97 protein-coding genes, 10 tRNA genes and 1 pseudogene (2 of these 108 running past the window's edge) are annotated in these 110,820 nt (G+C 59.7%); 62 read left to right on the forward strand and 46 right to left on the reverse strand.

What is annotated here, in order from left to right; genetic code table 11:
• From acnB to I6L47_RS16000, 4 genes are all read left to right on the forward strand, one after another.
• Positions 1-855: the end of a bifunctional aconitate hydratase 2/2-methylisocitrate dehydratase gene (acnB, locus tag I6L47_RS15985; RefSeq protein ID WP_216947851.1), read on the forward strand. The gene continues 1,743 nt to the left of window position 1, outside the view; only the last 855 of its 2,598 coding nucleotides appear in the window; its start codon lies off the left edge, out of view; its stop codon occupies positions 853-855.
• Between the two features lie 280 nt (positions 856-1,135).
• Positions 1,136-2,722, forward strand: coding sequence for an EAL domain-containing protein (locus I6L47_RS15990; RefSeq protein ID WP_021231269.1), 1,587 nt, complete (start codon positions 1,136-1,138; stop codon positions 2,720-2,722).
• A gap of 162 nt (positions 2,723-2,884) precedes the next feature.
• The gene (locus I6L47_RS15995) at positions 2,885-4,279 is read left to right on the forward strand and encodes a D-arabinono-1,4-lactone oxidase (RefSeq protein WP_216947853.1); all 1,395 of its coding nucleotides are present in this window, start codon (positions 2,885-2,887) and stop codon (positions 4,277-4,279) included.
• A 9-nt stretch (positions 4,280-4,288) separates the two neighbouring features.
• Positions 4,289-5,416, forward strand: coding sequence for a GTP-binding protein (locus I6L47_RS16000; RefSeq protein ID WP_005355076.1), 1,128 nt, complete (start codon positions 4,289-4,291; stop codon positions 5,414-5,416).
• Here the strand turns inward: I6L47_RS16000 and I6L47_RS16005 are convergent.
• Positions 5,401-8,508: an efflux RND transporter permease subunit gene (locus I6L47_RS16005; protein ID WP_216947854.1), complete on the reverse strand. Its 3,108-nt coding sequence runs from the start codon at positions 8,506-8,508 to the stop codon at positions 5,401-5,403. The two genes, I6L47_RS16000 and I6L47_RS16005, sit on opposite strands and share 16 nt — an antisense overlap.
• Complete coding sequence (locus I6L47_RS16010; protein ID WP_216947855.1) at positions 8,505-9,605, reverse strand: efflux RND transporter periplasmic adaptor subunit; 1,101 nt, start codon at positions 9,603-9,605, stop codon at positions 8,505-8,507. Before I6L47_RS16010 ends, I6L47_RS16005 begins: the two co-directional genes overlap by 4 nt.
• Positions 9,606-9,695: 90 nt before the next feature.
• On the opposite strand from I6L47_RS16010, the gene I6L47_RS16015 reads away from it, so the two are divergent.
• Both I6L47_RS16015 and mdtD read left to right on the forward strand, forming a co-directional pair.
• On the forward strand, positions 9,696-10,304 hold the full coding sequence (locus tag I6L47_RS16015; protein WP_216947857.1) for a TetR/AcrR family transcriptional regulator: 609 nt from the start codon (positions 9,696-9,698) through the stop codon (positions 10,302-10,304).
• Between the two features lie 11 nt (positions 10,305-10,315).
• Positions 10,316-11,719: a multidrug transporter subunit MdtD gene (gene mdtD, locus I6L47_RS16020; RefSeq protein WP_167573360.1), complete on the forward strand. Its 1,404-nt coding sequence runs from the start codon at positions 10,316-10,318 to the stop codon at positions 11,717-11,719.
• Here the strand turns inward: mdtD and I6L47_RS16025 are convergent.
• The 3 genes from I6L47_RS16025 to folB form a co-directional block, all read right to left on the reverse strand.
• Entirely contained in the window at positions 11,691-12,179 is a 489-nt protein-coding gene (locus I6L47_RS16025; protein WP_216947859.1) for a YbaK/EbsC family protein, read from the reverse strand. The two genes, mdtD and I6L47_RS16025, sit on opposite strands and share 29 nt — an antisense overlap.
• Positions 12,180-12,305: 126 nt before the next feature.
• On the reverse strand, positions 12,306-12,815 hold the full coding sequence (gene folK, locus I6L47_RS16030; protein ID WP_005336107.1) for a 2-amino-4-hydroxy-6-hydroxymethyldihydropteridine diphosphokinase: 510 nt from the start codon (positions 12,813-12,815) through the stop codon (positions 12,306-12,308).
• A complete protein-coding gene (folB, locus tag I6L47_RS16035) occupies positions 12,815-13,186 on the reverse strand; it encodes a dihydroneopterin aldolase (protein ID WP_005355064.1) in 372 nt (123 codons plus the stop codon). The genes folK and folB overlap by 1 nt, the downstream gene beginning before the upstream one ends.
• Positions 13,187-13,343: 157 nt before the next feature.
• Here folB and plsY point away from each other — a divergent pair, with 157 nt between their 5' ends.
• The 7 genes from plsY to I6L47_RS16070 all read left to right on the forward strand — a co-directional run bounded on the left by plsY (position 13,344) and on the right by I6L47_RS16070 (position 16,607).
• On the forward strand, positions 13,344-14,006 hold the full coding sequence (gene plsY / locus I6L47_RS16040) for a glycerol-3-phosphate 1-O-acyltransferase PlsY (RefSeq protein ID WP_216947860.1): 663 nt from the start codon (positions 13,344-13,346) through the stop codon (positions 14,004-14,006).
• Positions 14,007-14,053: 47 nt separating this feature from the next.
• Positions 14,054-14,129 (forward strand) — tRNA-Phe (locus I6L47_RS16045).
• Positions 14,130-14,181: 52 nt separating this feature from the next.
• Positions 14,182-14,257: transfer RNA gene (locus tag I6L47_RS16050), tRNA-Thr, on the forward strand.
• Positions 14,258-14,260: 3 nt separating this feature from the next.
• A tRNA-Phe gene (locus tag I6L47_RS16055) sits at positions 14,261-14,336 on the forward strand.
• Between the two features lie 8 nt (positions 14,337-14,344).
• A tRNA-Asn gene (locus tag I6L47_RS16060) sits at positions 14,345-14,420 on the forward strand.
• A gap of 105 nt (positions 14,421-14,525) precedes the next feature.
• Entirely contained in the window at positions 14,526-15,698 is a 1,173-nt protein-coding gene (locus I6L47_RS16065) for a nucleoside recognition domain-containing protein (protein ID WP_216947862.1), read from the forward strand.
• A gap of 453 nt (positions 15,699-16,151) precedes the next feature.
• Complete coding sequence (locus I6L47_RS16070; protein WP_216947864.1) at positions 16,152-16,607, forward strand: hypothetical protein; 456 nt, start codon at positions 16,152-16,154, stop codon at positions 16,605-16,607.
• A gap of 74 nt (positions 16,608-16,681) precedes the next feature.
• Here I6L47_RS16070 and argH read toward each other — a convergent pair whose 3' ends face one another.
• The 5 genes from argH to argC all read right to left on the reverse strand — a co-directional run bounded on the left by argH (position 16,682) and on the right by argC (position 22,317).
• On the reverse strand, positions 16,682-18,067 hold the full coding sequence (gene argH / locus I6L47_RS16075) for an argininosuccinate lyase (RefSeq protein ID WP_216947866.1): 1,386 nt from the start codon (positions 18,065-18,067) through the stop codon (positions 16,682-16,684).
• 210 nt (positions 18,068-18,277) lie between these two features.
• Positions 18,278-19,513, reverse strand: a complete 1,236-nt coding sequence (locus tag I6L47_RS16080) for an argininosuccinate synthase (protein WP_033115910.1) — start codon at positions 19,511-19,513, stop codon at positions 18,278-18,280.
• 57 nt (positions 19,514-19,570) lie between these two features.
• A complete protein-coding gene (locus tag I6L47_RS16085) occupies positions 19,571-20,482 on the reverse strand; it encodes an ornithine carbamoyltransferase (RefSeq protein ID WP_033135648.1) in 912 nt (303 codons plus the stop codon).
• 25 nt (positions 20,483-20,507) lie between these two features.
• Positions 20,508-21,287, reverse strand: coding sequence for an acetylglutamate kinase (argB, locus tag I6L47_RS16090; protein WP_040099221.1), 780 nt, complete (start codon positions 21,285-21,287; stop codon positions 20,508-20,510).
• 22 nt (positions 21,288-21,309) lie between these two features.
• Entirely contained in the window at positions 21,310-22,317 is a 1,008-nt protein-coding gene (gene argC, locus I6L47_RS16095) for an N-acetyl-gamma-glutamyl-phosphate reductase (protein WP_110304444.1), read from the reverse strand.
• A gap of 271 nt (positions 22,318-22,588) precedes the next feature.
• Here argC and argE point away from each other — a divergent pair, with 271 nt between their 5' ends.
• Complete coding sequence (gene argE, locus I6L47_RS16100; protein ID WP_139494798.1) at positions 22,589-23,734, forward strand: acetylornithine deacetylase; 1,146 nt, start codon at positions 22,589-22,591, stop codon at positions 23,732-23,734.
• A gap of 231 nt (positions 23,735-23,965) precedes the next feature.
• A complete protein-coding gene (ppc, locus tag I6L47_RS16105) occupies positions 23,966-26,599 on the forward strand; it encodes a phosphoenolpyruvate carboxylase (RefSeq protein WP_216947869.1) in 2,634 nt (877 codons plus the stop codon).
• Between the two features lie 105 nt (positions 26,600-26,704).
• Here ppc and I6L47_RS16110 read toward each other — a convergent pair whose 3' ends face one another.
• On the reverse strand, positions 26,705-27,340 hold the full coding sequence (locus tag I6L47_RS16110; protein WP_216947871.1) for a Vat family streptogramin A O-acetyltransferase: 636 nt from the start codon (positions 27,338-27,340) through the stop codon (positions 26,705-26,707).
• Between the two features lie 23 nt (positions 27,341-27,363).
• Entirely contained in the window at positions 27,364-27,681 is a 318-nt protein-coding gene (locus I6L47_RS16115; protein ID WP_005355042.1) for a hypothetical protein, read from the reverse strand.
• Positions 27,682-28,029: 348 nt separating this feature from the next.
• On the opposite strand from I6L47_RS16115, the gene I6L47_RS16120 reads away from it, so the two are divergent.
• Both I6L47_RS16120 and I6L47_RS16125 read left to right on the forward strand, forming a co-directional pair.
• A complete protein-coding gene (locus tag I6L47_RS16120; protein WP_216947875.1) occupies positions 28,030-28,920 on the forward strand; it encodes a sensor domain-containing diguanylate cyclase in 891 nt (296 codons plus the stop codon).
• 471 nt (positions 28,921-29,391) lie between these two features.
• Complete coding sequence (locus I6L47_RS16125) at positions 29,392-30,666, forward strand: amino acid permease (RefSeq protein ID WP_216947876.1); 1,275 nt, start codon at positions 29,392-29,394, stop codon at positions 30,664-30,666.
• A gap of 66 nt (positions 30,667-30,732) precedes the next feature.
• On the opposite strand, the gene I6L47_RS16130 is transcribed toward I6L47_RS16125, so the two are convergent.
• The gene (locus I6L47_RS16130) at positions 30,733-31,371 is read right to left on the reverse strand and encodes an exopolysaccharide biosynthesis protein (RefSeq protein ID WP_058056332.1); all 639 of its coding nucleotides are present in this window, start codon (positions 31,369-31,371) and stop codon (positions 30,733-30,735) included.
• A 250-nt stretch (positions 31,372-31,621) separates the two neighbouring features.
• Between I6L47_RS16130 and I6L47_RS16135 the strand changes: the two genes are divergently transcribed.
• Positions 31,622-32,242 (forward strand): outer membrane beta-barrel protein, encoded by a 621-nt coding sequence (locus I6L47_RS16135; RefSeq protein ID WP_216949372.1) that lies wholly within the window; start codon positions 31,622-31,624, stop codon positions 32,240-32,242.
• A 90-nt stretch (positions 32,243-32,332) separates the two neighbouring features.
• Here I6L47_RS16135 and I6L47_RS16140 read toward each other — a convergent pair whose 3' ends face one another.
• On the reverse strand, positions 32,333-33,256 hold the full coding sequence (locus tag I6L47_RS16140) for a GGDEF domain-containing protein (RefSeq protein ID WP_216947877.1): 924 nt from the start codon (positions 33,254-33,256) through the stop codon (positions 32,333-32,335).
• Between the two features lie 505 nt (positions 33,257-33,761).
• Between I6L47_RS16140 and amt the strand changes: the two genes are divergently transcribed.
• Entirely contained in the window at positions 33,762-35,189 is a 1,428-nt protein-coding gene (gene amt, locus I6L47_RS16145) for an ammonium transporter (RefSeq protein WP_206900614.1), read from the forward strand.
• Positions 35,190-35,271: 82 nt separating this feature from the next.
• Here the strand turns inward: amt and I6L47_RS16150 are convergent, their stop codons facing one another.
• The 9 genes from I6L47_RS16150 to I6L47_RS16190 form a co-directional block, all read right to left on the reverse strand.
• Positions 35,272-35,739 carry a glycine zipper 2TM domain-containing protein gene (locus I6L47_RS16150; protein ID WP_005340126.1) on the reverse strand — a complete coding sequence of 156 codons (468 nt, stop codon included), beginning with the start codon at positions 35,737-35,739 and terminating at the stop codon, positions 35,272-35,274.
• Between the two features lie 97 nt (positions 35,740-35,836).
• Positions 35,837-36,334, reverse strand: coding sequence for a GNAT family N-acetyltransferase (locus I6L47_RS16155; RefSeq protein ID WP_005340127.1), 498 nt, complete (start codon positions 36,332-36,334; stop codon positions 35,837-35,839).
• Positions 36,335-36,455: 121 nt separating this feature from the next.
• Positions 36,456-36,860 carry a nitrous oxide-stimulated promoter family protein gene (locus I6L47_RS16160; RefSeq protein ID WP_005356534.1) on the reverse strand — a complete coding sequence of 135 codons (405 nt, stop codon included), beginning with the start codon at positions 36,858-36,860 and terminating at the stop codon, positions 36,456-36,458.
• Positions 36,861-36,947: 87 nt separating this feature from the next.
• A complete protein-coding gene (locus tag I6L47_RS16165) occupies positions 36,948-38,750 on the reverse strand; it encodes an aminopeptidase P family protein (RefSeq protein WP_216947878.1) in 1,803 nt (600 codons plus the stop codon).
• A 33-nt stretch (positions 38,751-38,783) separates the two neighbouring features.
• On the reverse strand, positions 38,784-39,449 hold the full coding sequence (locus I6L47_RS16170; RefSeq protein ID WP_005340138.1) for a GntR family transcriptional regulator: 666 nt from the start codon (positions 39,447-39,449) through the stop codon (positions 38,784-38,786).
• Positions 39,450-39,642: 193 nt separating this feature from the next.
• Positions 39,643-41,268 carry a phosphoenolpyruvate carboxykinase (ATP) gene (gene pckA / locus I6L47_RS16175; protein ID WP_005340139.1) on the reverse strand — a complete coding sequence of 542 codons (1,626 nt, stop codon included), beginning with the start codon at positions 41,266-41,268 and terminating at the stop codon, positions 39,643-39,645.
• Between the two features lie 149 nt (positions 41,269-41,417).
• Positions 41,418-42,302 carry an Hsp33 family molecular chaperone HslO gene (gene hslO / locus I6L47_RS16180; protein ID WP_216949373.1) on the reverse strand — a complete coding sequence of 295 codons (885 nt, stop codon included), beginning with the start codon at positions 42,300-42,302 and terminating at the stop codon, positions 41,418-41,420.
• 77 nt (positions 42,303-42,379) lie between these two features.
• Positions 42,380-42,778, reverse strand: a complete 399-nt coding sequence (hslR, locus tag I6L47_RS16185; RefSeq protein ID WP_005340141.1) for a ribosome-associated heat shock protein Hsp15 — start codon at positions 42,776-42,778, stop codon at positions 42,380-42,382.
• Between the two features lie 256 nt (positions 42,779-43,034).
• On the reverse strand, positions 43,035-43,415 hold the full coding sequence (locus I6L47_RS16190; RefSeq protein WP_005340143.1) for a hypothetical protein: 381 nt from the start codon (positions 43,413-43,415) through the stop codon (positions 43,035-43,037).
• Positions 43,416-43,600: 185 nt separating this feature from the next.
• Between I6L47_RS16190 and I6L47_RS16195 the strand changes: the two genes are divergently transcribed.
• The 5 genes from I6L47_RS16195 to dhaR all read left to right on the forward strand — a co-directional run bounded on the left by I6L47_RS16195 (position 43,601) and on the right by dhaR (position 50,556).
• Entirely contained in the window at positions 43,601-44,989 is a 1,389-nt protein-coding gene (locus tag I6L47_RS16195) for a phosphatase PAP2 family protein (RefSeq protein WP_216947879.1), read from the forward strand.
• A complete protein-coding gene (ydiK, locus tag I6L47_RS16200) occupies positions 44,986-46,071 on the forward strand; it encodes an AI-2E family transporter YdiK (RefSeq protein WP_005356525.1) in 1,086 nt (361 codons plus the stop codon). The genes I6L47_RS16195 and ydiK overlap by 4 nt, the downstream gene beginning before the upstream one ends.
• Positions 46,072-46,538: 467 nt before the next feature.
• Entirely contained in the window at positions 46,539-47,129 is a 591-nt protein-coding gene (locus I6L47_RS16210) for a hypothetical protein (protein WP_216947881.1), read from the forward strand.
• A complete protein-coding gene (locus I6L47_RS16215) occupies positions 47,126-48,175 on the forward strand; it encodes a DUF262 domain-containing protein (RefSeq protein ID WP_216947882.1) in 1,050 nt (349 codons plus the stop codon). The genes I6L47_RS16210 and I6L47_RS16215 overlap by 4 nt, the downstream gene beginning before the upstream one ends.
• A 479-nt stretch (positions 48,176-48,654) precedes the next feature.
• Positions 48,655-50,556, forward strand: a complete 1,902-nt coding sequence (gene dhaR, locus I6L47_RS16220; RefSeq protein ID WP_216947883.1) for a dihydroxyacetone kinase operon transcriptional regulator DhaR — start codon at positions 48,655-48,657, stop codon at positions 50,554-50,556.
• Positions 50,557-50,650: 94 nt separating this feature from the next.
• Here the strand turns inward: dhaR and I6L47_RS16225 are convergent, their stop codons facing one another.
• From I6L47_RS16225 to I6L47_RS16260, 8 genes are all read right to left on the reverse strand, one after another.
• The gene (locus I6L47_RS16225; protein WP_076362809.1) at positions 50,651-51,733 is read right to left on the reverse strand and encodes a glycerol dehydrogenase; all 1,083 of its coding nucleotides are present in this window, start codon (positions 51,731-51,733) and stop codon (positions 50,651-50,653) included.
• A 135-nt stretch (positions 51,734-51,868) separates the two neighbouring features.
• Positions 51,869-52,585, reverse strand: a complete 717-nt coding sequence (gene dhaM, locus I6L47_RS16230) for a dihydroxyacetone kinase phosphoryl donor subunit DhaM (protein WP_201913426.1) — start codon at positions 52,583-52,585, stop codon at positions 51,869-51,871.
• A 1-nt stretch (position 52,586) separates the two neighbouring features.
• Positions 52,587-53,216: a dihydroxyacetone kinase subunit DhaL gene (dhaL, locus tag I6L47_RS16235; protein WP_144715297.1), complete on the reverse strand. Its 630-nt coding sequence runs from the start codon at positions 53,214-53,216 to the stop codon at positions 52,587-52,589.
• Positions 53,217-53,225: 9 nt separating this feature from the next.
• Positions 53,226-54,296 carry a dihydroxyacetone kinase subunit DhaK gene (gene dhaK, locus I6L47_RS16240; RefSeq protein ID WP_064341830.1) on the reverse strand — a complete coding sequence of 357 codons (1,071 nt, stop codon included), beginning with the start codon at positions 54,294-54,296 and terminating at the stop codon, positions 53,226-53,228.
• Between the two features lie 238 nt (positions 54,297-54,534).
• The gene (locus I6L47_RS16245; RefSeq protein WP_005340164.1) at positions 54,535-55,893 is read right to left on the reverse strand and encodes an NCS2 family permease; all 1,359 of its coding nucleotides are present in this window, start codon (positions 55,891-55,893) and stop codon (positions 54,535-54,537) included.
• 306 nt (positions 55,894-56,199) lie between these two features.
• Positions 56,200-56,412, reverse strand: a complete 213-nt coding sequence (cspA, locus tag I6L47_RS16250; protein WP_005316548.1) for an RNA chaperone/antiterminator CspA — start codon at positions 56,410-56,412, stop codon at positions 56,200-56,202.
• A 593-nt stretch (positions 56,413-57,005) separates the two neighbouring features.
• Positions 57,006-57,290: a DUF3811 domain-containing protein gene (gene yjbD / locus I6L47_RS16255; protein WP_005340165.1), complete on the reverse strand. Its 285-nt coding sequence runs from the start codon at positions 57,288-57,290 to the stop codon at positions 57,006-57,008.
• Between the two features lie 146 nt (positions 57,291-57,436).
• Entirely contained in the window at positions 57,437-58,339 is a 903-nt protein-coding gene (locus tag I6L47_RS16260) for a cation diffusion facilitator family transporter (protein ID WP_108613315.1), read from the reverse strand.
• Between the two features lie 460 nt (positions 58,340-58,799).
• Here I6L47_RS16260 and I6L47_RS22620 point away from each other — a divergent pair, with 460 nt between their 5' ends.
• On the forward strand, positions 58,800-58,925 hold the full coding sequence (locus I6L47_RS22620) for a hypothetical protein (protein ID WP_019445191.1): 126 nt from the start codon (positions 58,800-58,802) through the stop codon (positions 58,923-58,925).
• Between the two features lie 72 nt (positions 58,926-58,997).
• Here I6L47_RS22620 and I6L47_RS16265 read toward each other — a convergent pair whose 3' ends face one another.
• Entirely contained in the window at positions 58,998-59,741 is a 744-nt protein-coding gene (locus I6L47_RS16265; protein ID WP_254204870.1) for an ABC transporter substrate-binding protein, read from the reverse strand.
• 149 nt (positions 59,742-59,890) lie between these two features.
• Positions 59,891-60,478: a single-stranded DNA-binding protein gene (locus I6L47_RS16270; RefSeq protein WP_005340181.1), complete on the reverse strand. Its 588-nt coding sequence runs from the start codon at positions 60,476-60,478 to the stop codon at positions 59,891-59,893.
• 426 nt (positions 60,479-60,904) lie between these two features.
• On the opposite strand from I6L47_RS16270, the gene I6L47_RS16275 reads away from it, so the two are divergent.
• The 9 genes and pseudogenes from I6L47_RS16275 to I6L47_RS16315 all read left to right on the forward strand — a co-directional run bounded on the left by I6L47_RS16275 (position 60,905) and on the right by I6L47_RS16315 (position 70,725).
• Entirely contained in the window at positions 60,905-61,552 is a 648-nt protein-coding gene (locus I6L47_RS16275; RefSeq protein ID WP_019445193.1) for a LuxR C-terminal-related transcriptional regulator, read from the forward strand.
• On the forward strand, positions 61,552-61,995 hold the full coding sequence (locus tag I6L47_RS16280; RefSeq protein WP_216947885.1) for a curli production assembly/transport protein CsgE: 444 nt from the start codon (positions 61,552-61,554) through the stop codon (positions 61,993-61,995). Before I6L47_RS16275 ends, I6L47_RS16280 begins: the two co-directional genes overlap by 1 nt.
• A gap of 11 nt (positions 61,996-62,006) precedes the next feature.
• Positions 62,007-62,408 carry a curli assembly protein CsgF gene (locus tag I6L47_RS16285; RefSeq protein WP_019445195.1) on the forward strand — a complete coding sequence of 134 codons (402 nt, stop codon included), beginning with the start codon at positions 62,007-62,009 and terminating at the stop codon, positions 62,406-62,408.
• Positions 62,409-62,415: 7 nt separating this feature from the next.
• Positions 62,416-63,255 carry a CsgG/HfaB family protein gene (locus tag I6L47_RS16290; RefSeq protein ID WP_005355003.1) on the forward strand — a complete coding sequence of 280 codons (840 nt, stop codon included), beginning with the start codon at positions 62,416-62,418 and terminating at the stop codon, positions 63,253-63,255.
• Between the two features lie 187 nt (positions 63,256-63,442).
• Positions 63,443-63,964: a curlin gene (locus tag I6L47_RS16295; RefSeq protein WP_111901629.1), complete on the forward strand. Its 522-nt coding sequence runs from the start codon at positions 63,443-63,445 to the stop codon at positions 63,962-63,964.
• Positions 63,965-63,998: 34 nt separating this feature from the next.
• The gene (locus I6L47_RS16300; RefSeq protein WP_216947886.1) at positions 63,999-65,588 is read left to right on the forward strand and encodes a curlin; all 1,590 of its coding nucleotides are present in this window, start codon (positions 63,999-64,001) and stop codon (positions 65,586-65,588) included.
• Positions 65,589-65,722: 134 nt separating this feature from the next.
• Positions 65,723-66,013 (forward strand): curli-like amyloid fiber formation chaperone CsgH, encoded by a 291-nt coding sequence (gene csgH / locus I6L47_RS16305; RefSeq protein ID WP_236367702.1) that lies wholly within the window; start codon positions 65,723-65,725, stop codon positions 66,011-66,013.
• Positions 66,014-66,102: 89 nt separating this feature from the next.
• Positions 66,103-68,931: an excinuclease ABC subunit UvrA gene (gene uvrA, locus I6L47_RS16310; RefSeq protein WP_064341415.1), complete on the forward strand. Its 2,829-nt coding sequence runs from the start codon at positions 66,103-66,105 to the stop codon at positions 68,929-68,931.
• Between the two features lie 121 nt (positions 68,932-69,052).
• A pseudogene (locus I6L47_RS16315) lies at positions 69,053-70,725 on the forward strand (diguanylate cyclase).
• On the opposite strand, the gene I6L47_RS22625 reads toward I6L47_RS16315, so the two are convergent.
• The gene (locus I6L47_RS22625; RefSeq protein WP_019445201.1) at positions 70,722-70,853 is read right to left on the reverse strand and encodes a hypothetical protein; all 132 of its coding nucleotides are present in this window, start codon (positions 70,851-70,853) and stop codon (positions 70,722-70,724) included. The pseudogene I6L47_RS16315 and the gene I6L47_RS22625 sit on opposite strands and share 4 nt — an antisense overlap.
• 330 nt (positions 70,854-71,183) lie before the next feature.
• Between I6L47_RS22625 and I6L47_RS16320 the strand changes: the two genes are divergently transcribed.
• The 3 genes from I6L47_RS16320 (at position 71,184) to I6L47_RS16330 (ending at position 75,462) form a co-directional block, all read left to right on the forward strand.
• Positions 71,184-71,780: an OmpW family outer membrane protein gene (locus I6L47_RS16320; protein ID WP_005340187.1), complete on the forward strand. Its 597-nt coding sequence runs from the start codon at positions 71,184-71,186 to the stop codon at positions 71,778-71,780.
• Between the two features lie 224 nt (positions 71,781-72,004).
• Positions 72,005-73,984, forward strand: a complete 1,980-nt coding sequence (locus tag I6L47_RS16325; protein WP_160882471.1) for a methyl-accepting chemotaxis protein — start codon at positions 72,005-72,007, stop codon at positions 73,982-73,984.
• 8 nt (positions 73,985-73,992) lie between these two features.
• Complete coding sequence (locus tag I6L47_RS16330) at positions 73,993-75,462, forward strand: ABC transporter substrate-binding protein (RefSeq protein ID WP_216947888.1); 1,470 nt, start codon at positions 73,993-73,995, stop codon at positions 75,460-75,462.
• A gap of 72 nt (positions 75,463-75,534) precedes the next feature.
• Here the strand turns inward: I6L47_RS16330 and I6L47_RS16335 are convergent, their stop codons facing one another.
• The gene (locus I6L47_RS16335) at positions 75,535-76,335 is read right to left on the reverse strand and encodes a GNAT family N-acetyltransferase (protein ID WP_216947889.1); all 801 of its coding nucleotides are present in this window, start codon (positions 76,333-76,335) and stop codon (positions 75,535-75,537) included.
• A 329-nt stretch (positions 76,336-76,664) separates the two neighbouring features.
• On the opposite strand from I6L47_RS16335, the gene metF reads away from it, so the two are divergent.
• Complete coding sequence (metF, locus tag I6L47_RS16340; RefSeq protein WP_216947890.1) at positions 76,665-77,555, forward strand: methylenetetrahydrofolate reductase; 891 nt, start codon at positions 76,665-76,667, stop codon at positions 77,553-77,555.
• A gap of 367 nt (positions 77,556-77,922) precedes the next feature.
• On the opposite strand, the gene I6L47_RS16345 is transcribed toward metF, so the two are convergent.
• Positions 77,923-78,954: an IS630 family transposase gene (locus I6L47_RS16345; protein ID WP_216947891.1), complete on the reverse strand. Its 1,032-nt coding sequence runs from the start codon at positions 78,952-78,954 to the stop codon at positions 77,923-77,925.
• Between the two features lie 284 nt (positions 78,955-79,238).
• On the opposite strand from I6L47_RS16345, the gene ybaK reads away from it, so the two are divergent.
• The 3 genes from ybaK (at position 79,239) to I6L47_RS16360 (ending at position 81,607) form a co-directional block, all read left to right on the forward strand.
• On the forward strand, positions 79,239-79,703 hold the full coding sequence (gene ybaK, locus I6L47_RS16350) for a Cys-tRNA(Pro) deacylase (protein WP_113740402.1): 465 nt from the start codon (positions 79,239-79,241) through the stop codon (positions 79,701-79,703).
• A 116-nt stretch (positions 79,704-79,819) separates the two neighbouring features.
• A complete protein-coding gene (locus I6L47_RS16355) occupies positions 79,820-80,611 on the forward strand; it encodes an ABC transporter substrate-binding protein (protein ID WP_216947892.1) in 792 nt (263 codons plus the stop codon).
• Positions 80,612-80,722: 111 nt separating this feature from the next.
• Positions 80,723-81,607, forward strand: coding sequence for a transporter substrate-binding domain-containing protein (locus I6L47_RS16360; RefSeq protein ID WP_216947893.1), 885 nt, complete (start codon positions 80,723-80,725; stop codon positions 81,605-81,607).
• Here I6L47_RS16360 and I6L47_RS16365 read toward each other — a convergent pair.
• The gene (locus I6L47_RS16365) at positions 81,601-82,485 is read right to left on the reverse strand and encodes a LysR family transcriptional regulator (protein WP_216947894.1); all 885 of its coding nucleotides are present in this window, start codon (positions 82,483-82,485) and stop codon (positions 81,601-81,603) included. The two genes, I6L47_RS16360 and I6L47_RS16365, sit on opposite strands and share 7 nt — an antisense overlap.
• Before the next feature lie 134 nt (positions 82,486-82,619).
• Between I6L47_RS16365 and I6L47_RS16370 the strand changes: the two genes are divergently transcribed.
• From I6L47_RS16370 to I6L47_RS16385, 4 genes are all read left to right on the forward strand, one after another.
• Complete coding sequence (locus tag I6L47_RS16370) at positions 82,620-83,021, forward strand: CidA/LrgA family protein (RefSeq protein WP_040069042.1); 402 nt, start codon at positions 82,620-82,622, stop codon at positions 83,019-83,021.
• Positions 83,014-83,703 (forward strand): LrgB family protein, encoded by a 690-nt coding sequence (locus tag I6L47_RS16375; RefSeq protein WP_041210813.1) that lies wholly within the window; start codon positions 83,014-83,016, stop codon positions 83,701-83,703. Before I6L47_RS16370 ends, I6L47_RS16375 begins: the two co-directional genes overlap by 8 nt.
• A gap of 74 nt (positions 83,704-83,777) precedes the next feature.
• Positions 83,778-84,677: a hypothetical protein gene (locus I6L47_RS16380; protein WP_216947895.1), complete on the forward strand. Its 900-nt coding sequence runs from the start codon at positions 83,778-83,780 to the stop codon at positions 84,675-84,677.
• A 277-nt stretch (positions 84,678-84,954) separates the two neighbouring features.
• Positions 84,955-85,818, forward strand: a complete 864-nt coding sequence (locus I6L47_RS16385) for a patatin family protein (RefSeq protein ID WP_216947896.1) — start codon at positions 84,955-84,957, stop codon at positions 85,816-85,818.
• A 90-nt stretch (positions 85,819-85,908) separates the two neighbouring features.
• On the opposite strand, the gene mutS is transcribed toward I6L47_RS16385, so the two are convergent.
• Entirely contained in the window at positions 85,909-88,428 is a 2,520-nt protein-coding gene (gene mutS / locus I6L47_RS16390) for a DNA mismatch repair protein MutS (protein ID WP_216949374.1), read from the reverse strand.
• Between the two features lie 322 nt (positions 88,429-88,750).
• Here mutS and pncC point away from each other — a divergent pair, with 322 nt between their 5' ends.
• The 12 genes from pncC to I6L47_RS16450 all read left to right on the forward strand — a co-directional run bounded on the left by pncC (position 88,751) and on the right by I6L47_RS16450 (position 96,284).
• Entirely contained in the window at positions 88,751-89,242 is a 492-nt protein-coding gene (gene pncC / locus I6L47_RS16395; RefSeq protein WP_216947897.1) for a nicotinamide-nucleotide amidase, read from the forward strand.
• Positions 89,243-89,322: 80 nt separating this feature from the next.
• Positions 89,323-90,387 carry a recombinase RecA gene (recA, locus tag I6L47_RS16400; RefSeq protein ID WP_040068994.1) on the forward strand — a complete coding sequence of 355 codons (1,065 nt, stop codon included), beginning with the start codon at positions 89,323-89,325 and terminating at the stop codon, positions 90,385-90,387.
• Between the two features lie 44 nt (positions 90,388-90,431).
• A complete protein-coding gene (locus I6L47_RS16405; protein ID WP_216949375.1) occupies positions 90,432-90,941 on the forward strand; it encodes a regulatory protein RecX in 510 nt (169 codons plus the stop codon).
• A 295-nt stretch (positions 90,942-91,236) separates the two neighbouring features.
• On the forward strand, positions 91,237-93,861 hold the full coding sequence (alaS, locus tag I6L47_RS16410) for an alanine--tRNA ligase (RefSeq protein ID WP_040068996.1): 2,625 nt from the start codon (positions 91,237-91,239) through the stop codon (positions 93,859-93,861).
• Positions 93,862-93,877: 16 nt separating this feature from the next.
• The gene (locus I6L47_RS16415) at positions 93,878-95,116 is read left to right on the forward strand and encodes an aspartate kinase (RefSeq protein WP_005336054.1); all 1,239 of its coding nucleotides are present in this window, start codon (positions 93,878-93,880) and stop codon (positions 95,114-95,116) included.
• 103 nt (positions 95,117-95,219) lie between these two features.
• Positions 95,220-95,408 carry a carbon storage regulator CsrA gene (gene csrA / locus I6L47_RS16420; protein WP_158110307.1) on the forward strand — a complete coding sequence of 63 codons (189 nt, stop codon included), beginning with the start codon at positions 95,220-95,222 and terminating at the stop codon, positions 95,406-95,408.
• Positions 95,409-95,621: 213 nt separating this feature from the next.
• Positions 95,622-95,714, forward strand: a tRNA-Ser gene (locus tag I6L47_RS16425).
• Positions 95,715-95,717: 3 nt separating this feature from the next.
• A tRNA-Arg gene (locus I6L47_RS16430) sits at positions 95,718-95,794 on the forward strand.
• 100 nt (positions 95,795-95,894) lie between these two features.
• Positions 95,895-95,971: transfer RNA gene (locus tag I6L47_RS16435), tRNA-Arg, on the forward strand.
• Between the two features lie 25 nt (positions 95,972-95,996).
• A tRNA-Arg gene (locus I6L47_RS16440) sits at positions 95,997-96,073 on the forward strand.
• Positions 96,074-96,102: 29 nt separating this feature from the next.
• Positions 96,103-96,179: transfer RNA gene (locus I6L47_RS16445), tRNA-Arg, on the forward strand.
• A 28-nt stretch (positions 96,180-96,207) separates the two neighbouring features.
• A tRNA-Arg gene (locus I6L47_RS16450) sits at positions 96,208-96,284 on the forward strand.
• A gap of 333 nt (positions 96,285-96,617) precedes the next feature.
• Here I6L47_RS16450 and pbpG read toward each other — a convergent pair.
• The 6 genes from pbpG to I6L47_RS16480 all read right to left on the reverse strand — a co-directional run bounded on the left by pbpG (position 96,618) and on the right by I6L47_RS16480 (position 102,221).
• Complete coding sequence (gene pbpG, locus I6L47_RS16455) at positions 96,618-97,445, reverse strand: D-alanyl-D-alanine endopeptidase (RefSeq protein ID WP_158110306.1); 828 nt, start codon at positions 97,443-97,445, stop codon at positions 96,618-96,620.
• Between the two features lie 159 nt (positions 97,446-97,604).
• Entirely contained in the window at positions 97,605-98,270 is a 666-nt protein-coding gene (locus I6L47_RS16460; protein WP_005336051.1) for a DedA family protein, read from the reverse strand.
• A gap of 18 nt (positions 98,271-98,288) precedes the next feature.
• Positions 98,289-99,581 carry a hemolysin family protein gene (locus I6L47_RS16465; protein ID WP_216947898.1) on the reverse strand — a complete coding sequence of 431 codons (1,293 nt, stop codon included), beginning with the start codon at positions 99,579-99,581 and terminating at the stop codon, positions 98,289-98,291.
• Positions 99,582-99,824: 243 nt separating this feature from the next.
• A complete protein-coding gene (gene ansB / locus I6L47_RS16470; RefSeq protein ID WP_005348754.1) occupies positions 99,825-100,883 on the reverse strand; it encodes an L-asparaginase 2 in 1,059 nt (352 codons plus the stop codon).
• A 130-nt stretch (positions 100,884-101,013) separates the two neighbouring features.
• A complete protein-coding gene (locus I6L47_RS16475; protein ID WP_005336048.1) occupies positions 101,014-101,208 on the reverse strand; it encodes a heavy-metal-associated domain-containing protein in 195 nt (64 codons plus the stop codon).
• Positions 101,209-101,270: 62 nt separating this feature from the next.
• Positions 101,271-102,221, reverse strand: a complete 951-nt coding sequence (locus I6L47_RS16480; RefSeq protein ID WP_216947899.1) for an AEC family transporter — start codon at positions 102,219-102,221, stop codon at positions 101,271-101,273.
• Positions 102,222-102,352: 131 nt separating this feature from the next.
• Here I6L47_RS16480 and treR point away from each other — a divergent pair, with 131 nt between their 5' ends.
• The 5 genes from treR to I6L47_RS16505 all read left to right on the forward strand — a co-directional run bounded on the left by treR (position 102,353) and on the right by I6L47_RS16505 (position 107,587).
• Positions 102,353-103,300 carry a trehalose operon repressor TreR gene (gene treR, locus I6L47_RS16485; protein ID WP_216947900.1) on the forward strand — a complete coding sequence of 316 codons (948 nt, stop codon included), beginning with the start codon at positions 102,353-102,355 and terminating at the stop codon, positions 103,298-103,300.
• A 192-nt stretch (positions 103,301-103,492) separates the two neighbouring features.
• The gene (gene treB, locus I6L47_RS16490; protein ID WP_120416410.1) at positions 103,493-104,923 is read left to right on the forward strand and encodes a PTS trehalose transporter subunit IIBC; all 1,431 of its coding nucleotides are present in this window, start codon (positions 103,493-103,495) and stop codon (positions 104,921-104,923) included.
• A 66-nt stretch (positions 104,924-104,989) separates the two neighbouring features.
• Positions 104,990-106,651 carry an alpha,alpha-phosphotrehalase gene (gene treC / locus I6L47_RS16495; protein WP_216947901.1) on the forward strand — a complete coding sequence of 554 codons (1,662 nt, stop codon included), beginning with the start codon at positions 104,990-104,992 and terminating at the stop codon, positions 106,649-106,651.
• Between the two features lie 3 nt (positions 106,652-106,654).
• Positions 106,655-107,278, forward strand: a complete 624-nt coding sequence (locus I6L47_RS16500; protein ID WP_254204759.1) for a sugar O-acetyltransferase — start codon at positions 106,655-106,657, stop codon at positions 107,276-107,278.
• A gap of 120 nt (positions 107,279-107,398) precedes the next feature.
• The gene (locus tag I6L47_RS16505; RefSeq protein ID WP_159162846.1) at positions 107,399-107,587 is read left to right on the forward strand and encodes a hypothetical protein; all 189 of its coding nucleotides are present in this window, start codon (positions 107,399-107,401) and stop codon (positions 107,585-107,587) included.
• Between the two features lie 63 nt (positions 107,588-107,650).
• Here I6L47_RS16505 and rluA read toward each other — a convergent pair whose 3' ends face one another.
• Together rluA and rapA are read right to left on the reverse strand one after the other, a co-directional pair.
• Complete coding sequence (gene rluA, locus I6L47_RS16510) at positions 107,651-108,307, reverse strand: bifunctional tRNA pseudouridine(32) synthase/23S rRNA pseudouridine(746) synthase RluA (RefSeq protein WP_042081022.1); 657 nt, start codon at positions 108,305-108,307, stop codon at positions 107,651-107,653.
• 115 nt (positions 108,308-108,422) lie between these two features.
• Positions 108,423-110,820, reverse strand: partial view of an RNA polymerase-associated protein RapA gene (rapA, locus tag I6L47_RS16515; protein WP_216947902.1) — the 3' portion only. The gene runs 470 nt beyond the window's last position; the window shows 2,398 of its 2,868 coding nt (coding positions 471-2,868); its start codon lies off the right edge, out of view; its stop codon occupies positions 108,423-108,425.

The following is a 110,820-nucleotide window of genomic DNA, read 5'->3' on the forward strand; positions in this document are numbered from 1 at the left end:
GAAGGCCTGCCGACCCTGAAGGTAGAGCAGGCGTTCGAACTGGCGGACGCCAGCGCCGAGCGTTCCGCTGCCGGTTGCACCATCAAGCTGGATAAAGAGCCGATCATCGAGTATCTGAAGTCCAACATCGTGATGCTGAAATGGATGCTCTCCGAAGGTTACGGTGACCCGCGCACCATCACCCGTCGTATCAAGGGGATGGAAGAGTGGCTGGCCAACCCGACCCTGATGGAAGCGGACAAGGATGCCGAGTACGCCGAAATCATCGAGATCGATCTGGCCACCATCAAGGAGCCAATCCTCTGTGCGCCGAACGATCCGGACGATGCCCGTCTGCTGAGCGACGTGGCTGGCGACAAGATCGACGAAGTGTTCATCGGTTCCTGCATGACCAACATCGGTCACTTCCGTGCCGCCGGCAAACTGCTCGAGAAGTATCAGGGCGAGCTGCCGACCCGCATGTGGATCGCGCCGCCCACCAAGATGGACAAGGATCAGCTGACCGAAGAGGGCTACTACGGCATCTTTGGTCGCGTCGGTGCCCGCATCGAGATCCCGGGCTGCTCCCTGTGCATGGGCAACCAGGCGCGAGTAGCGGAAGGGGCCTCGGTGGTCTCCACCTCCACACGTAACTTCCCGAACCGTCTGGGTAAAGGTGCCAACGTCTATCTGGCCTCTGCGGAGCTAGCCGCCGTTGCCGCCATCCTCGGCAAGATCCCGACCGTGGCGGAGTACCTGCAATACGCCAAGGCGCTCGATGCCACTGCGGCAGATACTTACCGCTACCTCAACTTCAACGAGATCGCCTCCTACACCAAGAAGGCTGATGCGGTGATCCTGCAGCAAGCCGTTTAACGGAGTTCTTGCGCGATTTGCGCGATAAGAAGCTAATAATGCCGCGTATTTACGCGGCATTATTTATTTGTGTGTTATTCAGCGTCTTTTTTGAAGATTGTTTGCACGATCCTTGCTAGAGAGATCCAACCACCTGTTTGGTGGTTCGTTTTATAAACGCTTTGGGTTATGTTGTTCGGTTATGTGCGGTAATGATGAGGCATCGTTATCGAGGGAAAGTGGATATCTGTTCACTGGGTGCTTGCGTTGGCAGGCCTGACGAATTGCGGCGTGGTTCTTTATGTTTCTGTTCAGGATCGATCTCTCCCGAACCGGGTTACGCTTCGGCGGTGCCTTGCTGGTCTTTACCCTGCCGCTGCTGGTGGGAGCTTGGCTCATCCACAGCAATTATGTGCAGGAGCTGAAAGCGGAATCCAGCGCCTCGGCCCACAAGGCCAGAACCCTGATGGAGTCGATGCTGGATCATGCGGAGCAGGCCAATCGCTCCGTGCTGCCTCTGGTGAAGGCTCCCTGTCGTGACAACCTGCTGGTGCTGCGCAAGAAGGTCGCCATTGAGCCCTTCCTGCGTTCGGTCAATCTGGTGCGAAACGGCATCATCAATTGCACCTCGCTGTTTGGTGAGGCCAATGATGCCGATGATGGTTCCATCTACACCGGCCGCAAGCTGCTGCTGATGAGTGGCAACCGGGTGCGGCAAAATCACCCGCTGCTGGTGGTGCGCACCGAGCAGGGCAAGGATGCCGCCTTGAGTGCCATCGACAGTACCCAGCTCAGTTTCATGCTCTCCATGAGCGGAAAATCCAGTGCGCTCTATCTGCAGGTGGGGTCGGCCTGGCTCAATGAGTCTGGCCGCTATCTGAGCGAGGCGCCCACCCTCCATCGCGGGATCAGCCAGGCCCTCACCTCATCCCATTATCCTTTCACCATCCATGCCGGTTATGCCATGCCGGTCTACTGGAAGTCGCTGTGGGCCGCGCGGCATGTGGCGCTGTCGTGGCTGGCGGTTTCCTCGCTTTTGCTGGCTTGGCTGGTGTGGTGGGTACTGGGGCGTCCCGGCTCGCCAACAGATGAATTGCGACGGGCCCTGCGAGCCAGGGAGTTTGTTCCCTACTTGCAGCCGCTGATTGCCAGCCACGACGGCAAGATGATGGGCGCCGAGGTGCTGATGCGCTGGGAGCATGTCAATGAAGGGGTGATCCGGCCCGATCTCTTTATCCCGCAAGCGGAGGAGTCGGGACTGATCGTTCCCATGACCACCCATATCATGAAGCAGGTGGCGACACGGTTGAACCGCTCTCAGGAGCAGTTGCCCGATGGGTTTCATATCAGCTTCAACATCAGCGCCGCCCATTGCCACGATTTTGCCCTGCTGGCCGAGTGTCGCGCCTTCCTCGGGCATTTCCTCCCCGGCAAGGTGGTACTGGTGTTGGAGTTGACCGAGCGGGAGCTGCTGATGTCAGATCCCCAGACCCTCTCCCTGTTCCGCCAGCTGGACGAGATGGGGGTAAAACTCGCCATCGACGACTTTGGTACCGGCCACTCCAGCCTGGCTTACCTGCAGCAGTTTCATGTGGATTACCTCAAGATCGACAAATCCTTTATCGCCCGCATCGGTACCGAGTCGCTCTCGGAACATATCGTGGACAACGTGATCGATCTGGCGACCCGGCTCGGTCTGGCGCTGGTGGCGGAAGGGGTGGAGAGCGAGCGTCAGGCTGACTACCTCAGGGCCAAAGGGGTCGACTATCTGCAGGGATACCTGTTTGCCCGCCCCATGCCGCTGCGCCAGTTCTGTGAGGAGCTGCTGCCGGAAGAGGCACAGACCCGCCAGCCAGATGGGGTGCGAGGCATCCCGAATGCGACCTGATTTATCGGTGACTGACGGGCGGACAAGCTCCCGTCTGGCAGGGTAGGGGAGTGCTCTCTCCCTATCCCCCCTCGAGTGCAGGGGCTTGTTTTTCATGCCTTGCGGCTCGCTTTTCGGTAGAATCAGCGCTCATTTTGACGTCAGTAAAAGATGAGGCGCGGTATGACGGTTCAGTTCCAGGCATTTCACAGCATCAAGGCGATCGGTAATCGGGAGGTGCTGTTCAACTGGTCGAGAACCAATCCCCTCGGGGCGCTGGATCAGGTATGGCGCCCGAAAAGCCGCGACGAGCTGCAAATGCTGCTGCGGGAACACCCCGAGCGCAAGCTGCGCCTTATCGGCTCCGGCCTCTCCTTCGAACCCATCCACAGCGTCTATGCCGAGGGCAGTCAGGCGCTGCTGGTGGACTTGCACCACCTGCGCGGCCAGCTGGCGAAAACGGCCGATACCGTGACCTATCAGGCGGGGACGCCGCTCGATACCGTTTATGCCGAGCTGATCGCCATGGAGCGGATGCTGCCCGCATCCCCGGGCGTTATCGGCATCCAGACCCTGGGCGGCGCCCTCAGCACCGGCACCCACGGCCAGGGGCTGCACCAGTCAGCCCTCTGCGATGCGGTGGAGGCGATGACGGTGATGCTGGCCAGTGGCGACATCATCCGGGTGGATCGCACCGACCCGCGCTTCGGCGCCTTCGTGATGGGGATGGGGATGCTCGGCATCCTGCTCGACGTCACCCTGCGCACCGTGCCAAATCGCATTATGCGCTGCACCAAGTTCACCACCGATTACCCCTTCCTCTTGGAGCACAACGAGCGGCTCAACCGCGAGCACGGCTTTGTGAAGAGCTGGTGGTTTGCCTGGACCGGCGAGAGCCACATCTGGCTGGTGGATCCCGCCTCCGATGAGGAGGTTGCCCGCTACCGCGCAGGTGGCAGCGAGCCGCTGCTGCTGGATGGCGATATCGACGCCCGCATGAATGCCACCATTGATGCCACTTTGCAGAAGATGGCGAAAGACACCAAGGATGAGGCGCTGGCGGGGGAGCACTTCGAGACGGTGCGCCGCTTCAAGGATGCCTCCGATCTGGTGGGCAACGTCTACCAGATCCTCTGCAAGGGGATCCCGGCACCCCAGATCAACTGCGAGGTGGCGGTGCCGCTGCATCGGATGAACGAGGCGCTGGAGACCCTGCAAGCGTGGCAGCAGGCCAATCCGGGTGTGTTGCACTACCCCTTTATCCTGCGCTGTACCGGCCCTTCCGAGGCCTGGTTAAGTGCCGCTTATGGCCAGTCGGTCTGCTGGATCGGTTTTCTGGTCTATCTGGCAGCGGACGGCACCTTCGTCAACGGCTCCATGGAGCAGATGCGCGAGCTGCAGCAACTGCTGGTGCCGCTCGGTGGCATTCCCCACTTCGGCAAGCATCTGGCGATGGATCTCTACGACTTCCCGACCCTGCTGCCGCGCTGGAACGACTTCGTGGCGTTGAAAGCCGAGCTCGACCCCCACGGCCGCTTTGAAAACCGCTGGCTCAGCGACCTGTTTGCCAACCGGTAAGGATCTGACATGACCGATATGCAAGATACCCGTATCCCTGTGACCCTGCTGACCGGCTTTCTCGGCAGCGGCAAGACAACTCTGCTCAACCATTGGGTCAAGCAGCCGGAGCTCGGTGAGTGCGCCGTGCTGATCAACGAGTTCGGCTCGGTGGGGCTGGATCACCATCTGGTGCAACAGGTGGATGAGCAGGTGATGCTGCTCGACTCCGGCTGCATCTGCTGCTCGGTACAGGGTTCTTTGGTGGAGGCGTTGCAGGGGCTCTTTATGAAGGCCATCCAGCGCAAGATCAAACCGTTCAAGCGGCTGATTATCGAGACCACCGGTCTGGCAGATCCGGCCCCCGTGCTATTTACCCTGCGCGAAGAGGGCTTTATCGCCCAGCGCTACCGCTTCGATGGCACTGTCACCGTGGTGGATGCCGGCCATATCGAGCAGCAGCTGGCGGCTCAATATGAAGCGGTGAAACAGGTGGCGCTGGCGGATCTGCTGGTGGTGAGCAAGGGGGATCTGGTGGACGGCGAACAGCTGGCGCGGGTCGAAGCCCAGCTGGCGGCACTCAATCCTGCGGCCCCCATCCAGCAGGTGACCAATGGCGAACTGTCGCCAGCTGTGCTGGAGAAGCTCGGCGCTTACAACGAAGCGGCCGGGCGCGATGTGCGCCAGCTGCTGGCCTGGCTGCGCACCGAATCCCCCAAGCAGGGGCTGGCGTCACCCATGCAGCCGAAGATGCAACCGTTCGCCGCCAAGGTGGGCACAGCTGCGCCCACCCACTTCGAGCACGGCAACATCGAGAGTTTCTCCCTGCGTATCGGCGAGCCGCTCAAGCCCTCCCGCCTGCTGGCCGCCATCGATGCGGTGCAGGCCCAATATGGCGATGCCCTGCTGCGCCTCAAGGGGATCTTGCAGTTGGAAGGGGAGAGCCAGCCGGTGGTGATCCACGGCGTCCACGGCCAGCTCTATCCGCTGCAGGCGCTGGGCGACTGGCCGGAGGGCAAGGCCCAGTCCCGACTGGTGTTTATCGTGAAAAGTCAGGACAAGGCCGGTATCGAGCAGCTCTTTATGGCGACCCTCAAGGCCCCCGAGCCCACTCTGGAAGAGCGGCTCAAAGCCATGCTGGGTCAGCCCGACAACTGATCTTGCGCGTTGCAGCTCTCCTGTACCGGGTCAGGACGGCGGCGGTTGAACAACACAAACGCCACCGGCACAAAGTAGAACGAGAGCAGGGTTGCCAGCGCTGTGCCACCGGCGATGGCGATGGCAAAGGGTGGCCAGAAGCCGCCGCCCCCCAGCAATAGCGGGATGAAGCCGCCCACCGTGGTGATGGTGGTCGAGACGATGTGGCGGCTGCAACCGGCCACCAGGTCACGGATCTGCGGCAGATTGCCCTGTTGTGCCAGCGGGTCTGCCTTCAGCTCAGCCAGAATGACGATGGCGGCGTTGATGGCCAGCCCCATCAGTCCCAGCAGGGCGATGATCACCGTAAACCCGAAGGGGTACCCCAGCAGCCAGACCCACAGCAGCCCGAGCCCAGCCGACTGGATCGCCACCAGGGTGACGATGCCTGCCAGCCGGAACGAGTTGAAGCTGAGCACCAGCACGGCCACCAGCAGCACGGCGACCAGGCTGACATGGGCCATCAGATTGCCCACCGATTCATCCCGCTTGGCGGCTTCCCCGCCAAACTCCAGTCGATAGCCCGGCGGCAATGCCAGCGCCTTGGCGGCCAGTCTCTCTTTGACCTGCTCCAGCACGGTTTGCGGCAGTACGCCGACCGCCAGATAGGCCTCCAGCACATTGACTCGCTCACCATCCCGACGGCTGATCTCCCCCCAGCTTGGCAGCAGCTCGGGAGTGGCCAGCGCCCGCAAGGTGAGATTGGCTGCCCCTTGCTGGCCGGTGCCGGTGAGCGACAGCGGCACATTGAGCAGCGCATCCGGATCCTGACGCAAGGGCTCGGCCAGTCGCACCCGAACCGGGATTGACTCGGTGCCTTCCAGCACAGTGCCGCCCAACCTGCCATCCAGTGCGCCCGCCAGCCGGGAGGCAACATCGGTCAGGCTCATGCCTGCCAGTCGGGCGGCCTCCTCATCGACCTGCAACCAGAGTTTGGGGGCCCCGGCCTGCAAGGTGGCGCGGGTTTGCACCACTGCCGGGGTATTGGCGAGCAGACTGCGCAGCTCCTCTCCCAGACGGTGTAGTTGTTCAAGGTCGGGGCCAAACAGCCGCAGCTCGACCGGGGCATTGAAAGGCGGCCCCTGTTCCAGCTTGCGCACCAGGATCTGCGCTTCGGGAAATGTTGCATCGAGCCGCTGCTGCAGTTGTGGAATGAGCCGTTCGGCGGCATCGGCATCCTGCAGGGTGATCATCCCCTGGGCGTAATCGGCCCGCCCCTGTTTTCTGGGCACCAGGTTGTAGTAGAAACTGGGGGCGTTGTCGCCCACCACCCAATCCTGACGAACCAGCTCGGGGAGGCTGGCCAGCTCGGCGGAGATCCCCAGTGCCAGCTCGCGGGTGCGCGCCAGGCTCGCCTGTGGGGAGAGGCTGGCCTCAATGTGGATCATGTCCCGGTCGGCAGGGGGAAAGAACTGTTCGGTGAGGCGGCCCGCCACCCAGAAACCGAGCAGGGGCAGCAGACTGACCAGCAGCAGGGTACGCCAGGGGTGAGCCAGCGCCATGGCGATGCTTTGCTGAAAACGGGCGCTCACCCGGGGCATGTGCAAGCCATCCTGATACCAGCGCCCCCCCTGGTCACTGCCAATCCAGCGGGCTGCGAGGCCAGCCACCAGGGTGTGGGCGATGAGGTAGGAGCCCAGCAGCGAGCAGATCACCGCCCAAGCGATGCCGCCGACAAACTCGCCCGCCGGGCCCGGCATCAGAATGATCGGCATAAAGGCGAGCATGGTGGTGAGGGTGGAGCCCAGCAGTGGCAGCCAGAGGTGGCCGATGGCTTCCAGTGCGGCGGCACTCATGGCCATGCCGTGGCGGCGCTGATACTGCACCCGATCCGCCATGACGATGGCGTTGTCCACCATGATCCCGAGTGCCACCACCAGACCGGTGACCGACATCTGGTGAATGGGCAGATTGATCAGGTTCATGCAGGCGAATGAGAACGCCACGGTAAGCGGCAGCGACAGGGCCACGATAATGGCGGCCTTGACACCCAAGGTCACCAGCAGCACGGCCACTATGATGAGAAAACCCTGCACAATGTTGATAAGCAGGGTGTCGAGCCGCTGATCGGTATAACGCTGCTGATCGAAGCTGGTGACGAGGCCGATATTATCCGGCAAGTCCTGTTGCAGCTGAGTCAGCATGGAGTCGACCCGTGCCGACCAGAGGTCGATACGGTGATCCTGTGCCATGCGCAGACCGACCACCACGGCCCGCTCACCATTGGCAAAGGCCAGCTGGCTCTCCGGCTGGTGCAGGGTACGCCGTACCTCGGCCAGATCGCCAAGGCGCAGGGTCTGGCCCTGCTCGCCAGTCCGCAGCGGGATCTGGCGGATCCGCTCCAGGGTATCGAGGGCACCGCGGATCTCCACCTGAAAGCGATTGTGGCTGCCCTGCAACTCCCCAGCGGCCACTTTGGCATCGGCACCGCTCAGCGCCTGGGCAAGCTGTTCGCCACTCATACCGCTGGCACTGAGGGCGAGGGGATCGAACCGTACCTCGATCTCCTCCTGCGGTGCCCCGACCCGCTCGACGTATTCGGTGCCCGGCAGCTGGCGAGCCCGGCGTTCCAGCTCGGCGCTGTAGCGGGCGAGACGATCCAGCTGCGGCTGGCCCGGCCCGCGCCAGACCACATTGACCAGCCGGGTGAAGGGGTAGCCCTTCTCGTCATCCAGCTTGGGGGCACTGGCGCCGGCTGGCAGCCCGGCGGCCAGATCTGCCAGCCGATCACGGACTCTGGACCAGACGGGTTCGACATCGCTGACCTCATCCTTGAGCTCCAGATTGATGATGGAGAGACCGGGGCGAGAGCTCGACTCGATCAGCTTGATCTCGCTCTGGGCCCGCAGCCGGTTCTCGATGGGCTCGCTCACCAGCGCCTCCACCCGCTCGGCGCTGGCCCCGGGGAAGTGGGTAACCACGCTGGCAAAACGGCTGGTGAGCTGGGGATCTTCGGTTCTGGGCAGGGTCTGCAATGCCGCAAGGGCGGCCGTCAGCAGCAGCGCGACCGTCAATAGCAACAGGCGGCCATTTTCGATAAACGGGCGGATCATGACTGTGGCTCCGGATGCGCCGCCTGATGATCCACGCTGGTGGTCAGGGTGACCTGCTGGCCCGGCACCAGTTTATGCAGGCCATCGGTCACCAGCTGTTCTTGTCCATTCAGGGCACCACTGATCCAGGCCCGCTCGCCATCTTGCTGCAGCAGAGTGACGTCCCGACTGACCACCCGGGGTGGCGTTTCGTCGTTGAGCAGATAGAGGGTCCAGCTGCCGCGCAATCCCTGGGTCAGCGCGGTGAGCGGCACTTCGTAGGCGCGGGTAGGCTCGCGGGTCTGATGCAACAGGGTGATCAGTTGCCCCTCTGCCAGTTGTTCGCCGCCCCGGGTCAGCTGGAAGCGGGCGGTGCGGGTGTGGGTCTGCCCGTCCACTTGTACCCCCAGATTAAGCAGGCGCCCCTCCAGTGATTGCGCACCGCTTTGCAGGGGGTAGTGTTGGCCGACGCTCAGGGACTCGGCCTGTTTCACCGGCACGCCGATATCGGCCTCCCACTGGCCGCTGCGGGTCAGAGAGAAGAGAGGCTGGCCTGCGGCCACCACGGCCCCCAATGCCTGCTCGCGGCTGACCACAATCCCGTTGAAGGGGGCGCGCAGCTGTGATTTCTCCTGTTTGACCCGGTTGGCTTCGAGGGCGGCGGCCAGCTGGTTGGCGCTTGCCTCCAGCATGCGGACTTTGCTTTGCTGTTCATCCAGCGCCTGTCGGGAGCTGAACTGCTGCTGGCGCAGGGCGGTGAGTCGTTCGAGCGTCTGCCGGGCAAGGGTCAGCTCGGCCTCGTTCTGGGCAGCCCGGGCGGCCAGCTCTTTGGCTTCCACTGCCAGCAGCCGGGTATCCAGTGTGGCGAGCAGTTCGCCAGCCGCGACCGGCTCTCCGCGTCCCTTGTGCAGGGTAGCGACCCGCCCTGCCAGCTCGAAGCCTATCTGGCTGTGCTCGGGGGCGATCACCCGGCCATTGAAGCGGTGCAGCACCGGGTAGTGATCGCTGGCTTGCAGCGGCTGGGCGATCACCCGGGTCAGGGCGGGTGTTTCTTCTGACTCTGTGACCGGGCTGCAGCCACTCAGTAACAGCGCCAGCAGGATTAAGCAAAGTGTCATGACATCATCCTCTGGTTGACATAACATCAAATCACACCGGTGAGTCTAGTTTTTCGAAACTAGACTGTCCAGTTTGATTGTGGAGGAAAAATGAACATTTCACCCCGTAGTCAGCAGAAGCGGGCTGCGATCCTCGATGCTGCCGGGCGGCTCTTCTGTCAGCACGGTCTGCATCTGGTCAGCATGGACATGGTGGCCAGTGAAGCGGGCGTCTCCAAGCAGACGGTCTACAGCCATTTTGCCAACAAGGAGTCGCTGTTTGCCGAAGCGGTGGGCAGCAAGTGCGTCAGCAGTGAGCTGATGCCGGAGGTATTGTTGCGTGGCAACAATGTGCGGGAGAGCCTGATTGCCTTTGGTCGCAGCTTTCGCAAGTTGATCCTGAGCGATGATGCCATCAATATCTTTCGCACCTGCATCAGCTGCAACGATGCCCAGCTGGCCACCCTTTTTTTCGAGGCGGGCCCGCTCTACGTGACCGAGATGCTGTCCAACTGGCTGGAGCAGCAGAAGCAGCAAGGCCTGCTTTGCCATCAAGACAGCGAACAGGCCGCCTTGCAGCTGTTGCTGATGTGGCAGGGCAAGGAGCGCATGCTCCGTGAGCTGGGTCTGTCGTTGACCCAGAGCGCTGCCGAGCAGGATGCCTGGACCCTGAGTTGTGTCGATCTCTTCCTGACCGCCGCCGCTCCCCCGCAAAAATAATGGAGGTGGCAATGAGCCACACAGTGACAGATGCTCAGCGCAAGTGGCTGCCCCTGCTGGCGGCGGTCGGTTTCTTTATGCAGGCGCTGGATGGCACCATTCTCAACACCGCCCTGCCCAGCATGGCCGAGACGTTGGGGGAGAGCCCGCTGCAGATGCAGTCGGTGATCATCGCCTACATGTTGACGGTGGCGTTGCTGATCCCGGCCTCCGGCTGGTTGGCTGACAGATTCGGCACCCGCCGCATCTATCTGGCTGCCATCTCGCTCTTTACCCTCGGCTCGCTCGCCTGCGCCGCCTCCAATTCGCTCTCCATGCTGGTGGCCGCCCGGGTGTTGCAGGGGATTGGCGGTGCGCTGCTGATGCCGGTGGGACGGTTGGCGGTGCTGCGGGTCTATGACAAGCACGAGCTGCTGCGGGTGATGTCGTTTGTCACCATTCCGGGGCTGCTCGGCCCGTTGATGGGGCCGGCACTCGGTGGCTGGCTGGTGGAAGTGGCGAGCTGGCACTGGGTATTTCTCATCAACCTGCCGGTGGGGTTGCTCGGCTTTATCGCCAGCTGGCACTTTATGCCGGAGCTGCGGCAGCAGACCGCCCGGTTCGACTGGCAGGGCTTTGTGATGTTCAGCGTCGGTATGGTGCTGGTGTCGGTCGGCTTGCAGGGTCTGGGGGAGCACAGCATCTCCACCGGTTGGGCGCTGTTTGCACTGATCTTCGGCTTGGCGGCGATGGCGAGCTACTGGCTCTATGCCGCCAATGCACAGCAGCCGCTCTTTAGCCTGAACCTGTTCAAGACCACCACCTTTGCCATCGGCATCTGGGGCAACCTGTTTGCCCGCCTCGGCAGCGGCGCCATGCCCTTCCTCACCCCGCTGTTTCTGCAGCTGGGGCTCGGTTTCTCCCCGAGCAAGGCGGGGATGACCATGATCCCCACCGTGATTGGCGCCATGCTGACCAAGACGCTGGTGAACAAGCTTATTCCGAAGGTGGGCTATCGCCGCATCCTGATCGGCAACACCCTGTTGCTGGGGGCGATGATCGCCAGCTTCTATTTCATCGACAACCAGCTCCCCTACGGGGTCTTGCTGGGCTGGCTGGCGATCTTCGGCGCCATCAACTCGCTGCAGTTCTCCGCCATGAACACTCTCACGCTGCAAGATCTCAGCCCGACCCTGGCCAGCAGTGGCAATGGTCTGCTCTCGGTGGTGATGCAGCTCTCCATGAGTTTGGGGGTGGCGATTGCCGCCAGCCTGCTCGGGCTCTTCTCGGCGGGTACCTCAGCGGCTAACGGCCAGTGGCTGGCCGGGTTCCACCTTACCTACCTCTGTGTCGGGTTGCTCTCCATGCTGGCGGCGCTCATCTTCGCCCAGCTGGCGCGCGATGGGGCTACGCCGTCGGCGAGGGCAGATAGCTGACCTCGCAGGGGAGCTGCGCCAGTACCTCGGCCAGATGGGTGGTTGCCAGCAGAAAGGTCTGCTCCGGGTGGCCCGGAGTCCAGGTGAAGGCGGTGTGGTTGAGCAGTTGCGGGTCCACCAGTAGCGGAATATCGGCGCGGGGCAAGAAGGGGCACACCGCCCCCGGCAGGCAGCCAATCTCCGCCTGCATCTCTTCGGCGGTGCAGATGGAGGGTTTGGCGCCGAGCGCGGCCTTGACCGCCTTGTTATCGAGCCGCCCGTCCCTGTGGGTCAGCAGCAGAGCGAAGCGGCCATCCTTGAACTTGAGAAACAGGGTCTTGCTGAACTCAGCCTGCCAGCCGAGGCGGGCCTTGACCTTTTCATCGGTGGCGTAGTCGAGGATGGGTTCATGCTCATAGCGCTGGTGGGGCAGTTCGGCCAGCAGCTGGCAGTTGAAATGGTGAATGGTATCGAGTGGCATGGGGTTCTCCTGTAGTGGGCGCTATCCTGCCAGCCTCGCAGGGTCAGGCCCAATGACACTTTCTTATCCGTGATAAGCAACCCTGTCCGTGAAAACAACAAGGGCGCCGTGAGGCGCCCTTGCGTATCAGTGATGCTGCAATTCGCACGCTTCCCAGTGAAAGGGAATGGGGCACAGCTGCTGGGAGGCCTTGTCATAGGCTTGCCACAGCTCGCCCATGGTGCGGCCATCGACGGGGTGGCGCAGTTTGGGGGCCAGCTCGGCCAGCGGCCACAGCACGAAGGCGTTGGTGAGCACTTCACCGCGCGGCAGCACCAGCGGGGTGTCGCAGACCAGATCGCCATAGAGCAGCAGGTCGAGATCCAGGGTGCGCGGGGCGAACTTCTTGGCATCCGGCTCGCGGCCGTGGGCGAACTCCATGGCCCGCAGTCGCTGGCAGACGGTGGTCAGCGGCAGATCGGTCTCGGCAGCCGCCACCAGGTTGTAGAAGGGGCGGCCGTTGAAGCCGACCGCCTCGCTCTCGAATACCCGGGAGACCCGCAGCTCACCAAATTCGGCGTGCAGGGCATCGAGCCCGGCACGGATATGGCGATCCCGCTCGATGTTGGAGCCGAGGCTGATATAGATGGTGGTCATCAGTTGCTGCTCGCGGCCGGGGTGCGATGGCGCAGGATCTCGACGCCGACTCCGGCGGCATTGGGCACGGCGCCCGGCTTGGTGAGGGTCACCTTGACCCACTGTACCCGCTCGTCGGCGAGCACCAGCATGGCAACCTGCTCGGCCATGGTCTCGACCAGCTCGACCACCTTGCCGCTGACATGCTCGCAAATCTTGTTGGAGAGGTCGGCATAATCCAGTGCCAGATTGATGTCGTCGGTTGCAGCCGCGGGGCGGTTGTCGAACCCCATCTCGAGGTCAAAACGGAGCTTTTGGCGAATGCCCTTCTCCCACTCATATACACCGATGGTGGTCAAAACTTCGAGTCCGCGAATAAACACCTTGTCCATGACTGTACTTCTTCTTTACTCTTGATGGGCTGTGATGACAGCGCAGGGATGCTGGCCGGGCAACAGGCTTGCCGAGGCGCTCTGGGTGGGCATGGGCCCATGCCAGCGTATGTGGCCCGCATCATACCCCATTCATATCGTGGTAAAAACGACCAAGATGACGGCCCTGACTATTTTGATGATTATTCTGGCCTACCTGGGTGGTTCACTATCCAGTGCTGTGCTGGTCTCCCGCTGCACCGGTCTGCCCGACCCGCGGGATCATGGCTCCCACAATCCGGGGGCAACCAATGTGCTGCGCCTCGGTGGCAGGATGGCGGCGCTGGTGGTGTTGTTGCTCGATGTGCTCAAGGGTACTGTGCCCGTCTATCTCGCCTGGTATCTGCAGATCAAACCCGTCTACCTCGGCTTTATCGGGGTCGCCGCCTGCCTCGGCCATATGTACCCCATCTTCTTTCATTTTCGTGGTGGCAAGGGGGTGGCGACGGCGCTGGGCACCATGATGCCCATCGGTTTCACCATGGGGGGCGCCGTGATTGGCACTTGGCTGCTGGTGCTGCTGGTAAGTGGCTACTCCTCGCTGGCCTCCATCATTACCGTGCTGCTGACGCCGCTCTTTACCTATCTGCTCAAACCCGAATATACCCTGCCAGTCTCCCTGCTCTCCTGCCTCATTCTGATCCGCCATCACGAGAATATCTCCCGCCTGCTCAAGGGGGAGGAACCCAGAGTCTGGGGGCGAAAAGGCGCGGCCCGTGCCGAAGAAGTGGCAGAAATGGACGATGTTGCGCAAAAAAGAGACGAACGAGACAAAAAGTGAAATTTCCCGTTGACCATCCGCCTTAAAATCCGTTTAATAGCGCCCACGCCCAGATAGCTCAGTCGGTAGAGCAGGGGATTGAAAATCCCCGTGTCGGCGGTTCGATTCCGTCTCTGGGCACCAATTTTGGTGCCATGAAATAAAAAATTTGTTCATGCACAATGGTTTAAAGTGTGCCGGCTTAGCTCAGTAGGTAGAGCAACTGACTTGTAATCAGTAGGTCACCAGTTCGATTCCGGTAGCCGGCACCATTTGCCCAGATAGCTCAGTCGGTAGAGCAGGGGATTGAAAATCCCCGTGTCGGCGGTTCGATTCCGTCTCTGGGCACCAATTACAATTCCTCCTTAGTTCAGTCGGTAGAACGGCGGACTGTTAATCCGTATGTCACTGGTTCAAGTCCAGTAGGAGGAGCCAATTCAAAAAGCCCTTGTCGCAAGACAAGGGCTTTTTTCTATTTGGCGCAGCCATTTTTTAACCATAAAAACAACCATACACGCACAGATGAACCGCAGGATAGATATGGAAAATCATGTAGTTATAGAGTCAAAGGGGCGACTTGCCGCCATTCGGAACTGGATGGAACCCGTGCTGGTGCTGCTTATTCTCGGCAGCCTGTTCGGTTACCTCGGCAGCCAGATGGGCCTCTCTGCCATGGTCAACACCCTGTTCAATACCGCCCACCAGCTGCTGCTCAATACCGTGCTCTTTATCATGGGGATTACGGTGCTTTCCGGTGCCCTGAGCCAGCTCTTGAGCGAGTTCGGGGTGATCCGCCTGCTGGAGGTGCTGCTGGCCCCCCTGATGAAGCCGGTGTTTCGCCTGCCCGGTCGCACCGCGCTGGCGGCCCTGATGACCTTCTTCTCCGACAACCCGGCGGTGATCAGCCTCGCCAAGGACAGCCGCTTTCGCAAGGGCTTCACCCCCTGGCAGCTGGTGTCGCTGACCAACTTCGGTACCGCCTTCGGCATGGGGCTGATCGTGGTCACCTTTATGGCCACCCTGCAACTGCCGAGCGGTGAATCCACCGCCAGCGCGGCGCTGATCGGGCTGCTCGGTGCTCTGGTGGGCTCGGTGGTCTCTACCCGACTGATGCAGCGGATGATCCGCCCGCTGGTGGGTGAGGTGCTGGACGATGAGCCGACTGATGCCAAGGGGCACAAGGTCGGGGTCAGCAAAGAGGTGGCGCCGGGCTGGCTGCGGATCCTCAACTCATTGCTCGATGGCGGCAAATCCGGTGTGGAGCTGGGAATGGCGGTGATCCCGGGCGTGCTCATCATCAGTACCTTCGTCATGCTGCTCACCTTCGGCCCGGGGGAGAAGGGCTATACCGGCGAAGCGTTTCAGGGGGTTGCCCTGCTGCCGGTGCTGGCCGCCAAGGTAAGCTGGCTGTTTGACCTGCTGTTTGGCTTCCAGCAGCCAGAGCTGGTCGCCTTCCCGGCTACCTCGCTCGGCGCAGTCGGTGCCGCCATGTCGCTAGTGCCCCCCTTCATCGCCAAGGGGTGGATCACCGGCAACGAGGTGGCGGTGTTTACCGCCATGGGGATGTGCTGGAGCGGCTTTTTGAGCACCCACACCGCCATGCTTGATGCCCTCGGCTATCGCCACCTCACCTCCCGCGCCATTGTCGCCCACACGGTCGGCGGCCTGTGCGCCGGGGTGGCAGCGCACCAGCTTTATATGCTGCTGGGCTGAGTCGGGTTCAGACACGGATACAAAAAGAGGCTCTTCGGAGCCTCTTTTCATTTCTATTGGTCACGCCTTGTGGGCGGATCTCCGCTCGATTAGTAAGCCCGCAGGTCGTTATTCTGTGCCTGATCGCTGCGGTGCTTTTGTCAGGTTTTACTCTGTTGGTGCCATCAGCAGCGCAAGTGGCTCAAAGAGTTGGCGATCAGGGTGTGAAAGGAAGGGGTCGCGGCTCGGGTGGGCGGCAAAAAGCTTTGCTACCACATTGCCACTACCGCCCGTGGCGGCAGCTACTGGCCGCCTGACTCCCCTTTGCGCTCGGCTATCTCCTGCGTGCTGGTTGAATAAATAGATCAGCCATTCAAGGGATTAGTCGGTGCGGTGCGTTTTATCGCCGTGCTGGCCCCGCTTATGCACATCTCTTGGCAATACCATTCAGGGTCGTTGTCGCGGAGAGTTATCATGATCAGCAGCCTGCTTCCCCTTGCCTCAATCGCCCTCAAGCTGGGCAGTCAGCTGCTTGGCAGCCGTAGCAAACCCCAGCCCGTGCAGCCTGCCGTACAGGAGGTGCACCTAGCCCCGACCGTCCAGAGCCTGTTCCAGCGGCTCGGTATCAAGGATGCCGATAGCGAACAGAACCGCTCGGCCATCAACCACTTTATGGGGGAGCTGATGCAGACCCTGGGGCAGGAAAATGGCGGCCAATCCCTCCCTGCCGCCATCGATAGCACCCGCAACCAGCTGGCGAGCGGCACCCAGAGCACCCGCCTCGATGCCCTGCAAAGCGAGCTCGATACCCTCAAGGATTCCCTCGGTGCCAGCCATCTCAATCTCGATCAGCTGCTCGGCACCTTTAAACAGACCCTGCCGAATGGTAAGGGGGAGGGGGTTGGCAAACTGCTAAATGCCAGCGCCTGAACTGCGGTGAGCAATAAAAAACGGCAACCGAGGTTGCCGTTTTGCTTTCTAGTTCGAATGACAAGCAGGTTGGTTTACCCCGTCCGTTTTGCCAGCCCGGTTTCGGCTGCGGTCAGGGCCGCTTCTACCTGCTCGCGGGCGACGCCGCCTTTGGCGACCCGCTTGGCCAGGGTCGCTTCCAGTTCCAGATTGGGGTAGACGTCGAACTCGATCACCGGGCTGAAACGCTGGAACTCGCCGATGGAGAGCTCCTCCAGCGGTTTGCCCACACTGATGGCAAAGACCACGGTTTCACCGACGATATGGTGCGCTTCACGGAACGGAATCCCCTTGGCTACCAGATAGTCCGCCAGCTCGGTAGCGTTGGCATAGCCGCCCTGCGCCGCCGCCATGGTGCGCTCGCCGTTCACCTTCAGATCGATCAGCACCAGCGCCGCCATATCGAGGCAGTCGTGCCAGGTGTCGAGGGCATCGAACAGTCCCTCTTTGTCTTCCTGCATGTCCTTGTTGTAGGCCAGCGGCAGCGCCTTGAGGCTCATCAGCATGCCCATCTGGGCGCCGACCACCCGACCGGTCTTGCCGCGAATAAGCTCCAGCGCATCGGGGTTCTTCTTCTGCGGCATCAGGGAGGAGCCGGAGGTGACCGCATCGGAGAGCTCGACAAAGCCCGCCTCGCCGGTGTTGTAGAAGATGAGATCTTCGGCAAAGCGCGACAGGTGGGTCATGGAGAGGGACGCCACGTGCATCAGCTCCACCACGTGATCCCGATCGGAGACCGAATCCAGACTGTTGCGGGTGGCGCCGGCAAAGCCCATGTCGAGCGCCAGCGCTTCGCGGTCGATGGCGTAGGCAGTGCCCGCCAGCGCGCCGCAGCCGAGCGGGCTGGTGTCGAGCCGCTTCAGCGCATCCTGCAGGCGGGAGTAGTCCCGCTCCAGCATCTCCACATAGGCCAGCGCCCAGTGGGCGTAGGTGACCGGCTGGGCCCGCTGCAGGTGGGTGTAACCGGGCAGCACCGCAGCCTGATTGGCACGGGCGGAGGCGACCAGCCCCTGCTGCAAGGCGGAGATGGAGCCGAGCAGCAGCTCGCCCTGCGCCTTGCACCAGAGTTTCAGGTCGGTGGCGACCTGATCGTTGCGCGAGCGGCCGGTGTGCAGTTTCTTGCCCAAATCGCCGACGGCGGCAATCAGCTGGCTCTCGACCCAGGAGTGGATATCTTCGGCGTCCGAACTCAGGATCTGCTGGGGATCCTGCTGCACCGAGGCGAGCAGCACCTCCATCGCCTGTTGCAGTTTGCCCTGCTCATCGGCGGTCAATACGCCCACCTTCACCAGCGCTTTGGCCCAGGCCATGGAGCCCTGAATATCCTGCTCCGCCAGCCGGTAATCGAACCGCAGCGAATCGTTGAACTGCTTGAACCGGCTATCGGCTCCCTGACTGAAGCGTCCACCCCAAAGTGCCATACTGCTCTCCTTGAATGCGTTGTCGGCGGCGCTTTGCACCGTCGAGCTTGAAATCGTGCCCTGTTTTTCTGCGAGTCTGTTATCTCACAGAAGCGGCCGGGGCGCTGCCGCTCTTGTCACACTGCCGATGATGGGTCAGTGGGCATGCCCTCTGCCTGTAGAAGAGGGGGCCATGCCCCCTCAACGGAATCAACGGGTTATCGCGCTTGCTTAACCGTGGGTGTGGTCGCCACCGATAGCCTGATGCTGCTCCTTCATGGCGCGGATCCGGCTGGCCAGGGTGTAGAGACGGATAAAGCCTTCGGCATGGCTCTGGTCATACACTTCGTCGGCGCCGAAGGTGGCGAAGTCTTCGGAGTAGAGGCTGTTCGGCGACTTCTTCTGCACCGCAGTGACCTGACCCTTGTACATCTTCAGCACCACTTCACCGTCGAGATCTTCGGCGATGGCGTTAGCCGAGGCGAGGATCGCCTTGCACAGCGGAGTGAACCAGCGACCGTCATAGACCAGATGGGAGAACTCGGCACCCAGCTTCTCCCGCCAGGCGCGGGTCGGGCGATCCAGTACCAGCTCTTCCACGGCGCGCAGCGCGGCGACCATCACGGTACCGCCCGGGGTCTCATAGCAGCCGCGGGACTTCATCCCCACCATCCGGTTTTCGGTGATGTCGATGCGGCCCACGCCGTGCTTGCCAGCACGCTCGTTCAGGGTCATCAGGATCTGGTGCGGGCTCAGCGGCTGGTCATCCACGGCCACCACTTCACCCTGCGCCACGGTCAGCTTGACGTACTCCGGCTGATCCGGTGCCTGTTCGGCCGGTACGGTCCACTGCCAGACCGCTTCGGAGGGCTCGTTCCAGGTGCTCTCCAGCTCGCCACCCTCGGTGGAGATGTGCCAGGCGTTAGCGTCGCGGCTGTAGATCTTCTTCAGGGTCGCCTTGCAGGGGATGTTGCGGGTCTCCAGATAGGAGAGCAGATCTTCCCGGGAGCGCATGTCCCAGATCCGCCAGGGGGCGATCACTTTCAGCTGGGGCGCCAGCGCGGCGACCGCGCCTTCGAAACGCACCTGATCGTTACCCTTGCCGGTGCAACCGTGGGAGATGGCATCGGCCCCTTCCGCCAGCGCGGCCTCGACCATCGCCTTGGCGATCACCGGACGGGCCATGGAGGTGCCCAGCAGATAGGTGCCCTCATAGACGGCGCCGGTCTTCAGGGTCGGGTAGACGTACTCTTTGACGAACTCTTCCCGCAGATCCTTGATGATGCACTTGGTGGCGCCGGAGGCGATCGCCTTCTGCTCGATCCCTTCCAGATCGTCGCGCTCCTGACCTACGTCGGCCACGAAAGCGATGATTTCGGCGTCATAGTGCTCTTTCAGCCAGGGAATGATGGCCGAGGTATCCAGTCCACCCGAGTAAGCCAGTACGATCTTGTTGATTCCGCTCATGTTACTTCTCTCCGTGATGATTCAATAAAAGGGTCGTGATTCAGGTTGATTGCCGCGTTACTTGCCGCCGAGAAGGGTCAGCAACACGGCGTTCTGGATATGCATCCGGTTTTCGGCCTCGTCCATGATGAGGGAGGCGGGGCCATCCATCACCTGCGAGGTGATCTCCAGCTCCCGATGAGCCGGCTGGCAGTGCAGCACATGCTGAATGCCGGTGCGGTCGAGCAGGGCCTGATTGATCTGGTAAGGCATAAAGAGGTCTTTGACCTGCTCCATCGGGGTGTTGTCACCCATGGAGACCCAGGTATCTGTGTAGGCCACGTCGAACCCTTCGATATCCGCCACGTCATCGCTGATGTGGATGGTTGCCCCCGACTTGGCCGCCAACGCCTGCGCCTGCAGGAAGATCTGGGTATCCGGGCCGTGGCCTTTCGGGCAGATCAGGGTGACGTCGGTGCCGAGGGTCGCCCCCAGCAGCAGCAGAGAGTGGCTGACGTTGTTGCCATCACCGAGGTAGGCAAGCTTCACCTTCGACAGGTCGTCGTAGTGCTCGGCAATGGTCATAAAGTCGGCCAGCCCCTGACAGGGGTGGTAGAGGTTGCACAGGCTGTTCACCACCGGCACTGTGCCGTGCTCCGCCAGCTCGACCAGGGTCTGGTGATCGAACACCCGGGCGACGATGGCATCACACCAGCGGGACAGGTTGGCGGCGAAATCCTTTACCGATTCCCGCTTGCCCAGCGCGCCGTTCTGCTGATCCAGATAGACGCTGTGGCCGCCCAGTTTGGCGATGCCGATGTCGAAAGTGACCCGGGTACGCAGGGAGGGCTTCTCGAACAGGGTAACCACGCTCTTGCCGGCCAGCGCCTGGCTGTACTTCTTCGGGTCGGCTTTCACTGCTTTGCCCAGCGCAATCAGCGCTTCAATCTGGGCTTTGTTCAGATCACTGTCTTTCAGAAGATGTTGCATCGGATGTTCCTTGTTCCGGTGGAGATCAAATGGCCACTTGAGTGCCGACCGCGCCGCCAGCCAGCAGCTTGAGCAGTTGATCCGGGTAACGCCAGCTGGCGACACAGACCGGCTTGCCGAGAGTCTCGGCGGCGTGCAGTGCCGCTTCTACCTTGACCGCCATGCCGTCCGTGATCACCCCTTTCTCCATCAGATCCAGTGCGGTCAGCTTGTCGAGTTGGGGTACCAGCTTGCCCTTGCCATCCAGGATGCCGCTCACGTCGGAGAGCATCACCAGATCGGCACCGAGGGCCTCGGCAATGGCGGTGGCCGCCTGATCCGCGTTGACGTTCATCAGCTGCCCCTCGGCGGTGATGCCGATGGAGCTCACCACTGGCAGGAAGCCCTGCCCGAGGATGCCTGCTACCAGCGCCGGGTTGCCCGGCTTGCACTCGCCGACCGCGCCGAGATCCGGGTCGAGCTGGGTCACCTGACAGAGGCCGCCATCCGCCAGGCAGAGCCCCACTGCCGGAATGCCAGTGGCGATCGCCTTGGCCATCATCTGCTTGTTGGCTGTCCCTGCCAGCGCCCCGGCAATAAAGGGGATCTGCTCGAACGGGGTTACCCGCAGGCCATTCTTCTTGGTGGAGGTGAGACCCAGCCCCTTGAGCAGGTCATCCACCAGACAGCCACCGCCGTGTACCAGCACCAGCGGACGGTGCTGATCGTCGAGAAAGGTTTTGAGGGTAGCGAACAGGGCGGTCAGCGCCTCGTCGTTCTCGATAAGGGCGCCGCCCAGCTTGATTACCAACGTCTGTTTGTCCATGTTCGAGATCCTTCCTAAGTCCTTAAATCAGGCCGGTGGCCGGTTCAAATCCAAATTTGATATTTATGCACTGCATGGCTTGCGAGGCGGCGCCCTTGAGCAGGTTGTCGATGGCGGAGACCACCACCAGCATGTTGCCCTGCTGTTGCCAGGCGATATCGCAGTAAGGGGTGTTTGCCACACCGCGAATAGAGGGCATCTGGCCGGTGAGGCGCACCAGCGGCTTGCCTTCGTAAGCCTTGAGGAAGGCCTGATCCACTTGCGTGGGGGTGACGCCATCCGCCAGCTGCACATAAATGGTGGCCAGGATGCCGCGCACATAATTGCCAAGGTGGGGCTGGAACAGCACCTCCTTGCCGAGGTGGTGGCTGATCTCCGGCTGGTGTCTGTGGTTGAAGGTGCCGTAGGGATTGAGGCTCACTTCGCAGAAGCTGGTGTTGATGGCGGCCTTGCGCCCGGCGCCGGAAACCCCGGAGACGGCGTTGATGATGGGCTGCCACCCCTTGGCAATCAGGCCATCCTGCTGCAGCGGCTTGAGAGCACAGAGGGAGGCGGTTGGGTAACAACCCGGCACCGCAATCAGCTGGGCGGTAGCGATGGCATCGGCGTTCCACTCAGCCAGGCCATAGACGGCCTGATCCAGCCACTGCTCGCTGTCGTGGGTGAAGCCGTAGAAGCTGTCGTAAAAGCCCTGATCCTTGACCCGGAAGGCGCCGGAGAGATCGAACACCGGCAGCCCCTTGGCGAGAAACTTGGGTGCGAGCTCGGCGCTCACCTCGTGGGCGGTGGCCAGCAGCACCAGATCGGCCTGGGTCAGGATCCGGGTCATGCCGTCGTCGTCCAGTGGCAGCAGCGGCTGATCGAGGGCGCCGACCCACTGGGGATGCAGGGAAGAGAAGCGCTTGTGGGCATCCTGACTGCCGGCGGAGACATAGAGGCCGAACAGCTTGAGTTGTGGATGGTTCTGTACCAGTGCGGCCAGTTCGGCTCCCGCGTAGCCACTGGCACCGACGATAACGGTGTTAAGCATGTTGAAAATTCCAAGTCAGAGTTCGAGATTCACAGCATGACGCTGCAGTGCACAAGGGTGTTCGAGCGCCCCTTTGCACAAGTGCGGAGGGGCAATTCAGGCGGGTGTGTGTCGTCGGTTATAGATCAGGTGACAGAACATTAACTTTCCCTTACAACTAGAAGCCTTTGTTGATGAGCCAGATATTCAGGTAAAATTACAGAATATTCATGCACTCACTTTGCATTTGTATTTTCTAACAGAAACATTCCGGGGACGCAAGGAGGAGCTGATGGCCAATCTGGATTTTTTTTCACTTTATAAGAATATTATTGCGATTCCCTCTATCAGCAGCACGGATCCCAAGTGGGATCAGAGCAACGAGGCGGTAATCCGGCTGCTGGCTGACTGGTTCGGTCAGCTCGGTTTTCAGTGCGAGGTGACGGCGCTCCCCGACCTGCCGGGCAAGTTCAATCTGGTGGCGACGCTCGGTCAGGGGGAGGGTGGTCTGCTGCTGGCTGGTCACACAGATACGGTGCCGTTCGATGAGGGGGGCTGGAGCAAGGATCCCTTCAAGGTGACCGAAGAGGGCAATCGCCTCTATGGCCTCGGCACCATCGATATGAAGGGCTTCTTCGCCTTCATAGTGGAAGCGCTCAAAGAAATCGATCTCACCAAGCTGACCAAGCCGCTGCGCATTCTCGCTACCGCCGATGAAGAGACCACTATGGCGGGGGCCCGCGCCATCGCCGCGGCGGCCGAGCTCAAACCCGACTACGCCGTGATTGGCGAACCGACCGGGCTGGTGCCTGTGGTGGCCCACAAGGGACATATGTCGGAGGCGATCCGTATTACCGGCAAGAGCGGTCACAGCTCGGATCCCGCCAACGGTGTCAACGCCATGGAGATCATGCACAAGGCGATGGGGCAGGTGCTGCGCTTGCAGCAGGATCTGAAAGATCGCTACGCCGACCACCGCTTTGCCGTGCCGCAGCCGACTCTGAACCTCGGTTACATTCAGGGCGGTGACAGCCCGAACCGTATCTGCGGCTGCTGCGAGCTGCATATCGACCTGCGACCCACTCCGCAGGTGGGGCCGGATGAGTTGATGGGGATGCTCAAAGAGGCGCTGTCGCCCATCGAGATCCACCAGCCGGGCTGCCTGCATCTGCAGCATCTGCATGAGCCCATTCCCGCCTACGCCTGCGCCGATGACTCTGTGCTGGTACGCGAAGCTGAGAAGGCGAGCGGTCGCGCCGCCGAGTCGGTCAACTACTGCACCGAGGCGCCGTTTATCCAGCAGCTTGGCTGCGAGACCATAGTGATGGGCCCCGGTCATATCACCCAGGCGCACCAGCCGGATGAGTATCTCGACCTCTCCTTCGTCAAGCCGACCACCTCGGTGTTGCAGCACCTGATCAGACGTTTTTGCCTGTAGCGGCGGCGGTGAAAGGGGCGTAAAAACTGTAAGTAAGTTACATAACAAGCCGGTTGTGGAGTGGTGATGGAAATACATGTTCTGAATCGGCCTGTTATTTGACCTTGCGCAGACAATCTGGGTAGATTGTCACCCTAAGATGACGGAGCATATGTTGTAATCGCACAACAATAAGTGAGGTCGTCTAGCACCCCGGATGGGTGTCAGGCACCAACAAGATAAGGATGTGGAATGAACGAAAAGTACGCCGCACTACGCGCCAACGTAGGTATGCTGGGTCAGCTGCTGGGTAAATCCATCAAGGATCATCAGGGTCAGGCCTTTCTCGACAAGATCGAAACCATTCGCCAATTGGCCAAGTCCTCCCGCAAGGGCAATGAGTCAGACCGGGAACGTCTGCTCGATACCCTGCGCACCCTGAGCGATGACGAACTGCTGCCGGTGGCCCGCGCCTTCAGCCAGTTCCTCAATCTGGCCAACGTGGCGGAACAGTTTCACACCATCTCCCGTCGCTGCGAAGAGCAGGTCTGCACCCCGGATCCGCTGGAGCAGATGTTCGACAAGCTGAAAGCCTCCAACCTGTCGCAAGAGGCCATCATTCAGGCCGTGCGCGAGCTGGATATCGATCTGGTGCTGACCGCTCACCCCACCGAGGTGACCCGTCGCACCCTGATCCACAAGCACGTACAGCTCAACGACTGCCTCGAGGCGCTGGAGCTTTCCGACCTGCTGCCCCGCGAGCGGGACAAGATCCTCAATCGCATCGAGCAGCTCATCAATCAGGCGTGGCACACCAACGAGATCCGCGAACAGCGCCCGACACCGGTCGACGAGGCCAAGTGGGGCTTCGCCGTGGTGGAGAACAGCCTGTGGCCAGCCATCCCAGAATTCATGCGCAATCTGGACGAGCGTCTGCAACACCATCTGGGTGTGCGGCTGCCGCTGGATGCCGCGCCGGTCAAGTTCACTTCCTGGATGGGCGGTGACCGCGATGGTAACCCCTTCGTCACCGCCAAGGTGACTGCCGAAGTGCTGGAGCTGGGCCGCTGGATGGCGGTGAGCCTGTTCTACAAAGACATCAAGGAGCTCACTTCCGAGCTCTCCATGTCCGACTGTACCGACGCCGTGCGTGCTCGCGTTGGCGATCACCCCGAGCCTTACCGTGCGCTGGTGCGCGAACTGCGTGAAGCGCTGCGCGAAACCAAGGAGCACCTCACCGCCAAGGTGCAGGGTCAGGTGAGCGAGAGCCAGGATCTGGTCAAGACCACCGCCCAGCTGCGCGAGCCGCTGGAACTCTGCTACCACTCATTGCACGCCTGCGGCATGGGCAACATCGCCGACGGCATGCTGCTGGACGTGCTGCGCAAAGTCGCCTGTTTCGGCATCCATCTGGTCAAGCTGGATATCCGTCAGGATGGCGAGCGTCACGGGCTGGTCTTCTCCGAGCTGACCCGCTATCTGGGTCTGGGTGACTACGCCGAGTGGAGCGAAGATGACAAGCAGGCCTTCCTGCTCAACGAACTGAACTCCCGTCGCCCGCTCATTCCCCACGACTGGGAGCCGAGCGCCGAGGTGCGCGAGACGCTGGATACCTGTCAGGTCATCGCCCAGCACGACCCCGATGCGTTCGGCATCTACATCATCTCCATGGCAGGTGCGCCGTCTGACGTGCTGTCGGTGCAACTGCTGCTCAAAGAGGCAGGCTGCAAGTTCCGCATGCCGGTCGCCCCGCTGTTTGAAACCCAGGATGACCTGATGGCAGGCACCGCCGTGATGGAGCGCCTGCTCTCGGTGGACTGGTATCGCGGCTACATTCAGGGCCGTCAGTACGTGATGATCGGCTACTCCGACTCCGCCAAGGATGCGGGCATGATGGCTGCAGGCTGGGCCCAGTACGCCGCCATGGAATCCCTGGTGGGGCTGGCCGAAGCCAACAACATCCGACTCACCCTGTTCCATGGCCGTGGCGGTACCGTCGGTCGTGGTGGTGCGCCTGCCCATCAGGCCATCCTTTCCCAGCCGCCGGGATCCCTGCGCGGCGGTCTGCGTACCACCGAACAGGGGGAGATGATCCGCTTCAAGTTCGGTCTGCCGAAAGTGGCGATCAAGAGTCTGGAGCTCTACACCAGCGCCGTGCTGGAAGGAAACCTGCTGCCGCCGCCCAAGCCGAAAGAGTGCTGGCGCGAGGTGATGGAACAGCTGGCCGCCGACTCCTGCGAGCACTACCGCAGTATCGTGCGCGGTCATCCGGACTTCGTCCCTTACTTCCGTGCCGCCACCCCGGAGATGGAGCTCGGCAAGCTGCCGCTCGGCTCCCGTCCTTCCAAGCGCAAGCCCAACGGCGGCGTCGAGAGCCTGCGCGCCATTCCGTGGATCTTCGCCTGGACCCAGAACCGCCTGATGCTGCCGGCCTGGCTCGGTGCCCACAAGGCGCTGCAGCAGGCGATCGACGGCGGCAAGCTGGCGGTGCTGGAAGAGATGAGCGCCCAGTGGCCCTTCTTCCGCACTCGCCTCGAAATGCTGGAGATGGTATTCCTCAAGGCGGACGTCTGGCTCGCCGAGTACTACGACACCCGTCTGGTGCCGCAGGAGCTGTGGGGCCTTGGCAAACAGCTGCGTCAGGAGCTCGCCGAATCCATCGAGGTGGTGCTGAAACTGAGCCCGCGCGGGGATCTGCTGGAGGATCAGCCGTGGATCAAGCAGTCCATCAAGCTACGTAACCCCTACACAGACCCGCTCAACGTGCTGCAGGCCGAGCTGCTCAACCGCTCCCGCAACCACCCGGAGACCCTGCACCCCGAGCTGGACAAGGCGCTGATGGTCACTATCGCCGGTATTGCTGCAGGTATGCGCAACACCGGTTGATAGTCAGCTCAATCCAACAGGCTTCAGCGATATCCATCAAGCCAAAGGGCGCCGACAAGGCGCCCTTTGTTGTTTCTACGATCTCGCTTGGTTTACAGGTTGTCTCTATGGGATTGCCGCTTCCAGCGCGGCTATCTCGCCGCCGCTGATAAGCGGCAGGTTGCGGCTGATCTGCTCCACCGGCCAGTCCCACCAGGCGATGGCGTTGAGACGGGCGATGGTGTCGTCGTCGAAGCGGTAGCGGATCACCTTGGCCGGGTTGCCACCGACCACGGCGTAGGCGGGCACGTCACCGGTGACCACGGAGCGGGCGGCGATAATGGCGCCGTTGCCGACCTTTACTCCCGGCATGATCAGGGCGTCATAGCCAATCCAGACATCGTTGCCGATGACGGTATCGCCCTTGTAGGGGAGGCTGCCCGGGGCGGGTGCGGCATGCTCCCAGCCGTTGCCGAAGATAAAGAAGGGGTAGGTGGAGAAGCCGGAGGTCTGGTGGTTGGCGCCGTTCATGATGAACTTCACCCCGCGGGCGATGGCGCAGAACTTGCCGATGATGAGCTTGTCGCCGATGAAGGGGAAGTGGTAGAGGACGTTGCGCTCGAAGCCCGCCGAATCCTCCGGGTCGTCGTAATAGGTGTAGTCACCCACCTCGATATTGGGCCCCTTGATGGTGTTCTTGATAAAGCACACCTGGGGAAAGCCGTTCATGGGGTGGGGATTGGCGGGATCGGGTCCGTGCATCTGGTCTCCTTGGATTGGCCGGGCTAGAGCGCCGGGAAGTAGCAGGCGCTCATGTCGATGGGGTGATCTGGGCAATTGGGCAGATAGAATTGCCAGCCTGCATCGGAGAAAGCGCGCAGCTCGGTCTCGACAAACTTGATGGCGAGGCTCAGGGCCTGCAGGCTGTCGATGCCGTAGATAAAGGTCTTGTCGCTCAGCCCCGCCAGCTTCACCTTGCAGCGCCAGTCACCGCTGGCGGACTTGGGATCCGGCTCGGGGGCCTTGATGGCGATCTTGAGGGTGAGCTGTTCCCCTTCGGTGCTGATGGCGTCGAAGCGGGCGGTAACGATGGCGTTTTTCATCTGGCGATTCCTTTTCCGTGGTACAGCCCCTGCGGTTGCGGGCGGCTGGCGTTCCTGATGGCTGATGAGGTGAAAACTGGACTCAGGACGGCCAGCGTAAATGAACTTGTGAGTTGAAACAACGGGATATGCGTGACTGGGTGAGGGGGCTTTCGCCGCCGTGAGCGAGCGCAGTGGCGGGAGTTGCAACGCGCTGGCCACCTGTGGTGGCCGAGAGGCTGGGGGCTGCTAGATGTAAAGGATTGTTGGCTGTGGCCGCAGATTATTCTGCGCTGCCGATGAGGGCGAGTGAGTCCTCTTGAGGCAGAATATCTCCCCCCTGTTTGACGCTGAAGTACAGGAGTCTCCGTGGCGCTTTCGGTAACCCAGCTTTATGAAGTGATGGCCCAGCTGCCAGATCCCGTCTTTATCCTCAGTGAAGATGGCTATTACGTGGAATATATCGGCGGCATGGAGCAGCAATCCTATCACGATGGCAATCCGCTGGCGGGCAAGCAGCTGGCCGATGTGCTGCCACCCGAGATGGCCATATGGGTCAAGGCGCAGGTAGCAGAGTCGCTGGCGAGCGGTCAGGTGCTAGTGGTGGAGTATGAGCTCTCCGCCGCCGAGGTGGGGGGGATTAATGCCGCCGCCGGGCCGCAAGGGATACAGCGTTTTGAGGGCAAGATTGCGCCGCTGCCCTCCCTCTATGACGGCAAGCGGGCGGTGGCCTGGGTGACCCGCAATATCACCCGCCAGTACGAGTTGCAGCAGCGACTGCTGCGCCAGAGTGAAACCGACCAGCTGACCGGCCTCTACAACCGCCGGTTCTTCTTTGAGCACTGCCAGCCGTTGCGGGCAGGAGATGCGCCCTGCGGTCTTATCATGCTCGACATCGATCACTTCAAGCAGATCAACGATCGTTACGGCCATCAGCAGGGAGATCGAGCCTTGCAGCGATTCAGTGGCTGCATCGATGCCCTGTTGCGGGCGGACGATCTCTTTGTGCGCAGCGGTGGCGAGGAGTTTCTGATCCTGCTACCGCGGATCGATGAGGCCGGTTTGCTGCAGATGGCGGAGCAGATCCGTGCCGCCGTCGAAGCATTGCCTGCCGATCCGGTCGCCATCACGGTCAGTCTGGGCACAACCCTGGTGCAGCCGGAGGAGGAGATCAATCAGGCGCTGGCCCGGGCCGACGAGTGGCTCTATCGGGCCAAGCGGGCAGGGCGCAACCGGGTGGCGCACTGCCCGGCAGGTTGAAAGTGCCGCTCCGGTCGCTGTGGGAAATAGCCTGCGCTTTTACCCTGAATAAATTGGCTGACATCACTGTCAATTAGTAGAAAAGTTGGCCGTATTATTTAACTCATATTCCACAGCTTAAGGTGTTAATATTATCGGCCTGATCGCTGGTCTTATTTGTGTTGTTGGGCAACAGCATGAGGTTTTATCGGTATGTTATCAAACAGGCGTGAATCTGGTTTTGGGTGACGAATGTGATACATCCTGTTGTCTTTTGAAACATTCCGATTCAAACAGTCATGAATTATTAACCTTGACCCGGATAGCGATTTCAACGATGGTAGCGTGGCAGCTCCGTCTCTCTCCGGTGGCCCTGTTGGCCGCTGGCGGCGTTGTTTTTTCATGTGCATGGCGATATGCAAAGACATATCTCCAGCCTGTTATTCGGGCCAATAAAAATAATGATGACAGATTAATAAGGTATATATTGCAATGAGTGTTTCTATTGCTGAAAAGAGTAACCCTGTTTCAAAATTGAAATGGGAGAAAAGCGATTCGGTATGGACCATGGGCCTATATGCCACTGCTGTCGGTGCCGGTACGTTATTTCTCCCTATTACGGTTGGCAGTAATTCTCCGGTTATTTTACTGTTTATTTTATTGCTGGCTTTTCCGCTCTCTTATTATTCCCATCGGGCATTGAGCCGCTTTGTGCTCTCCAGCTCCCATCGGGAAGGGGATATCACCCATGTGGTGGAGGAGCACTTCGGTGCCAAGGCGGGCAAGCTGCTGATGCTGGTCTATCTGATGGCCTTCTACCCCATCATTCTGGTCTACAGCATCTCCATCACCAATGCGATCCAGAGCTTTGTAGTCCACCAGCTGGGGGATGCCGAGCTTCCGCGCGGCTTGCTGGTGCTGGGGGTGATGCTGGGCCTGCATCTGGTGCTGCTGGCCGGCAAACAGATCGTGGTGTCGGCCATCAGCGTGCTGGCGCTACCGATGGTCGCCTTTCTGATTGGCCTCTCCATCTATCTGCTGCCCCAGTGGAGCCTCTCCTATTTCAGCGAGAGTCAGTCGGTGGACTGGCGGGATCCGGCGTTCTGGAAATCCCTCTGGCTGATCGTGCCGGTGATGGTGTTCTCCTTCAGCCATGCGCCCATTATTTCTTCCTTCAGCGCGGCGCAGAAAAAGCGTTGTCAGGAGAGTGCTGACCTGCGCGCCAAGCGGATCATCAAGTACAGCAGCCTGCTGATTTGCGGCAGCGTGCTCTTTTTCGTGGTGAGCTGCGTGATGAGTCTGAGTCAGGCCGAGATGGCGCTGGCCCGCACCGACAATATCTCCGTGCTGTCGGCGCTGGCGAACAAGTTCTCCAATCCGCTGATCGCCTATGTGGGGCCGCTCATCGCCATTCTGGCCATGTCCAAATCCTTCCTCGGCACCTCCATGGGGGTGAGCGAGGGGACGGTGAGCATGGTGAGCGGTGCCTGTCAGGGGCTGGGGCTCTCCCTCAAGGAGTCGACCATCGCCCGGGTGTCATCGGTGATCCTGTTTATGGTGACCGCCGTCATCACCTATCTGAACCCCAACGTGCTCGACATTATCGAGCGCGTCAGTGGCCCGCTGATCGCGGTGATCCTGTTTCTGCTGCCGGCCTGCTCCATCTATCGCTTGCCCGCACTCAAGCGTTATCGCGGGCCGAGTACCCTTTTTGTGTTGGTGATGGGGCTGCTTGCCATCTCGGCCCTTATCTACGATCTGCTTTGACCGGGCGGTATCCCGCACAAATCAAAAAGGGCGACCATCTGGTCGCCCTTTTTCTGTGCATCGGGGTTAGCCGAGCAGGCCGCTGGCGCTCTGGCCCGCCATCAGCAAGCCGATGGCCAGCACGCTGAACCAGACCAGGGTTGCGCTTACCAGCAGATAGCCGCTGGCGACGAACAGACCGTCCCGCTGCAACATGCCGGTGGCCAGCAGCAGGATGGCCCAGGCAGGCATGGCGTTGGTGAACGGGATGGCGCCCAGGGGTAGCATCAGCAGCAGGGCGGCCAGCATGATCAGCAGGCCGTTGCAGCGGTTGACCGTGTTGCTGCCGGTCAGCACCAGCAGGCGCGGGCGGATAACGCGATCGACCCGGGCCAGCAGATCCGCCCCCTTGTGCAGGGTCGGCTTGAGTTGGTCGGCGGCAAAGCGGCGCTCCATCAGCATGGCGGGCAGCCAGGGCACCCGATTGAGGGTGATGCCGATGCCGATAAAGAGGATCAGCAGGCCAAACGGGGTGCTGACGCCGGGGATGGAGACCGGCAACAGAAAGGGGACGGTGAGCAGCACGCAAAACAGCAGCATGCCCTGCTCGCCCACCAGCGCAAGCATCTGGCGCAGGCTGATGTGGCTCTCGTCGATGGCATGCGCGGTGGCCCGCAGGGTATCCGCGAGGGTAGTTTTGGGGTCGTTGAGTTGCGCGGCAACCATTCCCTGATGTCCTTCTGAGTGGTGATAACGGGCCCCGATGGCCCGATTTTGCGCCAGCATACGTGGCAGAGGTTAACCGTCGATGAATGGTGGCAGGGGCGCATAGCGGCGCCAGTGGGGCGGAGTGGCAGGGTTCAGGCGAGAGGGACATCGCGCGATGAAAGTGATCCGGTACAGCCGCTGTTTAGGATGGGCGCAGGACGCCTCTGGTATGCTTTCTGCACAATCACACAGGGAGCAGGGGATGATGATGAAGAGAGCCGGGATAGCGATGATGGGGCTGTTGCTGCCACTGGGGCAGGCCTGGAGTAGCGAGGCCGCGACCACATCCGGTTGGCAGGTGACGCCATTTTTCGGCTACAGCTCAGCCATCGATTTTGAGAAGAGTGATGAGGTGCAGCCGGTCTCGCGCTCGGCCTCGCTCGATTCACTGCAAGGACAGAGCTCCGGCAGCTGGGGCTTCTTTATCAGCAAGGAGGTGGATGATCCCGGCATGATTGAGCTGCTCTACAGCCATCAGTCCACCACCCTCTCTCCCGACCAGCCGGATCGCCTGACGGTGGATACTTTGCACTTTGCCGGTGCGCTGACTCTCTCTGACAACCTGATGGCGCCCTATATCGGCGCCGGGATCGGGGTGACCCGCTTTGCCGCCTACGACAGCGAGGTGACTCCTTCCATGTCGCTGGCGCTCGGGGTGCAACCACGCCTCGCCGAGCATCTGGCCCTGCGGGCCGAGGTGCGCGGTTATGGCTCGCTGGTCAACGATAACAACCAGTTTCTCTGCAACCCGGAGCAGTGCGTGTTCAAGGTACGCGGGGAGCTGGTAACCCAGTGGCAGGTCAATATCGGTCTTACCTTCCGCTTTTAAGCGAGGGGATTTTCCCTATGAAACAGGGACCATTGGGCCCCTGTTTCAGCAGCAATGTTTCGCCGTGATCGGCAATCAACCTGCAGATCTTCATACCTCCTTGTTAGTCGGCGTCGCCCATACCGCGCAGTTTCTGCCCGCCTCCTTGGCGCCATAAAGCGCCTGATCCACCCGTTTGAACAGCGAGACTGCCGGTTCCCTAGGCTCGCGGATCCCCACTCCCAGACTGACCGTCATGGTATGGGCCGGATCTGGGGCTATGGTACGTGTCGCAGTGAGCAGGGTGTTGGCCAGTTGCTGCAGCTCGGCTTCGTGGGCGACGGGCAGCAGCAGGGCAAACTCTTCACCCCCGACACGGGCCGCCAGCGCACCGGGCGGGCAGTGCTGTTGCAACAGCTCGCCAAACTGCTGCAACACCCGATCCCCGATATCGTGGCCGTAGTTGTCATTGATCCGCTTGAAGTGATCGAGATCCAGCAGGATGAGAACGTGGCAAATCCCCTGCTCCAGAAACAGCTGCTGATGAAAGTAGCGCCGGTTTGGCAGCCTAGTCAGATCGTCGAACAGCGCCTGCTGTCTGAGCTGGGTGTTGATGTGGAAGAGGTGGTGCATGGTGCTCAGGATACCGATGCTGCTGAGCAGGATGCCGCTGGAGCGCAGCAAATCCTCTGCATAGATGGCGAGCCAGAGTGGCTGCGCCACCAGCTCATCCATGATGTCGGCGGTGGCCCCCATGATCCACAACATCAGACCGCAGGAGAGCATGCGGTAGGTATGGGTGGGCAGGTGGGCGCACTGCACCACCCAGAACAGGAACAGCATGGTGAGCCAGTTGATCACCTCGAAGCCAAAGCTGACGGCGTAAAAGCGTTCGTAGGGGAAGTGGGGCAGCAGCAACAGATGAAGGGCCATGATGGCCAGCATCACTATCCCCAGCAGCGCGATGTGGGCGCGATGCTCCCGGTCGAGATGACGGTAGTGGGAGAGGCTGATGTCGAGACGATCGAACTGCATGGTGTTCCTCGGATTGGGCCTGCCATCAGGTTGCAAACAAGAGGCTGCGTAATGGCATGCCGTGGTCGGATAACAGGAAACGGCTGGTCTGTCAGTGTAAACGAGCGGACCCGCAGCGCGCGATATCGATGACGTCAGCTTGTGGGCTGGCTCAGGGTTTGCGCACTTCTGGTGCGTGAAGTATCGCCTGCCCTGTGACAGGGCGACCCTGGGCAGGTTAGCGCAGCTCATGCGCCAAATTGGTGCATTGATGATCCGAAATCTTATTAATGCCATGATTTAAAAGGATTTAAATTTATGGCCTGCTTTATGCATTTTACATGTCAGACGGTCTCTTGCGGTCATCGGCGGCAGACGCAGTGATGAGGAAGTGGCAAGAGGCATCCCCGTGCCGGGCGCGGGTGTGATTCTGGCGGGTTGCAGCAACACCTTGCGGTTCGCCACAGATTCAATCAGGGAAACGGAGCCGGTCTTGTACCGGTACGACAGGGAAGGAGAGTGCTCTATGGTCAAAAAATGGATGATGGCGGGTCTGACGATGTTGCCTGCCTTGCTGGTTACCCCAAGTTGGGCCGAAGAGGTCGCTCAGGTACAGGCGGCGGTGGCTCCGGTTGCCGCCATGACAATCAACAAGGGTGACAACACCTGGATGCTGCTCTCGGCGGCGCTGGTGATCCTGATGTCGATCCCCGGTCTCGCCCTCTTCTACGGTGGTCTGGTGCGGGCCAAAAACATGCTGAGCGTGCTGATGCAGGTCTTTACCCTGTTCTGCCTCATCTGCGTGCTCTGGGTGATCTACGGCTATTCGCTGGCCTTTACCGAAGGGGGCAATTTCTACGGCTCCTTCAGCAAGGTGCTGCTCAAGGGGGTGACCCCTGACTCCATCGCCGCCACCTTCAGCAAGGGTGTCGGGATCAGCGAGCTGATCTATGTGGTGTTCCAGGGGGCCTTTGCCGCCATCACCTGCGGCCTTATCGTGGGGGCGTTTGCCGAGCGCATCAAGTTTGCTGCCGTGCTGCTCTTCTCGGTGATCTGGTTCACCTTCGCCTATATCCCGCTGGCTCATATGGTGTGGTACTGGGCGGGTCCGGATGCCTATACCAGCGCCGAGGCTGCGGCCACGGCGACCGCCACTGCCGGCTATCTGTTCCAGCATGGTGCGCTGGACTTTGCAGGCGGCACAGTGGTGCACATCAACGCTGCCGTGGCGGGTCTGGTGGGTGCCTATCTGGTGGGCAAGCGTCTGGGCTACGGTCGTGATCCCATGACCCCCCACAGCCTGACCATGACCATGATCGGTGCCTCCCTGCTCTGGTTCGGCTGGTTCGGTTTCAACGCGGGCTCCGCGCTGGAAGCCAACGGTATCGCCGCACTCGCCTTTATCAACACCTGGGTGGCGCCGGCTGCGGCAGCTCTCTCATGGACCTTGGCCGAGTGGGTGATGAAGGGACGTCCCTCCCTGCTGGGTGCGGCATCCGGTGCGGTGTCCGGTCTGGTGGTGATCACCCCGGCAGCCGGTTTCGTCGGTGTGGGCGGTGGTCTGGTGATGGGCCTTATCAGTGGCGTGGCGGGTCTGTGGGGTGTCCACGGTCTCAAGCGCCTGCTGGGGGCCGATGACAGTCTGGACGTGTTTGGCGTACACGGGGTGTGCGGTATTCTCGGCGCCCTGCTGACCGGCGTTTTTGCCAGCCCGGATCTGGGCGGTACCGGGGTGTGGGACTATGTCACCAATCAGGTTGCCGAGGGTTACTCCATCCTGACTCAGGTGAAGATCCAGGCTATCGGGGTCGGTGTTACTCTGCTCTGGTCCGGTGCCGTGGCGGCGATTGCCTTCAAGACGGTCGACATGCTGGTGGGCCTGCGGGTGAACGGCGATGCCGAGCGGGAAGGGCTGGATGTCACCTCCCACGGCGAGAAGGCTTACAGCATGTAATCCCTAACGTCAGACAACAAAAAACCGCCGGGATCGGCGGTTTTTTTATGACTCTAAAGCTGCAAAGCCTGAGTTCACACGCTTAGTTCACGACGGCCACGTTGATGCTGCCATTGCCCTGGGTCATGCGCACGCGAGCACCCGGGGTGAAGGTGGGGCTGGCTTTCTGCACGACCACGATGGCTTCGCCGTTCTCTTTCTTGATCTCCAGCTCGACGCCGTCGACCTGATTCATCTTGTTGCCGATGGCGTTGCCTGCCGCTGCACCGGCGATGGCGCCGCCTGCGGCTGCGATGTCGCGTCCGGTGCCGCCACCAACGGTGCTGCCCAGCAGGCCGCCGACTACGGCGCCGCCAATGGTGCCAATCAGGGAGTTCTCATCGGCCTGTATTTTCACCGGGCGGGTGGAGATGATGGTGCCGTAGCTGACGGTCTGCACCTGTTTGGCGCGGTCTTTGGTGTAAACATCGCCAGAGTAAACGTCACTGTTGGCGCATCCGGTGATGGTGGTTGCTGCCAGCAGGGCAATAAGGGTCATACGCTTCAACATGGTGGGCCTCCTGGGCTGCACGTAATTTGAACAATCCGGTTGATGAGTGAACTTTACTCCAACCCCGTCACACATGAAATCGGCAAAATGTAACCAATTATGCGTTCTGTAACCGGTTTTGTCCTTGAATCGCAGCTGTACCGGAGAGGGTTTTAACCAGCAGCAGACGGTCTTCTCCGGGGCCGAAATAGTCGGCTACTTCTGCCTGCAATGTGTAACCGAGCCGGTAGTAGAGGCGCTGGGCCGGATTGGCCGGATCGACCGTGAGCCGCAGTTCGCTGATCTGCAGCGCCTGCTGGTTGGCCTCCATCTGGCGCATCATTCGCTCGGCCAGACCAAAACCGCGTGCCTCGGGCAGTACCGCCAGCGAGAGTACCCAGCCTTGCGACCGCTCCTGACCAAATCCCCCCAGCACATACCCCACCAGCTGCCCCTCGTATTCGGCCACCAGCAACAACTCGGGCCACAAATCCATCGCCTGACGGAAGAAGAAGGCGGGATAGACATCTTCGCCAAACACCTTGGCATCGATCTGCCAGATGGCGTGCATGTCATTGTGGGTAGCGGTGCGTAGCAGGGGCGGGTTGTGGTGCATCAGGACTCCATCGGCAGCAAACGGATCGGCAACGCCGCTGACCTTGGGGTCAACGGCAAAAAAGGAGTCATAGGGTAGTGGTCATCCCCTGTCGGATGCAAGGGATTGGCGGCTATGGCGGCTATGGCGGCAGGGGGCGGCTCTGGGGCAGTTTGGGCGCTTTGCGCAAGCCGTCGAGCAGATGGCGGAGGGTGAGCCAGGGGTGGCGCAGCAACATGCGCGGGCCGCTCCACTTCATCACCTGCTGGATCTGTTTGCGCATCGCCGGGGCGTAGCAGTGGATGTTGCAATTGGCGCAGGTGGGTTTGTGGCCGTGGCCATAACGGCAGCGACGAAGGCGCTGATGGGCGAAATCCCGCAACTGGCGACAGTGGCGGCAATGGGGATCCTGATGATGGTGCTGGCAGTAGAGGCGGATCATGGCGCTGACCGTCTGCTGCTCGCGCATGAGTCTGGGATGGTCACTCGCCTTTTTGCTGGCTGCGGCGTGTGAGCCCCGGGCTGGGCTGGCATGATGACTTTTCATGGCCGCCATTCTCCTGACCTGCTCGCATGGGATGTTGATACAGGTCAAAAGGGGGGATAAAAAACAGGGCCCGCAGGCCCTGTGTCATCAGATGAGGCTGGTTGCCTGCTCCAGCCAGGCGAGATCCTCGCCCTCGAGCAGCGGGCTCAGGCGGCGGAACACCTCGACATGGTATTCGTTGATCCAGCGGAATTCGGCCGGGCTCAGGAGGCTGCGGTCGATCAGGCGGGTATCGAACGGCACGTAGGTCAGACGCTCGAAGCCCAGCATTGGCAGCTCGCCAACCTGTTCCAGCTCGGTCACCACTACCAGGTTTTCGCAACGGATGCCGAAGCCATCTTCACGGTAGTAGCCCGGCTCGTTGGAGAGCACCATGCCCGGTTGCAGGGCAACCATGCTCCCTTTCGGCGCGATGCGCTGGGGGCCTTCGTGGACACTCAGGAAGTGGCCGACGCCGTGACCGGTGCCATGGTCGTAGTTGTAACCGGCCTGCCACAGCGGCATGCGGGCCAGCACGTCGAGCTGGATACCGGCGGTGCCACGGGGGAAGCGGGCCTGATCCAGCGCGATATGGCCCTGCAGTACCCGGGTAAACATCGCTTTCTGCTCGTCGGTCACCTCACCCACCTTGATGGTGCGGGTGATGTCGGTGGTGCCATCCATATACTGGGCGCCGGAGTCCAGCAGATAGAGGCTGTCCTGACCAAACGCACGCGGGGCGCCATTGGTATGGTGGTAGTGGCACATGGCGGCGTTGGGGCCGAGCGCGGAGATGGTATCGAAGCTCGGCTCGACGTAGTGCTCCTGCTCGCGGCGGAACGCTTCCACCTGATCGGCCAGGGTGCCTTCATCCACCCCCTCGAACTCGCCGGAGGCGACCAGCCGATCCAGCCAGGCGAGGAAGCGGGTCATGGCCACACCATCACGCAGGTGAGCGGCACGCATACCGGTCAGCTCGATTTCGTTCTTGCACGCTTTCGGCAGCATGGTGGGGTCTTGGCCAGCCACCAGAATGGCACCCGCCTCTTCCATGACGAGCTGGGTCCAGGCGTTGGCGCTGTCCGGATCAGCCAGCACCTTCTGCTGATCTTCACCGATGCGCTGCAGCACGTCGCCCAGCTTGTCGATGGGGTAGACGGAGACATCCTGCCCCACGTGTTGGGTAAAGGCGAAGCAGTCAATTTTGTCGGTATCGACGAAGAAATCCATGCTGGTGTTGGCGTAGAGCACCGCAAAGCCCAGCACCACCGGCAGCCGGTCGATATCGCGGCCACGCAGGTTGAGCAGCCAGTTGATGGGCTCGGCCTGGGTCAGCAGCACGGCATCCAGCCCGCGCTTGCGCAGGTCGGCCGCCAGCTGTTCACGTTTGGACTGGCTGGACTGGCCCGCCAGCTCCTCGCTGTAGAGGATGACCGGGCTCTTGGTCGGCTCCGGGCGATCGCTCCAGTTCAGGTCGATGGGGTTCTGCTCGACGCGGATCAGCTCGATACCGCGGTCGGCCAGCACGGCCTTGGCATTCTTGTACCAGGTCAGGCTGTGCAGGCGGGCATCGAAGCCAACCCGGGAGCCTGACGGCAGCTGCTCGGCCAGCCACTGCACATGGGGATTTTCAATGAGGTGGAGGAATTCGAACAGTTCGGCGGGAGTTTGCATCCGCGCCTGCACCGTATAGCGACCATCGACAAAGAGGGCTGCCCGCTGGGCCATGATGATGGCGACGCCGGCAGAGCCGTTGAAACCGGTGATCCAGTCAAGCCGCTCGGCATAGGCGGGGATGTACTCGCCGAGGTGCTCATCATCGTGGGGGACGATAAAGGCGTCCAACTCCTGCATGGCCAGCTCGGCCCTGACTTGGGCGACGCGGGTTTCAATTATCTCGAAATTATTCATGTCGTTAGTGCCAGATGGTTGCTATATGAGTGTTCAGTTTTTATGGCCGCTGGCCAGGATCCGCTTGATCGACTGACCTGCCGCTTCGATATGCTGCCTGAGCAGCACCACCGCCTCGTGCTTGCGCCGGGCGCGGCACAGTTCCAGCAATTGGGCGTGTTCACGCTCCGCCTTGTCCACACCGTCGCTGGCAAAGAGCAGCTCGAAGCGGACATAGCGGTCACAGCTCAGATTGATCTGGGCGATCAGTTCAAGTGCCTGGGGGCGACCGGCTGCCTGATAGAGGGTGGCGTGAAAGCTGTGGTTCAACTCGGCCCAATGTTCAATCTGGGTGCCTGACTCCAGGGCGTGATCAAACTGGGCGAGGATCGCCTCCGCTTGTGCGAAGGTGGCTTCCGTCATCTTGTCGACGGCGTGAAACAGGGTATCGGCTTCCAGCAGTGCTCGCAAATAAAAGAGCTCTTCAATGGCCGAGGCGTCCAGCATGGTGACCACGGCGCCGCGATGGGCTTCGAACTTCACCAGCCCCTGCGCTTCCAGCTGCATCAGGGCTTCGCGCACCGGGATGCGGCTCACGGCCAGCTCTTTGGCAATGGCATCCTGACGCAAGGGGGCGCCAGCGGGGAACTCCCCACGGAGGATCCGGCCACGGAGGTTTTCCATCACCATCTGGGTTCGGGTCTTGTAGGGTGGGGTCATGGTCGGGTCACGATTGGGCGTTACAGAATTGTATATTGTATAAAGTTTGGCTGAATCTAACCTGTCACAACAGGCAAAGGCAAGGTTTTGGCCCCTTTAACGGGGCCGATGGCGGCGTTCGGGGCTCCACAAAAACAAAAATGCCGGTCAGCGTGGCTGACCGGCATGATGTCACTGATACGAAGCGAGCCTGTTACAGCTGCGGGCCTGCCGCAACCAGACGTTTGCCTTCGTCGTTATCGGTGAAGCGCTCGAAGTTCTTGATGAAACGGCCTGCCAGATCGACGGCCTTGGCATCCCACTCGGCCTTGTCGGCGTAAGTGTCGCGCGGGTCGAGGATTGCCGGGTTCACATCGTGCAGCGCGGTCGGGATCTCCAGATTGAAGATTGGCAGCACCTTGGTCTCGGCCTTCTCGATGGAGCCATCCAGGATGGCATCGATGATGGCGCGGGTATCCTTGATGGAGATGCGCTTGCCGGTGCCGTTCCAGCCGGTGTTGACCAGATAGGCCTCTGCACCTGCCGCTTCCATCCGTTTCACCAGCTCCTGACCGTACTTGGTCGGGTGCAGGGAGAGGAAGGCTGCGCCGAAGCAGGAGGAGAAGGTCGGAGTCGGCTCTGTTATGCCGCGCTCGGTACCGGCCAGTTTGGCGGTGAAGCCAGACAGGAAGTGGTACTTGGTCTGCTCCTTGGTCAGTTTGGAGACCGGAGGCAGCACGCCGAAGGCGTCGGCAGTCAGGAAGATCACCTTGGTGGCGTGACCAGCCTTGGAGACCGGCTTGACGATGTTGTCGATGTGATAGATGGGGTAGGAGACGCGGGTGTTCTCGGTCTTGGAGCCATCATCAAAGTCGATGGTGCCATCGGCAGCAACGGTCACGTTCTCCAGCAGCGCATCGCGACGGATGGCGTGGTAGATGTCCGGCTCCGCCTCTTCGGAGAGCTTGATGGTCTTGGCGTAGCAGCCCCCTTCGAAGTTGAACACGCCGTGGTCATCCCAGCCGTGCTCGTCATCGCCGATCAGCTGACGCTTGGGATCGGTGGAGAGGGTGGTCTTGCCGGTGCCGGAGAGGCCGAAGAAGATGGCGACGTCGCCGTCCTGACCCACGTTGGCGGAGCAGTGCATGGAGGCAATGCCGCGCAGGGGCAGGAAGTAGTTCATCATGGAGAACATGCCCTTCTTCATCTCGCCACCGTACCAGGTGCCACCGATGAGCTGCATCTTCTCGGTCATGTTGAAGGCAACGAAGTTCTCGGAGTTGAGACCCTGCTCCTTCCAGTTCGGGTTGGTGCACTTGGCACCGTTCATCACCACGAAGTCAGGCTTGAAGGTTTTCAGCTCTTCATCGCTCGGGCGGATGAACATGTTTTTCACGAAGTGTGCCTGCCAGGCCACCTCGGTGATGATGCGCACGGCCAGGCGGGTATCCGGGTTGGCACCGCAGAAGCCATCGACCACAAACAGGCGCTTGCCGGAGAGCTGTTTGGTGACCAGCCCTTTCAGATGTGACCACACTTCCGGGGTAATGGCTTTGTTATCGTTTTTACCCTGGTCAGACCACCACACAGTATCCTGGGTAGTGGCGTCTTTGACGATATATTTATCTTTCGGGGAGCGGCCGGTGAAGATACCGGTGTTTACGTTGACGGCGCCCAGCTCGGTCACCACACCGCGCTCGAACCCTTCCAGGTCAGGGCGTGTCTCTTCCGCGAAAAGCTGCTCGTAAGAGGGGTTGCGAACGATTTCTTGGCTGTTTTTGATGCCGTACTGGTCCAGTCCTAATTGTTGGGCCAGGGTGGGTTCTGCCACGATTGTCATTGTATTCTCCTGGGTTCAGAGGTTGGTAGGGTTCTATCTGACGGTCATCCTATCACTTAGGTGGTAGAGTTTAGCGATCGCCATCAAACTTTATAAAATAGGGTATTTTTTTGTTATTAAAGTTAAAGGCGGGTTTTGCCCGCCTTTAATTAGTGTAACTGGTTTGCATCATTGCCGGGAGCCCTGCTGAACAGGGTTTCGACATCGATCCCATTAAATTGGTACTGGGCGCCGCAATAATCACAGTGCATGTCGATCTTGCCGAGCTCCTGCACCATCTCCATGACCTCTTCCTTTTCTATCTGCAGCAGGGCCCCTTCGCAGCGCTCGCGGGAGCAGGTGCAGCGGAACTCGACCGCCTGCGGATCGAACACCCGCACCTTGTCCTGATGGTAGAGACGGTAGAGGATCTCTTCTGCCTGCAGGCCGAACAGCTCTTCATCCTTGATGGTGCTGGTGAGCTGGGTCAGGTGATCGAAATCGTTGCTGTGATCCTCGCTCTGGGCGGGCAGCTCCTGCAGCATGATGCCGGCAGCGCGCGGCGCACCTTCGTGATAGCCGGTGCGGATCCACAGCTTGGTGGCTAGCTGTTCTGAGCGGGCAAAGTAGTGCTCCAGGCAGCCCGCCAGAGTATCGGCGTCCAGCGCGATGATGCCCTGATAGCGCTCGCCCTGCTCCGGGGTGATGGTGATGATCAGCTGGCCATTACCAATCAGGCTCTGCAGCTTGCCATCGCTCGGCAGTTCGCTTTCATAGCGGGCCACGCCGCGCAGCTGCTGGTTGTTGTCACCGTTGATCACGGCCAGACGCACCGGGCCATCGCCCTGCAGCTGTACGGTAATGGAGCCTTCAAACTTGAGGGTGGCGGTCAGCAGGCTGGTGGCGACCAGCAGCTCGCCCAGCAGTTTTTGCACCTGCACCGGGTAGTTCTGGGCTTCCACTACGTGGCGGTAGGTGTGATCCAACTGGACCAGCTCGCCACGCACTTCGTACTCTTCAAACAGATAGCGATACAGCAGATCTTGGTTGCTCATCATGTATTCCTGGCTTTTCGGTGAGGTAAATCGGGCGGGCTGGGGTTGATGCCAGCCCGGTATCAAATCGGGGTCGGTCAGTACTGTTTGACCTTGAGCAACTGGCGTCGCTCCTGCTTGTCGGGGCGGCGCTCGGGGCTGGGGGCAAACTGGCTGTTGAAGCGGCGCGCCTCGCTGTTCTCGGCCCGTTTTTTCAGGCTCTCGGCGGTCTCTTCATAGAGCTGCTGGGCCAGCGGAGCCGATTTGCGCTGCTCGCTCAAGGCCAGCACCCGCACTTCGCGTTCGTCCTGCCCCTGCCAGAAGCGGATCAGTGCCCCCACTTCCACCTGTTTGCCCGGTTTGCTGCGCTGACCATTGTAGTGCACCTTGCCCCCGTCGATCTGATCCCGCGCAATGGAGCGGGTCTTGTAGAAACGGGCCGCCCACAACCACTTGTCGAGACGAACCTCGAGGGCACTTTCTGCATGATTGGGCATGAACAGGCTCCATAACGGGGAAAAGAGGTGGTCGATTATACCAGAGCACGGGGTCGGGATAGAAACCGGGTCGCCGCAGCGCGGGGCGCAAACCATGTCAAGGTGATGCAACATATGGGCAGTTTGCTGATTCACAAGGGAAAGCCGCTGCTTTATCGGGTATTCATAGGGGCTGGGAGGGGCCTCCATACCGCGCATATAAAGCTGCCGCCCCGGTTGGGGGCGGCAGCGTTCACATCCGTTGACCATGTCAGAGTCAGAAGTGATCGTGCTGATCCGGCTTCTTCTGGTCGTGGGGGCCTTCGCTGTGGGCGATGGCGGTACGGATGAGGTCAACCCCGGCACGGATAATCAGCACCCCCATGTTGACCAGCTTGACGCAGACCCACATGAAGGTGATGAGCAGGATCAGCTTGAGCACGGTCTGGAAGGCTTCCAGGAAGTTCTGCTCCAACTGGGCGGTCAGGCCGTTGGCGCTGGTCATCAGCCAGGTGTAGACCTCGCGCACGAACGGGATGCGGCTTGGCATCTCCAGTACATCCAGTGCGGCAGGGAGCGCCTGGAAGATGACGATGCTGCCGAACAGGATCAAAATGACACCGATGGCGATGCCGAGGAAAAAGCCGAACTGTCTCATGAAGGGCTCCAGCGTTTGCTGCATGAAATTGAAGATAGCCGCCAATAGTAGGGAGTGCCCTGCTTCATCGCAATCTTCCGTACGCCGTCAGCGCGGCGGGAACGGCAGCGATCCGGCCGCTACCGTTGCCCAACTATCTGATTTCTGGGAGGCTTGTCGCCATTGTGCATAGGGAAAGCAAATTGATGTCGAGAACCCTCTTTTTACTCTTGCTGGCGCTGTTTGCCGCTCTGCCAGCCCTGAGTGCCGAACCGGCTGGCCCAACGGCAGCGGCCTGCGCCATCCGCCATCAGGATCAACTGCTGCTGGTGCAGGATCGCATCTCCTCCCGCTACAGCCTGAGCGGTGGCTATATAGATGGCGGCGAGAGCCCGCAGCAGGCGGCACTGCGCGAACTCTATGAAGAGACCGGCTTGCGGGGGGAGGTGGTGCAGGAGCTGGGTCGCTGGCAGCGGGCGGTTATCTTCGCTTGTCGCACGCTGGAACCGATTGTCGCGCAGCAAGATTCCGATTTTGTCTCGCTGCTGAAGGCCCCCAATCTGGGGGGAGAGATCCTTAACGCCCGGCTGATCGCTATCGACCAGCTCCCCCGCGAGCAGCGCCGTTTCCCGGATCAGCTCGACTGGCTGCAATCCCGACTGGATAAGGTGCCTGAGAGCGAGGTGCACTGGCAGGCCGATTTTGTGGCGCAGGGCAATGCGCTGCATCAGGTCGAGATCCCGCTGATGCTGCGTCTGCAACAGTGGTTGGGGCCCGATGTCTGGTGGCTGTCGGTCAGCAATCTGTTTGGTTCAGGCGGCTTTCAGCTTGCCCTGATACCTTTGCTGCTCCCGCTGCTGGGGTGGCCGCGGCTGCGCCAGCTGCTGTTCGCCATGCTCTGGCTCGGCTTGCTGGTGCAGGCGAGCAAGGAGGGGATCGGCTGGCCGCGCCCCTTCCATCTGCAACCGCTGCTGGCGGCCCAGAGCGCGCAAGGCTTTGGCATGCCGAGCGGCCATACCGCCTCGGCCTTGCTGTTCTGGGGCGCGCTGCTTGGCTGGCTCTGGCCTGCCCGGCGCGGGCTGGCCTATTCGCTGGCCTTGCTGCTGGCGCTGACCACAGGTCTGGCGCGGATCTGGCTCGGGGTACACTTTATCTCGGACGTGGCGGCGGGGTTGCTGATCGGCGCCTTGCTGCTGGCCGCCCGCCCCTGCTGGCGTGCCGACAGGCAGTCGGCAGCTTGGCTGCTGCTGATTGCATCTGCGCTGGCGCTCGGGGGGCTGACCCAATCGGCCCATCTGGCCGGGATCGGCATGGCAGCGCTCGGGCTCTGGGTTGGCGGTTTGCGCTCCCTGACTCGCGGCGGTTATCCCCCCATTGTGACCGGCGTGGTCACCCTGGCGGGGGGCGCGGTGATAGGGGCAGGACTCTGGGCGCTACCGCTGCTGACCAGCAGTTCGCTGGCCATCCTGCTTGGTCAGTTTGTGCTCTTTTTCGGGCTGGGGCTCTGGTTGAGCGCTGGCCTCTGGTGGATACTCTCTTTCTTGAAATGCGACACACGACCCAAGGGCAACGGCTCTGAAAAGGGAACTCTATGAATGTGAAAAAAGTGGATTTGGCCAAGATAACCCTGGGGGTGCTGTTTCTCAGCATCCTGATTATCTCCTGTTTCCTGGTGTTGCAGCCCTTCCTGCCTGCGCTGGTGTGGGCCACCATGATCACCATCGCCACTTGGCCGCTGATGTTGATGGTGCAGCGGCTGTTGTGGGGCAAGCGCACCCTGGCGGCCCTCTTTATGACGCTGGTGTTGCTGCTGATGTTTGTCATCCCGCTCTTTATGACGCTGGCCAATGTGGCGGAGAAGGCGCCCATGCTGATAGAGCTGGGTACCCATATCAGCCAGTCACCGCCGCCGGAGCTGCTCTGGCTGCAACAAATTCCGCTGGTGGGCGACAAGCTCTATGACTTCTGGCAGCAAATTCTGGCGAGCGGTGGTCAGGTGCTGTTTGCCAAGCTGGCCCCCTATTTCGGCCAGACCGCCCGCTGGCTGGCGTCTCAGGCCGGTAATCTGGGGCTGCTGTTCGTCCACTTCCTGCTGACCGTCGGTATCTGCGGGGTGCTCTATCACTCCGGTGAAGTGGTGGCGACCGGCATTCGCCGCTTTGCCCACCGGCTGGCGGGTCAGCGTGGCGACAACGCCACTGTGCTCGCTTCACAGGCGATCCGCGCCGTGGCCATGGGGGTGGTGGTGACCGCGCTGGTGCAATCCTCGGTGGCCGGTGTCGGCCTGCTGATTGCCGGTATCCCCTACGCCATGGTGCTGGTGGTGGTGATGTTCCTGTTGATCGTCGCCCAGATCGGCCCCTTCCCGGTGCTGCTGGCCTGTATCGGCTACCTCTACTGGAGCGGCGACACCACTTGGGGCACCTTCCTGCTGGTGTGGTCACTGATTGCGGGCACCATGGACAACTTCCTGCGCCCCTTCCTGATCAAGCGGGGCGCCGACCTGCCGCTGATCCTGATTCTGGTGGGGGTAATCGGTGGCTTGCTGACCATGGGGATCATCGGTCTCTTTATCGGCCCGGTCGTGTTGGCGGTGGGCTACACCCTGCTGGATGCCTGGATCAAGGAAGATGACCAACCGGCGACAGCCGCAGTGGAAGCGCCCAAGGCCCAATAACGATTCATTAAAAAGACGATTCGGTAACAAGACGATTCAGCCATCCATCGCTGATACCAAGAGCCGCCCATAAGGGCGGCTCTGTGCTTTATTACCGTCCCATGTAGGTTCGATTAGCGAAGCGTAATCGGACGATCGAGATGCCGCTGTTCCAGTATTTCCTTGAATCAGCGGCACCTGGCAGAGGGGAAATGAGAGTCGCCGTTATCGCGGGGAATTCGATTTACGCGAACGTCCGATTACGCCTGACGGCTAATCGAACCTACACTCTGTTAAGGTGTGAGTAACGCAATACAGCAGCTCCCGCATACCACCTTAAACACTAAACTCAACGCATGGTAAAAATGCCACGCGTTGCGAATCACTCTTAAACAGTTTGTTATACATTTAGTAGCACTAAAATCAATTTAAACACAATCACAATCGCAGTATAATAGCTATTATTTTTCAAGGCCTTAGTTGGTAAAATGTTAGAAGAGTTCAAAGCTAAACTAATTGAAGACAATATCAGAGATGTATATCAGCGCTATCTCCTAGGGCATGATACATGGTATTTTAGGGAGCATAAACAATCTGCTAACTACGCTCAGGACTATGATGATTTCAAGTTATACATGTCAAAAAAGCTTGAATTACACGTTAATAACATAGCTATCGTAGGGAGCGCTAAGATGGGCTTTAGTTTAAGCCCTACCAAAGACTATCGTGGATTCAATGATGAATCTGATATCGATTTGGTAGTTGTATCTTCACCAATCTTTAAAGCATCGTGGGAAGCCTACCTTGACTTGCACCTTAGGGGATACTTACCCACCTATGCATCGGTCGCTAAGAATATATTCAAGGGCTTCGTGTCTTTAAAAGAAATCGACAATCGTGCAGGTTTCTTTGACACATGGTCAAGAAAAGTAGAACCTTTGAAGAAAGATTTTCAGACGCTCTTTAGTATACCCCATGAGGTAAACTATAGAGTATACGACTCTTGGGAGTCGGTTGAGCGTTACCACCTGTCCGGATTAAAAAAGCTGAAAGAAAAGTTAGAGGAAACAAACGAATGAGAGCCATTGATTTAATTAAAGTAGAGTCAAAAGATATCAAATGGTTGACTGACAACCTTAGTTCTGGGGTTATCACTGTAGATGACTCATATCAGCGAAAATATATTTGGCAGCCTAAAGACCAAATAGCTCTCATTGAAACGGTTTTACTAGGCTACCCAATACCGGAAATTTATTTATGGGCGAATGATACAAACCCCGACACCGGTGAAACGATGTACTCTATTGTTGATGGTCAACAGCGCCTTAAAACTATACAGCGTTTCTTGAATGATGAGTTTAAGTTAACCAGATCAGGAATAGATAATTTAGACGCTGACTATTTAGGGAAGTCTTTCTCTGAGCTTACACCTGAGCGCAAGAGAGAGTTCTGGCGTTATCAGTTTTCGTCTCGTTTTATCAACGAAAGCCTAAGTAAAGATGAAATTGCAAAGCTGTTTTTACGATTAAATAGAACGAGCACAACATTAAACCCACAAGAGTTGAGAAACGCTGAGTTCAACGGTTTGTTTCTTAAGTTGGCAGCCGAGATTGCCCAACATGATTTCTGGTCTGACTACTGCGTGTTTACCAAACCAGACATTCGTAGAATGCAAGACATCCAATTCATTAGTACTTTGCTGATATTCATTCGTATGGGCATAGAACAAGACAACAGTCAACGTTCAATTAACAAAGCTTATGACCAGTACAATGAAAACTACCCTGAAGCAGACGATGATAGAGCGTTGGTTAATGACATATTAGGAGTAATGAACACCCTTATTTCTGGTCGTGAAACGTTAACATCAGTTATCAAGAAGAAAGGCCACTTGTTCTACATATTTGTAATTTCATATCATGTCCTCAATCTTCAAACTATTAGGGCTGTTGACACCACTTTGGTTGCCAACAAGCTAGAAGAGTTCTTTACTATTTATGAGAACAACAACCCCGACAACACTCTTGATTTAGTTGAGGAGTACCGTGATTTGAGTCAAGAGGGTTCGAAGAAGGGCCACAATAGGCAACGTCGATTCGAGATTCTGAAAGAATTTTGTTTCTAAGCTCCTCTCAAAAGGGCGTGTTGTTCACACGCCCTTATGTATAACAGTGATTAGATGGAAGGCGGTATTAATCCGTTAATAGAGCCTTCCATATAACTCCGGTTCGCCATGAGCGATTTAGCTAAAAAATCATTTTAAATCATAGTGTTACAGGCCTTCCTATAGTGCTGAGCTCACTCGAGCAACATCCTCTTTTGGCTCTACTTTTTGCCACCGAGCAAAAATACACTTCTGGGGCGGCAATGAAAAGCACCATCCGGCCTCTTCTTCATAAACAAGTCTGTAGTGTGATCGGGGGCTATATATCAAAAAATCGAAGGAGTGCCGCGCTTTCTCCCACTGGCTCGGCCAGCAATTTGCCGACGGTGAACCCGACCGGGATGGGGACGGACTTGCCACCCTCTGAGGCTGGTCACTGAATCGGGGGCGCTGGCGTGGTTAAATGGTCGGCTCACATCTTGCCGGATATTGCTGTGACCATGCCATCTGACCTTCAGCCGCTGCTTGCTTGGCCCGACTATCTGCAGGCATCCTGGCTGCGCTGCGCCCACCAGACCAGTGCCACCCTCTGGCATCCGCCCCACAGCGCCAAGGGGCAGACCTTGCAGAGCCTGCGCCAGCGCAAGCGGGATCTGCTCACCACCGGCGAGATGGCCCTCGAGGATCTCTACGAATTTATGGAGGGGCGCCCCTGCGCCCTGCTGCTCACCGACGAGAGTGGCTGCCTGCTGGCCCAGACCGGCCACCCCGACACCCTGCGCGAGCTGGCGGCGCTGGGGTTTGGCCCCGGCGCTTTTTTCAGCGAGGGGCGCATCGGCACCAATGCCATCAATCTGGCGGCGCTGGAGGGGGTACCGCTCTGCGTCAGCGGCCCCCAGCACTTCAACCAGACCCTCCACCTGTGGCACAGCTGCGCCAGCCCGGTCTACAACAGCAATGGCCGTCAGGTCGCCATCATCGCCTTGATCTGCAAGGTGGAGGAGGCGAGCGCGGGCGATCTGGCGCTCACCGTCAGTGCCGGGCGCGAGCTGGCTCATCTGCTGCAGATGGAGACCCTGATGCAGGAGTCCCAGCACCACTTGAGCGAGCTTTACGCCCTGCTCGATGGTATGGATGACGGCGTGCTGGCCTGGGACCCGCAGGGTCGGCTGCGCTACCTCAACGCGCTGGCGGCACACCGGCTGCGGCTCGATCCGGCGCTCTGTCTTGGCCAGCCGCTGGAGCAGCACCTGTTGCTGCCCCAGCGGTTGCAGCTGGCCATCAAGGGGCAGACGCCACTGAGTCATGTGGAGGTGACGCTGGAGCGACTCGGCGCTCAGGAGGGGGAGTTTATCAATGCGCTGGTGAGCCTCAAGCCGCTGCCGGGGCCGGAGGGGGTCAGCTTTATCGCCCTGCTGCACCCGGTCGATCGGCTGCGGGCCATTCATCAGCTGCGCCAAACGGTGCCCGAGCTGTCGGCGCTGGTGGGGGAATCGAGCGCCATGCGCAAGCTGCTGCGCTACGCCCGGCAGGCGGCCCAGAGTCAGGGGCCGATCCTGCTGCGCGGCGAGGAGGAGGTGGGCAAGGCCCAGCTGGCGGAGGCGATCCACTTTGGCAGCGAGCGGGCCGCCGGGCCGCTCATTACCCTCAACTGCAAGGCGCTGCCGAGCGAGCGGATGGCGCTGGAGCTGATGGGTTCCGACGAGGCGGGGCAGGAGCGGGCGGGCAAGTTCGAGCTGGCCCACGGTGGCACGCTCGTGCTGGAGCAGGTGGAGTGCCTCTCTGCCCCGATGCAGGCGGCGCTGCTGCAACTGCTCAAGACCGGCCGCATCCAGCGCTTCGATTCGGCCCGCATCCTGCCGCTCAAGGTGCGGATCATTGCCACCAGCAGCGCCGCGCTGGAGCAGCTGGTACAGGAGGGGCTGTTTGGCCGCCAGCTGCTCTATGCCTTGCAGGCGTGCGAGCTGTGGCTGCCGGGGCTGCGGGAGCGCGCGGCCGATCTGCCGGGCCTTATCAGCCAGCAGCTAGGGGCGCAGGGGCGCGAACCGGTGCGCCAGTTCAGTCCGGCGGCCCTCGATTGTCTGCTCGCCTATCCCTGGCCCGGCAATCTGGGGGAGCTGCGCAGCGCCGTCGAGCATGCGCTGCTTCATGCCGGTCAGGGGCCGCTCCCGCCCGAGGCGCTGCCCGCCGCCATTCGCCACGGCTATCAGCGGGTGGCAGACGAGGTGGTGGGGCAACCGCTGCTCACGCTGGCGGAGTTGGAGCGGCAAGCCATTTTGCGCTGCGCTTATGCCTGCAAGGGGCAGGTGAGCCAGATGGCCCAGCATCTGGGTATCAGCCGCACCACCCTCTGGCGGCGGCTCAAACTGCTCGAGATCGATCCCGCTGACTATCACGGCTGACGCCGGCCCGACCGTTCGCCAACAGGCCCGCTGAAAACGAAAAGGCCCCGCAGATGCGGGGCCGTTTTTATATGGCAGGTCAGTGGTGGCGTGGTTACAGCCCCAGCTGGTGGGCGGTGACGATGGCCGCCAGCACATCCTCGGCAGTGACCTTGAACGGCATGTTGTGGATGGTCTCGCCCTCGGCGGTAGAGGCTTTGGCCACCTCCATCAGGCGCGCCATATCCAGCTCCTTGACCCCCATCATATGCAGGTTGGTCGGCAGGCCCACCGAGCGGCAGAAGCCCAGCACGGTTTCGATCTCCGCCATCGGCGCGTTCTCCAGCACCAGCTGTACCAGGGTACCAAACGCCACTTTTTCACCGTGGTAGAGGTGGTGACACTCGGCGAGCTGGGTCAGGCCGTTGTGGATGGCGTGGGCGGCGGCCAGACCGCTGCTCTCGAAGCCGATACCGCTCAGATAGGTGTTGGCCTCGATGATGTTCTCCACCGCTTTGGTGCAGAGCCCCTGTTCCACCGCCAGCTTGGCCTTGTAGCCGTCGGCCAGCAGGGTCTTGTAGCAGAGCTCGGCGATGGCCTGCGCCGCCAGCGTGGAGGCGCCACCGGCCATGGTCTGGCAACCGGAGACCTTGTTGGCGCGCGCCTCGAAATAGGTGGAGAGCGCATCCCCCATGCCGGAGACCAAGAGCCGCACCGGTGCGCGGGAGACCACGCCGGTATCCATGATGACCATATTGGGGTTGGTCGGGATCATCAGGTATTCGCTGAACTGCCCTTCTGGGGTGTAGATGACCGCCAGCGCGCTGGTGGGGGCATCGGTTGAGGCGATGGTGGGCACTATGACCACCGGCACCTTCTGGTAGAAGGCGACCGACTTGGCGGTATCCAGCGTTTTGCCGCCGCCGATGCCGATGATGACGTCAAACGGCGTCTGGTTGCAGCGGGCCAGCAGGCGGTCGATCTCGGGGCGGGAGCACTCGCCGTTGAAGCAGTCGAACTCCGGCTTGATGCCGGCGCCGTGGAAGCTGGTAGCCACGGTATCGCCAACCAGCTTGGTGACGAAGGCGTCGGCCAGGATCAGCGGCTTGCTGCCGAGCGCCTTGACGTAGTTGCCGATATTGGCGAGGGCCCCGTTGCCTTGTACGTATTTGCTGGGGCTGATGATAATGCGGTCCATATTCTATCCCTCTCTCTTTATGAATTAAGAATCGGGGCGAAGGGGCGGCTGTGCCGGGGACTCCTTCGTCTTTACTTGCACAACAGTGGTGCAGCACAGGCTCAGCGAGCGAGTGCAGCCCTTGAAACAGTGGCGTCAGTCGCCGAAGCGATCAAAGGCCAGCTGCTGGAAGCAGGCCAGGGCGGCGGTGGCATCCTCGCCGCGCGCCAGCAGGGTGAGCTGGTCGCCCTGACGCACGTTGAGCATGGCGAGCCGGGTCAGGCTACGGGGATTGGCCTCTTTGTCCCCCTTTTGCAGCTTGAGTTCGGCGGCAAAGGGCTTGAGGGCAGCCACCAGTCGGGCTGCGGGGCGCACATGCAGGCCGTGGGGGTTATCCACCACCACCTCGCAGCGCAGCCAGCCGTCATCGGCAACGGGGGCCGTCTCGGTGGCGGTCTGCGCCGCGCTGGCTGGCAGCATCGCCTGTTTTGGGCCAAGGGCACCGAGCGCCTCGGCGGCTACCTCGTCCAGCGTCAGGCCGGAACCGGCCGCCACCACTGCGGCCAGAGTGCCTTCGACCAGCGGGGCGGGGCAGAGCCGCACCCTCGCGCTCAGCTCAGGGGGCAGCAGTTCGAGGGCGGTCTCGGCGCTCAGCAGAGCGCTGCCCAAGTCCATCAGCACCAGCACGCCGCTGCCGTCATCCGCCTCTTCAATCGCACTCATCACCGCGATGGCATCGGTGCCGATGGGGTGGTCGGGGTCATCGACCCCGGCCGCCAGCAGCAATCGGGCCGGGCTGCCGAGCTGGTCGGCCAGCGCTTTCAAGCCGGCCGCCAGCATGGCGCTGTGAGAGACAACTACGATTCCGATCATGTCACAACCTCGCTCTGTCACGCAGGGCAGTCAGCAGCAGTAGGGTCGAGGTGGCCCCGGCATCCTGATGGCCGATGCTACGCTCGCCAAGATAGCTGGCGCGCCCCTTGCGGGCCTGCATCTGGATGGTGGCCTCGGTACCGGCTGCGGCGGCCGCTACTGCCTTGTCCAGCGCTTCGTTGAGCGACAACTCTTGCTGCTGCGCCTGTTGCAGGGCGGCCAGTGCCGGCCACCAGGCGTCGCACATGGTCTTGTCGCCGGGCTCGGCACGGCCGCGAGAGACGATCCCCTCGACCCCGTCACTCAGCATTTTGCACAGCTGGCTGAGGCTCAGGCTCTGGCAGGCGTCGCTGCTGGCCGCGGCCCGGATAAAGAAGGTGCCGTAGAGCGGGCCGCTGGCGCCACCGACCGAGGAGAGCAAGGTCATGCCGGTGGTTTTCAGCACCTGACCGATATCCTTGTCCGCCACCGCAGGCAGTTTCTCGGCCACTTTGGCAAAGCCGCGCTGCATGTTGAGGCCGTGGTCGCCGTCGCCGATGTCGGTATCCAGCGCGGTGAGGTAGTCACGCTGCTCGGTAAAGATGTGTTCGCAGTCGAGCAGCCAGTTGACGATGTGATGCTTGCTTAACATGGGGTCTCCTTAGCAGCCGCGACGCAGGGCGGGGGTGTGAACGGGGGCATCCCACAGGGTCATCAGCTCATCATCCACCTTGAGCAGGGTGATGGAGATGCCGGTCATGTCGAGGGAGGTGCAGTAGGGGCCAATCAGGTTGCGCACCAGATGGATGCCCGCCTCCTCGCACAGGGTCGCGAGGCGACCATAGACACCGTAGAGCTCTGAAATCGGGGTGCCGCCGAGGCTGTTGACCAGCGCGATGACCCGATCACCCTTGTTGAGAGGTTCGATAAAGGTGTGCTCTTCCTGCCAACTGCCGCTGGTGCGATCCCAGTGGCGCAGGGTGCGACCATAGGGGGTGTTGTCAGCAAGCTCGCTGAACATGTCGTCCACCAGGGTATTGAGGTCGGTGAAGGGGCGGCGCTCGATGCCCGGCTCGCCGTGGATACCGACGCCGAACTCCATCTCGTTGTCCGCCAGGGTGAAGGAGGGCTTGCCAGCGGCAGGCACGGTGCAGGCATGCATGGCCACGCCTATGGTGCGGCTCTGGTTGTTGATGCGGCGGGCCAGCGCCTCGCAACGCGCCAGATCGTAGCCCGCCTCGGCGGCGGCACCGACCAGCTTCTCGCACAGCACTGTCGTGGCAACCCCACGGCGGCCGGCGGTGTAGAGGCTGTCTTTGACCGCCACGTCGTCATCGATCAGGGCGAAGCCCACTTTTACACCATCGCCGTGCAGCAGCTCGACCGCGGTCTCGAAGTTGAGTACGTCGCCGGTGTAGTTCTTCACCAGAAACAGCACGCCCGCGCCGCCATCAACGGCCTGACCGCACTCGTACATCTGATCCGGGGTCGGAGAGGTAAAGATCTCGCCGGGGCAGGCGCCATCCAGCATCCCTTTGCCCACCAGCCCGCCATGCATCGGCTCGTGGCCGCTGCCACCGCCGGAGACCAGCGCCACCTTGCCCATCACGGGGGAGTCGGCGCGAGTGATGTAGTGGGGTTCGATACGTACCTTGAGCTCGGGGTGGGCGGCCGCCATCCCCATCAGTTGTTCACGGACCACGGCATCGACGGCATTGATCAGTTTCTTCATAGCTCACTCCTTGGCTTGCCACCGCACGGGTGGACAAATGGTTGATGGAGCCAGTCTAACGACAGAAAGAGGGATAAAAATGACGGCCTGTTTGGTTCGGATTTGAAACAGCAGAAGGGGATTCGGTGTTTCAATCTGAAACGGCGCAGGGCAAGCGGGCGGGAAACTGTTAGCTGACTCACAGCCATGAAAAAGGGCCCCGCAGGGCCCTTGGCTATAACCGGAATATGTGGACGGGTTAGATTGCCCAGCCACCGGCGTAGAAGATCACCAGCGCCAGGGCGATGATGACGGTGCCGACGTTCAGCTTCTTCCACTCGGCAGCGAAGATGCGGCCAACGACCAGCGCCACGAAGCCCAGCATGATGCCGGTCACGATGTTGCAGGTCAGCACGATAAAGACGGCGCACAGCATGCCGGAGAGGGCATCGACCGAGTCGCTGAAGTCCAGCTTGGTGACGTTGCCCAGCATCAGCAGACCGACATACATCAGCGCCGGTGCGGTGGCGTAAGCCGGTACCAGATAGCTCAGCGGGGAGAGGAAGATCATCAGCAGGAACAGCACGCCGACCAGCGCGGCGGTCAGACCGGTCTTGCCACCGGCCGCGGTGCCTGCGGCGGATTCGATGTAGACGGCAGCCGGAGCACCACCAACGGCACCTGCCACCATGCTGCTGACGGAGTCGGCAGTCAGGGCCTTGCCGCCGCTGATGATGTGGCCACGCTCGTTGATAAGGCCAGCCTGACCGGCCACGGCACGGATGGTGCCGGTGGCGTCAAAAACGGCGGTCATCACCAGCGCCAGTACGGTCGGAATGACTACCGGATTGAGGGCGCCCAGCAGATCCATGCTGCCAACCAGTGAGCCTTTCTCACCGGTCAGGCTCGGCATGGCGAAGAAGCCCTGCCAGGTTACTTTCGGGTCGAAGATAAGGCCGAGGATGGAGATGGCGATAATCACCATCAGGATGCCGCCCGGCACCTTGCGACGCTCCAGACCGAAGATGGCGGCCAGACCCAGCACCGTCATGATCACCGGGAAGGCGGTGACCTCACCGAGCTGCACCGGCAGACCGGCCCCTTCGTTCTTGATCACCATGCCAACGCCGTTGGTGGCGATCAGCAGCAGGAACAGACCGATACCGATGCCGGTGCCGTGAGCGATGCCGGAGGGGAGGTTATCCAGGATCCACTGGCGCACGCCAGTGACGCTGATCAGGGTAAACAGCACACCCATCAGGAAGATGGCGCCCAGCGCGACCGGAATGCTCAGTCCCTGACCCAGCACCAGACTGAAGGCGGTAAAGGCGGTGAGGGAAATCGCGCAACCGATAGCCATCGGCAGCTTGGCCCACAGACCCATCAGCAGGGAGCCGAAGGCGGCGATCAAACATGTGGCCACAAACACCGGGCCCTGCTCAAAGCCGGCAGCACCCAGCATGTTCGGCACCACTATGATGCTGTAGACCATCGCCAGGAAGGTGGTCAGCCCCGCGACCAGCTCCTGGCGCACGCTGCTGCCGCGCGCAGAAATGGAAAAATAAGAGTCCAGAAAGCCGCCAGTCCCTGTTTGGGCGGCCATATCTTGCTTTGCCATAACTAATCCTGAAAGTGTGAAGGAAATCGTTTGCGTTGGTGGCGCGCAAAATAGCAAGAATTCGCGGCAAATACAGCGGATAACCTGACTTTTTCGTCACTATTTTACATTTTGAGTCCATTCGGAGCTCATTCTAAGACTCAAGCGGTGAGAGCGTGTAAGGGAGGGATCAAGCGGTCGGGGGAGGGGAGATCAGTGAGGAAAAAAGCGGGGAACAACAAAAAACCCGCCGAAGCGGGTTTTTTTAAATTCTTGCAGAGCTGTCAGCAGTTGGCATAAGCCATCAGCAGCATGCTCCGGCTTGAATTACAGACCAACTACGTTGGCAGCAGCCGGGCCTTTTTGGCCTTGCTCGATGGTGAACTCAACGCGCTGACCTTCGTCCAGGGTTTTGAAGCTGGTGGACTGGATAGCGGAGAAGTGTACGAACACGTCTTTGCTGCCGTCAGCCGGGGAGATGAAACCAAAACCTTTCTCAGCGTTGAAGAACTTAACGGTACCAGTCATTTTGTTAGACATAATAATTTCCTTAAATAGTGTTGAATGCCACCTAAGTGGCAATTTTTGATTTTTCGTCAGCAATACGTATGGGGAGCACTAAAGAAGGAGAATTATTTGATAAGAATTATCCGAGGATAACGCTTATGCTAATCACTGCTTTACTAAAATGACTGCCTAACATAATCAGGTCTGAACTGCCGAACCATCGAGAAAGATTAAAACACGCTCTCATTTTTAAAGCAAACTTTATCTCGATATTAATGTTTTGTAACAGCCAAAAATATCATTTTTTATAGTAAACATGATGCATTTCAACGGCATAGAAAAATCAGTGCAGACTCATATCACCCTGTTGCAAGCCGGATTCAGCTTTTTTGTCCTGACTATGTAGCCAGTTCTGGCAAAAAATATGAGAAAAAATGAAAAGCTGGCGATAGATGGGATTGTCAGTTGGCGTTCTCTCTAACTCACAATGTAAATCACTTCTTTGCTGCTGCGATTAGCTTCTGAGCGGCAAATCAATGGCGGCGCCAAATCTGGCTCATCGAGCATCGCCCAGACATGCAAACGCCCGCAGGCACAAGTGCCAGCGGGCGTTTTGCAAGAGGGGATCAGCGCTTGCTGCGAAACTTGTTGCTGACCGAATCAATCCAGCTGAAGGTTTCCGGCAGTACCTGGTTCTTGGCGCGCTCTTTGGCTTTCTCGCGAGCCAGCTTGGAGGCTGCCTTGGCCGCTTCGGCGCGGTCGGCCACAATTTTCAGGCGACCCTCTTCGCGGATCTTGTTCCGCTCTCCGTTGGTCAGCTGGTGGTCTGCATTGGCTTGTGCTTTTTGCAATAACAAGGCTATCTCGGCTTTTTCGGCCTCGGTGAGATCTTTCATTTCCAGCTTTTTCACGGCGCGCTCCTGCGGCAGGGTGGTTAGACACCCTAACACAGTTGTGCCGATCACTTCTTATGCAATCGGCTTTCCGGCAGTAAAAATGCGGGTTTGTGCCAACTTTCCGTTATTTCGCTGCCACTTTCCCGCCTGTTTGCCACATTTCAATTTATGGCGAGCGGCGAGGGCAGCTCTTGCTCCTCCGGCTCGACGTGGATAAGCACGATGGCGTGGGGCAGCTGCGCCATGATGGCGTGTTCGATGCGATCACAGATATCGTGGGCTTCGCCGATGCTCATCTCCGGGGGCAGGGTGAGGTGGAAGTCGATATGGCGGCGGCGTCCGGCACGACGGCTGCGCAGATCGTGGAAACCGCTGGCGGCAGGGCAGCATTCGGTGATGATGCGGCTGGTCATCGCCAGCTCTTCCGGGCTCATGCTCTGGTCGATCAGCGGCTGGAAGGCCTCGTTGAGCATGCTGATGGCCTCTCTGACAATAAAGATGGCGACCGCAATGGCGACCAGCGGGTCGAGGATGGCGAGTGAATGGCCGAACAGACCGGCCAGCCAGATCCCGCCAAGACCGACGGCGACACCGGCTGAAGTGAGCACATCCGCCTTGAGATGGAGCGCATCGGCCGCCAATGCAACTGACTCTTCTTCCCGGGCCACCTTGTAGAGGTAGGCTGAGACGCCGCTGTTGACCAGCGCCGAGATCACCATCACCAGCACGCCCCAGCCAATGCTTTCAATCGGGCTGGGGGTGATTAGCTTGTCGACAGCTTCGAAGATGATCCAGCCTGCGGCCAGCAAGATAAGCAGTGCTTCGATGACACCGGAGACATTTTCAATCTTGTCGTGACCATAGGGGTGGCTCTCATCGGGCGGGAGATCGGACTTTTTCACCGCGAACAGGGCGATCAGGGCCGCCACCAGATCCATGGCGGAGTGGATCGCCTCCGAGATGATACTGACCGAGCCGCTGGCGAACCCGGCTACCATTTTCATGATGATCAGACTGATATTGGAGCAGACCGACACCATGGCGGCTCTGGTTTTTCTGTTCATGTACAGCTTCCTGAATAAAAACGGATATTTCGGTGCGGCGCGCATTATATCCGGCTGACCGGAAATAACCTATTCGGTGTTGTAACCTGATGTTTCTGATGATATTGCGAATGCTTATTAAAATGGTGACCTCTTGCGCAGCAATAAATAATGAGAGGGATTTATATTTATCCGTGAAAATATCTAGGTAACGATGACTTAATATAAGCGTGACAACATTTAATAATGCGAATTACTCTTTTTTGGTCTTTCCTGTCGAGGTCGTTTGGCCTCCCCGCTCAAGGGGCTGCGCGCGGCATTTTTTGGACGAGAATGAGGCTGGATCCGGATGCCGCTGGAGGGTATGCTGGGTCTGGTGATGGTCTTGCACCATCCCACCAAGCGTACTGAAGTTGATGATTCGGATGGCATGCTGGCTCCCATGAGGAACCAACTGTCTGGGTAACATTTTTGGAGTTTGATGATGAGTAACAAAGAACATCACAACGGCAAAGATGCCAAGAAAAAACCGCAGATGTCACTGAAAGAGAAACGCGAAGCCAAACGTCAGAAAGCAGAACTGAAAAACGGCAGCGCAATGAAGTAACGCTCCCCTACTGCTGTTCCTTCGGAGCCAGTACAAAGCCAGCCCTTACCGGCTGGCTTTTATGTTTGTGGCTCACGGTGTGGCGCCGTAAGCCGCGAAAATCTGGTGATAACGACCATCCTGACGCATCGCCTCAAGGCGCTTATCAAACAGATTGCGGGCATCGGCCGCTCGGAAGGCAAAATGATAGACAGTGGGCGGGAAGAGGTCTGCTTGCCTGACCTGATTGCGCTCGTAGTGCTCGCCTGCCTGGGCGGTGGCAATCAGCTGATCGAGGTAGTAGTAGAACACCCGCTCCTCCAGTACGACTGCATCCACCCGGCCGCGCATCAGCTGATGTACCTGCACCTGCTGCTTGGCTACCTCCTCATAGTGGGGATTCTGGTTGGCCATGGTGGCGAACGCGCCCCCCAGAATGATCCTTGCCCGTTGAAAGGCGGTGACCCGTTTTGAATGCAGGTCGTCCAGAGTACTGATGTGGGCGCTGCGCAGGGTGAAGATCCGGTTATGGAAGGTGATAACGGGCTGGGTCAGAACGTGAGGATCAACCATACCGGGTCTGACGTTGATGATGGCATCCAGCTTTCCTGACTCGAACAGGCGGAAGGTACGCTCCAGCGGCAGAAATTCAAAGCTGGGCTCATAGCCGCTGCCAGCGAACGCCTCTTTCAGCAGATCCAGCTCAATGCCACGCTGATTACTTTCGATGACATAAGGGGGGATGGCAAAGCTGACCCCGACCTTGAGTGGCGTTGCCTGCAACTGGCCGGAGAGCATGCTGGTCAGCATTAGCAATAAAGGGGTGAGCAGTTTCATTGCACTTTTCACAAAGCGCTCCTGTGGAGGATATCTATCACTGTAAGGGAGGCAACCAAAAAGCGTTATATCCCTTTCGGGCTGAGAGGTTCAGCCTGAGTGCATAAAAAAAGACCCTGAGTTATCAGGGCCTTTTCAATATTCTGTTCTTAGAAGGGGATATCGTCGTCGAAATCCATCGGCGGCTCGTTATATACCGGCGGCGCAGATTGCGGCTGCTGTGCAGGACGGCCATAACCGCCTTGCGGCTGCATATTCTGCTGCGGAGCTGGCGCCGGGCGCTGCTGATTCATCGGCTGCTGGGCAGGCATGCTCTGCTGCGGCTGACCCCAGTTACCCTGGGATTGGCCACCCATGTTCTGGCCCATACCCTGACCGCCTTGCGGACGACCACCCAGCATCTGCATCACGCCAGTAAAGCTGTCGACCAGCACTTCAGTGGTGTAGCGCTCCTGGCCGCTCTGATCCTGCCATTTGCGGGTTTGCAGTTTGCCTTCCACATAGACTTGGGAGCCCTTCTTCAGGTACTCGCCAGCCACTTCGGCCAACTTGCCCATGAAGACGACGCGATGCCACTCGGTGCGCTCTTTCTGCTCACCGGTCTGCTTGTCGCGCCAGGTTTCGGAGGTAGCCAGAGTAATGTTGGTCACAGCACCGCCACTCGGCATGTAGCGTACTTCCGGGTCTTGCCCGAGGTTACCGATCAGAATGACTTTATTGATGCCTCGACTGGCCATAATCTCTCTTCCACCTTATTTACCGGCCAGGTCGAAACCTGGTCCAACACGACTAGATACCTGATTAGTTGCTGTGTGCGGGGCGCAATGTCCCGCAGACGCATGTGACGGTCATAGTAACAGTTGCGAAGCGGATTGGCAGCATCCTTAACCTGCTTGATGTGCCAAAGGCAACTGTTGGCTCCTGCTGCAGTGATGGTCGGGTTGCAGCTGTTTCCGGCGCGTCCGGCATCACATTTCTGCCATATATTCCTGTTATGCTGGCTGATTGGCGAATTGTAATCGGTTTTTAAATCGACTAAAAACATATGGTTACGATACTTATGAGATCCATTCTCATACTTTTTTAATATTGTGCTCCCATACCTCCTTGGTAGACTCAGTCGGCCAGATTAGGTGGTTTACAGGTTCAAGGAAGAGCACACAATGAAAGCCGCATGCCCGATCGCACTGGTCACTGAAAATAATGTGCAGGCCAGCACATTTGCTGCATACCTCATCTCTCATTTGAGCCGTCCCGTCCAGCTAATCCACGAGATTAATCAGCTAGATAACCAGTGTGACGGCACGCTGTTTCTCATCGATCTCGACTATATCCGCTCTGGCCAGTCACTGGGCTGGAACCGGGCGATCTCCGAACGCTTTGGCATGGCGACCACTGTGCTGCTCAATGCTCCCACTGCGACGGATCGCGACCTGCTGCTGATGTGGCCGCAGATCTGTGGTCTGTTTTTCCGTCAGGATCCGCTCGACAGACTGGTTGCCGGGTTGCAGAAAATCCTGTTGGGCGAGTACTGGATGCCGCGCCACCTGCTGTGCGAGCTGGTCGAATACTATCGCCAGGGCAATAGCTATCTGCTGCGTAACGACACTCTGCTGACCGCCAGAGAGCAGGAGATCATCCGTTATCTGATGACGGGCGCCTCCAATGTCGAGATCGCCGACAGCCTGTTTGTCAGCGAGCACACCGTCAAATCCCACCTCTATAACGTCTTTAAAAAGCTGAATGTGAAGAACCGGATCCAGGCGGTGAGCTGGGCCAAAGAATATCTCGATACTCCGGACTCCCACTGATGAAAGCGCTCTCTGTGGCGTGTTGCCTCGCGCTGCTCTGGGGCTGCACGACCGTTGTAGCGGCCGAGGCCGAGGCACCGCTGGAGTCGGTACAGCCGGAGCAGGAGAGTGATCGGCTGGATGTGGATGGTCTGGTGCTGGATCGCACTTTTACCCGCTTCGGTCAGGGCTTTTATAACGAATTTACCCGGTTGCGCAGTGATGAAGACCCGGATGCCAGAGAAAATCTGACGATTCATGAGCGCCCGACAGCCCGCTGGGGCAGCCTGATCTGGATCACCCATAACCGGAAGGTGATTTTTAAAACCGCGCTCTCTCCCGGCCGCAATCAGCAGGAGCAGAGCGCCAAACTGGCTTGGTCACAGGTCAGGCAGACACTCGAACAGCAGAAGATCGCGACCCTGTTCATGGATACCTTCGATTTGGAACATGATGAACTATAAGGATATTTCTCATGCGTGCCCGGTTATGGCTAGTTGCTGCACTGATAGCGCCAACGCTCCATGCGTCGGAGCTTGTCTATCGCCCCGTCAACCCCAGCTTTGGGGGGAACCCTCTCAACAGCAGTCATCTGCTTGGCACCGCCAATGCGCAGAATGATTACAAGGATCCCGCCAGTGGCAGCGGTAGCAGCGGCACCTCGGCGCTGGATCGCCTGACCTCCAACCTGCAATCCCGCCTGATCAGCCAGCTGTTGGCCGATATCGGCAAGGATGGCAGCCAGAGCGGCAGTCTGGTGACCGATGATTTTGCCATCAATGTGGTGGATGAAGATGGCACTCTGGTGGTTTCGATCACCGACCGGGTGACCAACCAGACCACCATGATCGAAGTGAATGGCCTGATTGCCGACTGAGGGCGCGATGAAACGACAACTGTTATTGATAGTGCCCCTGCTTGCGCTGGCTGGCTGTGCGACCCATATCGGCTCGCCCGTTGCCGATGAGAAGGCAACCCTGATGCCGCGATCCGTCTCTTACAAGGAGCTGATCAGTCTGCCCAAGCCAAAAGGGAAAATTGTCGCGGCCGTCTACGATTTTCGCGATCAGACCGGTCAGTACCTGCCAGCACCAGCCTCCAACTTCTCCACGGCGGTCACCCAGGGCGGGGTCGCCATGCTGAGCACGGCCTTGTGGGATTCCCAATGGTTTGTGCCGCTGGAGCGGGAAGGGCTGCAGAACCTGCTGACCGAGCGCAAGATTGTGCGGGCGGCCCAGAACAAGCCCAATGTTCCCGGCAACAATGCCAATCAACTGCCCTCGCTGGTCGCCGCCAACATCCTGATCGAGGGGGGGATCGTCGCCTATGACAGTAATGTGCGAACCGGCGGGGCGGGGGCCAAGTATTTTGGCATCGGCGCCAGCGGGGAGTATCGGGTCGATCAGGTGACGGTCAATCTGCGTGCCGTCGATATCCGTTCAGGCCGGATCCTGAACAGTGTCACCACCTCCAAGACCGTATTGTCGCAACAGGTGCAGGCCGGGGTATTCCGCTTCGTCGAGTACAAGCGCCTGCTGGAGGCCGAGGCCGGTTTCAGCACCAATGAGCCGGTACAGATGTGTGTCATGTCGGCTATCGAGTCCGGGGTGATCCGGCTAATAGCCAATGGCGTGCGGGACAATCTGTGGCAACTGGCTGACCAGCGGGATATCGACAATCCGATCCTGCAGGAGTACCTGCAAGACAATGCCCCGCTGCTTTGAGTTTTCCCGCTCGCGCAATGCCCTCCCTGGTGGAGGGCATTTTTTTTGGCCTCCATCGAATACGAATTAAGACTTTCTGCTCAGCGACAGGGCGGCGCTTTTCATCCTCGAATCAGCGGAGTGCCTGATAGGCCGCCTTTGGTCTGACAGGGATACTGTGGGCGTTTTCCAACAAGGCGATGGCGCGATGAAACACCTGTTGAGTGCTCTCTTTTTTCTGCTGATATCGGGCGCCCCGCAACTCGCCGCAGAGCCTGCCGTCTTCGACGAGCTGGCGATGGCAAGCGAGCTGGATTCCGGTCTGCAGAACGATGGGAATCAGGCGCTGTTGTGGCAACTCGGTAGCGAGCAGCAACTGCACCTCACCCAGCAAGGGGAGCTGAATCAGGCGCGTCTGCTGCAACAGGGTTGGGCCAATGAGTTGGCGCTCTCCCAGGTGGGAGATGAGAACTGGGTCAATGGTGCGCAACTGGGCGAGGGCAATAGCGCCGAGCTCTATCAGGCGGGCATCAATAACCGGATTTGGCTGCTGCAACAAGGCAGCGGCAATGAAGCCTGGATCAGTCAGCAAGGGGCAGACAATCAGGCCCGGGCGATCCAGCTGGGTGATGGCAATCAGGCCAGCATCGAGCAAAACGGGTATGGATTGGCGGCAACCGTTATTCAGACGGGAGCCAATCAGCAAGTAAATGTCGTTCAAACCAACTGAGCCTAGGCTCAACCATTAGCACGAGAGGGAAATCATGTTTAAACGTACCATCATTGCCTCGGCAGTTCTTCTGGCGACCAGCACCGCTTGGGCGGCATCTACTGGCAATCAGGCTGAGGTGACTCAGGCTCAATTCTCCACCGGCAACCTGGCGTACATCCAGCAGGTCGAGGAGAGCACGGCTAACAAGGCGGCGATCTATCAACAGGGTAACGACAACCTCGCCTCGACCGAACAGCGCAATACCGGTGCTTCCACTGCTGATATCAAGCAAGCCGGCGGCCAGAACAAAGGGGAGGTATTGCAGCAGGGGGTGACCAATAAATCGACCGCGACCATTGATACCAGCGGGCAGCTGAACAAGGCCTCGATTACCCAGCAGTACTACAACGGTGAGGCCACGGCTCGGGTGAGCCAGCTCGGTGACAGTAACAATGCTCTCATTAAACAGGATGATGGTAACGGCGCCATTTCAGTGATTGAGCAGCAAGCGGATGGTAACAGCGCGCAGATCAATAACTACTGGTCTGATTATGCCAGCGCAACCATTACCCAGTCAGGAGAAGGTGGGCATATTGCGGATGTCGATCAACGCGAATCCGATGGTGCCGTTGCCAGCGTGGCTCAAGAGGGTGGCAATAACACGGCCTTAGTCGCACAACGTACCAGCAACTTCGGTTACGGCGCAAACGAGGGCACCTCTGCGGTCGTCAAGCAAAGTGGCAATGACAACACTGCAGAGGTCACTCAGCTGGGGCTGGCCAACGTGGCAACGGTGGAGCAAAGCGGGACCGCTGGCAGCGTGACAGCCCAGCAGTCTGGTGCGACCGCCGGACAAGGGAACAACCTGCTGGCCAAGCAGGCTGGTTCCGGTGAAACCGCCCTTCTGACCCAGACCGGAAGTCGTAACCAGATCGACTCTGAGCAGAGAGGTTCTGAGGATCTGTTGACCATCACCCAGAATGGTAACGAGAACATCGCCAATGCCAGACAGAGCGGTACTGGTGAAACGGCGGTCGTGACTCAGCTGGGTAATGGCAACCAGGCCGATACCAACCAGCAGGGGTCTGGCAACACTGCACAGGTCACTCAGAATGGCAGCAATAACCAGGCAGTGGTTGATCAGCTGGCCAGCAGCGTGGGTGGGTCTGTCACTATCGATCAGTTGGGTAGCGACAACTATGCCAATGCAGTGCAAGAGGAAGGTAGTCGCAACAAGGTCGATATTGACCAGAACGGCACTGGCAACCAGGTTGCCGCCGCGCGTGGCGTTGAGGGCAAAGGAGCCTGGACCTGGGGCTCGGACAACGAGCTGGTCGTGGCTCAGAAAGGCACTGACAACTGGGCTTATGCCGATGCGTCTCACTCTGACTCTGTGGTGACAGTGACTCAGGATGGGAAACTAAACAGCGCCAAGGTCGAATCCTATCTGGGGAGCGACAACACGCTCACCGTGAGCCAGTTCGGTGAAAAACATGTGGCCAACGTTTACGTCAATGGCGGCATGGGCGGTGGCAATAATGAAGTCGACGTAGCACAAACCGACAGCCTCAATACTGCCAATGTGACCGTATTGGGCAGCGATAACCATGCCTATGTCTATCAGGGTTCTGGTAGCAACTGATGGTTATCTCCGGATTCAGGGGCCTGCGGGCCCCTCTTTTATTGGTACTGCTCTGTGGGTTGATGCTGGTTTATTGCGTTCCTTCACCAGTAACTGCAAGGGAAACCGAGATAGAACCCGATCCGTCGATCCGCTTGTCCCTCAATATGGTGCAGAGCGAGCAGGGGCTGTCACTTGCACCGACGCTGTTCAGCAAGCGCGACGTGACGGTGAGTGTCAGGTTGCTGGTGCGCAGCGAAGGGGCGGCCGGGAGCACGACTCAGCGCCAGAGCCGTAATCTGTCGCTGCAGGCTGGAGTGGTCATGGCGGTTGGCAAAATAGGGCTGGGTTTGCGTTGCCCCTATCGGGTCGAGGTCACCGCCCGGATATGGCAAAACGAGCGGCTGCTGGTGGAGAAAAAAGAGCAGATGGCGTGCGCCGGATGATGCGCATTTCATCTCATGACTGTCTATTCATCCAGTAGTCTCTATGCCATACTGACTCGCTCAGGTTTCTGTATCGAGCGTGCAACAAGATGGAAAAGATCGTGGTCCGGGGTGCTCGCACCCACAACCTCAAGAACATCAATCTGACCCTGCCCCGCGACAAGCTGATCGTGGTCACCGGCCTCTCCGGTTCGGGCAAATCCTCTCTGGCGTTCGATACCCTCTATGCCGAGGGGCAGCGCCGCTATGTGGAGTCCCTCTCCGCCTATGCCCGCCAATTCCTCTCCTTGATGGAGAAGCCGGACGTCGACCATATCGAGGGGCTCTCGCCCGCCATCTCCATCGAGCAGAAATCCACTTCCCACAACCCGCGCTCGACCGTCGGCACCATCACCGAGATCTACGACTACCTGCGTCTGCTGTTCGCCCGGGTCGGTGAGCCCCGCTGTCCGACCCACGCCATTCCGCTCGCCGCCCAGACCATCAGCCAGATGGTGGATCAGGTGCTGGCTCAACCGGAGGGGAGCAAGCTGATGCTGCTGGCCCCGGTGGTGCGTGATCGCAAGGGGGAACACACCAAGCTGCTGGAAAATCTGGCGGCCCAGGGCTACATCCGTGCCCGTATCGACGGCGAGGTGTGCGATCTCTCCGATCCTCCTACGCTGGAGCTGCACAAGAAGCACACCATCGAGGTGGTGGTGGATCGCTTCAAGGTGCGCGAGGACCTTGCCTTGCGTTTGGCCGAGTCGTTCGAGACGGCGCTGACCCTCTCCGGCGGCATCGTGTTGGTAGTGCCAATGGACGGGGAGGAGGGGGTTGCCCCCATGACCTTCTCCGCCAACTTCGCCTGCCCGGAGTGTGGCTACTCCATGTCGGAGCTGGAGCCGCGCATCTTCTCCTTCAACAATCCGGCCGGTGCCTGCCCGACCTGCGACGGCCTCGGGGTGCAGCAATATTTCGATCCGGCCAAGGTGATCGGCGATCCGGCCATCAGTCTGGCCAACGGCGCCATTCGTGGCTGGGACAAGCGCAGCTTCTACTACTTCCAGATGCTGAAATCCCTCTCCGAACACTACAAGTTCGATCTGGAGACGCCGTGGGAGGATCTGCCGGTCAAGACCCAGGAGGTGATCCTGCGCGGCTCGGGTCGTACCGAGATCGAGTTCCGTTACATGAACGATCGCGGCGATGTGGTGGTGCGCAAGCACCCGTTCGAGGGGATCCTGCACAACATGGAGCGGCGCTACCGCGAAACCGAGTCCAACTCGGTGCGTGAAGAGCTCTCCAAATACATCGCCAACAAATCCTGTACCAGCTGCGGTGGCAGCCGACTGCGGGAAGAGGCGCGTCACGTCTTCGTCGACAACCGCAACCTGCCGGCCATTGCCGAGCAGTCCATCGGCGATGCGCTCGCCTTCTTCGAGGGGCTTAACCTCACTGGCCAGCGCGCCCAGATTGCCGAGAAGATATTGAAAGAGATCGTCGAGCGGCTCGGCTTCCTGGTGAACGTCGGTCTCAACTATCTGAGCCTGTCCCGCAGTGCCGAGACTCTCTCAGGCGGCGAAGCGCAGCGCATTAGACTGGCCAGCCAGATCGGTGCCGGGCTGGTGGGCGTCATGTATGTACTCGATGAGCCTTCCATCGGTCTGCATCAGCGCGACAACGAGCGGTTGCTCAAGACCCTCACCCATCTGCGCGATCTGGGCAACACGGTGATCGTGGTGGAGCACGACGAGGATGCCATCCGCCTCGCCGACCATGTGCTGGATATCGGCCCGGGGGCTGGCGTGCACGGTGGCGAGATTGTTGCGCAGGGCACCCCCCAGCAGATCATCGACAATCCGGAATCGCTGACCGGTGACTACCTCTCCGGTCGCAAGCAGATCGCCATTCCGGCCGAGCGTACCCCGCTTACCGGCAAGTGGCTAAAACTCAAGGGGGCGAGCGGCAACAACTTGCGCAACGTCAATCTTGATCTGCCCATCGGAGTGATGACCTGCGTTACCGGCGTCTCCGGCTCCGGCAAGTCGACCCTGATCAACGACACCCTGTTCCGCATCGCCCACCGCGAGCTCAACAAGGCGACCGAGTCCACCCCGGCACCCTATCGCAGCGTGGAGGGGCTGGAGCATCTGGACAAGGTGGTGGATATCGACCAGAGCCCCATCGGTCGAACCCCGCGCTCCAACCCGGCCACCTATACCGGTTTGTTCACTCCGATCCGCGAGCTGCTCTCCGGCACCCAGGAGGCGCGTTCGCGCGGCTACCAGCCGGGCCGCTTCTCCTTCAACGTGAAGGGGGGCCGCTGCGAAGCGTGTCAGGGGGATGGGGTCATCAAGGTGGAGATGCACTTCCTGCCGGATGTCTACGTGCCGTGCGACGTCTGCAAGGGCAAGCGCTACAACCGCGAGACCCTGGAGGTGAAGTACAAGGGCAAGAACATCCACGAGATCCTCGAGATGACGGTGGAAGATGCCCGCGAGTTCTTCGATCCGGTGCCGGCGGTAGCGCGCAAGCTGCAGACCCTGATGGACGTGGGCCTCTCCTATATCCGTCTCGGCCAGTCGGCCACCACGCTGTCGGGCGGCGAGGCGCAGCGGGTCAAACTGGCGCGTGAGCTCTCCAAGCGGGATACCGGCCAGACCCTCTACATTCTGGATGAGCCGACCACCGGGCTGCACTTCCACGATATCCAGCAACTGCTCAAGGTGCTGCACCAGCTGCGGGATCGCGGTAACACCATCGTCATCATCGAGCACAATCTGGATGTGGTAAAAACTGCCGACTGGATCGTCGATCTGGGACCGGAGGGAGGCGCCGGTGGTGGCCGCATTCTGGTGACGGGGACGCCGGAAGAGATTTGCACCAATAAAGAGTCTCATACAGCTCGTTTTTTGCGGCCACTATTGGCGCGATAAGCCGTTATAATCGAGGGGCCTTTGGCCCCTTTTTGTTATAAAAATCGGGAGCATAGGGGGACGCTCGTCAGGTGTGGGCAGGTTTGGCATCTCAGCATCATGGTAATGGATATATCGGGTTATGGCTCAGGCTCCGCGCACGATTGATCATCAGTTGGCTTACTCCATGTTCCCCATCTGGCTGGGGGCGATCCTGCTATTGCTGGTCCTGCTGGCGTGGGCCCAGATCCCGGCCGCCAGCCGGATTGAAGAGCAGCGAATGAAGGAGCATCTGCTGCGCGTGACCAAGGCGGTGCAGGCGGATGTGGCCGCTCTGGATGCATTCAGTCGGGATTGGGGCATCTGGGATGACAGTCACCGTTTTATGGACAACAAAAACAGGGGTACATCGAATCCAATCTGTTCAGTGATATGCCGATGCGGGATTTTAGTCTCAACCTGATGAGCTTCATGGATCTCACCGGCTACGAAATCTGGACGCGCACCCTGCTACCCGATGCGCCGGGGGTTAATCCGGATCAGTTTCCCTACTTCCTTGATGAACTGAAAAAGCAGTTAAGGGAGCGCTCGGTGGCGCAAGGGGGCATCAATCTGCACGGGATCCGTGCTTCCCAGTGGGGGCCGCTGATGTACTCGTGGCAGCCGATCAGAAACAGTGAAGAGTCGGCTCCGTTCAACGGTTTCTTGCTGGTTGTACGTTGGCTCGACAAGGCCTACCTCGAGCAAGTATCGGAGCGTACCGCGATGCCTCTGGCGATTTCCCACGCCAATCTGGATGTCACCGCTACCTTCAAACCACTGAAACCGCAAATAACGTATCGCCTGATCGACCTTGGGCTCACCCGGCTTAGGGGAGAGGTGCGACTGCTCAACAGCGATAACCAGCCGGTGCTGACTCTGGTGATTGAGGAGGAGAGAAAGATCTTGAGTGGCGTCATGGAGGGGGCTCTCTGGACCTTTATTGGTATGCTGTTTATCAGTTTTATCTGCGTCATGATCGCCATGTATCGGCTCAACAGCATTGTGCTCACCCCGTTGCAGCAGCTGGTGTCGGCGCTGCAACGCTTTGGCGATCGGCCAGATGCCACCTTGATCCCCTATATCGACAGCAGCGCCGAGATGGCGACCCTGAGTGGCAAGTTTAGGGAGATGGCCAGCAAGGTTAGTCAGCAACATGATGATTTGTTGGAAAAATCCAGCCAGATGGAGATGGCTGCATTCACCGATCCCTTGACCCGTTGCTTCAATCGTCGCTATCTCGATGGCTGGTTGCAGGCCAACCGGGCCAAACCTTGTCTGTTATTGCTGCTGGATCTGGATCATTTCAAGCGGATCAATGACCGCCTTGGCCATGACATCGGGGATCTGGTGCTGAAACAGCTGGCGGATCTGCTGCGCAAGGTGGTGACAGGAGAGCGCGAGCCTATCATCCGGCTGGGCGGGGAGGAGTTCTTGTTGCTGTTGCAGGTGGATGACGAGCAAGAGTTGGCGCTGCGGGTCGAATATCTGCGCCAGCGTGTCGCTCAGCACCGCTTTGGCAAAGAGGATGCGCCACTCTGGTTGACGGTGTCGCTGGGGTTCTGCCGCTATCCGTTGCACCCGGAGTGTCCGGATTCATTCTGGAGTCACAGCTTCAAACTGGCGGACATGGCGCTGTACCAGGCCAAAGTCGGCGGGCGAAATCGGTGGTTTGGCTATGCTGGTACCCTCTCTGCGGAGGGCATGGGCCAGACTCCGGAACAGCTTGCCGAAGGGGGGAATATCACCCTGCTGCACTCTGTCAACCCGGATTAACCCTGCCGTACCAATACCAGATAGGCCAGGGCGACAATAAAACCGAGCAGGATAAAGAGAAAGGATCCGATACCCCACACGGCCGCGAGAAAGGCCCCCACCTTTTGCCATTTCGACTCATTTTTCATAAACAAACCATTACTTCCCAGTAACTTGCATGGCGCAAAAAATACGCTGATTTGCCCATATTAACAACAATTAATAGCCGCTCTGCCGCGCAATAAGATGTGGTTTGCTTGCCTCTTTTGGCGCTGTGTGCGGGGAGTTACAACCTGCAGAAACAGGCATTTCAGCTTGTTATCTGGGGACTCAACGAGATTGGGATGGCGCGCAAAGATGTCACACCAATCGATTTATTTCTGTGCAACCTTTGCTCCAAGTCAATAACTTTGCATTTACAAGGGCATATAGTCAGCGGGCTTACAGCATCAAATGAAAACAAAAAAAGGGATTACGTGATGAAAAAATTACTTCCTCTGATGATTGCCGCTGCAGTGACCTCTCCTTTCGCCATGGCCCATCAGGCTGGTGATATTCTGGTTCGTGGTGGTTTGGCATTTGTATCGCCGCAGGAAAGCAGCACGCCTGTAGAGCTGGAAATTAATGACAACATGCAATTGGGATTGACTCTCTCTTACATGATTACTGATAACTGGGGTGTCGAATTGCTGGCTGCAACCCCCTTCTCTCATTCAGTCAAACTGGGTGGCGCTGAAGTTGCCAAGATCAAGCATTTGCCGCCGACTCTGATGGGTCAGTACTATTTTGGCGATGCTCAAAGCAAGGTTCGCCCGTATGTGGGTATTGGCGTGAACTACACCACCTTCTTTGATGAAGAGGGTCGTGGTGCACTGTCAGGAACCGATGTCAAAGTCGATGACTCCTGGGGTGTTGCCGGACAAGTTGGTATCGATATGGCGATCACTGATCGCTGGTTTGTCAACGGTTCAGCCTGGATCATGGATATCGATACCGATGTGCATACTGCGATTGGCACCATTAATACCAAGGTTGACCCGATGGCCTTTATGGTGGGTGTTGGCTACCGCTTCTAATGATTCTGACTGCGGTTCTGAACGGATCGCGGCAGATAGCAAAGTACGTCTCTTTCAGCCCGGCTTGTGCCGGGCTTTTTTTGGTTGGCTGATTTTGTCTGGACTGTGATCCAACCCGATACAAATCAATTAAATACCTGCCGCTTTATTTCAGTTATTCGCCACCCCTGCCGATAGTGACTATGTTCACTTTACCTTCCCCCAATGAGTGAGAGGATGTCTCCATGGGTTTATCTATCGTGCAGCGGATCATCGCCGGATTCGTGTTGATGCTGCTGTTGCTGATCCTGCTTGGTGTGATCAGTACCTTTAAAATCAAGGGTATAAATGACGGCCTCTCTGCCGTATCTGACCGGGCAACCCCGCTGGTGGTGGCTGTCGCAGGTCTCAAGGGGGCACTGCAGGATAGTAACCGCTGGGTGCTTGTCTACCGTACCAGTGAAGATGCCGCCCAGTTGCCGCAGCTGGCCAATCAGTTCAAGGAGCAGCAGAACCGCTTCGCCCAGCTGAGTCAGGAGATGGGGAAATTTACCGACGTAGCGGATGCTCGTACCCGCTTCCAACAGGTCGAGAGTGCTACCACCCAATTTTATGGCTTGGCGGATCAGGTGTTGGCCCAGCATCGGCAGTGGGTCAGTGCGCTGGAGCAGCGCCACAAGCTGGAGATGGAATTTATCCGCCTTGAGGATACCTACCAGTGGGCGGCGGATCTGCTGCTGCAACAAACCGCCAGCAAGCGCTCCATGCGCAACAAGGCGGAGCTCATTACCTCGGGTATCGCTCGCGATCTGAAGAATATCCGCCGTGCCGATGCCAAAACCGACCTGAACGAGCTGGAAAAGGTACTCAGCAAGGATATCGAGATGGCCCGCAAGCGGTTGGAGCGGGTGCTGGTGCCCGATGATGTGAAAGCGCGCTTTGTCTCCAATCTGGATCGGATGCAGGAGCTGGCGCTCGGCGCGCAGGGCTTGCTGGCGACCATGCGTCAAGCCCAGCAACTGGCGCTGTCGCTGGCTACGCAAAACCAGCAGCTGGATGCCAGTCTAGTCAACAGCCTCAATTTGCTTGATGAGATGGGCAAGTCCGCCGGTGCCATCGCCAGCGATAGCCGGATCAATGCCGATGCGGCGGTCAGCAGTGCCAGCTTCTGGATCCTAGTGGTTGCCGCGATGTCGGCCGCTGCGGCGCTGGTGATCGGTTATACCACGGCGCGCAGCATTCAGCGCCCGTTGCAGATGATCAACAAGGAGCTCGATTACATGGCGGCCGGTGACATGACCCGCCGCATCAACTACCGCAGCAGTTGCGAATTTGGCAGCCTTTCCCGCTCTATCGATACGCTGGCGGGCAAGACCGGCGAGCTACTCTCTCAAATCAATGCGGGCTCCCGCCATCTGGTGGATGAGGCGAGCCGCGCCGCCGAGATCAGCGAACGGGCCATGTCCCGGGTACAGGAGCAGAAGAGCCAGACCGATCAGGTGGCCGCCGCCATTACCGAGCTGGAAGTGAGCGCCACCGAGGTGGCCCGCTCTACCGATGGCACCAAGCGCGAAGTGGATCTGGCCGATGACGAGGCACGCAGTGGCCGCCAGAAAGTGGCCACCACTCGCCGGATCACCGAGCAGCTGGCTGGCGCCATGGAGGAGGCGGTCGGCATCACCTATAAGCTTGGGGAATTCAGCAACAACATCGGCAGCATTCTCGATGTGATCCGCAGTATTGCCGAGCAAACCAACCTGCTGGCCTTGAACGCCGCCATCGAAGCGGCCCGTGCTGGCGATGCAGGTCGCGGTTTTGCGGTGGTGGCCGATGAGGTGCGGGCACTGGCCAATCGCACCCAGACTTCGACCGAAGAGATCCAGGGGATGATTGAGAACCTGCAAAGCTCCAGCAAGCATGTGGTTGAAGTGATGGGGCGTAGCCAAGAGCAGACCCAGAGCTGTGTCGAGCAGACTCGCGAGATGGATGTGGCGCTGCAATCCATTGCCGATCGGATGGGTGCCATCAAGTCGATGGCGGATCAGGTGGCCCATGCCGCTCAGGAGCAAATCTCCGTCAGTCAGGGGGTCGCTCGTCATATCGCCGGTATTGCCGATGTGGCATACGAGACCGAGCGGGAGGCGCGCGAATCCGCCAGCAGCAGTGAAGTACTGGCCGACCTGGTCGCCAAACAGCAGCAATTGATCGCACATTTCAAGGTCTAGGAGGGCTTATGTCTAAAAAGTGGATTGGAGCCCTGAGTCTCCTGTTGTGTGGCCAGCTGATGGCCAGCGAGCTGGTGATTGAAAGCTGGCGAACCGATGATAAGGCGTTGTGGGAGCAGAAGATCATCCCGGCCTTTGAAGCGGCGCATCCCGGCATCAAGGTGAGTTTTCATCCGGTGCAGAACGTCAACTACATGCCCACTCTGTGGGAGAGCCTGAAAGGGGGCAAGGCGGGGGATCTCATTACCTGTCGTCCGTTTGATGATTCGCTCGCCCTGTTCAAGGCTGGCCATCTGGCCGAGCTGACCGAAATGGCGGGGATGGAGAACTTCCCGAGTTTTGCCCAGTCACCGTGGCAGACCGATTCCGGTGCCCAGACTTTCTGCGTGCCGATGGCCTCGGTGATCCATGGCTTCTTCTATAACAAGAAGATCTTCAGTGAGTTGGGGCTCACCTTGCCGCAAACCCGCGACCAGTTCTTCGCCGTGCTGGACAAGATCAAGGCCGACGGGCGTTATGTGCCGCTGGCCATGAGCGGTTCCGAGAGCTGGGTTGCCTCCGAACTGGGGTTCCAGAACATTGGTCCGAATTACTGGAAGGGAGAGGACGGCCGTCTGGCACTGATCGGCGGGCAGGAGCGGTTGGACAACCCGCAATATGTGAAGGTGTTCGACGAGCTGGCCCGCTGGCGTTCCTACCTCGGTGAAGGTGGCGAGAGCCGCGATTATGCGACCAGTAACGAGCTGTTCACTTCGGGCAAGGCCGCCTTCTACGTGGCGGGGTCCTGGGAAATTGCCCCCTTCACCGGCAAGGTCGATTTTGGCGTCATGCGTCCGCCGGTGGCCAAACAGGGTGATGGCTGTTTCTTTACCGACCACACCGATATCGGTATGGGGATGAATCCGGCCAGTAAGAATAAAGAGGGAGCAATGGCTTTCCTGCAGTGGCTGACGACGCCGCAATTTGCCGAGCTCTATACCAACTCGCTGCCGGGATTCTTCTCCCTCTCCAACCACTTTTTCGATGTCACCAATCCGGCGGCCAAAGAGATGATGGAATGGCGCGATCAGTGTGACTCGACCATTCGGGTGGCGACCCAGATCCTCTCCCGTGGTACGCCCAAGTTGGGGGATGAGCTGGCCGAGGTGAGTCAGGCTGTGCTGCTTGGCAAGATGGAGCCCAAAGCTGCCGCGGATCGACTGGAAAGTGGCTTGAAGGGCTGGTATGTCCCTCATCAGGGCAACAAGGCCAAGAGCGCGGATTGTCAGTGTGATGCGGTTGCCCCTGCTCCTGTTTCAGCGCCGACGACTGAGGTGTCCGCAGCTCCCGCGACCAGTGAAACATCGGCCGTGGTGTCACCTGCTGTGACTCCCGCAGAACCCGCATCAGCCGCCGCTGCACCATTACCGGCACCGTCTGATGAGGTGGAACAGGCGCTCTCCAACGAGCTGGAGGCGCCACAGCAGCCACAGCAATAGGTCATCTGCATCAATAAGAGCGGGAGGCATCAGCCTCCCGTTTTTTATGGCTCGCGGCCAGCAGGTATCGCTTTATTGTGCTTCGTGGGGCCAGCGGCAGAGGCTGCCGATGCGGGCAACCGGGGCAAACCCCAGAGAGCGGTAAATGCGCTGGGCATGGTAGTGCTCGTCAGCCACTATGATCAGCTGTTTGGCGCGGGACAATCCTGCGCGAGCCACTTGACTCAGCAACTGGCGGCATAACCCCTGGTTGCGCCACGCATGGTGCGTGCGTACCAATTGGAAGCGCCCAAGTGTGCCGCAAAAGAAGAGACCACAGCTGGCGACCAGTTGCCCATCTTGCCAGACCCCCCACCAGTCCCCGAGACCATCGGCAATCATGGCCTGATAGAGCGCCTGGCGGGATCGCAGATAGGGAAGATAGCTCTGTTCCGAGTGTCCCTCATCCCGTTCATTGAGTTCGAAGTCGAGCCACTCAGGCCAATCAGCAGTGTTGAAGGTGCGTGCCTCAACCTTGTTCATGTCGTCGTGAAGAGGTGGGCAGCTCTGCTCATCCAGCGCCAACACCACGCACTCCATATATTGGTAACCCGTTGCGACAAAACCGGCGATCCGGCTGTTTTGCCCGGCCGCCAGTGGCCACTGGAAGGTGCGATGGCGCACTCGAGGATCTTGGCCGATCAGCTGATCAAATGTGGCTTCCAGCCAGCCTTTGTCGCGGTCGCTGGGCGGGGTGGGGAGCAGTAGGTAGTTGCCGAAGTAATAGTCGGGAGCATCCGGCGTGCGAACAGCCCAGAACTGATCGTGCTGAACAACCTCGCCCTGATAGCGATCGAACAGCAAGTCGGTGGCAAAGCCGGGGTGGGTATCCATGATGGTGCTCCTGCAAAGACTCATTCTGTTATCGGCAGGAGTGGGAAATAGATGAAAAGGGGCCGGAGAAACCTCCGGCCAAACAATCACACGCAGATTCAGAACGTCCAGGACGATCTGCCCCCATCATAACTCGACTGGGGCGATTTTGGGATGGGCACTTTTCGGTTACGTACCGTTAATTTTGTAAATATGACGTTCGTCAGATCGGATGTGAGGTAAATCCCTGTTGACTTTGTGTCGTTTTGCTCATAAATATAAAGACGTTTAGACGTCCAAACATCCGTTTTGACGTAGACAGATGGATTGCAGGACAGGGAGAAAAGCAGATGGGATTTCACAGTGCACGTCAGGTTGAGGCGCTCAACCAGAGCTTGGCAGATTTGAATGGCGATATATCGGTCAGTTTCGAGTTTTTTCCGCCCAACAGTGAAGGGATGGAGAATACCCTCTGGCAGTCCATCGAACGGCTGAAAGTGCTGGAACCCAAGTTCGTCTCCGTCACCTATGGCGCCAACTCCGGCACCCGTGATCGCACCCACAAGGTGATCAAGGACATCAAGGAGCGGACCGGCCTGATTGCGGCGCCTCACCTGACCTGTATCGATGCCAGCCGCGACGAATTGCGCACCATCGCCCGCGATTACTGGAACAGCGGCATTCGCCATATTGTGGCTCTGCGCGGTGACTTGCCGCAGGGGTTGGAGAAGCCGGATATGTATGCCACCGATCTGGTTGCTCTGCTCAAGTCAGAGGCGGACTTCGATATCTCGGTTGCTGCCTATCCGGAAGGTCACCCGGAGGCCAAGAGTGCGCAATCCGACCTGCTCAACCTTAAGCGCAAGATCGATTCTGGTGCCAACCGTGCTATCACCCAGTTCTTCTTCGATGTGGAAACTTACTTGCGCTTTCGGGATCGCTGCGCCGCCATCGGCATCGATGCTGAAATCGTGCCGGGGATCCTGCCGGTCTCCAACTATCAGACCCTGGCCAAGTTTGCCGGTTTTACCAACGTGAAGATCCCGCGTTGGATGCATCAGCGTTTCGAGGGGCTGGATAACGATCAGATGACCCGCAATCTGGTGGGGGCGAGCATCGCCATCGATCAGGTGCGCGTGCTGAGTCAGGAAGGGGTGAAGGATTTCCACTTCTATACCCTGAACCGCTCCGAGCTGACTTATGCCATCTGCCATACTCTGGGGGTTCGTCCCAAGGGCTGACCTGTTCTCACCGCGATAAAAGCAAAAAGCCAATGAGTTGCTCATTGGCTTTTTTGTTACGGCTGTTGTCCCGTCCTGAATATGGTTTACACCTTTCCCCCCAATAAATGGAGAGCCCGATGGGACAAGGTGTGAAACGGACGCAGTGCGATTACTCGCTGACTTTTAAAGGAATATTTTTAGTTATCTGGTTTGGTGCGAATGAAGAGGTTGCAGGATGAAAGAAGCACGGAATTGAATCTGCCGAAATGCTGAAAATAGATATTGAAGAAAAACTCCCCGCAGAGTTATTGGGGCTAACTGACGTGTTTGTGTTGGATGTTTCTCGTCATTAAGTCATCAGTCCAAATAACTGATCCCAATAGTGCTACACCTTCGCTGTGCCATAGCCATTCCCCGGGAAAGGAGACACGGTATCCATGAAGTGTTTCACTCGGGCCTGCAGGTTGGCCATTCCTCTGCATTGATGATTGCGTGTGATGGTTTCATGTAACTTGTGCCACAGCCGTTCTATGTGATTAACCCAAGGGCTGTAAACTGGCTGGAACACCAGGCAGAACTTGGGGTTCTTCTTCAACCATCGCTCGGTCTGTTGGCTTTTGTGAATGATGTAGTTATCGAGGATCAGCGTGATTGTTTTGGCTCGCCGGTCGTGGCGACGCAGCTTTTCCAGCATGGCGATAAACAGGGATGAGTTTTTCTTTATCCCACTGACGTAAAGCACTCTTCCGTTGCCTGCATGGAGAACGCCTGCCAGGTAATGTTTCGCGTTCTGCCCAGGTGCGACAACCCGCTTTTGCTGCGCTCTGAACATCCAGTCGCCCCCTAATTTGGGATTGAGGTCTATATCGACTTCATCTTCATAAAACACCGGATTATCGGCGTCACAGCGGGCCAGCGCAGCGTCGATATTCGCCATTTTCTCCTGATAGGCTTGGTCTTTTATCCGCAAGGTTGGCACGGGCCTGCGCCAGACAATGCCCATACGAGGTAACCATCGGCGGAGCGTGGAGGCTGCCATATTGAGGCCTGTTAACCGATTGATTTTGATGGCCAATAGCTCAGTACACCAGCGGCTGCGCTGATAACCAAAATCTTGCGGAGAAAACTGCATGAGCAGCACCAGTAAGGTGACAATCTTGGCGACAGGTAGGACCGGGGCACGGCCAGCCGGTAAGGCTTCTAGCGCATCTATGCCTTCATCTCGATACCACCGAAGCCAACGACCGATTGTCGAGCGTGCAGCGCCGGTAAGGTGATGAACATCAGTTATCGTGCGGCCTTCATGTAACAGCAAGATGGCCATCAAGCGACGAGCATGTCCTTTATCACGGGTGGCATGGATGATTTTGTGAATGCGGCGCCGTTGTGGTCGCGGCAGGGGTGGTAGGATAGGCATCAACTCAGTCCTTTGGGTGTGGCTTGTTTTGTTTGGCGACTAATGAGATCGCACAAACTGGACTGAGTTCCCTTCCTCCTGTGATCTACTATTCGGAACAGCTATTTAGGAGATGATGCTTGCCATTGTGATGAGTGGGTTTTAGGGGCCCTACTTGTTTGGGTGAAGAGAAAGATACGATTGCTTCCCGACATTCAACGTAGCCGCTCCGGCTTGCATCCCTCGCCACGCAGGCGCAGACTGTTTGGCCTTGTTTTTATGCGATTCGATTCAAGGCAACCATCATGACTCCTGCCATCAACCTGCTGAAAAAGCTCAAAATTCCCCACAAGCTCTACCCCTACGAATGCGAAGCTCACGACGATTTCGGCAAGCATGCCGCGACCCAGCTCGGGCTGCCGGAGGCGCAGGTGTTCAAGACTCTGGTCGCCCATCACGACAAGCAGGCGGTGGTGGCCATCGTTCCCTCATCCGGCATGTGCAGTCTGAAACAGCTGGCCAAGGCGACCGGTCTCAAGAAGGTGGAGATGATGAAACCGGCGGAAGCGGAGAAGCTGACCGGCTACAAGGTGGGTGGCATCAGCCCGCTGGCGCAGAAGAAACAGTTGCCTACCGTGCTCGATGAGTCGGCGCTGCAGTTTGACGAGATCCTGGTGAGCGGCGGCAAGCGCGGCCTCTCGGTCGGCGTGGCGCCGCAGGATATGCTGACGCTGATGAAGTGGATCGCCGCTCCCATCGGCGAAGAGTAGTGCCGGGCACGGTGTGAACCTGCCCTCCGGGCCTGTGGTGGCCCGGATGTATCCTTGTTGGCTCACTCCTGGCTGATATAGTGGAGATGGAATAATTGCCGCCAAGGATATGGCCCATGCGCGCATTTGCCCGCTATCTGCTCTTTATTGCGTTGCTGCTGCCCGCCACCGGCAGTGCGACCCCAGCCTTTACGCTGCGTACCTGCTTTGAAAACAGTGACTCCTACCCCTGGCTGCTGCAATCGGGGGAGGGGGTTGTGCAATATCACCTCAAGGCGGTTGCTACCGCTCTTGATGCCGAGATCGTACTGACGCCGCTACCGTGGAAGCGCTGCCTCTCTCGGGTGAGCAGTGGCCAGATGGATGCGGCCATCAAGATGAGTTACAGCGTCGAGCGGGCGACCAAGGTGGGGGTCTATCCCATGCGTGAGGGCAAACCCGACCCTGCCAAGCGGCTGCTGACCGAGAGCTACAGTCTCTACCAGCTCAAGGGGGGTAAGAGCCAGTGGGATGGCACCACCCTCAGGGTCAAGGGCATGGTGGCGGCCCAGTCGGGATTTTCCATCGTTGAGTTGTTGCTGGCGGCGGGGGCCGAGGTGGATGACTCCAGCCGTGACCCGCTGATCATGTTGAAAAAGCTGGTGATGGATCGGGCGCAGGCGACCGCCATCCAGACCGAGGTGGCCGACAGTATTCTGGCGGCCCATCCCGCGTTGCAGACTCGCATCGAGCGGCTGTCGCCGGTGCTGGTGGAGAAGCCCTACTATCTGGTCTTCTCTCACCGCTTCTATCAGGCCCATCCCCGACAAAGCCGGCAGGTGTGGGATGCTATCGAGCAGGTGCGCGACTCTGCTGCCTATCAGCGTTATGCCACATCGCTCAGAAGCACACCTCCGGTGGGGGAGTAGGCTGATGGATGCAGTTGGCCGAAAAGGGGAGGAGAGCGTGGGGTGGTGGCAGGGCCGAGCAGCCACGCTCAGGGCTACACTGAAAGTACCCCTTCAGCCAAGGCGCGGTTTATGTCACCCCTGCATCTGCTGGCCGTCGCTCTGTTCTGCATGTTGTCGCTGACCGGACAGGCGGCCACCCGGTTTACCTTCATCAGCCCGGAGAGCGAGCGGGATCCGCGTACCACTTATGATCGGGAGCTGCTGCGGCTCGCCCTCGACAAGACCCGCGACCAGTTTGGCGACTATCTGCTGGAGCCTGCGCCGCCCATGACCAAGGCGCGCGAGCGGCTCAGCATGCAGCTCGACAGCTATCCCAACCTCTTTGTGATGGACAGCTACAGCAGCACCCGCGAGGATCTGGGGCTTGCCTATGTCCGTTTTCCCATCCATCTGGGGATCGTCAGCTACCGCATCTGTTTTGTCAGTCCGCAGCAAAAGGCGGCGGTGAGCAAAGTGACTGACCTCAAGGGGCTGCGCCAGTTCACCTTCGGTCAGGGCAAGGGGTGGCTGGATGTGGATATCTTGCGTTACGCCGGGATGGAGGTGGTGGAGGTGGAGGGGTACGAAAAGCTGTTCAAGATGGTGGCGCGGGGCCGCTTCGATCTCTTCTGCCGTGGGGTGAGCGAGCTGCGCAGCGAGCAGCTGACCCACAATGAGATGACGGATCTGCTGGTGGATGATGCGCTGTTGATCTACTACCCGCTGCCCCGGGTCTTCTACACCAATCCCAACAATCGCGAGGCGCTGCAGCGGGTCGAGCGGGGGTTGCAGCTGGCGTGGCAGGATGGTTCGCTACAGGCGCTGTGGCGCAAGAGCTTTGGCCCGGCCATCGCCTTTGCCAAGCTCTCCCAGCGCCGACTGTTGCGACTGGATAATCCCTTCCTCGACGGGATCAGCTTCGATTACCGGCCCTACTTCTACAATCCGCAGACAGATCGCTTCGGCGATTACTGAGGTGCCTGCCGCTGGCGGCAGAGGGCCAGCCAGGCCTCGGCGGTGCGGGAGAGATAGCGCTCGCTCGGCCAAATCACCCCGAGTCGCCAGCTCAATTCGGGCTCCAGTGGCCGCAGCACCAGACCATCCGGGGTCAGCCGGTGGCAGACCGGCTCCGGCAAGAAGGCGACCCCCATGCCGCTGCGTACCATGGCGGTGAGAAAATCCCACTGGCTGCTGCGCGCTGCCACCTGCGGCACAAAGCCCGCCTCCTGACACGCCTGCTCCAGCCGCTCGCTCAGGGTAAATGCCTGGGTATAGAGCAGGAAGGGCTCCTCCTGCAGGGACTCCAGCCGCAGCGGTGCCTCGCCATGCCAGCGCGGTTGATCAGGCAGCACTACCCGGATTGGGTATTGATCCAGCTCCAGCGCGCTGAGGGCGCCCCCTTCTTTGGTCGGCAGCATGGTGATGGCGAGATCCAGCTCCCCCTCCAGCACTGCCTGTTCAATGCGGCGGCCGCCGTACTCCACCAGGGTCAGCTCCACCTTGGGATAGCGGGTGCGGTAGGCGCGGATCAGATCTGCATAGACGTGACCCACCATGGGGGGAATGCCGAGGGTGAGGCGACCATGTTGCAGGCTCTGCAGATCCGCCAGTTCGGCCTCCAGCTGTTGCATCTCAGCCAAGATGGTCTGGGCCCGGTTGAACAGCACCAGGCCGCTGTCGGTCAGGGTGAAGCGGCGCCCTTCCCGGTTGAGCAGGGGTTGGCCCAGCTCCTCTTCGATATTGCGGATCATCTTGCTGATGGTGGGCTGGGTGACGAACAGCTTTTCAGAGGCGCGGGTGAAGCTTTTTTCTCGCACCAGTTCGACAAAATAGCGCAGGGCGCGAATATCCATGGACTCTCTCGACTCGTGTTGGCGGGTACGGGATGAAGTATGCCTATGAGGCATGAATTCGATAATTTTAATTCATTTCTGGCAGGTTTTGCTCAACTCTATACTGTGAGCCGGTTCACAGAAAGACGATGATCATGAAAGCCCTCTGCTTGCGCTGGTTACAGACTCCCTTCCAGATTGTGTTGCTGGCAGCCATCTGGCTGCTGGCCGATACCGCGGTGCGTACCCTCCATCTGCCGCTGCCCGCCAACCTCACCGGCATGCTGTTGCTGCTGGCCTGTATCCTGCTCGGGGTGGTTAAGGCCGAGTGGTTCAGCGCGGGTGCTCGCTGGCTGCTGGCCGAGATGCTGCTCTTCTTCGTGCCCGCCGTGGTTGCGGTGGTCAACTATCAGGATCTGCTGCTGCAGGAGGGGTGGCGCATCATGGTGGTGCTGCTGGTGAGCACCACGCTGGTGCTCGGTACTACCGCGCTGGTGGTGGATCGGGTCTACCGCCTCGAACTGAAACTGGCCCGCCGGAGTCGCCGTCATGTCTGATACCCTGCTCGGGCTGATCTGTTTCGCCCTCACCCTGCTCTTCTACTACGCCAGCAAATGGCTCTATGGCAAAAAGCGCATTCTGCCGCTGATGCCGCTGCTGCTGGCGCCGACCCTGCTGGTGGCCGTGGTGCTGCTGTTCCACATCCCCTATCAGGATTACATGGCCGAATCCCACTGGCTGCTCTGGCTGCTGGGCCCCGCCACCGTCGCCTTCGCGGTGCCGGTCTACGAGAACCGCCAGCTCATTCGCCGCCACTGGCTATCGCTGTCGGTGGGGGTGGTCGCCTCGGTCATCATGGCGGTGGGGAGTACCGTGCTGCTGGCTCGCTGGCTGGATCTCTCCGACATGTTGCAGCGCAGTCTGGCGATGCGCTCTATCACCACGCCGTTTGCGGTGGAGGCGACCCGCGCCATCGGCGGTCAGAGCGATCTCACCGCGCTGTTTGTGGTGCTGACCGGGGTGATTGGTATGGCGGTGGGGGAGAGCGTGCTCACCGTGCTGGCCATTCGCAGTCGCCTCGGCAAGGGGGCGGGCTTTGGTGCCTCGGCCCACGGCGCCGGTACCGCCAAGGCCTATCAGATGGGCAACGAAGAAGGGGTGGTCTCCAGTATGGTGATGATGATCGCCGGTATGGTGACCGTGCTGCTGGCACCCCTGCTGGGCCGGATGTTCTGGTAGGCCGGGCTTCCCTTTAGAAGGCGGCTCGTCCCGGCGCTACACTCTAGTGAGCCTGTATTTCCGGGATGAGCAGTATGACCTTTCATCGCCTCGCTTCCTGCTTGCTGTTGTGCAGCCTCTCTCTCCTTGCCACTCCCCTACGGGCGAGCGACGTCATCACTCATATCAGCCCCGAGAGCGATCGGGACTTGCGTACCCTCTATTTTCGCGATCTGTTGCAGCTGGCGCTGGAGAAGACCCGCGATAGCTTCGGTGACTACGAGCTGCGAACCGCGCCGCCGATGAACCGTATCCGGATGCGACAGATTGTGCAGACTCAGCAATACCCCAATCTGTTTGTGGCCGACAGTCTGCGCACGGCCGCGGAGAGCGGAGCGCTGGATTACGTCCGTTTTCCGGTGGAGCTGGGCATCCTCGGTTATCGCATCTGCTTTGTCAGTCCGCAGCAGGCCGACGCGGTGGCAAGGATCAATACCCTGACCGAGCTGCAGCAATTTCTGCACGGGCAGGGGCGTGGCTGGCAGGATGCGGAGATCCTGCGTCATGGGGGATTCAAGGTGCAGGAGATCGACGGTTACGAGCGGCTGTTCAAGCTGGTGGCGCGCGGTCGCATCGATCTCTTCTGCCGCGGGGCCAACGAGCTCTTTATCGAGCAGGAGCAGCACAGTGATCTGCCCGGTCTCACCGTGGATCGGCGAGTGGCGCTGCACTATCCCTTCCTCCACCTCTTCTACACCCACAAGGATAATCAGGCCGCCATCCGCCGCCTCTCGGTCGGCCTCAAGCTGGCGTGGCGGGATGGCTCGTTGCAACAGCTCTGGCTGCGCCACTTCAAACCTTCCCTCGAGCAGGCGCAGCTCCCCAGGCGCCTGTTGTTCGAGTTGGCCAATCCGCGCCTTGATAAGGTGGACTTTGATTATCGGGCGTACCACTACAACCCCATCGACGGGACGTTCGGGCCCGGGCTGCCTTGATCCTGATGGCGCTGTTACCGGATAAAGGGCCTTCTCTGCCGATGTGCTAAATCATGCCAAAAAGGCATGTTTTTTATTATTTAAATTCATTTCTTGAAGGTTGGTGCGCTGCATATACTGGGGGGCGCTTCACGGTTCAGGTTTGCTCCTGCCCGCTTCTGGCTTGTGCGAGTGAGCCTGAATCGTCCTGCTGCGGCGTCTTGATGTTCTGCATGAAGGCGTCCATCACTGGGCCGGGATCGATCCCGGCAGGTATTACAGCTGACGGAGCCTTGTTATGTTTAATTCCCACTCTGGCGCCCTGATTGTCGAAGGGGGCGCGATGCGCGGCATCTTTGCCAGCGGCGTGCTCGATGCGTTTGTCGAAAGTCACCACTACCCGTTCGATTTCGTCATGGGCGTCTCGGCCGGTGCCACCAATTTGGTCTCTTATCTGAGCGAGCAGCCGCGCCGCAGTCACCACATCATCACCGAGCTGGCTTGCAGCTCCCGGTTTCTCGATCCCCTGCGTTTCGTCAAAGGGGGCGATCTGGTGGACATCGGCTGGCTGTGGCAGGCCAGTCGCCATCACTTCCCGCTGGATCTCGACACTTTCTGCGCCCGCGACATTCCCTTCTACGCGGTGGCGACCGATGTGGCGAGCGGCAAGGCCATCTATCTGCCGGTGCGGCCCGACAACATGGATGAGGTGCTGACCGCTACCTGCGCCCTGCCGGTGGTGCAGCACGATACCCCCTGCGTCGATGGTCGCCCCATGGCCGATGGCGGGATCAGCGACTCCATTCCGGTGATCGAGGCTTATCGTCGCGGGGCGCGGCGGATGACGGTGGTGCTGTCGGAGCACTGGGGATATCGCAAGAAGCCGGCCCGTTTCTGCTGGATGGTCAAAGCCTTGCTGAAAACCCAGCCTGCGCTGGCGCAAGCCATGCTGGAGCGGGATCGTGCCTACAACCGGGCGCTCGATTTCATCGCCAATCCCCCTGCCGATTGCGAGATCGAGGTGATCGCGCCACCAGCCGATTTCATGGTCTCCCGTTTTACCCAGGACCCGGTCAAGCTGGAGTCCGGCTATCTGCAGGGTTACTGGCAGGGGCGCCAGAGTCTGTTGCGGGCCCGTGGAGAGGTGCGGGCGGTGGCCTGACTGGTTTGCCGGGTGCTGAATATGATGCGCTGAACATAAAAAGGGGAACCTCGCGGTTCCCCTTTTGCATGCTTGCGCGGCGGCAGCTGCTTACAGCAGCTGCTTGAGGCGATAGAGCAGGTCGAGGGCCTGACGGGGGGTCAATTCGTCGGGGCGCACCGCTTCCAGCTCTTCAACCACCGGATGAGGCTGCGGGGCGAGGGCCACCGGGGCCGGGCGCACTTCGCCGGCGGCGACCGGGGTGGCGCTCTCCAGCTCATGCAGTTTGTGACGGGCCTGCTGGATCACCGATTTCGGCACCCCGGCCAACGCCGCCACTTGCAGACCGTAGGAGCGGCTGGCCGCCCCTTCCTGTACCGCGTGCATAAAGGCGATGGTGTCGCCGTGCTCCACCGCATCGAGGTGGACGTTGGCCAGCCCGCTCATCAGCTCGGGCAAGCGGGTCAGCTCGAAGTAGTGGGTGGCAAACAGGGTGTAGGCGCCAATCTTGCTCGCCAGCTGTTCGGCACAGGCCCACGCCAGCGAGAGGCCGTCGTAGGTGCTGGTGCCGCGGCCAATCTCGTCCATCAGCACCAGACTGCGGGCGGTGGCGTTGTTGAGGATGTTGGCGGTCTCGGTCATCTCCACCATAAAGGTGGAGCGGCCGGAGGCGAGATCGTCTGACGCCCCGATGCGGGTGAAGATACGGTCGATGGGGCCGATGCGGGCGCTGTCGGCGGGCACGAAGGCGCCGATATGGGCCAGCAGCACGATCAGCGCGGTCTGGCGCATGTAGGTCGATTTACCGCCCATGTTGGGACCCGTGATGATCAGCATCCGCCGCTCCCGCTCCAACCGGATAGGGTTGGCGATAAAGGGGTCTGTCATCACCTGCTCAACCACCGGATGGCGGCCCGCTTCGATGATGATCTGATCTTCGTCGATGAGGGTGGGGCAGCGGTAGTCGAGGGTCTCGGCCCGCTCGGCCAGATTGGCCAGCACGTCCAGCTCCGCCAGTGCGGCGGCGGAATCCTGCAGATCGCCGAGGTGGGGCAGCAGGGCGTCGAGCAGCTCTTCGTAGAGCCGTTTCTCCAGCGCCAGCGCCTGGGACTGGGCGGTGAGTACCTTGTCCTCGTACTTCTTCAGCTCATCGATGATGTAGCGTTCGTTGTTCTTGAGGGTCTGGCGGCGGATGTAGTGGGCCGGCACCAGATGGCTGTTGGCGCGGCTCACCTCGATATAGAAGCCGTGCACCTTGTTGTAACCCACCTTGAGGGTGTTGATGCCGGTCAGCAGCTTCTCCCGCTCCTCGATGCGGGCGAGGCTGGCGGTGGCACCGTTGGCCAGATCCCGCAGCTCGTCCAGCTCCTGATTGAAGCCGTCACGGATGACGCCACCATCGCGGATCAGCACCGGCGGCACCTCCATCACCGCGCGCTCCAGCAGGTCGAGCAGCTCGGGGAAGGTGCTGGCCCGCTCGGCCAGCTGTTGCACCGCTTCGTGTTCGTTGTCCGCCAGCAGGCGTTGCAACTCGGGCAACTGGGCGAAAGCCTGACGCAGGCGGGTGAGGTCGCGCGGGCGGGCCGAGCGCAGGGCGAGACGGGCCAGCACCCGCTCCACATCACCCACCTGACGCAGCAGGCTGCCCAGTTCATCGTAGAGGTTCTGCTCGATGAGCTCCCTGATGGTGCTCTGGCGACCTTTCAGGATCACCCGATCGCGGATCGGCTGGTGGATCCAGCGCTTGAGCAGGCGGCTGCCCATGGGGGTGGCGGTGCGATCCAGCACCTCGGCCAGGGTATTTTCGTAGCCACCGGCCAGATTCTGGGTCAGCTCCAGATTGCGGCGGGTGGCGGCATCCATGATGACGGCGTGATCCGGCTGTTCGAGGCGCACGTTGCGGATGTGGGGCAGGGCGGTGCGCTGGGTATCTTTGACGTACTGCATCAGGCAACCGGCGGCGCACAGGGCAGTCTCGCTCTGCTCGACGCCAAAGCCCACCAGATCCTGGGTGCCGAATTGCTGGCAGAGCAGCTTGCGGGCGGTGCCCAGCTCAAACTCCCACTCCGGGCGGCGACGCAGGCCACGGCGACCCTCGATATGGTGCAGGAACTCGAACGATTCGGGATAGAGCAGCTCGGCCGGATTGGTGCGCTGCAGCTCTGCCAGCAGGGTCTCTTCTTTCTCGAACTGGTTGATGAAGAAGCGGCCGGAGCCGATGTCCATGGTGCCATAGCCGAAGCGGCGGCCATCGTGGTAGACGGCGGCGATCAGGTTGTCCTGCCGCTCGCTGAGCAAAGCCTCGTCGGAGACGGTGCCCGGGGTGATGATGCGAATGACCTTGCGCTCCACCGGCCCCTTGCTGGTGGCGGGATCCCCCACCTGTTCGCAGATGGCGGCAGATTCGCCGAGCTGCACCAGCTTGGCCAGATACCCTTCGATAGCGTGATAGGGCACCCCCGCCATCGGGATGGGGCTGCCCGCCGACTGGCCGCGTTTGGTCAGGGAAATATCGAGCAGCTGGGAGGCCTTGCGGGCATCGTCATAGAACAGCTCGTAGAAGTCGCCCATCCGGTAGAACAGCAGGATCTCCGGGTTCTCGGCCTTGAGGCCAAGGTACTGCTGCATCATGGGCGTGTGGGCGCTCAGATTGGCGCCGGGAGCGGAGCTTGTGGCGCCGCTGGCTTGGTGTTGTGCGGTCATGTTCTGTTCCAGAAGGGGCCTCTGCGGGCCAGTGTCTGCGGTGATGAGCCTTGAGCTTGATGGCGCCATTCTACACATAAGCGCCGCGACGGGGGAGCGGGTGTTCCGGGCGCGGTTGTTCTGCACTATTGAAGGCATGACGCCGGTGCGGCACCTCACATTGCGGCAGGCAAGGGCGGTCTGCCGTGGTTGCGGGCGGCGCTAGCGGGATCGCATAATGTGCCTCTTGAGCGGATCAGAAGGAGTCGTGATGAAACTGGATGCAGAGATAGAGCACCTTGCCATCGAGCTGGGACGGGCCCTTGGCCAGCGGGGCTGGCTGGCGGCGACCGCCGAATCCTGTACCGGCGGTGGGGTGGCTACGGCTATTACCGATATCGCGGGCAGCTCCGGCTGGTTCGATCGTGGTTTTGTCACCTACACCAACGAGGCCAAGCAGCAGATGTTGGGGGTGAGCAGCGAGAGCCTTGAACAGCACGGTGCAGTGAGCGAGGCTGTGGTGCTGGAGATGGCCCGCGGCGCGCTGGCGCACTCGTCTGCCTCCATCAGCGTTGCTATCAGTGGCATCGCCGGCCCCGGCGGCGCCACCGAAGGCAAGCCGGTCGGCACCGTCTGGTTCGCCTGGGCCGACTGCAACGGTCGTCACCACTCTCTGCTCGCCCGCTTCGACGGGGATCGCCGACAGGTACGCCAGCAGGCGGTGAGACAGGCCTTGTCGGGTCTGTTGGCCCTGCTCAGATAAATTGGGCTTGATACTGTATGAATAGACAGTATACTTGGCCCAACTTCACTTCTTACTCACGATTTCCAGCGGAGATTGGCATGGATCAGAACAAACAGAAGGCACTGGCGGCTGCGCTGGGTCAGATTGAAAAGCAGTTCGGCAAAGGTTCCATCATGCGTCTGGGCGACAGCAAGACCATGGATATCGAAGCCATCTCTACCGGTTCCCTCTCGCTGGACGTGGCGCTGGGCATTGGCGGTCTGCCGTGTGGCCGTATCGTCGAGATCTACGGCCCGGAATCTTCCGGTAAAACCACCCTCACCCTGCAGGTGATTGCGGAAGCCCAGAAGAAAGGCAAAACCTGTGCCTTCGTCGATGCGGAGCACGCGCTGGATCCTATTTATGCTGCCAAGCTGGGTGTCAACGTCGACGACCTGCTCATCTCTCAACCGGATACCGGTGAACAGGCGCTGGAGATCTGCGACATGCTGGTTCGCTCCAACGCGGTTGACGTCATCATCGTCGACTCCGTGGCGGCCCTGACGCCGAAAGCGGAAATCGAAGGGGAGATGGGTGACTCCCACGTTGGTCTGCAGGCCCGTCTGATGTCCCAGGCGCTGCGCAAGCTGACTGCCAACATCAAGAACGCCAACTGCCTGTGCATCTTCATCAACCAGATCCGGATGAAGATCGGCGTCATGTTCGGTAGCCCGGAGACCACCACTGGTGGTAACGCGCTCAAGTTCTACGCCTCCGTGCGTCTGGATATCCGTCGTATCGGCGCCATCAAGGAAGGTGATGAAGTGGTCGGTAACGAGACCCGCGTCAAAGTGGTCAAGAACAAGGTGGCCCCGCCCTTCAAGCAGGCCGAATTCCAGATCTTCTACGGCGCCGGTATCTCCAAAGAGGGTGAGCTGGTGGATCTCGGCGTCAAGCACAAGCTGATCGACAAGGCCGGTGCCTGGTACAGCTACAACGGTGAGAAGATCGGTCAGGGCAAGGCCAACGTCATGAAGCTGTTCGCCGAGAACAAGGTGATGGCTGGCGAAGTGGAAGCCCGCCTGCGCGAGCTGCTGCTCTCCGGCGCAGTGCCTGTCGATGACAAGGCTGCACCGGTTGAGGCAGAAGAGTTCGATGCCGAAAGCGAACAAGAGTTCGAATAAGGAACAAAGGAAGGCCGGGTAGATACCCGGCCTTGTTATTTATGATGGTTGATGAATTCGTTACCGAACCGGTCGAGCCTGCCGAACCGACCTTTGCAGAGCAGCTGGCCGCCGCCCGCGCCTTTGCCATGCGCAGTCTGGCCCGTCGCGAGAGTGCCGAGTCAGAGCTGGCTAACCGGCTGCGCCAGCAGGGCTTCAATGAAGAGGTGATCGAGGCGGTGGTCGACTACTGCCGCGGCTACAACTGGGTCAATGACGAACGTTACGGCGGTATGGCTGTACGTGCCGGTGCAGCCAAGGGGCATGGCCCCATCAAGATCCGCTTCGATCTGCGCCGCAAGGGGCTCGACGATATGCAGATTGATGCCGCATTCGATCAGCCGGAGCTGGACTGGTTCGAACTGGCGTTTGCCCTGCTCGAACGGCGCGCCCGGGTGGCCGATCTGGCGGATTTCAAGCTGCGGATGAAGTGGCTCAAATATCTGCTGGGGCGCGGCTTTACCCAGGATCAGGCCCGTTACGCCATCTCTGCTCTGCAGGAGCAGGAAGAGTAACGCCACTGCGTGGCAAACGTCGTTTCACCTCTCCTTGTGGCAGGTTTTTCCTGTCCGTACAGTAGCTTGCGCGCACAATCCCGAAAAAGCGGCCTTTTGTTCATCTCATCTCTCTTTATGCGCTGCTTTTTTGCCTCTCGACAGTGGAAAAAGCCACTGTAGGCGGTGCCGCTCTTTTCTGGCCCATTTATGTGCGCTTTTTCGCCCGTGGCGGCCCTGTCCGTTTTACTTTACCCCGCAGAAAACTTACATTAATGCGGTTAAAAGTCCGTATTCGAATCAAGCAGGATTTTCCATGTATATGTCCACGTCAGAGATTCGCGCTGCGTTTCTCGAGTATTTCCGTTCCCAGGGGCACCAGGTTGTCTCCTCCAGCTCGCTGGTACCGCATAACGACCCGACCCTGTTGTTTACCAACGCGGGTATGAACCAGTTCAAGGACGTGTTCCTTGGCGCAGACAAGCGTGCCTACAATCGCGCGACGACTTCCCAGCGTTGCGTGCGTGCCGGTGGTAAGCACAACGATCTGGAAAACGTCGGCTATACCGCTCGTCACCACACCTTCTTTGAAATGCTGGGTAACTTCAGCTTCGGTGACTACTTCAAGCAGGATGCCATCAAGTTTGCATGGGGCTTCCTGACCGAGGTGCTGCAGCTGCCGAAAGAGCGCCTGCTGGTGACCGTCTACGCGACTGACGATGAAGCTTTCGATATCTGGGAAAAAGAGGTCGGTGTCCCGGCCGATCGCATCGTGCGCATCGGTGACAACAAGGGTGCCCCTTACGCTTCCGACAACTTCTGGGCCATGGGCGATACCGGCCCGTGCGGTCCCTGCACCGAGATCTTCTATGACCACGGCGATCACATCTGGGGTGGCCGTCCCGGCTCACCGGAAGAGGATGGCGACCGTTTCATCGAGATCTGGAACGTGGTGTTCATGCAGTTCAACCGTCAGGCTGACGGCACCATGGAGCCGCTGCCGCGTCCGTCCGTGGATACCGGCATGGGTCTGGAGCGTATCTCCGCCATCATGCAGGGTGTGCACTCCAACTACGAAATCGACATCTTCCAGGCGCTGATCAAGAAAGCGGCCGAGATTGTCGGCACCACCGATCTGAGCAACCAGTCCCTGCGCGTCATCGCTGACCACATCCGCTCCTGCGCCTTCCTGGTGGCAGATGGCGTGATGCCGTCCAACGAAGGTCGTGGCTATGTGCTGCGTCGCATCATCCGCCGCGCCGTGCGTCACGGCCGCAAGCTGGGTGCCACCGACGTCTTCTTCTACAAACTGGCTGCCGAGCTGGCGGTGCAGATGAAGGATGTCGCTGCCGAGCTGATCGCCCAGCTGCCGCTGGTCGAGCGCGTGCTGCGCATCGAAGAGGAGCAGTTCGTCCGCACGCTGGATCGCGGTCTGCTGCTGCTGGAGGACGCTCTGGCCAATCTGGGCGATGCCAAGGTTATTCCGGGCGAAGTGGTGTTCAAGCTCTATGACACTTACGGCTTCCCGGCCGACCTGACTGCTGACGTGGTGCGCGAGCGCGAGATCGGCATCGACGAAGAGGGCTTCAAGGCCGAGATGGAGAAGCAGCGTGCTCGTGCCAAAGAGGCCTCCAGCTTCGGCGTGAACTACAACGAGATGCTCAAGCTCGACTTCGAGACCCCCTTCACCGGTTACAAGACCCTGACCGAGCGCACCCGCGTGGTTGGTATCTACAAGGGTGTGGAAGAGGTGAGCGGTCTGATCGCCGGTGACGAAGCGGTCATCGTGCTGGAAGAGACCCCCTTCTACGCCGAATCCGGCGGCCAGATTGGCGACAGCGGTACCCTGAAAGTGGACGACGGCATCTTTGCCGTAACCGACACCCTGAAAGCGGGCAAGGCGATCATCCACAAGGGCTACATGGAGCTGGGCACTCTGGAGAAGGGCGCCGAAGTGGAAGCCGTGGTGGATGCTGACCGTCGTCAGGCCATCGCCCTGAACCACTCCGTGACTCACCTGCTGCACGCTGCCCTGCGTCAGGCACTGGGCGAGCATGTCACCCAGAAAGGTTCTCTGGTTGGGGCCGAGCGCATGCGTTTCGACTTCTCCCACTTCGAGGGGCTGACCATGGCGACCATTCGCCGGGTCGAGGAGCTGGTCAACAACCAGATCCGCGCCAACCACGAAATCACCACCCAGCTGATGGATCTGGAAGCGGCCAAGTCCGCCGGTGCCATGGCGCTGTTTGGTGAAAAATATGAAGACGACGTGCGCGTGGTGCGCATGGGCGACTACTCCACCGAGCTGTGCGGCGGTACTCACGCCAAGCGCACCGGTGATATCGGCTTCTTCAAGATCATCGCCGAGAGCGGTATCGCAGCTGGCGTGCGCCGTATCGAAGCGGTGACCGGCAAAGCGGCCATCGACTTCATGCATCAGGTTGGCGAGCAGATCGAAGAGGCTGCTGCCCTGGTGAAAGGCGACCAGTTCTGCATCGCCGACAAGGTTCGCCAGATGCTGGACAAGGCCAAGATGATGGAGCGCGAGCTGGAGCAACTCAAGGCCAAGCTGGCTGCTCAGGCCGGTAACGACCTGCTGGGTCAGGTGATCGAGATCAACGGTCAGAAGGTGCTGGTTGCAGCGCTGGAAGGGGCCGATCCGAAATCCCTGCGCGGCATGCTGGACGAGCTGAAGAACCAGATGAAGTCTGGTGTCGTGCTGCTGGCCACCTGTGCCGACGGCAAGGTCAACCTGATCGCCGGTGTCACCAACGACCTGACCGGCAAGGTCAAGGCCGGTGAGCTGGTCAATCTGGTTGCCCAGCAGGTGGGTGGCAAGGGCGGTGGCCGTCCGGACATGGCACAGGCGGGTGGTACCCAGCCTGAGGCGGTGCCGGCAGCGCTGCAATCCGTTCACTCCTGGCTGGAAGAGCGCCTGTAATCGGGCGAGGTGATCTGTGGCACTCTATGTACAGAAGTACGGCGGCACCTCGGTCGGCACACTGGAGCGGATCGAGGCGGTAGCTGAGCGGGTCGAGCAGACCCGCGCCCAGGGACACGACGTGGTGGTGGTTGTCTCCGCCATGTCGGGCGAAACCAACCGGTTGCTGGGCATGGCCCAGCAACTGGATCCTGATGCCAACCGGCGCGAGATGGATGTACTGGTCTCCACCGGTGAGCAGGTCACCATAGCGCTGCTTGCCATCGCGTTGAACAAACGCGGTTGCCCGGCGGTCTCGATGACTGGCGATCAGGTACGGATTCATACCGATTCCGCCTATGGCAAGGCGCGCATCACCCACATCGACACCGAGCTGGTTCATGCCGAACTGGCTGCGGGCAAGGTGGTGGTGATCGCCGGTTTCCAGGGCCGTGACGAGCATAACGCCATCACAACCCTGGGCCGCGGCGGTTCGGATACCACGGCGGTTGCCGTGGCGGCGGCCATCAAGGCCGATGAGTGCCAGATCTTTACCGATGTGGATGGGGTATACACCACGGATCCGCGCATCGAGCCCAAGGCGCGTCGTCTCGACACCATCACCTTCGAGGAGATGCTGGAGATGGCCAGTCTCGGCGCCAAGGTGCTGCAGATCCGCTCGGTGGAGTTTGCGGGCAAGTACCGCGTCCCGCTGCGGGTGCTGTCGAGCTTTATCGATGGAGAGGGAACCTTAATCACATATGGAGGTGATAGGATGGAAGCTCCCCTGGTATCCGGGATCGCTTTTAACCGCAACGAGGCCAGCCTGACCATTCTGGGCGTGCCGGACAGACCAACCGTTGCCGCGCAGATCCTGAATCCGATCAGCGACGCCAACATTGATGTCGACATGATTGTGCAGAACACCCTGGGAGATGGCACCGCTGACTTCACCTTCACGGTGAATCGTGATGATTATCGCCGCGCCCGGGCGCTGTTGGAGGAGACCGCCACCGAACTTGGCGCCTCCTGCGTGCAGGGAAATGGCGAGATTGCCAAGGTCTCCATTGTCGGTGTCGGCATGTGGAACCATCCCGGTGTTGCGCGCACCATGTTCAAGGTATTGGGCGAGGAGGGGATCAACATGCAGTTGATCTCGACCTCTGAAATCAAAATCTCTGTGGTGATTGACGAGAAGTATCTGGAGCTGGCGGTGCGAGCCCTGCACGCGGCTTTCGGGTTGGATCAGGCACCGCAAGAGCAGCCCTTGGGCTAACAATCTCTGATTGATTTAGTTTCAACCATTTACCATATCGGTATCTTTGTTAGATAATGTCGCATATCGATATAAAAACAAAACAGGATACAGGAGCAAGCGAATGCTTATTTTGACTCGTCGTGTTGGGGAAACCCTGATGATTGGTGATGAAGTGACTGTCACCGTACTGGGCGTTAAAGGCAACCAGGTCCGTATCGGTGTTAACGCGCCGAAAGAGGTCTCCGTACACCGCGAAGAGATCTACCAGCGCATCCAGGCCGAGAAAGTTCCGGGCCAACCGAGCTTCTAAGCCACTTTCATGGCTGTGACAAGGCGACACCTCATGTGTCGCCTTTTGTTTTTCCGGCCCCCTGAAATTGCCCTGCAGGGCGCGAAACTGCGGGATAAGTGCTGATATTGTTTGAATATTCCACGCTTTGACCAAATGCTGAGCGAACGCACTTTTTTCTCCAAAAAAGTGTTTGACTAAAAATCCCTGTGAAGTATTATCAGCCCCGCAAACGGAGAGGTGGCCGAGAGGCTGAAGGCGCTCCCCTGCTAAGGGAGTATGCGGCTTATACCCGCATCGGGGGTTCGAATCCCCCCTTCTCCGCCATTTGCGCCCGTAGCTCAGCTGGATAGAGTACCTGGCTACGAACCAGGTGGTCAGAGGTTCGAATCCTCTCGGGCGCACCATATTACGACTCAAGCAAGAGTCATGTGTTGACCATCAGCAAGTCGACACTTTGGAAAAGGCTTACTGATAAGTAAGCTTTTTTTATCGTTTTAAAACAGGGCGCCCGTAGCTCAGCTGGATAGAGTACCTGGCTACGAACCAGGTGGTCAGAGGTTCGAATCCTCTCGGGCGCACCATTTAAAACGACACAACGATTTATGAGCGCCCGTAGCTCAGCTGGATAGAGTACCTGGCTACGAACCAGGTGGTCAGAGGTTCGAATCCTCTCGGGCGCACCATTTTTCAAGCAGTAGACAAAAGTTTGTGAGCGCCCGTAGCTCAGCTGGATAGAGTACCTGGCTACGAACCAGGTGGTCAGAGGTTCGAATCCTCTCGGGCGCACCATATTTCAAGCAGTACCAAAAGTTTATGAGCGCCCGTAGCTCAGCTGGATAGAGTACCTGGCTACGAACCAGGTGGTCAGAGGTTCGAATCCTCTCGGGCGCACCATACAGACAGCCTCGACTTCGGTCGGGGCTGTTTTTTTATGGGCGACATTTACCCCTGTCGTGTGGATCCGCGTTCGCTGTGGCGGCCGGGTCACCCTCCTGCCTGTCTGTCCTTGTCCTCTTTTATACCTCTTCTGTTATTGAGCCGCGTTCTTCTGAACGGTACAAGCCTTTGCCTCATCTGCAAGCGGGCTGTATGCCTGCTGTTGCTGCGGGGGACTGCGCGCAGCTCATCACTTAGGGTTTGGCTATCAACATCCTGCAAGGCCTGCTGAGGCGTTCTGCGGGCAATAAAAAAGGATGCCGCAGCATCCTTTTGTGTTGAGATATTGACTCAGCTTTTCAACCATTTGCGAATGCGGTTGGCATCGCCTATAGGGGTGCGTTTGCCCACCGAGTTGAGCAGCACGATGGCAAGCTCGCGGCTGTCCGGTTTGGCGCGCATCACCAGACAGCGCCCCGCTTCGTCAGTGAAGCCGGTCTTGGAGAGGCGTACGTCCCAATCCGGGTTTTTCACCAGCGGGTTGGTGTTGTTGAACATCAGGCTATAGGCGGGGGTGCTGAAGCGCATCTCCCGGTTCTCATCCTGAGTGAACTGACGGATCAGCGGCTGACGATAGGCGGCGGCGGCCAGCTTGCCGAGATCCTGGGCGGTGGAGACGTTGCGGGTGGAGAGGCCGGTGGAGTCGTAGAAGTGGGTATTACGCATTCCCAATTGTCTGGCCTTATTGTTCATGGCCCGCACGAAGGCGCTGCGACCGCCCGGATAGTGACGCGCCAGTGCCGAGGCCATCCGGTTTTCGGAGGACATCAGCGCCAGATGCAGGGCGTCGCGGCGGGTCACCTTGGTGCCCATGCGGATGCGGGAGTGAGTGTGTTTGACCCGATCCAGATCGTTCTTGTCGACCGTAATGGTCTGGTTGAGATTCTGCTTGGCATCCAGCACCACCAGCGCTGTCATCAGCTTGGTGAGAGAGGCGATGGGACGCACCTTGGTGGCATTCTTCTGGTAGAGCGTCTTGCCCGTTTTTACATCCACGACCAGGGCGCTGCTCGAGCGTACTTCCAGTTTGGCTGGGTTGGGTGCCGCGTTGACCGCAGGCAATCCCAGCATTCCCATCAACCCGACAACCAGCGCTGCTGCGCGAATCCGACACCACATACAACCGACTCCGTTCCCATCCAAAAAAAGGCGCTAGATTCACTCATTTTTACCCCAGCTTTACAAGGGCCGAGCGGGACTATTTCTGCTATTTGCGCAAAATAGGCGATCAAAAAAGCCCTCTGGCGAGGGCTTTCAGGTCGGGCGTTGGGCGAGGGGTCAATCCCGCGGCTGCGCGGCCCTGCGTTTGCTGATCCAGCGCCAGACCAGCGCCACCATGCCACCCAGCAGCAGGGCCACCGGCAGATAGATGATGATGTTGAAGAACTGGGTCTGGTATTCGGCGGCCAGCTTGGTGTGGCTCAGGTAGTAGCCAAACCCGACCAGCGGGCAGATCCACATGATGGAGCTGATCAGATTGACGATGAGAAAGCGCCCCTGGGGCAGTTCGGTGGCACCCACGATATAGGGGTAGGCGGTGCGCACGAAGGCGATATAGCGCGCGGTGATCAGGGTGATGATCCCGTACTTGTCCAGCAGGTGGTAGACCTTCTGCTGGTGTCGCTCTTCCACGTGGGACATCAGCCGATGGTAGAGCTGGGTGTGGCCGAGAAAGCGCCCCTGCATGTAACCGAGCCAGGTGCCGACAAAGGTGGCCATGATCAACAGCGGGATCACCCCGAGAGACAACACATCCTGATAGATGAGTACGCCGGTGAGGATCAGCAGGCTGTCACCGGGCAGAAAGGCGGTAGGGATGAATCCGTTTTCCAGTACCAGAAACGTCAGAATCACACCACAGATCATGAAGGCCATCTTGGGATCGGAAAGTGTGTTCAGATCGTGATTCATAAAGGCGTGAGCCAGTTGGTAAAACTGCTCCATACTTGCAAACTCCGCAGGTTAGCTGGGTTGATCGGTCAAGGGCATGGCGAGCACCTTGTCGATGCGCAGGCCATCCATGTCAACAATTTCCAGTTGCCACTGTTCCAGTGTCACCAGGTCTCCGGTTTGTGGAACACGACCAAGGAGCAGCATGATAAGCCCTCCGAGGGTGTGATAGTGATGTTTTTCTTCTTCTGGCAGACGAACCAGCTCCAGACAGTCCTTCAACTCCGGCAACGGGATCAGGCCATCGAGCAGCCAGCTGCCGTCGGCGCGCCGGAAGGCCCAGTTGTCCTCGCCATCCTCCTGCTGGAAATCCCCCGCCAGCGCCTCCAGCAGATCCTGCTGGGTGACCAGCCCCTGCAACTCGCCATATTCGTCCACCACCAGCGCCATCTGTTCGCTGTGGGTGCGGAAGTGGTTGAGCAGCTCGACGCCGTTGAGGGTCTCGGGCAGCAGGCTGCCCTCCTGGGTCAGGGCAGCCAGATCGATGGGCTCCCCCTTGATATAGGCGTGCAGCACCTTGCTGACATTGATGATACCCACCAATTCTGACAGGTTGCCGTCGCAGACCGGAAAATAGCTGTGGCGATACTCCACCAGTCGCTGCAGGTTGCTCTCCAGCGGCAGCGCCAGATCCAGATAGCGGATATCGCTGCGCGGCACCATCAGGGAGGAGAGGCTGCGCTCGTCGAGACGGAAGACGTTGCGCAGCATGGTGTGTTCATGATCCTCGATCACCCCGGCTTCAGAGCCCTCCACCAGCATGGCGTGGATCTCCTCCTCGGTGACGTTGGCGCTGCCGTTCTGGTTGACCCGCAGCAGCCGCAGGCTGGCATTGGTGGAGGCCGACAGCAGCCAGACGAAGGGGCGGGTCAGGGTGGCGAGCCAGTGCATCGGGCGGGCCACCAGACAGGCGATGCGTTCGGCATTGAGCTGGCCGAGCCGCTTGGGCACCAGCTCCCCCACCACAATGGAGAGATAAGTAACCACCACCACCACTATGATGGTGGCGATCAGGCCACTACTCTTGGCCGGGAGCCCCCACTCCTGCAACCAGAGGGAGAAGGGCTGGGCCAGCAGGGATTCGCCGTAGATACCGTTGAGCAGACCGATGCTGGTGATGCCGATTTGGACGGCAGAGAGAAAATGGGTCGGGTCTTCGCCCAGTTTGAGGGCAATGGCGGCGGAGCGGTTGCCTTCAGAGGCAAGCTTGCCGAGGCGAGCCTTGCGTGCGGTGACGATGGCGATTTCTGACATGGCGAAGACGCCATTAAGCAAAATCAATCCCAGCAGGATCAATATTTCCATACAGCAACAGCACTCCTTGAGTGGATAAGATCGCTGGCAGTGTAATGAATTTGGCGGCGATGCGCTTGTGAAAGCGGGTGATCCGGCTCGCTAATTTGATGACAGCGCTCTGGGATGGCTGAAAAAGATGGCCGGAAAAGGGAGGGATGGCCCCGCCAAACGGCGTAATGGGCGAGCTGGCATGTCAGGATGGAAAAGGGCGGGAAGTCCCGCCCTTTCTCATCTCAGTTCCGAAACGCCTTATCAGAACTGCTGGAACCAACGCTGGATCTGGGCTGGATCCTTGCTCTGGGTCAGGGAGAGCATCAGCAGCACCCGCGCTTTCTGCGGGTTGAGAGTCCCGGAGGCCACGAAGCCGTACTTGGCATCATCGATCTCGGCATCCAGGGTGGTGGCGCCGGTCGGCACGCGGGCGGAGCGCACGACGCGGATGCCATCCTTGCTCGCCTTGGCCAGGGTATCAAACAGGGTGTGGTAGAGGTTGCCGTTGCCCACCCCGGCGCTGACGATGCCGTCGAACTTGGCATCCACCATCGCCTTGGCCGGCAAGTCGGTGGCGTTGGCGTAGCTGTAGACGATGCCCACTTGCGGCAGCTTGTCGAGCTTGCTCACGTCAAACGGCGTCTTGCTGGTGTGCAGGCGGGCCGGGCTGCGCTGATAGTCGATCTTGCCGTTGTGGATGTAACCCAACGGGCCAAAGTTGGGGGAAGCGAAGGTCTGCACCCCGGTGGTGTTGGTCTTGGTGACGTCGCGGGCATCGAGCACTGTGTCGTTCATCGCTACCATCACGCCACGGCCCTTGGAGGCGGGGTCGGAGGCGGTCACCACGGCGTTGTAGAGGTTGAGCGGGCCATCGGCACTCATGGCGGTGGAGGGGCGCATGGCGCCGACCAGCACCACCGGCTTGTCGCTCTTGACGGTCAGATTGAGGAAGTAGGCGGTCTCTTCCATGGTGTCGGTGCCGTGGGTAATGACGATGCCATCCACGTCATCCTTGGCCAGCAGCTCGTTGACCCGCTTGGCCAGCTTGAGCCACACCTCGTCGTTCATGTCCTGGGAGCCGATCTTCACCACCTGCTCACCCTGCACGTCAGCGACGTTCTTCATCTCGGGCACCGCGGCGATCAGCGTCTCGATGGCTACCTTGCCAGCCTCGTAGTTGGACTGGGTAGCCGACTGGCCAGCCCCGGCAATGGTGCCGCCGGTTGCCAGAATATGGACGTTGGGCAGGGCCATTGCCATGGGGGAGAGGGTCAGGCCAACGACGGCGGCGAGCAGGGTCTTGCGGATCGGTAGGGTCATGCTGCAAATCCTTATGGTTGGAATAATCGCAGCAAGTTTGCCCGTTTAATAACCCGGGTCTGTGATAAAACTCACCAAAAGACAGGTGAGTACAGATTTTTAACCTGTTTTATACCTATATGGAGATAATTTAACTCGCAGAGAAACCCTTGGCTTCGATCAGGGCGATCAGTTCTGCCTTGCTCAGCTCGCTCTCGATAACGGCCTTGCTGCTGGCGAAATCGACGGTTGCGGTGATGACCGCAGGCTGGGCCAGCAGCGCTTTTTGCAGACTGGCGGCGCAGCCACCACAGGACATGCCGGACACGGTGAGTTCGATGGTCATGGGATATCTCCTCTGTTGATGGGCGCCAGCCTAAAGCTGCCGCCTCCGGCAAGGTCAAGCCGTTAGTACATCAACCCTAGGTAGTTCATCAGAGTCGCCCCGAGGCTGGTAGTGACCAGCGAACCGAGGGTGGTAGTGGCGATGATGTTTGCGGCCAGCACGCTGTCGCCCCCCATGGCGCGGGTCATCACATAGCTGGCGGCGGCAGTCGGGGTGGCGCTGATGAGAAACAGAATACCCAGCTCCAGATGGTTGAAGCCGAGCAGGGCCGCCCCAAGAGTGAACGCAGCCGGAATGAGACAGAGCCGCATGATGCTGGCCCAGCCCGCAATGGCTGCACCACCACGCAGGGCGTCGAGGCTGAGTGAGGCGCCGGTGCAGAGCAGCGCCAGCGGCAACGTCATGTTGGCGAAGTAGCTGCCGGTGGTGAGCAGCAGTTGCGGCATCTTGATACTGAGCAGGGTAAAGGGCAGCGCCGCCACAATGGCGATGATCAACGGATTCTTGATGATGCCGAGCAGGATGGGGCGAATGCCGGTAGCGCCGCCGAGACTGCGGGTGAGGGTGATCACAGCGAGAATGTTGTAGAGCACGGTCACCGCGCCGACATAGAAGGCCGCCGCCCCCAACCCCTCGTGGCCGTAGGCGTTCTGCACATAGGCGAGCCCGATAATGGCGCTGTTGCCGCGAAAGCTCCCCTGCACGAAGATGCCGCGCAGTCGCTGCTCCCCGATAAAACGTCCGGCCAGCAGTTCCAGCACCAGATAGCTGATAACGGTGGCGAGCAGGCCATAGCCGATAAACCAGAGGCTCGGCATGGTGGCGAAGTTGGTACCCAGAATACTGAGAAAGAGCAGAGCAGGCAGGGTGACCTGAAACACCAGTCGCGAGGCGGATTCGGTGAAGGGATCCGGCAAAAGCCCCAGCCGCTTGAGCAAGATGCCGAGCAGCAGCACCACGCAGATGGGGCCTGTGATGGAGAGGGAGAAGAGCAGACTGGCCAGCAGATCCATGGTGGACGTCCTCCTGATGCGCCGCCTAAAGCGGGGCAAAAAGGGCATTCTAACGCCATGGGCTTGTATTCACAGGGGTTAATCACAACAATGTGGGCAATTCCACCGCCTAGCCTCCTGTGAGCCAATTCATGGACAAGAAACTGACCATCCTCGATATCGCCAGACTGAGTGGCGTCGGCAAGTCGACCGTCTCCCGGGTGCTCAATCAGGATCCCAAGGTGAAGCAGGAGACCCGCGAGCGGGTGGAGCAGATCATCGCCGAACATGGCTTCGTGCCGAGCAAATCGGCGCGGGCCATGCGCAGCCAGAGCCAGCAGGTGGTGGGGATCATCGTCTCGCGGCTCGACTCCAGCTCGGAGAATCAGGCGGTGCGCGGCATGCTGGAGACCCTTTACCAGCGCGGCTATGATGCCGTGCTGATGGAGAGCAAGTTCTCCCCCGCCAAGGTACAGGAGCATCTGGCGGTGCTGGAGAGGCGCGGGGTGGATGGCATTATCCTGTTCGCCTTCAATAACTTGGACTATGCCGCTATGGCCCCGCTGAAAGAGAAGCTGGTGCTGGTCGCCCGTGAATATCCCGGTTTCTCCTCGGTCTGCTTCGACGACGCCGGTGCGGTACGCACCATGCTGGCGCAACTGGCAAGCCGTGGTGTCCGCGATATCGCCTATCTGGGGGTTGATGCCTCGGATCTCACCACCGGCCAGCGCCGCCTCGACGCCTATCTCGCTTACTGCGCAGAGCAAGGGTTGCGCCCGCGCAGCGCCCTCGGCGATCTCAGCCTGCAGAGCGGCTACCGGCTGGCGGCCGAGCTGCTGACGCCCTCCACCCAGGCGCTGGTCTGCGCCAGCGACACCCTCGCCATCGGTGCGGCAAAATACCTGCAAGAACAAGGGCGTAGCGAGGTGCTGGTGACCGGCCTTGGCAACAACCCCATGCTCAGTTTCCTCTTCCCCAATGCCCTCAGTCTCGATCTTGGCTACAAGGGGGCAGGGGAGCAGGCGGCGCGTCAGCTGCTCGGCCAGATTGAGCAGGCTCAGCCTCCGCTGGTGACAATCGCCCCCTGTCGAACCCTGTGACCCCCATCACTCCGGACTGAACAAAAAGTACGCTTTTTGTGATGCTGGCCACGAATTGGGAACGTTCCCATTTCGATCTGGCCAGATTGTCGGCATGCTAAATGGGAACGATACCAAAAACGCTCCGGCCGACAGACTGGCTCAAAAGGGCGATACAGACCACTATTCAATGGCGTCACAGAGGGAAGACCCATGTCCAAGATCAACGCACAGCAGCTTGCCACCCTGATCGACAAGATCGGCGGCAAGGAGAACATCGCCACCGTCAGCCACTGCCTGACCCGGTTGCGCTTCGTCCTGAACGATCCGGCCAAGGCCGACAGCAAGGCCATCGAAACCATCCCGGCGGTGAAGGGATGCTTCACCCAGGGCGGTCAGTTCCAGGTGGTGATCGGCAACGAGGTAGAGCAGTGGTACAAGGCGCTGACCGAGCAGCTCGGCGTCAGCGGTGGCAGCAAGGAGACCGCCAAGCAAGCGGCGCGCCAGAATATGAATCCGCTGGAGCGGGGCATTTCCCATCTGGCGGAGATCTTCGTACCGCTGCTGCCCGCCATCATCACCGGCGGTCTGATCCTGGGCTTTCGCAACGTCATCGGCGACATCAAGATGTTCGACGATGGCACTCACACCCTCACCGAGATCAGCCAGTTCTGGGCTCAGGTACACGCCTTCCTCTGGCTGCTGGGCGAGGCGATTTTCCACTTCCTGCCGGTCGGCGTCTGCTGGTCTGCAGTGAAGAAGATGGGCGGCTCCGAGATCTTGGGTATCGTGCTGGGGGTGACGCTGGTGTCACCGCAGTTGATGAACGCCTACGGCATTGGTCAGCAGACTCCCGAGGTGTGGGACTTCGGCCTGTTTGTGATCCAGAAGGTGGGTTATCAGGCCCAGGTCATTCCGGCGCTGCTGGCGGGTGTCTTCCTTGCCTGGGTGGAAACCAACCTCAAGCGGATCATTCCGGCCTATCTCTATCTGGTGATTGTGCCGTTTGTCTCGCTGCTGCTGGCAGTGATCGTGGCCCACGCCTTTATCGGCCCGTTCGGTCGCTGGATTGGTGATGGCGTTGGCTTCGCTGCCAAGGCCGCCATGACCGGCTCCTTCGCTCCCATCGGTGCTGCCCTGTTCGGTTTCCTCTATGCACCGCTGGTCATTACCGGTATCCACCACACCACCAACGCGGTGGATCTGCAGCTGATGCAGAGCATGGGGGGCACCCCGATTTGGCCGCTGATCGCGCTCTCCAACATCGCCCAGGCGTCTGCGGTTGTCGGCATCATTTTGATTAGCCGCAAGGAGAACGAGCGGGAGATCTCGGTGCCTGCTGCCATCTCCGCCTACCTCGGGGTGACCGAACCGGCCATGTACGGTATCAACCTCAAGTACAAGTTCCCCATGTTGTGCGCCATGGTGGGGTCCAGCCTTGCCGCCCTCATCTGCGGTTTCGCTGGGGTGATGGCCAACGGCATCGGGGTCGGGGGCCTGCCGGGCATCCTCTCCATCCAGCCGCAATACTGGGCGGTATTTGCCATCGCCATGCTGGTCGCCATCGTGGTGCCGGTGGTGCTGACCCTGCTGGTCTACAAGCGCCAGCAAGCCGCTGGCAAGTTGGCCCAAGCCAGCGCCTGACACTGATTATCAGGGCGACCCGCGGGTCGCCCTCTCCATTTCATATTCGAGACAAGAGAAAGACCCATGAGCCAAACACCCTGGTGGCAGAGTGCCGTGATTTACCAGATTTACCCCAAGAGCTTTCAGGATTCCGCGGCCCGTGGCACCGGCGACCTCAAGGGGATCATGGCGCGCCTCGACTATCTCAAAACCCTGGGGGTCGATGCCCTTTGGCTGACCCCTGTCTACGTCTCCCCGCAGGTGGACAACGGCTACGACATCGCCGACTACCTTGCCATCGATCCCGCTTACGGCACCATGGATGATTTCGAGGCGCTGCTGGCCGCCGCCCACGCGCGCGATATCCGCATCGTGATGGATATCGTGGTGAACCACACCTCCACCGAGCACGCCTGGTTCAAGTCGGCTCTGGGGGATAAATACAGCCCCTACCGCGACTACTACATCTGGCGCGATCCGGTGGATGGCTGTGTGCCGAACAACTGGCAATCCAAGTTTGGTGGCAGCGCCTGGGAGCTGGATGCAGCCACCGGCCAGTACTACCTGCACCTGTTTGCCCGCGAGCAGGCGGATCTCAACTGGGAAAATCCTGCAGTGCGCGCCGAGGTGAAAAAGATCATCCACTTCTGGGCGAAGAAGGGGGTGGATGGGTTCCGACTCGACGTTATCAACCTTATCTCCAAGGATCAGACCTTCCCGAACGACGATATTGGCGATGGCCGCCGCTTCTACACCGACGGGCCGCGCATCCACGAATTCCTGCAGGATGTGAGCCGCGACGTGTTTGCTCCTGTCGGCGCCATGACGGTGGGGGAGATGTCCTCTACTTCGCTGGAGCACTGCCAGCGCTATGGCGCCCTCGATGGCTCCGAGCTCTCCATGGTGTTCAACTTCCACCATCTGAAGGTGGATTACCCCAACGGCGACAAGTGGACCAAGGCGCCGTTCGACTTCCTCGAACTCAAGCGCATCTTCAACCACTGGCAGAGCGGCATGCATAGCAAGGGGTGGTCGGCGCTGTTCTGGTGCAACCACGATCAGCCGCGTATCGTCTCCCGCTTTGGTGACGAGGGCGAGCATCGCGTCGTGGCCGCCAAGATGCTGGCCAGCACCCTGCACGGCCTGCAGGGCACTCCCTACATCTATCAGGGGGAGGAGATCGGCATGACCAACCCCGGCTATCAGTGCATCAACGACTATCAGGATGTGGAGAGCCGCAATATCTTCGCCATCAAGCAGGCGGAAGGGATGAGCGAGGCCGAGATCCTCGCGATTCTCGGTGCCAAGTCCCGGGATAACTCGCGCACGCCGATGCAGTGGAGTGCCGCCCCGAACGCCGGTTTTACGGCAGGCAATCCGTGGCTCAAACCTGCCGCCAACTACCCAGAAATCAATGCCGAGGCGGCGCTGGCCGACCAGCACTCGGTGTTCTGGCACTATCGGGATCTCATCGTCCTTCGCAAGGCGCACCCCATCTTCACCAAGGGGGATTATCAGGAGCTGCTGACCGGGCACCCGCAGATCTGGGCCTATGCCCGCCGCGCCAACGGTCAGACCCTGCTGGTGGTGAGCAACTTCTACGGCGAGCCGGCTGAGTTTGCCTTGCCTGCCGAGCTGCAAAGCGGGCAAGGTCGGCTGCTGCTCGGCAACTACCCCGATAGTCCAGCTCAACCGCAATCGGGTATGCTGCGCCCTTATGAATCCCTGATCTGGCTGATGGAGTAGTGGATGAGCGAGGAAATGGTTGCAGCTGAACAGCAGCATGCGCGTGGTGCCGAGTGGCAGAAGATGGTGGCGGGGGAGCCCTATGATGCGGGTGATCCTGAGCTGAAAGCGGCACGTGAGCGCTGCCGCAGGCTCTATCACACCTTCAATACCAGCTGGCAGGAGAAACCGGCGCGGGATGCTTTGCTTCATGAGCTGCTCGGTGGCCGCGGCCAGGAGTGTGCCATCAATCCGCCATTCTTCTGCGACTATGGTGCCAACATCTTCGTCGGCGAGAACTTCTACGCCAACGTGGGCTGCACCATCCTCGACGTCTGCGAGGTGTACATCGGCGACAACGTGCTGCTGGCGCCCGGGGTGCAGATCTACACCGCCGCTCACCCGGTGGCGGTGGCGCCACGCATCAGGGGTGTCGAGTTCGGCAAGCCGGTGCGGATCGGTCACAACGTCTGGATCGGCGGCAGCGTCGTCATCTGCCCCGGCGTTACTATCGGTGACAACAGCGTCATCGGCGCCGGTTCGGTGGTGACCAAAGATGTGCCCGCCAATGTGGTGGCGGCTGGCAACCCTTGCAAGGTGCTTCGGCCGATGACGGCACAGGAGCTTGAAGGCGTCATCCAGCGGTGAACAGGGGCCATGAATGCTATTGCTATCTGATTGATAGAAAAGCGACTGTCAGATTGTTTTGCATTCAGTGCTTATGTTCGGGGCTGCTTGGCCGATACTGTTGAGTGCAGGAGGAACCCTATGGATATATCAAGTTCTGCATCCACATCGGAAGGTTATGCATTGTTAGCGGCCAGTTTGGCCAAAAAACAGCAAACCCAGCAAGGCCAGCAGGCTCTGGAGCTTATCCAGACGGCAGCAGCGCCCGCTTCGTCAGCACCGACATCGGCCAGCGCTTCCCTCGGAAGCAATATCGATATCCGCGTCTGAGCGATAAAAAAGCCCCCATCTCTCGATGGGGGCTTTCTTTTTATTGGCTGTTACCTAGCTGGCTCAGACCGGGAAAGGAGCCGGCGCCTCGAAGGTCATCCGCTCGCCACTACGGGGGTGGCTGATGGTCAGCATGGCAGCATGCAGGTAGAGATGGGGTGCCGCCGCCAGCGCATCCGGATGAGCATAGAGGTTGTCACCCAGGATCGGATGCCCCAGCTCCAGCATATGGACGCGCAACTGGTGTGAGCGACCTGTGATGGGGGTCAGCTTGATCAGGCTGTTGCCGTTCTCCACTTTCAGTTTTTCCCACAGGGTCAGGGCGTGACGCCCCTCCTCGTGATCCACCTTCTGCTTCGGGCGGTTGGGCCAGTCGACGCAGAGCGGCAGGTCAACCTGTCCCGACTCTGCTTCCGGCTCACCCCACACCCAGGCGAGGTAGTGCTTCTCGGTCTCCCGCTCGCGAAATTGCCGACTCAGCTCCCGATGAGAGTTGGGATTGAGGGGAATGACAATGACGCCAGTGGTGGACATGTCGAGGCGATGAGCTGCCGCCGCCTTGGGGTGTTGCTGTTTCACCCGATGCAGGACGCTGTCTTCATTCTCGGGGCCGCGCCCGGGGACGCTTAGCAGGCCAGTGGGCTTGTTGACCACCATGATGTCCTTGTCCTTGAACAGGATATCGAGCCAGGGTTCCAGAGGCGGTGAGTATTCAAACATAAATGTCTCGCATCAGAAGGTGGGGGCAAGCCCCCATCAGTTATGGGTAACCACGACAAAGTGGCCTTGGGTATCCAGTTTGAGCTGGTTCTGGCCGCTGTCGGTCGGTACCTTGTCAGTTATGGGTGACCACGATAAAGCGGATGGCATCCAGCTTGAGTTGGGTCTGATCGATCAGGTGGTGCAATTCTGCCTTCAGATTGCGCAGATAATCCAGTTCGCTGTCTCGCACGTTCGGGTTGACCGCCTTGAGCGCTTCCAGACGATCGAGATCCTGCTGCAGGGTCTGCGCCATCTGGGCGCGGGCCTTGTCGACAATCCCAGCTTTCAGCTCTTCGGCAATGGCCTGGCCCTTGCCAATCAGACCGTGGATCACCGGCTGGGATGCAGTCACGAGCTTGCTGCCGAGGTGGCGATTGACCGGCGTCAGCTGGCGGTTGAAGGCATCGAACGCCACTTTCTCACCCAGATTCTGGCCGTTCTTGTCCATCAGCAGACGGATCGGCGTCGGCGGCATGAAGCGGTAGAGCTGGGGATGGGCCGCAGACTCGGCAACGAAGATCAGCTCAAGCAGGATGGAGCCGATGGGCAGCGCCTTGTTCTTGAGCAGTGCGACCGAGGTGGCACCGATCTCGGAGCCCAGGATCAGGTCGATACCGCCGCGCATCATGGGGTGATCCCAGGAGAGCAGCGCCATGTCATCCCGCGACAGGGCTGTGTTGCGATCGAAGGTGATGGTCATGCCGTCTTGCGGCAGGCCCGGGAAGCTGGAGACCAGCATATGATCACCGGGAGTCAGCACCAGCGCGTTCTCGCCACGGTCATCCTGATTGACGCCGATCTCGTCGAACATCTTGAGAGCGAAGGAGATCATGCCGGTGTCGTCATCTTCGGCGGCCAGCTTGTCGACCAGCTGCTGGGCGGCGGCACCACCGCTGGAGTGGATCTCCAGCAGGCGATCGCGACCCTGCTCCAGTCGAGCCTTGAGCGGCTCGTGCAGTTCGCGGGTCTTGATCAGCAGGGCGTCGAGAGCTGCCTGATCGCCGGTGTTGGCGGCCAGCAGCTCGAACAGCTCTTCACGTACCGCTTCGAATACCGGGCGGGCAGTCGGGCAGGTCTGCTCGAACGCATCGAGGCCATCGTGATACCAGAGCTGCAGGGCGCGCTGGGCAGTCCCTTCCAGATAGGGAACGTGGATCTCGACGGTGTTCTGCTGACCGATACGATCCAGTCGGCCGATACGCTGTTCCAGCAGATCCGGGTTGAGAGGCAGATCGAACAGTACCAGATGGCTGGCAAACTGGAAGTTGCGACCCTCTGAGCCGATCTCGGAGCAGAGCAGCACCTGGGCGCCACCCTCTTGCTGGGCGAAATAGGCGGAGGCCTTGTCCCGCTCAAGGATCGACATCCCTTCGTGGAACACGGCACCACGGATCCCTTCACGGGTACGCAGCGCCTCTTCCAGCGCGATGGCGGTCGCTGCTTCGGAGCAGATCACCAGCACCTTCTGCTGACGGGCTGAGAGCAGCAGCTCCAGCAACCATTCGACACGGGGGTCGAACTGGGTCCAGGTGGCGTTGTCGCCTTCGAACTGCTGGAAGATCTTCTCGGGATAGAGGTAGCGCAGGGCGCGTGTCTGCAGATCGCCACCGTTGCCACCCATCATGCCCATCACCTTGATGGCAGTCTTGTACTGCTCCGGCAGCGGCATGGGGTAGACGTTGAGGTGACGCTCGGGGAAGCCCTGAATATTGGCGCGGCTGTTGCGGAACAGCACCCGGCCGGTGCCATGCTGGTCCAGCAGCTTGGCGACCGCCTGCTGGCGGGCGGCGGCATCGCTCAAGTCCAACCCTTCCAGCTGGCTGGCGAGGATCTGTCTGGCTTCATCGCTCAGGGTCTCGCCATCCAGCAGCTCTTGTGCGGCGCTCGCGACCTGACCATAGGCCTGCTCCTCGGCGAGGAAGGCCTCGTAGTCGTAGAAACGCTCGGGATCGAGCAGGCGCAGACGGGCAAAGTGGCTCTGGTGACCCAGCTGATCCGGGGTTGCGGTCAGCAGCAGCACACCCGGCACCTGTTCGGCCAGCGCTTCCACCATCTCATAGGCACGGCTTGGCGCCTCTTCGCTCCACTCCAGATGGTGCGCTTCGTCGACAACCAGCAGATCCCACTCGGCTTCCAGCACTTGCTCGAAGCGACGGCGCTTCTTGCGCAGGAAGTCGAGGCTGCAGATCACCAGCTGTTCGGTCTCGAAGGGGTTCTCCGCATCGGCAAACGCTTCGATGCAGCGCTCCTCGTCAAACAGGGAGAAGTGCAGGTTGAAGCGGCGCAACATCTCGACCAGCCACTGGTGCTGCAAGGTTTCGGGCAGCAGGATCAGCACCCGATGGGCGCGGCCGGAGAGCAGTTGCTGATGAATGATCATGCCCGCTTCGATGGTCTTGCCCAGACCCACCTCATCGGCCAGCAGTACGCGTGGAGCGTAGCGGTGACCCACCTCGTGGGCGATATAGAGC

This window comes from Aeromonas sp. FDAARGOS 1417 (assembly GCF_019046985.1).
Taxonomy (GTDB): domain Bacteria; phylum Pseudomonadota; class Gammaproteobacteria; order Enterobacterales; family Aeromonadaceae; genus Aeromonas; species Aeromonas veronii.

Coding starts and splice junctions, on each gene's coding strand:
- I6L47_RS15990 (WP_021231269.1), top strand. CDS start 1,136: ATGTTTCTGTTCAGGATCGATCTCTCCCGAACCGGGTTACGCTTCGGC.
- I6L47_RS15995 (WP_216947853.1), top strand. CDS start 2,885: ATGACGGTTCAGTTCCAGGCATTTCACAGCATCAAGGCGATCGGTAAT.
- I6L47_RS16000 (WP_005355076.1), top strand. CDS start 4,289: ATGACCGATATGCAAGATACCCGTATCCCTGTGACCCTGCTGACCGGC.
- I6L47_RS16005 (WP_216947854.1), bottom strand. CDS start 8,508: ATGATCCGCCCGTTTATCGAAAATGGCCGCCTGTTGCTATTGACGGTC.
- I6L47_RS16010 (WP_216947855.1), bottom strand. CDS start 9,605: ATGACACTTTGCTTAATCCTGCTGGCGCTGTTACTGAGTGGCTGCAGC.
- I6L47_RS16015 (WP_216947857.1), top strand. CDS start 9,696: ATGAACATTTCACCCCGTAGTCAGCAGAAGCGGGCTGCGATCCTCGAT.
- mdtD (WP_167573360.1), top strand. CDS start 10,316: ATGAGCCACACAGTGACAGATGCTCAGCGCAAGTGGCTGCCCCTGCTG.
- I6L47_RS16025 (WP_216947859.1), bottom strand. CDS start 12,179: ATGCCACTCGATACCATTCACCATTTCAACTGCCAGCTGCTGGCCGAA.
- folK (WP_005336107.1), bottom strand. CDS start 12,815: ATGACCACCATCTATATCAGCCTCGGCTCCAACATCGAGCGGGATCGC.
- folB (WP_005355064.1), bottom strand. CDS start 13,186: ATGGACAAGGTGTTTATTCGCGGACTCGAAGTTTTGACCACCATCGGT.
- plsY (WP_216947860.1), top strand. CDS start 13,344: ATGACGGCCCTGACTATTTTGATGATTATTCTGGCCTACCTGGGTGGT.
- I6L47_RS16065 (WP_216947862.1), top strand. CDS start 14,526: ATGGAAAATCATGTAGTTATAGAGTCAAAGGGGCGACTTGCCGCCATT.
- I6L47_RS16070 (WP_216947864.1), top strand. CDS start 16,152: ATGATCAGCAGCCTGCTTCCCCTTGCCTCAATCGCCCTCAAGCTGGGC.
- argH (WP_216947866.1), bottom strand. CDS start 18,067: ATGGCACTTTGGGGTGGACGCTTCAGTCAGGGAGCCGATAGCCGGTTC.
- I6L47_RS16080 (WP_033115910.1), bottom strand. CDS start 19,513: ATGAGCGGAATCAACAAGATCGTACTGGCTTACTCGGGTGGACTGGAT.
- I6L47_RS16085 (WP_033135648.1), bottom strand. CDS start 20,482: ATGCAACATCTTCTGAAAGACAGTGATCTGAACAAAGCCCAGATTGAA.
- argB (WP_040099221.1), bottom strand. CDS start 21,287: ATGGACAAACAGACGTTGGTAATCAAGCTGGGCGGCGCCCTTATCGAG.
- argC (WP_110304444.1), bottom strand. CDS start 22,317: ATGCTTAACACCGTTATCGTCGGTGCCAGTGGCTACGCGGGAGCCGAA.
- argE (WP_139494798.1), top strand. CDS start 22,589: ATGGCCAATCTGGATTTTTTTTCACTTTATAAGAATATTATTGCGATT.
- ppc (WP_216947869.1), top strand. CDS start 23,966: ATGAACGAAAAGTACGCCGCACTACGCGCCAACGTAGGTATGCTGGGT.
- I6L47_RS16110 (WP_216947871.1), bottom strand. CDS start 27,340: ATGCACGGACCCGATCCCGCCAATCCCCACCCCATGAACGGCTTTCCC.
- I6L47_RS16115 (WP_005355042.1), bottom strand. CDS start 27,681: ATGAAAAACGCCATCGTTACCGCCCGCTTCGACGCCATCAGCACCGAA.
- I6L47_RS16125 (WP_216947876.1), top strand. CDS start 29,392: ATGAGTGTTTCTATTGCTGAAAAGAGTAACCCTGTTTCAAAATTGAAA.
- I6L47_RS16130 (WP_058056332.1), bottom strand. CDS start 31,371: ATGGTTGCCGCGCAACTCAACGACCCCAAAACTACCCTCGCGGATACC.
- I6L47_RS16135 (WP_216949372.1), top strand. CDS start 31,622: ATGAAGAGAGCCGGGATAGCGATGATGGGGCTGTTGCTGCCACTGGGG.
- I6L47_RS16140 (WP_216947877.1), bottom strand. CDS start 33,256: ATGCAGTTCGATCGTCTCGACATCAGCCTCTCCCACTACCGTCATCTC.
- amt (WP_206900614.1), top strand. CDS start 33,762: ATGGTCAAAAAATGGATGATGGCGGGTCTGACGATGTTGCCTGCCTTG.
- I6L47_RS16150 (WP_005340126.1), bottom strand. CDS start 35,739: ATGTTGAAGCGTATGACCCTTATTGCCCTGCTGGCAGCAACCACCATC.
- I6L47_RS16155 (WP_005340127.1), bottom strand. CDS start 36,334: ATGCACCACAACCCGCCCCTGCTACGCACCGCTACCCACAATGACATG.
- I6L47_RS16160 (WP_005356534.1), bottom strand. CDS start 36,860: ATGAAAAGTCATCATGCCAGCCCAGCCCGGGGCTCACACGCCGCAGCC.
- I6L47_RS16165 (WP_216947878.1), bottom strand. CDS start 38,750: ATGAATAATTTCGAGATAATTGAAACCCGCGTCGCCCAAGTCAGGGCC.
- I6L47_RS16170 (WP_005340138.1), bottom strand. CDS start 39,449: ATGACCCCACCCTACAAGACCCGAACCCAGATGGTGATGGAAAACCTC.
- pckA (WP_005340139.1), bottom strand. CDS start 41,268: ATGACAATCGTGGCAGAACCCACCCTGGCCCAACAATTAGGACTGGAC.
- hslO (WP_216949373.1), bottom strand. CDS start 42,302: ATGAGCAACCAAGATCTGCTGTATCGCTATCTGTTTGAAGAGTACGAA.
- hslR (WP_005340141.1), bottom strand. CDS start 42,778: ATGCCCAATCATGCAGAAAGTGCCCTCGAGGTTCGTCTCGACAAGTGG.
- I6L47_RS16190 (WP_005340143.1), bottom strand. CDS start 43,415: ATGAGACAGTTCGGCTTTTTCCTCGGCATCGCCATCGGTGTCATTTTG.
- I6L47_RS16195 (WP_216947879.1), top strand. CDS start 43,601: ATGTCGAGAACCCTCTTTTTACTCTTGCTGGCGCTGTTTGCCGCTCTG.
- ydiK (WP_005356525.1), top strand. CDS start 44,986: ATGAATGTGAAAAAAGTGGATTTGGCCAAGATAACCCTGGGGGTGCTG.
- I6L47_RS16210 (WP_216947881.1), top strand. CDS start 46,539: ATGTTAGAAGAGTTCAAAGCTAAACTAATTGAAGACAATATCAGAGAT.
- I6L47_RS16215 (WP_216947882.1), top strand. CDS start 47,126: ATGAGAGCCATTGATTTAATTAAAGTAGAGTCAAAAGATATCAAATGG.
- dhaR (WP_216947883.1), top strand. CDS start 48,655: ATGCCATCTGACCTTCAGCCGCTGCTTGCTTGGCCCGACTATCTGCAG.
- I6L47_RS16225 (WP_076362809.1), bottom strand. CDS start 51,733: ATGGACCGCATTATCATCAGCCCCAGCAAATACGTACAAGGCAACGGG.
- dhaM (WP_201913426.1), bottom strand. CDS start 52,585: ATGATCGGAATCGTAGTTGTCTCTCACAGCGCCATGCTGGCGGCCGGC.
- dhaL (WP_144715297.1), bottom strand. CDS start 53,216: ATGTTAAGCAAGCATCACATCGTCAACTGGCTGCTCGACTGCGAACAC.
- dhaK (WP_064341830.1), bottom strand. CDS start 54,296: ATGAAGAAACTGATCAATGCCGTCGATGCCGTGGTCCGTGAACAACTG.
- I6L47_RS16245 (WP_005340164.1), bottom strand. CDS start 55,893: ATGGCAAAGCAAGATATGGCCGCCCAAACAGGGACTGGCGGCTTTCTG.
- cspA (WP_005316548.1), bottom strand. CDS start 56,412: ATGTCTAACAAAATGACTGGTACCGTTAAGTTCTTCAACGCTGAGAAA.
- I6L47_RS16260 (WP_108613315.1), bottom strand. CDS start 58,339: ATGAACAGAAAAACCAGAGCCGCCATGGTGTCGGTCTGCTCCAATATC.
- I6L47_RS22620 (WP_019445191.1), top strand. CDS start 58,800: ATGATGAGTAACAAAGAACATCACAACGGCAAAGATGCCAAGAAAAAA.
- I6L47_RS16265 (WP_254204870.1), bottom strand. CDS start 59,741: ATGAAACTGCTCACCCCTTTATTGCTAATGCTGACCAGCATGCTCTCC.
- I6L47_RS16270 (WP_005340181.1), bottom strand. CDS start 60,478: ATGGCCAGTCGAGGCATCAATAAAGTCATTCTGATCGGTAACCTCGGG.
- I6L47_RS16275 (WP_019445193.1), top strand. CDS start 60,905: ATGAAAGCCGCATGCCCGATCGCACTGGTCACTGAAAATAATGTGCAG.
- I6L47_RS16280 (WP_216947885.1), top strand. CDS start 61,552: ATGAAAGCGCTCTCTGTGGCGTGTTGCCTCGCGCTGCTCTGGGGCTGC.
- I6L47_RS16285 (WP_019445195.1), top strand. CDS start 62,007: ATGCGTGCCCGGTTATGGCTAGTTGCTGCACTGATAGCGCCAACGCTC.
- I6L47_RS16290 (WP_005355003.1), top strand. CDS start 62,416: ATGAAACGACAACTGTTATTGATAGTGCCCCTGCTTGCGCTGGCTGGC.
- I6L47_RS16295 (WP_111901629.1), top strand. CDS start 63,443: ATGAAACACCTGTTGAGTGCTCTCTTTTTTCTGCTGATATCGGGCGCC.
- I6L47_RS16300 (WP_216947886.1), top strand. CDS start 63,999: ATGTTTAAACGTACCATCATTGCCTCGGCAGTTCTTCTGGCGACCAGC.
- uvrA (WP_064341415.1), top strand. CDS start 66,103: ATGGAAAAGATCGTGGTCCGGGGTGCTCGCACCCACAACCTCAAGAAC.
- I6L47_RS22625 (WP_019445201.1), bottom strand. CDS start 70,853: ATGAAAAATGAGTCGAAATGGCAAAAGGTGGGGGCCTTTCTCGCGGCC.
- I6L47_RS16320 (WP_005340187.1), top strand. CDS start 71,184: ATGAAAAAATTACTTCCTCTGATGATTGCCGCTGCAGTGACCTCTCCT.
- I6L47_RS16325 (WP_160882471.1), top strand. CDS start 72,005: ATGGGTTTATCTATCGTGCAGCGGATCATCGCCGGATTCGTGTTGATG.
- I6L47_RS16330 (WP_216947888.1), top strand. CDS start 73,993: ATGTCTAAAAAGTGGATTGGAGCCCTGAGTCTCCTGTTGTGTGGCCAG.
- I6L47_RS16335 (WP_216947889.1), bottom strand. CDS start 76,335: ATGGATACCCACCCCGGCTTTGCCACCGACTTGCTGTTCGATCGCTAT.
- metF (WP_216947890.1), top strand. CDS start 76,665: ATGGGATTTCACAGTGCACGTCAGGTTGAGGCGCTCAACCAGAGCTTG.
- I6L47_RS16345 (WP_216947891.1), bottom strand. CDS start 78,954: ATGCCTATCCTACCACCCCTGCCGCGACCACAACGGCGCCGCATTCAC.
- ybaK (WP_113740402.1), top strand. CDS start 79,239: ATGACTCCTGCCATCAACCTGCTGAAAAAGCTCAAAATTCCCCACAAG.
- I6L47_RS16355 (WP_216947892.1), top strand. CDS start 79,820: ATGCGCGCATTTGCCCGCTATCTGCTCTTTATTGCGTTGCTGCTGCCC.
- I6L47_RS16360 (WP_216947893.1), top strand. CDS start 80,723: ATGTCACCCCTGCATCTGCTGGCCGTCGCTCTGTTCTGCATGTTGTCG.
- I6L47_RS16365 (WP_216947894.1), bottom strand. CDS start 82,485: ATGGATATTCGCGCCCTGCGCTATTTTGTCGAACTGGTGCGAGAAAAA.
- I6L47_RS16370 (WP_040069042.1), top strand. CDS start 82,620: ATGAAAGCCCTCTGCTTGCGCTGGTTACAGACTCCCTTCCAGATTGTG.
- I6L47_RS16375 (WP_041210813.1), top strand. CDS start 83,014: ATGTCTGATACCCTGCTCGGGCTGATCTGTTTCGCCCTCACCCTGCTC.
- I6L47_RS16380 (WP_216947895.1), top strand. CDS start 83,778: ATGACCTTTCATCGCCTCGCTTCCTGCTTGCTGTTGTGCAGCCTCTCT.
- I6L47_RS16385 (WP_216947896.1), top strand. CDS start 84,955: ATGTTTAATTCCCACTCTGGCGCCCTGATTGTCGAAGGGGGCGCGATG.
- mutS (WP_216949374.1), bottom strand. CDS start 88,428: ATGATGCAGCAGTACCTTGGCCTCAAGGCCGAGAACCCGGAGATCCTG.
- pncC (WP_216947897.1), top strand. CDS start 88,751: ATGAAACTGGATGCAGAGATAGAGCACCTTGCCATCGAGCTGGGACGG.
- recA (WP_040068994.1), top strand. CDS start 89,323: ATGGATCAGAACAAACAGAAGGCACTGGCGGCTGCGCTGGGTCAGATT.
- I6L47_RS16405 (WP_216949375.1), top strand. CDS start 90,432: ATGGTTGATGAATTCGTTACCGAACCGGTCGAGCCTGCCGAACCGACC.
- alaS (WP_040068996.1), top strand. CDS start 91,237: ATGTATATGTCCACGTCAGAGATTCGCGCTGCGTTTCTCGAGTATTTC.
- csrA (WP_158110307.1), top strand. CDS start 95,220: ATGCTTATTTTGACTCGTCGTGTTGGGGAAACCCTGATGATTGGTGAT.
- pbpG (WP_158110306.1), bottom strand. CDS start 97,445: ATGTGGTGTCGGATTCGCGCAGCAGCGCTGGTTGTCGGGTTGATGGGA.
- I6L47_RS16460 (WP_005336051.1), bottom strand. CDS start 98,270: ATGGAGCAGTTTTACCAACTGGCTCACGCCTTTATGAATCACGATCTG.
- I6L47_RS16465 (WP_216947898.1), bottom strand. CDS start 99,581: ATGGAAATATTGATCCTGCTGGGATTGATTTTGCTTAATGGCGTCTTC.
- ansB (WP_005348754.1), bottom strand. CDS start 100,883: ATGACCCTACCGATCCGCAAGACCCTGCTCGCCGCCGTCGTTGGCCTG.
- I6L47_RS16475 (WP_005336048.1), bottom strand. CDS start 101,208: ATGACCATCGAACTCACCGTGTCCGGCATGTCCTGTGGTGGCTGCGCC.
- I6L47_RS16480 (WP_216947899.1), bottom strand. CDS start 102,221: ATGGATCTGCTGGCCAGTCTGCTCTTCTCCCTCTCCATCACAGGCCCC.
- treR (WP_216947900.1), top strand. CDS start 102,353: ATGGACAAGAAACTGACCATCCTCGATATCGCCAGACTGAGTGGCGTC.
- treB (WP_120416410.1), top strand. CDS start 103,493: ATGTCCAAGATCAACGCACAGCAGCTTGCCACCCTGATCGACAAGATC.
- treC (WP_216947901.1), top strand. CDS start 104,990: ATGAGCCAAACACCCTGGTGGCAGAGTGCCGTGATTTACCAGATTTAC.
- I6L47_RS16500 (WP_254204759.1), top strand. CDS start 106,655: ATGAGCGAGGAAATGGTTGCAGCTGAACAGCAGCATGCGCGTGGTGCC.
- I6L47_RS16505 (WP_159162846.1), top strand. CDS start 107,399: ATGGATATATCAAGTTCTGCATCCACATCGGAAGGTTATGCATTGTTA.
- rluA (WP_042081022.1), bottom strand. CDS start 108,307: ATGTTTGAATACTCACCGCCTCTGGAACCCTGGCTCGATATCCTGTTC.